Raw genomic sequence first — 113173 nt, forward strand, 5'->3', positions numbered from 1 at the left:
TGCCAGCGGCCACTGGAGCTTCGCGCTCGACAACACCAACGCGGCCGTGCAGGCGCTCAATGTCGGCGACCAGCTGACCGAGACCTTCACCGTCCACACCGCCGACGGCACCGCCCAGGAGGTGACCATCACCATCGACGGCGCCAACGACGCGGCGGTGATCACCGGCACCAGCAGCGGCGGCGTTGTGGAGGCGGGCGGGGTCGGCAATGCCGATGCCGGCACGCCGACGGTCGGCGGCGACCTCAACGACACCGACGTCGACAACGCCAACGACAGCTGGCAGACGGTGCCCACCGCGACGGCCAGCGACAATGGCTACGGCACCTACACCATGGATGCCAGCGGCCACTGGAGCTTCGCGCTCGACAACACCAACGCGGCCGTGCAGGCGCTCAATGTCGGCGACCAGCTGACCGAGACCTTCACCGTCCACACCGCCGACGGCACCGCCCAGGAGGTGACCGTCACCATCCACGGCACCAACGACGCGGCGGTGATCACCGGCAGCAGCAGCGGTTCCGTGACCGAGGATGCCGCGCTGACTGTAAACGGCGCTCTGACCGTCAACGACCCTGACGCAGGTCAGAGCTCGTTCCAGATGCACGATGGCAGCAATCCGATTACCGGTACCTACGGGTCGCTGACCATCGACGCCGGCGGAAACTGGGTCTACACGCTCAACAATGCGGCGGCCAATGTCCAGGCTCTGGCTTCTGCTGACCATCCGCACGACCAGATCCATGTGGCGTCAGCCGATGGCACGGACCACGTGATCGACATTACAGTGAACGGTGCGGACGAGCCTGTGCTCAACCATGCGCCGAGTGCCCCGGTTTTCGTCCCGAGCTCGACGCCCTCGCCGGATGGACAGAGTCCAAGCCTCGGCTCGTTCGTCTCGACGGATCCCGATGCCCAGGACATTGTCACATTCACGGGCACCTTCACGGCCGGCCCCAGCAGCAATGGCTCGGTCTCCGTTTCCAGCAATGGCTCACTGATTGTCAACGTGCCTACGGGGCAGACACTGAACGGGACGCTCACAGTCACGGCGACCGACAATCATGCTGCTTCTTCGACGCCGCAAACCTTCAGCATCTGGATCGGCGACGGCAGCGGAAACGGGAATGACGGCATCGTTCTCAGCAGCACGAATCCCAACATAGCGGACGGTCGTGCCGGCACCGACGGGCTGACGGGCAACAGCGGCGTCGACTACATCTTCGGCGGAAGCGGCAACGACACGATCAAGGGCCTTGGCGGCGCGGATTGGTTAGTCGGCGGCGACGGTGCAGACCATTTCGCCTACACGGCGGTTGCCGATTCTACACATGCTGCCTTCGATACGATCCAGGACTTCCTGCACGGGACGGACAAACTCGACTTCTTGAACGCACTCACTCTGACTGGCACCCCGACCAACTTAGGCGCATCGACAACGCTCGCGGCGCACAGCGTCGGTTGGACGACGGATGGGACGAACACCATTGTCTATGCGAATGTCGGCTCATCGACCGAGGCGATTACAAGCGGTGCGGACGTCATCGAAATCCACCTCCTGGGGGTGAACAATCTGAGCAGCGCAGACTTCAATCTCCATGCCTGATGGGGCCGTAGCAGGACGATAAAGCAGTAGGCAGATAAGACGATGCAGGGCCTCTCTCCCCTCAAGCTTGCCCTCTCCCGTTGCCGCGGCGGTTTCGCCGCGGTCGCGGGGTTCAGCTTCGTCATCAACCTGCTCGTGCTCTCGACCTCGATCTACATGCTGCAGGTCTATGATCGCGTGCTGACGGGACGCAGCGTGGAAACGCTCGTCTATCTGACGCTGATTACGACGGCCGCACTCGCTGCGATGGGCGCGCTCGAATTTTTCCGCTCGCGGCTGCTGGTGCAGCTCGGCGCCTGGATCGACCGCGTGCTGTCGCCGCAGGTGCTGGGCCGCGGGCTTGAGAACGCGTTGCGCGGCTCCTCTTACCGCACCGAGGCGCTGCGCGACCTCGCCACGCTGCGCGGCTACCTTGGCGGCGGCGGCATCATGGCGCTGTTCGACGCGCCGTGGATGCCGCTCTATCTCGCCTTCATCTTCCTGCTGCATCCCCTGCTCGGACTTCTGGCGCTGGGCGCCGCGATCATCCTCTTCGGCCTCGCCCTTGCCAACAACGCACTGACGGCAGGCACGCTCAAACAGGCCAACGCCGCTTCCGCGCGCGCCTATCAAGCGGCCGATGCCGGTTTCCGCAATGCCGAAGTCATCGACGGGATGGGCATGGGCGGGGTGCTCGCCCGGCGTTGGGACGCGGCCAATGCGTCCGTGCTCGCGCTGCAGACGACCGCCAGCGACTGGGCCGGCCTGATCAATGCATTCACCAAGCCGTTCAGGATGTTCCTGCAGGTCGCGGTGCTGGGGCTCGGCGCCTGGCTGTCGCTGCGCCATGAAGTCTCGCCCGGCGCCATGATCGCGGCCTCGATTATCATGTCGCGCGCGCTCGCCCCGGTCGAGCAGGCTATCGCAACCTGGAAACAGACCACCGCCGCTCGCGAGGCCTGGCGTCGGCTGGACCGGCTGTTCGAGACTCCGTCGCTGCGCCCGCCGGGGATGGAATTGCCGCGGCCCCAGGGGCGGCTTTCGGTCGAGGCCGTCGCATATATGCCGGCCGGCGCCAAGGAGCCCGTGCTGAGAAACCTCTCCTTCGCCGTGTCGCCAGGCCAGGTGCTTGCGGTGATCGGGCCGTCGGCCGCCGGCAAGTCGACGCTTGCCCGCCTGATCGTCGGCATGCTTTCGCCGCAGCAAGGGCGGGTGCGGCTCGACGGTGTCGACGTGTTTGCCTGGAACCGCGCCGACTTCGGCTCATATGTGGGCTATCTTCCCCAGGACGTCGAACTCTTTCCCGGCACCGTCCGCGAGAACATTGCCCGTATGGAGCAAGGCGATCCGGCCGAGATCGTGGCCGCCGCCCGGATGGCCGGCGTGCATGAGATGATCCTCAGGCTTCCGAATGGCTACGATACCGAGATCGGCGAACAGGGTTCAACGCTTTCCGGCGGGCAACGCCAGCGCATCGGCCTTGCCAGGGCGCTCTATCGCCGTCCGGCGCTGGTGGTGCTGGACGAGCCGAACTCGAATCTCGATGCCGTCGGAGAGGAAGCGCTGAACCAGGGGATTGCCGCGATGAAGGAGGCAGGCTCGACGGTGGTGATCGTCGCCCACCGCCCGTCGCTGATGGTGAACGTCGATTGCATCCTGGTGCTCAACGAAGGCCAGTCGCAGATGTTCGGCCCGCGCGACGTCGTGCTTGCGCAACTGCGCCGCCCCGAGCAGCAGTCCGCCCCGCCGCAGGTCCGGGTCGTGAGCTCCGAAAGGACCGGGTCGTGACGGAAGCCGCCCTGTCGTTGGAAATGCCGCCGCCACCGCCCGCCTGGCCGGCGGTGAGCGCCCATGTCTTCGGCGGCCTGACCGTCATCGGCCTGCTGTTCGGTGGCTTCGGCCTCTGGGCGGCCACCGCGCCGCTGACGAGCGCGGCGGTCGTGCCCGGGGTGGTGAAGGTCGACAGCAACCGCAAGACCATACAGCACCTGGAAGGCGGCATCATCCGGGAAATCCTGGTCCGGGAAGGAGACCTGGTCAAGCAGGGTCAGATACTGGTGCGCCTCGACGGGCTCGACGCGGAATCCGATCGCGATGCCGTGCGCGGCGAACTCGATTCCGCGCTCGCCGGCGAAGCCCGCCTGATCGCGCAGCGCGACGTCCTGAAGACAATTCCTTTTTCGGCGGACCTGTCGGCCCGGCAAAGCGAACCGACCGTCGCCGAGGCCATGGCCGGGCAGGAGCGCATCTTCCAGGACCAGGCCAAGGTTCAGGCGTCGGAGGTCGAGGTCTGGCAGCAGCGGATCGCCCAATACCATGCCCAGATGTCAGCGCTCGCTGCGAGAGTTGCGGCCTTCGAGATCCAGTTGCCGTCTCTGCGGGAAGAGCTGGCGGACGCCCGCACACTTCTCAAGAAAGGCTATGGGGTCAAGTCCCGCGTGCTCCAGCTCGAACGGCAGATCATCGCCGCACAGGGCGAGGCTGACTCGAACCGTGGGAATATAGAAAGCCTGCGGCAGCAGATCGCCGAGGCGGACGCGCAGATCGACAATGGCCGGCTCTCCTATATCAAGAAGGCCGCCGAGGACCTTCGTGACGTTCAGACCAAGCGCTCCGAGCTCGAAAAGGCGCTTCAGAAGACCGACGCGCGCGCGGCGCGCCGGGATGTGGTTGCGCCGGAAGATGGGGCGGTAATGAACCTTCGGTATTTCACGCCGGGCGGAGTTGTACCCCCCGGGGGGATTATTCTCGATCTGGTTCCCGACCAGGACAAGATGGTGCTGGACGTCAAGATTCAGCCGCTGGATATCGATGTCGTTCGCCCCGGCCTGCCGGCGACGGTGCGGCTCGTCGCCTACAAGCAGAGAACCACGCCCACGGTGAAGGGCGCCCTTACCCGGGTTTCGGCCGACGCCGAGGTCGACGAGCGCAGCGGAGCGACGTTTTTCAGGGGAACGGTCGAGGTGGGTGCCGATGAACTCAAGAAGCTCCCACAAGTGAAGCTATATCCGGGAATGCCGGTGGACGTCTCAGTTGTCACGGGCAAGCGAACCCTGCTCGAATATCTCTTTCAGCCGGTCGCCGACAGTTTCGCTCACGCGTTCAAAGAGGAGTGAGAGGCCGCCAACGCCTCGGCGGTGAGTGTGCTCTCGCTCCGGAAGGGCCTGCGGAGGAAATCGGGAGCGAATTGCAGGCCGACGATCTGTTGGCGGCCGTCGGAAAGTGTCTTGGTCAGCTTCACGACGCCCGAAAGCACGTTCGAGAAACGCTCGACGCTCCTGGAGTCGCCCACCAGTTCCTTGCCGGCCTCGGCCTTGTGCCGTTTCGTCGATTTGGCAAGTGTGACGAGCTGCTCGACGTCGAGCGCACCGCATATGCCACGATGCCGCGCCTCGCATGAAACGCAGAGCACCGGAACGCCCGCCGTGTGAATGTCCTCGCGCACGATGGAACACCTATAATGTTCCCGTCGCCTGCCAGCAACGCATGCGGGGGGCGAGATAGCGTCGCAGCCCGTGCTTGCCTAAGACGTCGCCTGTCTCAGCTGTCCTCGATGACGACCCGGTGCATTATCGGCTGGTGCCGAGCGTCATGATGAGCGAATGGACGCGGACCACGCCGGCGCTTGATCCAAGGCGCAAAAATGCAAGCCTGGGCAGGAATCCAATTTCAGCCGACTACCGCATTGCACAATCCCGCCCCGCCTGCACAATAGGGCGCATGTCCGCTGGTTCGTTGACCATCCTTGTTATCGACGAGAACCGCATCCGTGCCTCGATCATCGAGGCCGGATTGCGGGAGGCCGGCCATCGCCATGTCACGGTGGTCCATGACGTAGCCGGCATTGCCCGGCGTATCGCCGAGATCGAGCCGGACGTCATCGTCATCGATCTCGAAAATCCCAATCGCGACATGCTGGAGAACATGTTCCAGCTTTCGCGCGCGGTGAAGCGGCCGATCGCCATGTTCGTCGACCGCTCCGACCGGGCCTCTATCGAGGCGGCGGTCGATGCCGGCGTGTCCGCCTATGTGATCGACGGACTGAAGAAGGAACGCATCAAGCCGATCCTCGACATGGCGATCAGCCGCTTCAACGCCTTCTCGCGCATGGCGCGTGAACTGGAGGAGGCGCGCAGCGAGCTCGAGAACCGCAAGGTCATCGACCGGGCCAAGGGCATATTGATGAAGTCGCGCGGCTTGAGCGAGGAGGCGGCCTACGCGCTGCTGCGCAAGACCGCCATGAACCAGAACCGCAAGATCGCCGACATCGCCCAGAGCCTGGTGACGGCGGCGGGATTGCTGGGACCGCTGGAGGGCGAATGAGCATGGCGCACGAAATCACCGCCGGCTTCATGCCGCTTTTCGACAGCGCGGTCCTGGTCGCGGCCGGCGAGATGGGCTTTGCCGCACGCGAGGGCATCGAGCTCAAGCTGCATCGCGAGACCTCCTGGGCCAATATTCGCGACCGTATCGCTATCGGCCATTTCGACGTCGCCCATATGCTGGGGCCGATGCCGCTCGCCTGCAGCCTCGGTCTTACGCCGATCGCCTCCGAGACCATCGTGCCCTTCTCGCTCGGGCTCGGCGGCAATTGCGTCACCGTCTCCAACGCCGTTTGGGACGGTATGGCGGCGCACGGCGCCTTGCCTGACCTCGATCCGACACGCGCCGGTACCTCACTCGGCGCGCTTGTGCGCGAGCGGGCGGCGGGCGGCCGCGAGCCGCTGCGCTTTGCGGTCGTGCATCCGCATTCCGGGCACAATTACGAGCTGCGCTACTGGCTCGCCGCCTGCGGCATCGATCCCGATCGCGATGTCGAGATCGTCATCGTGCCGCCGCCCTTCATGGCCGATGCGCTCTCCGCCGGCCGCATCGACGGCTGTTGCGTCGGCGAGCCCTGGAACAGCGCCGCCGTCGCCGCCGGCACCGGCCGCATCGTCACCGTCAAGGCGCTGCTGTGGCGCAACAGCCCGGAAAAGGTGCTCGGCGTGCGCAAGACATGGGCGGAAGAAAACCCCGACCCGCTCGCAGCGCTGTTGCGGGCTCTGCATCATTCCGCCCGCTGGTGCCAGGACCCGGCAAACCGCAACGAGCTGGCCGCGCTGATGGCGAGGCCCGCCTTCCTCGGCCAGCCGGAAGCGATCCAGATGCCGATGCTGACCGGACAGCTTCAACTCGGCGGCGGCGCGGAACGGCGCGTCGAGGATTTCTTCCTGCCCTTCGACAAGGCGGCCAATTTTCCCTGGAAGAGCCACGCGCTGTGGTTCTACACGCAGATGGTACGCTGGGGGCAATTGCGGCACACGCCGCAGAACCTGGCCATCGCCCGTGACTGCTACCGGCCCGACCTCTACCGCTCGGCGCTGAAGCCGCTCGGCGTGGCGCTGCCCGGCGCCAATGCCAAGGTCGAAGGCGCACTGAAGGTCGCGACGCCGGTCGGTTCAGCGGGGGCGAGTCTTATGCTTGGCCCGGACGGTTTCTTCGACGGCCAGATCTTCGATCCGGACCGGATCGACGCATACATCGCCGGCCAAACGCACGGCTGATCATTTTCGCGCCGTTCTTGTGCATTGCACAAAATTTATGCGCCGTATCCGTGCCACTGATCAATGTTTGATCGCGTCTCTGCTTGGTATGGTCAGCGCGTGATTGACCTATAACACTGATTTTATTCTACTTTCTCCTTCATCGCAAAACTGGCACGCTTCGTGCTTTGAAATAGCCGTGCCCCTCGCGGGCAATAGAACCGGCGTCCAATGGCGGGCGCCCACAGGCAAAGCTGCCGCTCAGGTCACCACGCGATCCCGGATGTACGGACGCGCGAGGCCTGGACGGCAGCTTTTTTGTTTTGGACCGGAGACGACGATGACGAAACGGATCGGACCTTCGCTCAGGGATTTCACCCGCCGCGATTTCCTGGCGAGCAGCGTCCTGACAGCGGCGCTCTTCATCGCCGCGCTGCTGCTGTTTCCCGCCAGTCACGAAGCCGAAGGCAAGGGTCCGCAAGTGACCGCGCAAATCCCGCCACGCTGACCATGATCAACACCAAACGCGGCGCCTCCCACGCCGCAAACCGGAGCCAGCCATGACCGCAAACCTCTCAGCCGCGCCCAGCCAGGACAGTGCTTCCCGGCAGGCGCTCGTCATGTCCACCATCGCCTTCACCGTGTGCTTCGCGGTGTGGACGATCTTTTCCATCATCGGCGTGCGCATCAAGCAGGAACTCGGACTGAACGAGACCGAGTTCGGCCTGCTGGTCGGCACGCCGATCCTCACGGGCTCGCTCGTGCGCATGGTGCTCGGCGTCTGGACCGACCGCTACGGCGGTCGCCTGGTCTACACCATGACCATGCTCGCGGCGGCGGTCGCGACCTTCCTGCTCGCCTTCGCGCACAGCTATGGGCAGATGCTGCTCGCCGCGCTCGGTGTCGGTCTGGCCGGCGGCTCCTTCGCCGTCGGCGTCGCCTATGTCTCGCGCTTCTTCCCGGCCGGTAAACAAGGCACGGCGCTCGGCATCTTCGGTGTCGGCAATGTCGGCGCCGCGGTCACCAAGTTCCTGGCGCCGTTCGTGCTGCTTTCCTGGGGCTGGCAGTCGGTCGCGCTTATCTGGGCGGCGGCGCTGGTCGTCATGGCGATCGTGTTCTGGTTCACCACCGGCGACGATCCGGTCATCCGCGAGCGCCGCGCCGGCAAGGCGACGCCGGTGAGAAGCTTCTGGCAGGAATTCGCACCGCTGAAGAACCTGCAGGTCTGGCGCTTCGCCTTCTATTACTTCTTCTGCTTCGGCGCATTCGTGGCGCTTTCGCTCTGGCTGCCGCGCTACCTGATCGGCGTCTACGGCTTCGGCATCGCCACCGCCGGCATGCTCGGCGCCGCCTATTCAATTCCGGCCAGCGTCTTCCGTGCCTATGGCGGCGTGCTTTCCGACCGCATCGGCGCCCGCACCGTGCTCTACTGGACCTTCAGCGTCTGTGCCGTCGCGACTTTCGTTCTGTCTCTCCCCTCGGCAGACTATGTCGTGCGCGGCATCAGCGGGCCGATCGCCTTCCACTTCGAGATCGGCCCGCTCGCCTTTGTCGGCGTCACCTGCGTGCTCGGCTTCTTCATGAGCCTCGGCAAGGCCGCCGTCTACAAGCACATCCCGGCCTACTATCCGCAGAGCGTCGGCGCGGTCGGCGGCGTGGTCGGCATGATCGGCGGCCTCGGCGGCTTCATCCTGCCGATCGCCTTCGGCGCGCTGAACGACCTCACCGGCGTCTGGTCGAGCTGCTTCATGCTGCTCTTCCTCATCGTAGTCTCGTGCCTCGTCTGGATGCACGTCACCGTCCGCCGGATGGAGCGCGCGGCCGAGGTCAAGACCGCGTCCCTCTCCTATGCCGCCGAATAGATCGGAGCGGAGCGACATGACCGAAAAACTCGTCATCATCGGCAACGGCATGGCGCCAGGCAGGATGCTCGAGCACCTGCTGGAGGCCGCACCTGACCGCTACGCAGTGACCATCTTCAACGCCGAGCCGCGCGTGAACTACGACCGCATCATGCTCTCGCCGGTGCTCTCGGGCGAGAAGGCGTTCGAGGAAATCGTCATCCATGGCGACGGCTGGTACATCAAGCACGGCATCACCCTCTACAAAGGGCACCGGATCGTCGCCATCGACAGGGAGGCGAAGACCGTCACCTCGGACCACGGCGTGACCGAGAGCTACGACAGTCTGGTCATCGCCACGGGCTCGGTGCCCTTCATCATTCCGGTGCCCGGCAAGGATTTGCCCGGCGTGCTCAGCTACCGCGATCTCGACGACGTCAACGCCATGCTGCTTGCCGCGCAGTCACGCGCCAAGGCGGTCGTCATCGGCGGCGGCCTGCTTGGGCTCGAAGCCGCGGCGGGGCTCAAGGAACGCGGCATGGACGTTACCGTGCTCCACGTCATGCCGACGCTGATGGAGCGCCAGCTCGACCCGGCTGCCGGCTATCTGCTGCAGAAGGCCGTCGAGGCGCGCGGCATCAAGATCATGACCAAGGCCAACACCAAGGCCATTTTCGGCAATGGCAAGGTCGAGGGCGTCGAGCTCATGGACGGCACGATCATTCCGGCGACGCTGGTGGTGATGGCGGTCGGCATCCGCCCCAGCAGTGCCCTGGCCAAGGAGGCCGGGCTCGAGGTCAATCGCGGCATCGTCGTCGACGATCGCATGCGGACCTCCGATCCGGCCATCATGGCGCTCGGCGAATGCGCGGAGGTCGGCGGCCATGTCTATGGGCTGGTCGCGCCTCTCTACGAGATGGCTCGCGTCGCGGCAGCCAAACTAACGGACAGCGAGGACAGGCGCTTCGTCCATTCCGATACGCCGACCAAGCTCAAGGTCACCGGCATCGATCTCTATTCGCTGGGCGACTTCGCCGACGGCGACGACCGCGAGGAGATCATCCTGCGCGACGCGTCCGCCGGCATCTACAAGCGCGTCGTGCTGCAGGACAACCGCATCATCGGCACGGTGCTGTTCGGCGAGACGGGCGACGGCGCCTGGTTCAACGACCTCAAGAAGAAGGCGACCGACATCTCGGAGATGCGCGACACGCTGATCTTCGGCCAGGCGTTCCAGGGAGGCGTTTCCTCGGACCCTTTGGCGGCCGTTGCGGCACTGGCGGATGATGCGGAAATCTGCGGCTGCAACGGCGTCTGCAAGGGCAAGATCACCGGCGCGATCACGACCAAGGGGCTGACCGGCCTCGACGACGTGCGCGCCCACACCAAGGCCTCGGCCTCCTGCGGCTCGTGCACGGGCCTTGTCGAGCAACTGCTGAAGCTCACGCTGGGCGAGGCCTACAATCCGGCGGCGGTACAACCGATGTGCGGCTGCACGAGCCTCGGTCACGACGACGTGCGGCGCCTGATCATGGCGAAGGGGCTGAAGACGATCCCTGCCGTCATGCAGGAACTCGAATGGAAGACCTCCTGCGGCTGCGCCAAGTGCCGGCCGGCGCTCAACTACTATCTCGTCTGCGACTGGCCGGACCAATATGCCGACGACTATCAGTCGCGCTTCATCAACGAGCGCGTGCACGCCAACATCCAGAAGGATGGCACCTATTCGGTGGTGCCGCGCATGTGGGGCGGGGTGACCAGCGCCGGGGAATTGCGCGCCATCGCCGACGTGGTCGACAAGTTCGAGATCCCGATGGTCAAGGTGACGGGCGGCCAGCGCATCGACATGCTGGGCATCCGCAAGGAAGACCTGCCGGCAGTGTGGGCCGACCTCGGCAAGGCCGGCTTCGTCTCCGGCCATGCCTACGCCAAGGGTTTGCGCACGGTAAAGACCTGTGTCGGCACCGACTGGTGCCGTTTCGGCACGCAGGATTCGACCGGACTCGGCATCCGCATCGAGAAGTTCATGTGGGGGTCCTGGACCCCTGCCAAAGTGAAGATGGCGGTGTCGGGATGCCCGCGCAACTGCGCGGAAGCGACCTGCAAGGATGTCGGCGTGGTCTGCGTCGACTCTGGCTACGAGATCCACTTCGCCGGTGCGGCCGGCCTCGACATCAAGGGCACCGAGGTGCTCGGCCTGGTGAAGACCGAGGACGAGGCGCTGGAGGTGATCGTGGCGCTCGTCCAGATGTATCGCGAACAGGCCCGTTATCTGGAGCGTATCTACAAATGGGCCAAGCGTGTCGGTACCGCCGAGATCAAACGGCAGATCCTGGACGACGTCGAGAAGCGCCGCGCCTATTTCGATCGCTTCGTCTTCAGCCAAAAATTCGCTCAGGTCGATCCGTGGTCGGAGCGCGTCTCCGGCAAGGACAAGCACGAGTTCCGGCCGATGGCGTCGGTGGGTTTTGCCGAGGCAGCGGAATGATGGAGATGTCAGTGCGAGGCACCCCCCTCTGGCCTGCCGGCCATCTCCCCCTCAAGGGGGGAGATCAGCCGTCACTGCGGCCTTCGCAAATCACCAGCGTTGCAGAATGGACGGTGAGCCCGAAGCTGCCAATCTCCCCCCTTGAGGGGGAGATGTCCGGCAGGACAGAGGGGGGTGCCTGGGCGCATTCCTATCAGCCAAAGACGAGGACGGCCGCATGAACTGGATCGCAATCGGCTCCCTCTCGGAGATTCCGCGCCGTGGCGCGCGCTGTGTTGAAACCCCGCAAGGCAAGATCGCCGTCTTCCGCACCGCGGACGACCAGGTTTATGCCATCGATGACCACTGCCCGCACAAAGGCGGGCCGCTTAGCCAGGGCATCGTCCATGGCGCGTCCGTGACCTGCCCGCTGCACAACTGGGTGATCTCGCTGGAGACCGGCGAGGCGCTCGGCGCCGACCAGGGCTCGGTCAGGACGATCCCGGTCAAGGTCGAGGGCGAACGGCTCCTCATCGCGCTCGAAGCGCTGGCTTCGAAAGCGGCCTGAGGCATGGAAGAAGCGCGCGAGGTGAGGACCACCTGTCCCTATTGCGGGGTGGGCTGCGGCGTGCTGGCCGGGGTCGCCGCGGACCGCACGACGACCGTCCGCGGCGACCCCGATCATCCGGCCAATTTCGGCCGGCTCTGTTCGAAGGGCGCCGCCCTTGGCGAGACGCTTGGCCTGGATGGCCGGCTGCTGTACCCGGAAGTTCACGGCAGCCAGGCCAGTTGGGACGAAGCGCTCGATCTCGTCGCCGAAAAATTCTCGCGGGCGATTGCCGAGCATGGACCGGACTCGGTCGCCTTCTACGTCTCGGGTCAGTTGCTCACCGAGGACTATTACGTCGCCAACAAGCTGATGAAGGGCTTCATCGGCTCGGGCAACATCGACACCAATTCGCGGCTTTGCATGGCGTCGTCCGTCGCCGGCCATCGCCGCGCTTTCGGCGAGGACATCGTTCCGGGCGTCTATGCGGATTTCGAGTGCGCCGATCTTATCGTGCTCACCGGCTCCAACACCGCATGGTGCCATCCCGTGCTCTATCAGCGCATGCTCGCGGCGCGCAGGGAACGCGGAACCAGGATCGTTGTCATCGACCCGCGCCGCACCGCCACGGCCGACGAATGCGACCTGCATCTGGCGCTCGATCCCGGCACGGACGTGCTGTTGTTCAACGGGCTGCTCGCGCATCTCGCGCAAGCCGGAAAGACCGATGCCGTCTTCATCCACGACTTTACGTCGGGCTTCGACGCCGCAGCTTCGCTCGCCGGCGCCGATGCACCGTCGATCGCGCGCGTCGCGAAAGGTTGCGGATTGGCGGTCGCCGACGTCCAGGCCTTCTACGATCTCTTCGCCGGCATCGAGCGGACGGTCACCGTCTACAGCCAGGGCGTCAACCAGTCGGCGCACGGGACCGACAAGGTCAACGCCATCATCAACTGCCATCTCGCCACCGGCCGCATCGGCAAGCCCGGCATGGGGCCGTTCTCGGTCACCGGACAGCCGAACGCCATGGGCGGGCGCGAGGTGGGCGGATTGGCCAATCAGCTTGCCGCGCATATGGATTTCGCCGATGAGGCCAACATCGACCGCGTCTCCCGCTTCTGGAAAGCGCCCGACATCGCGCGGCGCGCCGGCCTGAAGGCCGTGGACATGTTCCAGGCGGTCGCCGACGGCCGCATCAAGTCGTTGTGGGTCATGGGCACCAATCCCGCCGTCTCGATGCCGGACGCTTCGCGCGTGCGCGCCGCTCTGTCCAAATGCGATTTCGTGGTGGTGTCGGATGTGACGCGCACGGACACCACGCGTTATGCCGATGTGCTGCTGCCGGCCGCCGGCTGGGGCGAGAAGGACGGCACGGTCACCAATTCGGAACGGCGCCTGTCGCGTCAGCGACCGTTCCTGCCGACACCGGGCGAGACGAAGGCCGATTGGCGCATCATCTGCGAGGTCGCCGCCCGCATGGGTTTCGGTGACGCCTTTGACTACCATGCGCCGGCCGAAATCTTCCGCGAGCATGCAGCGCTCTCCGCCTTCGAGAACGACGGCAAGCGCCTGTTCGATATCGGCGACCTGGCTGATCTCGGCGACGCGGACTATGGCGCGTTCATGCCACTCCATTGGCCCGCGCCGGAGCAGCGCGAGGAGCAGACAAGATTGTTCGCCGACGGCCATTTCCCGACGTCCGATGGCCGCGCACGCTTCGTGCCGGTGCGGCAGGAGGCAACGGCCTTCACCGTCGATGCCGACTATCCGCTAGCCCTGAACACAGGCCGGCTGCGCGACCAGTGGCACACCATGACGCGCACTGGAAACGTACCGCGTTTGATGGCGAACGCGCCGGAGCCCGCGGTCGACATCCATCCGGCCGATGCAGCCGCGTATCATCTCAAGGATGGCGATCTCGCCCGCCTTTCGACGCGCTTCGGCTTCGTCCGCGCGAGGGTGCGGTTGACCGAGGCACAGCGGCGCGGCCAGGCCTTCATGCCCATGCATTGGAGCGGCCTGTTCGCGGCCAAGGCCGCCGCGGGCCTGTTGTCCTCGCCGGTCACCGATCCGCACTCCGGCCAGCCGGAGCTCAAGCATGTCCCGGCGAGGATCGTGCGGGAAAACACCGGCTGGGCCGGCGTGCTCATCACCCGGCGCGATCTCAGGCCGACGGGTTTCGTCCACTGGAGCCGGCATGCGGTCGACGGTGGCTGGGTTTACGAGCTGACCGGAACCGAGCCGCCGGACCAGGGCATTCTCCTGGCGCGCAAGCTGCTGGCCGTCCAGCGACAGGATCAGCTCCTGGAATATACCGACCGCCGTGGCCTCGCCTATCGCGCTGCAGCCATCGACGATGCCGGCGTAATGGCCGAGGCCTTGCTGGTCGCCGCTCCGGACCAACTGCCGATGCGGGATTGGCTGGTGTCGTTGCTTGCCACGCGCCAGCCGCTATCGACGCCCGATCGCCATGCGCTTCTATCCGGGCGCTCGCCCGTACCCATGCCGGCCATCGGGCGCGTCGTGTGCGCGTGCTTCCATGTCGGCGCCAACCAGCTCGCTTCCGCGGTCGCCGCTGGATGCGACAGTCTGGAAGCGATCGGGTCGACGCTGCGCGCCGGCACCAATTGCGGCTCGTGTCGTTCCGAGATCCGAGCGATCATCGATGCCCGCCACGTGCAGGCGGCGGAGTGAGCCATGTCCGTCACGGCCCGGTTCTACCTGTCCTCGACGATCCGCAAATAAGCCGCCGTCACGAACAGCACGATGAAACCGAACAGGATGCGGCGCCCGCCTTCGGGCATTTGCAGGATGGTGAGCAGGGTCGTCAGCACGGTGAGGATGAGCGCGCCGATGATGGTGCCCATGTAGCCGCCGCGGCCGCCGAAAATCGAGGTTCCCCCGATGACGGCGGCAGCCACCGAAGGAAGCACCAGTGGCTCGGCGAGCGACAGCGAGGGCGCCTTGATCAGGCCGATATAGAGCAGGCCGGTGATGCCGGCGAGCAGGCTGGAGAGGACGTAGAGCGCCGTGATCACCTGCCAGTAGCGGACGCCGGAGAGCCTGGCGGCGCGTTCATTGTCGCCGACGGCGTAGAGCAGGCGGCCGAAGCCGGTGCGGTTGAGCGTGAAGACGATCAGCACAGCCACGGGCACGAACAGGAAAAGCGCGTTGGGAAAGCCATAGGTGACGCCGGTGCCCAGCCAGTTGAGGAAATCCGGAATTCTCGCGCCCGAAGCGATAACGGTGCGTTGGTAGACCTGCAGGAAGCCGGTGCCGATCAGGCTGGTGCCCAGCGTCATGATCAGCGGATGGACGCGGAAGACGCCGACGCCGATGCCGTTGACGAGGCCGATCAGCACGGCGGGCAGCATGGCCAGCAGGAAAGCCACCGCCGGATCCTGGTTGACGATCTGCGTCGCCATGATGAAGGCGCTCATCGTCGCCACCGTGCCGACGGAAAGGTCGATGCCGCCGGTCAGCATCGTCATGGTCTGGCAGCCGGCGAGGATCGCCAGCGGAATAGCAAATTTAGCCGTGTTGGCGAGCCAGCGCTCGTTGACGACGCCGGGGCGCAGGATCTGCAGGATCATCACAAGAATGACCAGCAGGATGATCAGCGGGATGAGCGGCCGGTCTGCCATGAAGCGTCTGATGCGGCGGCCGAACGAGACAGGCTGGGGCATGGTCGCGGTGTCGGTCATGACGTTGCTCCCACCGGGCGACCGCGGATGGTGATGAAGGCGCCGAACATCACGACCGCAACCATGATCGCGCCTTCGATGATCGCGGTGACGTTCGGATCGATGGCTAGAAGGGTCAGGTCGGTGCGCACCAGCCTCAGCACGAAGACGGCGATGATCGGCCCGAGCAGGCCGCCCTTGCCGCCGCCGAGTGCGACGCCGCCCAGCACCACCGCCGCGACGCTGGCCAGCAAATAAGGCCCGGGGATGGGCGCGCCGATGCCGGTGCTCATCGTCAACGCCAGCCCGCCCATGGCTGCGAACAGGCCCGACAGCGCGTAGGCGATGATGCGGGTGCGCTTGACCGGTACGCCGCTGCGGAACGCCGCGAGCTCGCTCGAGCCGATGGCGTAGATGGAGAGGCCGAGGCGTGAACGCCGCAGCGGAATCCAGATGATGCAGAGGCAGACGACGAGCAGCATCAGCGCTTTGGGAACCCAGGCGTCGGCCCAATCCGGCAGGCCGGGGATCGGTACCGTGCCAATGACGCTCGCCTTGAGCCATTCGGCGGCGGCACCGCCGGGAGCGCCAAGCACGAGCAGTGCCGCGCCTTGCAGCACGAACAGCGTCGCAAGCGTGACCACGATATCCGGCACGCGGGTGACGACGATGAGGGCGCCGTTCAGCGCGCCGAGCACCAGCCCCATGGCGAGCACGAAGGGCACGACGAACAACGCATATTCCTCGCTGGCGCCGTTCATCATCGAGGCGGCCGTCACGCTGGTCAGCGCCATCATGGCGGCGACCGAAAGGTCGATGCCGCCGGCGATGACGACGACGGTCTGGGCGGCGACGGCAAAGGCGTAGGGCAAAACCGCCCGCGCGAGCGAGCCGAAGTCGCCACTGCCATAGCCCGGTTGGATCAGCCTGGTAATGACGAAGAGGAAGATCAGCAGAGCAAACAGGCCGGCAACCCAGCCCTGGTTGCGCAAGAAGCGGCTCATGACGCGGCCTCCGCATCGGAAGCGGGCCTGACATCGGCAAGGATGCCGACATCGGCCTTGGCGCCGCGCGGCAGGCCGTAGGCAGCCCGCATCAGCGTCGGCTCGTCGGCTTGTTCGACCGGGAAGGTATCGACGACGCGGCCGCCGAAGATGACGATGACGCGGTCGCAGACACGCTGCACCTCTTCCATTTCGGATGTATAGAACAGCACCGACTTGTCCTGGCCTGCGAGCTCGCGCAGCAGCTTGTAGATCTCCTGTTTGGTGCCGACATCGATGCCGCGCGTCGGGTCGAAGCAAAGGATGGTGCGGGCGTTCGCCGCGATCCAGCGGGCAATGGTCACCTTCTGCTGGTTGCCGCCGGAAAGGCGCTGCACCTCGCCCAGCGCGCGGGTGTCGATCTGCAATCTGGCGATGGCGCTGGAAACCACCACCTGCTCGCGCCGCATGCGGATCGGGCCCCATTTGCGAAGCGCCGCGCTGAAGGGGAGCGCGATGTTCTCACGCACAGAGCGCTGCATGGTCAAAGCCTCGGCGCGGTCGCCCGGCACATAGGCGATGCCGGCCTGGATGGCATCGCTCGGATGCGAGAAATTCACCGGCGCGCCATCGACGTCGATGGTGCCGCCTGTCGGACGGATCGAGCCGGCAAGGGCGGCGAAGAGCTCGTCCTGACCCTGTCCCTCGAGCGCAAACACGCCGACGACTTCGCCATTGGCGAGATCGAAGGAGACGTCGTTGAGCTTGGTGCCGAGTTGCAGGCTGCGGACCGACAGTCGCGGGCGGCTGCGGCCTGCGGCCGCGACATCATGTGCCGCGCGGGCGGCGACACGTGTCTTCTCGATGCGGGTGCCGAGCATCATCTCGACGATCTTTTCCTCGATGCCCGGTTCGATGTCGACGACACCGACAGTGGAGCCGTCGCGCAGCACGGTGGCGCGATCGCAGAGCGCGGAAATCTCGACGAAACGGTGCGAGATGAAGATGACGGAGCGGCCGGCGTCGCCCTGGCGGCGAACGACTTCGAGCACCTTCTCGGCGAGGTTTGCCGGCAACGCCGCGGTCATCTCGTCGAGCAGAAGCACATCGGGCTCGACGGCGAGCGCGCGTGCCAGGTCGAGCACGCGCAGGATGGCTAGAGGGATGTCGCGCGCGGTATCGCGGATGTCGAGCTTCGGAATGCCAAGCTCGCGCACCCAGGCACGGAACGGCTCGACCGGCGTGCCGGTGAGCCGAAGATTGGACAGGACATCGAGATCGGGGATCAGTGCCGGTTCCTGGTAGACCGGCAGCAGGCCGGCGCGCCGGGCGGCGGCGGGCGAGCGGACATCAAGCTGCTTGCCGCGGATCAGGATGCGGCCGGCATCGGCCCGGATCGCACCTGTGAGGATCTTCACCAGTGTCGACTTGCCGGCGCCGTTGGCGCCCATCAGCGCATGGACTTCGCCCGGCAATACGGAGAGCGATGCATTGCGCAGCGCTGCCACCGCGCCATAATTCTTCGCCACGCCGGTGGCGTCCAGCAATGGACTCTTCGGCAATTCGTTCGTCGTCAAATTAGGTGTTCTCGCACGAGAGCAGTTCGGCATGGTAGTTCGCTGCACTGCTCCAACTATCTGTTTTTACGCAATTCCGGACGGAAAGTTACGGCGAGGTCGCCGAACCCGACCGTTACGCACTTTTCCTGGAATTGCTCGAAGCATCGAGGACGGCAAGTTGATACCTGCCGTCCTCACGGTCGAAGTCAATGGCTGGTTATTCGCCGGGGCCCTTGCAGGCGACGATCTGGTCCTTGGTGTAGGTGGTCCAGTCCGGGATCGAGATCGAGACCGGCCATTCGGGGCTGAGCGACGGGTCGGCGGCAGCTTTCAGCTTGGCCTTGCCCTCGTCGGTGGCGTTGTCCCACAGCTGAGGGTCGACCAGCACGGTCTGCTGCGCCGGCTTCTTGCCGTCGAGGATCTGCAGGGCCAGTGTGACGCCGGCGCCGCCGATCGAGCCGGGGTTGGTGACGGCCGCGCCGACCAGACCCTTGACCGTGTTCAGCTGGCCGACGAAGCCGGCATTGTCGGCGCCGACGACCGGCACCATGGGAGCCTGCTGCTCGACCAGCGCGTCGACGATGACGTTGTCGATGCCGGAGGTCCAGATGCCGTTGATCGGGGTGCCGGTGGCGAGGAAGGAAAGGATCTGCTGCTTGGCCTGATCCTGCTGCCAGCCGGTGAAGACCTCCTGCGCGACCTTCACGTCGGGGAATTCGGCCAGCGCCTTCTTGAAGCCTTTGTCGCGATCGGAGTCGGCCGAAGCGCCGGCGGCGCCGCGCATGTAGAACACCTCGCCCTTGCCGCCCATCTGCTGGAACAGCCACTTGGCGCCGAGATAGGCATATTGTTCCTGGTTGTTCGAAATGATGTAGGCGGAGGGCTCGGTCACCGCCTGATCGACGGCGACGACGACGATACCGGCCTTGGTGGCCTCCTCCAGGCCTGCCTTGATGCCGGCCGGATCGGCCGGGTTGACGACAATGGCGTTGACCTTGGCGCTGATCAGGTTGCGGATGTCCTCGAGCTGGCCGGCGGCGTCGGTGTTGCGGTGGGCGATGTTGAGCTTCGCCACCTCGCCGGAAGCGAGCGCCTGCGCCTTCATGGCGCAGATCATTTCCTCGCGCCAGCCATTGCCCTGCACGGTGTTGGAAATGCCGATCGTGTACTTGCCGGCGGCGGCCGAAGCGCCCACCGAGGCAAGCAAGGCGGCGCCGGCAAGTAGTGGAATAATGGGCAGCGAGGCCACGGTCAGATGTCTTTTCATTTCAGTACTCCTCCACATTGATTGTCAGTTGTCGGTTCCGGGACGCCGACGTGGTCGGCGCCAAGCTTTTCGTCATTTGATGAAGGGGCGCAGCACGTCGCGGGCAAGCAGGAAGCCGCGCTTTACCTTTTCATCCGTTCCCTCGAAGCGCCGGTCCTCATGTTCGATGATGACCGGTCCGTCATATCCGGCCCGGTAAAGGCCGGAAAAGATCCTGCTCCAGTCGATGTCCCCAAGCCCCGGCATGCGCGGCACCTGCCAGCCTATGCCAGCCGAAAGGATACCGCGCTCGTACAAACCATCATGATCAATCATCAGGTCCTTGGCATGCACATGCAGCATGTGTTTGCCAAACTCGCGGATGAAGCGCTCCTTGTCGATCATCTGCCAGACGAGATGCGACGGGTCGAAGTTCATGCCGACGTCGCCACCCCAGGCTTCGAGGATGCGACGCCAGACGTAAGGCGAGTAGGCGATGTTGTGCCCGCCGGGCCATTCGTCGTAGCTGAAGATCATCGGGCAGTTCTCGAAGGCGAGCTTCACGCCGTGGTCGCGCGCGTGGGCGATGATCGCGGGCCAGACTTTCTGGGCATCCTCCCAGTTGGCGTCGACGGTCTTCGAGGCGTCGCCGCCGCAGAAAGTGTTGACCAGCGGCACACCCATATGGCTCGCCAGTACGATCACCTTCTTCAGGTGGTCGATCACCGCTTCGCGATGCGCCTGGTCGGGATGCAGGGGATTGGGGTAGAAGCCGAGGCCGGAGATGGTCACACCCCTGCCGGAAAGCCCGGCGGCGATGTCCCTGGCCTGCGCGGCCGAGGTGCCGGCGGCATCGATATGGCTGGTGCCGGCGTAGCGGCGGCTGACGTCCGAAGTCTTCGGCCAACAGGCGATCTCCAGCGCCTCGAAACCGACCGAGCGCGCCCAGTCGACGACCTCGCCGAGCGGCGTATCCGGGAATGGCGCGGTGAGCAGTCCAAGCTTCATGTTCCCTCCCAAATACCTAACTATGCAGATCGCGCCGGCTGCTTCAACCGCGCATCCGTTGGCCCAGCAGAGGCCCGTCCGACAAAGCTCGTCGGATCATCCGAGAGCAGGCCGTCTAGGCCAGTGATTACCTGGGCGCGGAATGTCGCGTTGGCGGCCAAAGCCGGGTTGAAAATGGCGTCGATGGCTAGGATCGAGTCGACAAGCGCGTTGCTGTCCGAACCGATGCGGTCGGCTATCGCCGCAATTTTCTCGGCAAAGGGATCCGACACCTGCCAGGCGCGGCCGAACCGCCTGGAAGCCTTGATCAGATAGGCCATCCAGCCGGCTACAGACACCGAGAGAAGCCCGATGCTTTCATCCTTGGCCAGGCGGTCGCGGATCGGGTTCAGCAGGCGCTGCACGATCTTCTGCGAGCCGTCGGTGGCGATCTGGTGGTTGCGGTGGCGGATCGCGGTGTTGGCGAGGCGCGACAGGCTCTGCTCGACATAGGCCGCCGGCGCGATGCCGGGCACAGGCATCAGCGTCGGCAGTGTTTCCTCGGTCAGCATGCGGCGAACGAAATTCGCCAGCAGCGGGTCGCCGATAGCGTCCGAAGTGTGCTGGAAGCCGCCGAGCACGCCGAGATAAGAGAGCGTCGTCTGCGCGCCGTTCAGCACCCGCATCTTGAGATGCTCGAACGGCGTGACGTCGTCGACAAAGATCGCGCCGGCGAAATCCCAGCGTGGCGCGCGTCCGGCGAAGCGGTTCTCGATCACCCATTGGCGAAAGTGCTCGCCGACAACCACGGCGCTATCGCGATAACCATAGCGTTGTTCGACGGTGTCGATATCAGCCTCGGTCGTCGCCGGTGCGATGCGATCGACCATGGCCGAAGGGAAGGCGACATTGCCTTCGATCCACTCCACCAGCTTCCTGCCGCGCCGTTCGGCGAATGTTCGCACGACATTGCCGAGGATGATGCCGTTGGCCGGGATGTTGTCGCAGGAGAGCAGCGTCACCGGCCTGCCATGTGAGGCCATGCGCAGTTCCAGCGCCCTTGCCAGAATGCCGGGCACGCTGCGCGACGTTTCGGGATTGGCGAGATCGTGCGCGATATCAGGGTGGTCGAGATCGAGCGCGCCGCTCGACGGGATGTGGCAATAGCCTTTTTCGGTCACCGTCATGGTGACCATCTCGATGTCAGGCGAGGCCAGCACGTCCAGCGCAGGCGCCGCACTGTCCTGGCTGTCGACGACGCGGACGATGCTGCCGATGATGCGCGCTTCGACTTCGTCGTTCTGGCGGATAAGCCGCGTGTAAAGACCATCCTGCCGGCCAAGCGTTTCGGCAAGCAAAGGCGGCCGTATGTTGATGCCGACCAGTCCCCAGCGGTCGAAACGGTTTGCCAGGAGGTCGTCGGTGTATTCGGCCTGATGGCAGCGGTGAAAGGCGCCGACGCCGATATGGGCGATCCCCGGCTTCAGCGCGGCGCGATCGTAAGCCGGCTTGCGGACCTCGGATGGCAAGCGGCCGAGCAGGGCGGGGCCGAGGCTTCCGGGCGGCGACGCGCTCACCGGTTGGCTCCGATCACCCATTGCTCCTGGTCGACCAGCGTGCCGGTCATCGGACCGGCCGCATCCGAAAGCAGGAAGACGGCGAGACTGGCGATGTCGGTCACGGAGAACAGCCGGCCGAAGGGCTGCGTCGCATTGGCCGCGTCGAGCCAGCCCGGACCTCGGCCAAGCGTCTCTGCCTGCATGATGCGTTCGGCCGGGGTGTCGGTCCAGCCGACATTGATGCCGTTGACGCGGATGCGGTCGAAGCGGTGGGCATTGGCGGCATTCTTGGTCAGCGTCGCCAGCGCGCCCTTGGTGGCGGAATAGACGGCAAGCTCGGGTGAGCCGCAATGCGCGTTGATCGACAGGATGTTGACGATGGCACCGCCTCGACCGCGCTTCTTCATGTCGGCAATGGCCGCCTGCATCAGGAAGAAAGGCGCGCGGGTGTTGACGGCAAACAGCGATGCCCAGCCATCGAGCGTGGCATCGACGAAAGAGGCGCGATCGGTCAGGCCGGCGGCGTTGACCAACCCGTCGATGCGGCCGAAGCGTTCGATGCAGGCTTGTGCCAGCCGCGCCGGGGCTTCCGGATCGCCGAGGTCGGCAGCGGCAAAAGCAGTGGCGGTGCCCATGGCCGCAAGCTCCGCGACGACAGCGTCACCGCGCTTCTGGTCCCGGCCGGTGATCAGCAGTCCGGCGGCACCGGAGCGCGCGGCAATCTCGGCGATCGCGCGGCCGATGCCTTGCGTCGCGCCGGTGACCAGCACCACCTTTCCGTCGAGACGAACCTCCATTCCTCCTCCCGGAACAAAGTTTCCATTTTTTCAAATATGGAACGATAGTTCCCGATAGTCAATCACGCCGTCAGCCTGTCCGCTGCGCAACGACGCCGTGGACCAAGGCCATGCCGACGGCCAGCGAGGCGGCAAGCGAGCGGAAGCCGCCGAAATCCTGTTCGACCACTTCCAGCCAGGTGTCGGAGAGCTTCACCAGCGGCGAAAAGGTGCTGTCGGTTATGGTGACGATGCGCGCCTTGCGCTCATGCGCGACTGCGACGAGGTCGGGCGTGATCGAATTATAGGGGCTGAAGGAGACGGCAAGCACCGCGTCGCGCGGCGTGATGCAGCCGACCTGGTCGAGCGCGGTCGAGCCGACATTGTCGACCAGCACGTTGCGAACGCCTTGCTGCGAGAGCGTCAGCGACAGATAGGTGGTGACCGGGAAGGCGCGCTTGCTGCCGATGACATAGATCAGCTCCGCCGCCGCCAGCTGGTCGATCATCGTTTCGAAACTGTCGATGTCGAATGTATTGCCGATGCGATCGAGCGAGGCTTGGCAGGCACCCACCATGCCGTTGAGGAAATGCAGGTTTGCGTTCTGCTCCGCGGCCTTTTCCAGGCTGCCTTGCGTGTCCGGCCAGGAGCCTTTCATGCGGTCCTTGAACAGGAGCTGGAAATCGGAAAAGCCGGAATAGCCGAAGATCTGCGCGAAGCGCACCAGGGTCGAGGGCTGCACGCTGGCCTGTTCCGCTACCTGCGCGATCGTGCCGAGCGCCACTTCGCTCGGATGCTGCCAGAGGAAGATCGCTACCTGGCGAAGCCGCTTCGGGAAATGCACGGTGCCTGACGAAAGCACCGCCCGCAATTCCTCGTAGGTTTGCGGCTTGGTGTAGCCCAACGCTGCCAGCGACCGGCTTCGCTTTCTCGCCGCAGTCTCCAGGCTATGTGCGGACGGTTCGTCGGCCGCTTCGCGACGGCCGCTCATAGGATATGCCTCATCGTGACCCCAACCATCGGATGCGTCATCCGATCCCTGCCCTCCGGATGCGGCCCACCTCCTGGGCCTGGGTAAAAGCTAACGCGGCACAATCGTTTTACAAAACAAAAAATAGAAATATCATTCGAAAACAATGACAGCCGGTTATGACGAACAACCGCGCCGGCCGGCACATCGAACCTCGGGGAGAATAATCGCAATCATGGTCTATGCAACCGCTGATGGTACGTCGCGTCAACGTCTCCGCGTCGGAATGGTCGGAGGCGGCCGCAATGCCTTCATCGGCGCCGTGCACCGGCTGGCCATGCGGCTCGACGATCAGATCGCGCTGGTCGCGGGCGCGCTGTCCTCCGATCCGGACAATGCCGCGACCTCCGCCGCGGAGATCGGCATCGCGCCGGAGCGCAGCTACGCCGACTACCGCGCCATGGCGAGAGCCGAAGCAGCGCGGGCCGATGGCATCGAGGCGGTGGTCATCGTCACGCCCAACCATCTGCACGCGCCGATCGCCACCGCCTTCCTCGAGGCCGGCATCGACGTGATCTGCGACAAGCCGCTGTCGACGACGCTTGGCGAGGCCGAAGCGCTGGTTGCGCTGACCAAAGCGAAGAAGCGTCGCTTCGTCGTCACGCTCAACAACACCGGCTACGCCATGGTCCGCCAGGCGCGCGAAATGGTGGCGGCGGGCGAGCTTGGCCGCATCGTGTCCGTGCACGGCGCCTATATCCAGGACTGGCTGACCAGGCCGATCGACGCCGAGGGCCAGAAGCAGGCGGAATGGCGCACCGATCCAACGCGTGCCGGGCAGTCGGCGGTGCTCGCCGATATTGGCGTCCATGCCTTCAACCTGGCAAGCTTCGTCTCCGGCTTCGAGGCCGAGGCGGTCTCCGCCGACCTCTTCACCGCGGTGCCGGGGCGGCGGCTCGACGACAATGCGCATGTCATGCTGCGCTGGACAAGCGGAGCCCGCGGCACGATCCTCGCGAGCCAGACGTCGCCCGGCCACTACAACGACCTCTCGGTGCGCATCTATGGCGAGAAGGCCGGGCTGGAATGGTCGGGCTCGCGGCCGGAGGAGCTGCGCTTCTCGCCCTATGGCGAGGAAACGCGCATACTGGTGCGCGGCGGCCATGGCTCGATGGCGGAGGCCCGGCGCGTCTCGCGCATGCCGGCGGCTCACCCGGAAGGCTATATCGAGGCCTTCGCCAATTTCTATCGCGACGCCGCCGACATTATTCGCGTTCATCGCTCGGGCGGAACGGTCGATGCAGGGCGTGCGGCGCAGGTGCCCGACGTGGTCGACGGCGCGTGCGGCGTGAAGTTCGTGGCGGCGGCGGTGGAGTCGAATGCGGCGGGCGGAGCTTGGACACCGGCACGGTTCGGATGAGGCGCGAAGCCTTGCCGGGGCGGAATGCAAGCGAGAGATTTCGAACAGGATTAGCCTGCGACGCGCAACCGACGAGATCGAACAAAGCTTCTCAGGTCTTCGGGATTCAATGCGCGCCCGAATGCGTAGCCTTGCAATATGTCGCAGCCTAGCCCCTTGAGCAGACGTGCATGCTTCATCGTTTCCACGCCTTCAGCGACGATCTCGATGCCCAAGGATTTGCCGATTTCGATGATGGAGGAGACGACTTGCCTTTGCTGCGGTGAGTTCACGATAGGATCCACCAGCTGGCGATCTATCTTCAGGCGGCGGGGCTGCAACTTGAGCAAACTGACAATGGATGCGTAGCCGGTGCCAAAGTCGTCGATTTCGATGTCGATGCCGAGTTCCTTGATCTGCTCAACGTTCCACGTGACCAAATCGTCGTTGTCGTCGAGGAAGATCGACTCGACGAGTTCAAAGGATAAGGTGCCCTTCCTGATGTTGAGGTCCCGCAGACTCTTCAGGAGCTCCTCATCCTGAAGGCGCCGCGCCGAAACGTTGACTGACACGCGCGGAATGCCAATCCTCTCTGCGGTCCACGCCTCGAAATCCAACAGCGATTGCTGCAGGATTTTCCGATCTATCACCGAGACGACATTCAGTTCTTCGGCGATCTTCAGAAAAACGTCTGGTGCCAGAATGCCCCTCTCTGGATGCTTCCATCGCGCCAGCGCTTCAACTCCCACGATCTCCAGCGTCTTCGCGTCAAATTGCGGCTGGTAGTATGCGACGAATTCATTTCGCTCCAGACCGGCCAGAATCTCGTCGGCTATTCTCTTTGTCTTGACGATTTCGCTTTGCAACTCGCCACTGAAGAATTCATGCCGGTTGCGCCCCCGCCTCTTTGCCCGGTAGAGCGCGATGTCGGCGTTCACCAGCAGCTGCCTTGCATCGGCGTCGTTGCCATTGTCGATCGAAATTCCGACGCTGACGCCAAAACGGCATTGGTGGCCGTGATAGTAAACAGGTCGGCGCATCTGTTCGATAATGCGGTTGGCGAGCACGGCCGCTTGGCTGGCATCGTCATGCACCGTGCAGAGCACGACGAATTCGTCTCCTCCAATTCGAGCGACGAAGCCGCGGTCGCCGACATTGGACTGGAGAACGGATGACGCGTGCACCAGCATTGCGTCGCCAGCCGCGTGGCCGAGCGTATCGTTGATGTGCTTGAAGCGGTCTAGATCGACATGAAGCAGCGCCGCGTAGCCACCGTTGAGCCTGGCCTTTGCCGCATAATTTTCCAGCATCTGGTCCAGGTAACGCCGATTGGGCAAATCCGTCAGCGAATCGTGCAGGGCGACGTGTTCTATGCGCGCCTTGGCAGATTCAAGTTCCGTATTTTTCGACTCGGTCAGCTGTTTTGCGCGAACCAGATCAGTGTTCAGCAAAACATCTGCTGTCACGTCCCATTCCGCGCCAACCATTCGCGGCGAATTGTTTGCGGTCTGGTAGAAGGTCGCCCTGGACCGGACGTGACGAATTTCGCCGTTCGGACGAACAACCCGGTATTCCGATGAATATGTGCCTCGCCCGGTCACGGCATTGTCGAAGTCTGCAAGCGCCTGAGGCAGATCGTTGGGATGAATGGCCCCGGCCCAGTCGGAATATCCGCGCGGTCCGCCATCGGCCTCCCTGCCGTATATTTCGTTGACGCGGTCGTCCCAAGCAAGATGGTTGGTTTCGAGGTCGTGTTCCCAAACGCCGATGGCCGAGGCCTCCAGGGCAAGTTCCAGTCGCCGCGACAGCCGATGCAGTTCCCAGTAGTTTCGCTGCCGTTCATTGATCAGGCGGCCTGCCGCCAGGAAGGGAATCAAAATCAGCGCCGCTGCTGCCGCCATGATCGCCCGGAGCCGCCAGGCGTTGGCGGGCGTGGCGGGCCAACCGCCCTTGGGAATCGCAGCGATCTGCCAGGAGCCTGATGGAAAAAGAACGTCGGCCGTCACAGGATCGCTTTTGACGACCCGTTCGTCGCCGAAGAACTGCACTCCTTTCGTGCCAAGGGCGTCATTGCCGATGAGGGCTATGTCGATCCCGAGATCCTTGTCGAGAAGACCGCTTGCCTGGTAGAGGCGCTGCACGTCGACGACTGCGGAAACGATGCCCCAGAACCGTTCGGTGTTGCCCGCGCTTTTAACGAACACCGGAAATCGGCCGATGAAGGCCCGCCCTCCCTGCGCCAGATCGACCGGGCCGGCAAGAATGAGCTTGCGCTCGTCGCGCGCACGCAGCGCCGCCGCACGCTGCTGGTCGTTGTTGCGATAGTCGAGGCCGATAGCCTTCTCGTTGCCGGCCATCGGGTACATCAAGGAAATGACCAGGTCGGGCGCGCCGGCAATGTTGCGAAGCTGGGAATCTTCGTTGAACAGTCTGCTGGCAAGCTCAGTGAAACGTTGCTGTCCCATGTAGGGCTCGGTCGTGACTGCTGCGACCAGTCCTCGCGCCAGCTGAAGGTTGCCGTTGATCTTCCCTTCGAGTTTGGCGCGAACGACATTAACCTTAGCCAGGACGTCCACGCGGGCGACCTGATCCGAAACAATCTTGTTTTGATGGTCGGCGAGCACCGCGCACACGGCAATAACCACAACCGCGATCGCCACCGGAATCCTTGCCGATGAAAAGACGCCCCCCTTCACGTGGGCGAACATATTGGCGGAAAAAGCCAATAAAGCGATGTTCCCTGTGCCTCTCAGGCTCTCTGGGCGAGCCTCATCAAGGGAATATTAGTTCGCAATAACTTAATTTTGGCCTTCACAATCTTTAAAAATTTTCCGCCTTCGGAGACTGGTGTGCGGAAAACGCACACCAGAACTTACCGCATACGAAACTAGTGGCTATCGACCTTCTTCTGGACGATCCGATACGTCCCAACGCCGCGCTTGGTTGCCCCGATTGAATAGGCCATCGGAATCTTGGGAGCGTTTTCGGGAAGGCCGTACATATCCTTGCCGGCCCTTACCGCGAATGAAAAGTGCTGCCAGGAAACTGTGTCGTGCTCGTTGAGGAAATCGAGCGTCAGGCCCGCAGCGATCAAGGCGTTCACCACGTCGCTGATCGGATGAATCCATTCATAGTAGCGAGGATGCTTCAAGGCGCGCTCATCGCCGGTGTAGGTCAGTTTCTCGTTCCAGACGAGCGGTCGCGCTACAGGCGTTCGCCAATCGTCCTTCAACTCGAGTGCAGCAGCCTTGCGATTGCACTGGAACATCAAGGGATGGCCTTCGGCCATATAGAGCCGGCCACCGGGCCGCAGAAGATCGGCAACCACCCGGGCCCAACGGAAGACATCGTCAAGCCAGTTCACCGATCCCCAGGTAACGTAGACGATGTCATAGGTCCGGTCGAGCGCTTCGACGGCCTCGTACAGCGGCGCTTCCACGAAGCGAACATCGCTGCCCGCCTTGGAGGCGAAATCTCGCGCCGCCCCGATTGCTCTTGGTGAAAAATCCAGGCCTGTCACGCTGCCAGCGCCGAGATTCCTCAGGCTGATCGTGTCGAGCCCGATGTGACATTGCAGATGGACGATGTCCTTGCCGAAAATGTCACCAACTTCGCGTGTTTCCAGCTCATAGAGGTTGGATCCACCGGCAAGCACGTTCTCAATGCGGTAGCTGCCAGTTTTGTCGGTAGCGTGCAGTTCGGCCCGATCGTCCCAATTCAGGAGATTCGCGTCCAGAAACGGTTCCAAAGTGCCCCCGATCTCAGCCGCCCGCAGGGTTAACAGCTGGTTAATGGACATTGCAGGGAGAGGGCCTAGGCGTCAATCCCGAATGATGCACCTGGCGCGAGGCTGGGCGGCTCGGCGATAACGCTCATATGCTTGGCGAGAATTGACGGCCGCCAGAATGCCCCGCTGGTTTGATCGCTGAGTCCACGATGCCGACTTTCCAGGCGACGATGCGCGGGAATAAATGGGAGGAGGCGCGTCAGTGGCGCCGCATGTTAAGCGAATGCTTGGGCGGCTCGTCATTCTCATCGGGATTCGGGATCGGCTCCTCGTCGGGCAGCCGATCCGGATCCGGCTCGCGCATCGGCTTCGGTTCCGGGATGGGCGGCGGCGTGGGCACCGGCGTTGGAGACGGGTCCGGATTGGGGAGAATGGCCATCGCGTTTTCCTTCCGCTCGGTGCCTTGGCAAGCTCTGCTGCAATCCCAACAAGCGGGACGTCCTGCCCGACCTGAAATGATGGAGGCGATCGCCGCAATCGGACGCTTCGTCGGGAGCGATCGGCGGCGCAAGCTGGCAGAACGGTCGCGTCCGCGGATGGTTCCAATACGATAGCGCCGCCCGATGGCGACAAGTAGCGATCAAATGATTCTCCGCGCCTGTTTGGGCTCTTGCCGGCGTTGAGCGGCGCCTTAGTTCCCACTGCGGGCGGGTGATTATCTGTCGACACAGGAGACGGCCGTGAAGCACCAAACCCTTGACCAAATCAACGCCGTTGCCGACGTTCAAGCCGAAGCACCGGCTCTCATCGCCAATCGCGGCCAGCGCCTCGAGCGCTGGGCGCAGCTTCTCGAACAAAGTCCGAGCCGCCTCACGGCGCTCGCAGGCACCGAATACGCCTCACCCGACGCGCGTGAAAGAATGCGTACCGACGGATCGGCGATCACCGTCGCTTTCGAGGATCCGATCTTTCGCGCGCAAGGCTTGCGGGACGACACTTACGGCGAAGCCAAGCGTTTCTTCGAAATGAGCGACTGGCAGCTGCATGAGGTCGTCTGCCATTGCCATGTCGGGGCCAACATGCCGTCGCGCTGGGCGGCGTCGCGCGTGCGCGCGGCGATCTCTCCGGGCGCGGGCATCCTTGCCTGGCTGAGAGCGGTGTTCATGCATTAGCGATGGCCGCGATGCACGCAATCGCGACCGTTCAAGACCTCGATGGGAGCGACGGAGGCGTGGTGGGCACTCCGCGCTCCCTCTTGTTCAGCGATCGATCTCGCCAAAGACGATGTCGAGCGAGCCGATGATCGCCGCGACATCCGCCACCATGTGCCCGCGCGACAGAAAATCCATCGCCTGCAGATGGGCGAAGGACGGCGCGCGTATCTTGCAGCGATAGGGAACGTTACTGCCGTCCGAGACCAGATAAACGCCGAACTCGCCTTTCGGCGCCTCCACCGCTGCATAGACTTCGCCCTGCGGCACGCGGTGGCCTTCGGTATAAAGCTTGAAATGCTGGATCGTCGCTTCCATCGAGCGCTTCATAATGGCGCGCGGCGGCGGCGTGATCTTCCGGTTCGGCACGGCGACAGGACCCTGGCCATCGGGCGAGCGCAGCTTTTCCAGGCACTGCCGCATGATCCTCACCGACTGCCGCATCTCTTCCATGCGCACCAGATAGCGGTCGTAACAGTCGCCGTGCTTGCCGACCGGAATGTCGAAATCCATCTCGGGATAGCACTCATAAGGCTGCGCCTTGCGCAGATCCCAGGCCGCGCCGGATCCGCGCACCATGGGGCCGGAGAAACCCCACGCCCAGGCGTCATCGAGCGGAATCACGCCGACATCGACGTTGCGCTGCTTGAAGATGCGGTTGTCGGTCAGCAGTTCCTCGAGATTGTCGCAGGCCTTCAGGAACGGATCGCAGAAATCCCAGATGTCGTCCAGAAGCTGCCCCGGCAGGTCCTGGTGCACGCCGCCGACGCGGAAATAATTCGCGTGCATGCGGGCGCCGGAGGCGCGTTCATAGAACACCATCAGCTTCTCGCGCTCGGCGAAACCCCAGAGCGGCGGCGTCAGCGCGCCGATATCCATGGCCTGCGTGGTGACGTTGAGAAGATGCGACAAGAGCCGCCCGATCTCGCAAAACAGCACGCGGATCAACTGCCCGCGCCGGGGAACCGACAGTTCGAGCAGCTTTTCGGCGGCAAGGCAGAAGGCATGCTCCTGGTTCATCGGCGCGACATAGTCGAGCCGGTCGAAATAGGGCAGGGCCTGCAGATAGTTTTTGTATTCGATCAGCTTCTCGGTGCCGCGATGCAGCAGGCCGATATGCGGATCGGCGCGGTCGACGATCTCGCCGTCCAATTCCAGCACCAGCCTGAGCACGCCGTGCGCCGACGGGTGCTGCGGTCCAAAATTCAGCGTGAAGTTGCGCACCGCGGCTTCGGTCATGGCGACCTCCGCAAGAGTGAGTGTCGAAGGCGGACCGCGACCGGCCGGCCGCGGCCCGACCGGTCATGCCGTCGTCTGGATGATCAGCGTCAGTGTGCCGTCACCGTCGATATTTGCGGCGACGACCTGGGTAGAGTTGAGGCCGTTGGCGCGCAGGACCGACGTTGCCTCGGGCGAGGCATCGACCGAGCTCTGCAGCTTTGCCAGTTCCTTGGCGGTCGTCCTGGTGACTATGGCTTCCGCCTGCGATTTCACCTCAGCCGGCAGGTCCTCCATCGCCACCACGACAATGTTGGTGACATTTTTATCGGAATTTCCTTGATCGGGCTGTGCCTGGTCGGGCCCAGGCTCCTGCGCCGGTGGCATGGCCTGCGGCGGTTGCGGATTGGCGAGTTGAGCAGAAGCGGGCTGCGCCAAGGCCATTGCCGACAGCGTCAGAACTATCGTCAACGTGCGCATGGTCCTTCCTTCCCTATTGCGAAACCTCACCACACAACCCCTCGTTCGGAGGATGGTTCCCCGAGATTCGCCGTGTGCCAGCTCAGTTGGCGCGCATCGTGCGAAATGTCACGGAATAGCGGTGTCGTCCGACAGGCGGGATGCTGTGTTCCCACTCGTTTCGTGACGGGCCGGCCATGAGATAAACCGACCTGGGCTCGACTTCGATCGTTTCACGGTCCCATGCCGCGCCGTTCCTGCGGCGCAGCCGGAAGCTGCAGGCCGCCAGCAGGGAGACGCCGGCGACCAGCTCGAAATGGGGCCTGTCCCGGTGCCAGCCTATGCCGGCGCCGAGGCGATACTCGTTGATCAGCACTTGCGCGAACGCGGCGGCAGGGACGCCTGCGAAATCGGCGACCTTGGCGCGAAGCGGCAACAGGAAGTCCGGAATCGGCGGTGCCTTGAGCATCTGGCGGCGCCCATAGTCATAGCGCAGGCCGAAGCCGACGATCTGCCTGTTGGCAAGATGGCCGTGAAAATCGAACGGTTTGAAGGGCAGGCCCTGGATGTGACGGACCAGTTCGTGCTCTTCGCCTCGGGCTATCAGGTTCGGCTGGTAAGAGAAGCCTTCGGGCAGGCTTGCGGGAGGCAGGCTTGCGGGCGCACCGAAGAGATCGCCCTGGAAGGCGCTCTCTGCGGTCCGGTTTTTGGCTGATGACATGCGGCTCAGATAGGCAATCGGAGCCCTTGTGCAAGGTCGATCCCGGCATGGCGGAACCTCGCGCTGCGCGAAGGATTACAGGTTGGAAAGCAGGATGCCCGACATGCCTTCCACCGCGATCCAGAACATCCGTTACGATCCGTCGAGGCGGGTCCTTTCCGTTTGGTTCGTCCCAACCGGCGACCGCTATGACTACGTGGGTGTGGGACCCGAGACCTACATCGGATTCAAGACAGCTTCCTCAAAGGGTAAATTCTTCAACAAATTCGTGCGCGATCGTTTCAGATACCATCTGGTTAAGCACGGACGTCGGCATTGAGCGCCAGGGCCGCAGTGGTTTTTCGGATGTTTATCAGCCCATCAAAAAACTGGCGGAGAGAGCGGGATTCGAACCCGCGTTACGGTCTCCCGTAAACACACTTTCCAGGCGTGCGCCTTCAACCACTCGGCCACCTCTCCGTCCTTGGCATCTCGCGCTGGCCGGTTTCGCCGCGCGGGTTGGGGAGATGCTCCCATGGGAAGTCCTCAACGGATCATCAGGTTGCCTTCAACCGGCGGGCAACCCTTCCCTGCACCGCTAGCCGTCTAGGCAAACAGGCGCGGGGCTCATCTAGTCGATCCGAAAGCGAATGCCAAGCCATATTGGCGTCGCGGCGACTTTGCCGCGGATGGCGCAAAGGCGGGGCCAAGGAGGGACGATGTGTTCGAATGATGTGCACAGGCCGATCATCCCACACCGGCATGCTTGACTTCGGCTCCCGCCGGCTGTCGACTGCCGTAAGTCTCTGTTTTCATGCAATCCCGGTTGGAACGGTTGCGAGCTTTCCCTGGAATTGCCGGTTCAGTTTTCGCAATTCCTAGCGGAAAACCACTAGGCATTTTTCTTGGAATTGCTTGGGCGAGGGGCATCGTCCCGACATGGCATCGATCGACCAGCAACCCGCGGGGCGGCCGGATAGCGGGCTTTCCTTCATACCGGTGGCCTGGCTCGTCATCGTCATGGGACTGTCGGCCCATGGCCTGATCTCGAGCTGGCGGCTGATCGGCGACTTCAGCCTGCCGGATAACGTATTCTTCCTGATCTATGGCGGTCTTACCGGCGGCGTCATCACCATTTTGTGGGGGATGTACCTGCTTGGCCTTGCCTTCAATCGCTCGGCCCGCTTCCGCCGTCACTACACGATCTGGCAAATCGTTGTCATCATCTGGCTCGTCGTGCGCGAGGCCTATGTGTTGCTCGTGCCCGACTTCGTCTTCTCGGCCGAGGCGCTGGGCTTCACCGTCGCCGAGATCGCCATCGGCCTGCTCTGCATCTATCTCCTGCGCCGCGGCGCCGGCGCCGAGACGGTCTACGCCAATCCGGAGACCGAGCGGCCGCCGATCTTCGTCTCGATCCTTGCCGCGCTGCTCGGCGTCATCCTTGGCGGCGCGATCGGCGCCGTCGCCGGGTTTTTCGCCGGCTCGCTGATCGCGGACGCGACCCATATGAGCTGCTTCGAGGGCGCGTGCGGATTTTTCGCGGCTTTTGTCGGCCTGGCAGGCCTGATCGTCGGAGCGATCGCCGGCGGCATTTTCGCCATCTGGCGGGTCAACCGGCGCAGACCGGCGCCGGCCCGTTAATTTCGCGCGCCGCGATTGCGCGGGGATTGCGCAGGCTGCATAGCGCTTCCCTATTTCACGGAACGGCGAACGGCTCTATCTCTTTGTTTTGACGCAATTCCGGACAGAAAACCGCTCACACTTTTCCGGGATTTGCTCTATGTCGATTGCGGAGTAGACGGGAGTTTGCCCGGGGAGAGCGTCGATGTTGCGTTTCATCTTTCGGCTGGCGGCCATGGTTGCGCTGTCGATTTGCGTCATCATGGCGGTTATCGACACGACGCGCTCGGTCGCCGCCTCGTCGCTGGTCATGACGCCGCTCAATGCAAGCTGGCTGGCGGTCTCGCCCGATACCCGCGCGGCCTTCGAGACCTTGGTGCGCGCCAAGGCAAGCCCGCTGGTCTGGGATGGCGTCGTCGCCTGGGTGCTTGCGCAACCCGGTTTCGCGGTGTTCGCGGTGCTTGCCTTCCTGCTCTACGCCATCGGCTACCGGCGCAAGCGCCGCGGCGCGGAATTCGCTCCAAGCCCTTGAAGCCGTCGGAACAAAGACGACCCGGCCAGCCGGCAACCGCTTTTTCCAACAGGTCAAAATTCCACGTGAATTTTGTTTCGGGCCGTGCCAGATTGACCGCGAGCGGGAGGGGAAACACTTCCTGCCTGGCGCCGCAAGCCTGCCGGAGAACCGGGCGGGCGGGCGGCGCACAACGGAAAAAATAACCGACAGGGTGTGGATCACATGAAACGTATCGTTCTCGGCCTTCTGGCCGCAACCGCAATGGTTCTTCCGGCCTTCGCCGCAGATGTGCAGCCGGCCATCCTTTATGATCTGGGCGGCAAGTTCGACAAATCCTTCAACGAGGCTGCCTACAACGGCGCCGAGAAGTTCAAGAAGGAAACCGGCGTCGCCTACGTCGAATTCGAAGTCTCCAACGCCTCGCAGCGCGAACAGGCACTGCGCCGCTTCGCCGAGGACGGCCGCAACCCGATCGTCATGGCCGGCTTTGCCTGGGAGGATGCGCTGAAGAAGGTCGCGGCCGAATATCCCGACCTCAGCTTCGCCATCATCGACGATGCCGTCGACCTGCCCAATGTCCGCTCGCTGGTGTTCAAGGAGAACGAAGGCTCCTACCTCGTCGGCATTCTGGCGGCGATGGCGTCGAAGTCGAAGAAGGTAGGGTTCGTCGGCGGCATGGACATCCCACTGATCCGCAAGTTCGAATGCGGTTATGTCGGCGGCGCCAAGTCGGCCGGCGCGACTGACGTTATCCAGAACATGACCGGCGACACGCCGGCTGCCTGGAACGACCCGGCCAAGGGCGGCGAGATCGCCAAGACGCAAATCGACCAGGGCGCCGACGTGGTCTACGCGGCGGCCGGCGGCACCGGCGTCGGCGTGCTGCAGGCTGCGGCGGATTCCGGCAAGCTCGCCATCGGCGTCGATTCCAACCAGAATGGCCTGCAGCCGGGCAAGGTGCTGACCTCGATGATGAAGCGCGTCGACGTTGCCGTGTACAACACCTTCATGGACGGCAAGAACGGCACCTTCAAGGGCGGCCTCGAAAATCTCGGCCTCAAGGAAGGCGGCGTCGACTACGCCATGGACGACAACAACAAGTCGCTGGTGACCGACGATATGAAGGCGGCGGTCGAAAAGGCCAAGGCCGACATCATCTCCGGCAAGGTCCAGGTGCACGACTACACCACCGACAACGCCTGCCCGTATTGATCGCGAGCTGAAGCAAGGTTTGAACCCGCCGGGCCAACGCCCGGCGGTTTCGTTTTGGAGACGGGATGATGCGGCCGACAATCGAAGCCATGGCCGAAGGCGACGTCGAGGCGATCGCGCGGCTTCGGCTAAAGGCCTTCTTCGAAGGCACCGGCCGGACACTCGATGAAGACATGGCTGGGCTACGCGGACTGATTGCCGGCGACGGCTTCGAGGCGGCCTTCGTTGCCCGAGACCAGGGCCAGCCTATCGGGAGCTGCCTGTTGGTCCGCAATGAAATCAGTTCGCCGCACGATCTCACGCCATGGCTGGCCGGGCTGATCGTCGAGGAAGAACATCGTGGCGGCGGTGTCGGTACAGCACTGGTCAGAACCGTCGAGGCCCATGCCGCGTCGGCCGCTGCCGGCACGCTCTACCTCTATACCTGGCAGGCGCGCGGCTTTTACGAAGCGCTCGGGTGGTCGGCGCTCGAGACCTTTGAACAGGACGGTGCGCCGATGCTCCTGATGTCGAGAAAACTATAGCGTGCCGGCAAGATAGCCGAGCGCGAAGGCGGCGATCAGGGCAAGCACAATGACGAAGCCAAGCCTGCCGCCAAGTGAATGCAGGCCGACGCCGTAGGGCTTGCGCTCGAGCCGGTGGATCATCGGCGGCGGCGGTTCGGTCTCATGGGCGGCAATGCCGACAAGACGCGTCCGCATCTGCGGCAATTCGGCAAGGCGTTGCGTGACCAGTTCCCAGTGATTGTCGCGCCCTTCGGGTGCTGCGGGATCGAGGGCGCGCAGGCGCTCGGCGAGCCGCAGAACCGTGTCGCGAAAGGCGGGGTCGATCTCGAGGTCGCGCTCGGCGCGGGCGCGATCCCTGTCGTTCATCAGGCCAAAGACATAGTCGCCGGCCCGGGCGACACGGTCGCTTTCACTGGACATGGCCGTCTTCTCCCATGCTCCTCACCAGTGCGGCGGCTTGGTCACCGGCACGTCGGAGGCGGCCTGCTCCTCCAATTCCAGGAACCGGTCGGTCAGAGCGGCGAGCTTGCGCTCCATGCGCTCGATCACCTTCCACTGTTCGGCGATCTGGCCGGACAGCTCCTCTATGGTCTTTTCCTGCTCGGCGGCGCGGATTTCCAGCGTCGTTAGTCGATCGTCAGGCATGGTCATGCAAAAACCGACCCTTGCGAATGTGAAGCTTCCACCCAAGCAGATATTCGTGGGGTGCCCACGAATATCTGCTTATGCTCTGTTGGTTCTCGCAGGTTTCGATCGCAAAACCGTGGGACACTTTTGCGGAACCTGCTCAGGTTCGAAATTGACAAGGGCGCGGGGATTTGTCGAGAGTGAACGGCCGATTGGCATAAGCGGGGCATCATGCTAGGCATTTTGACCAAGCGATAAAAAATAACAGTGGGAACAGGCTGCATGGCGCAAGCCGCAATCGAGCTCATAGGTATCAACAAGAGCTTTGGCGCCGTGCGCGCCAACCGCGACATCAACCTGCAAGTTGCGAGCGGCACCATCCATGGCATTGTCGGCGAGAACGGCGCGGGCAAATCGACGCTGATGTCGATCCTCTACGGCTTCTACCAGGCCGACAGCGGCGAAATCCGTGTCGGCGGCAAGCCGGTGTCGATCCACACCTCCAACGATGCCATCGCGCTCGGCATCGGCATGGTGCACCAGCATTTCATGCTGGTCGACAATTTCACGGTGTTGGAAAATATCATCCTCGGCGCTGAAAATGACCCGCTCCTGAAGAGCAGCATCGCCAAAGCGCGCTCGGAGCTCGACCGGCTGGAGCGCGAATACGGCCTCGAGGTCGATCCCGACGCTGTCATCGAAGAACTGCCGGTCGGCCTGCAGCAGCGCGTCGAAATCCTCAAGGCGCTCTATCGCGGCGCCGAGATCCTGATCCTCGACGAGCCGACGGGTGTGCTGACGCCGGCCGAGGCCGATCACCTTTTCCGCATCCTCAAGCAATTGAAGGAACAGGGAAAAACGATTGTCCTGATCACGCACAAGCTGCGCGAGATCATGGCGATCACCGACACGGTTTCGGTGATGCGCCAGGGCACGATGGTGGCCACCAGGGTGACAAAGGAAACCACGGTCGGCGAATTGGCCGAACTGATGGTCGGCCGGCGGGTGCTGCTCAGGGTCGAGAAGGGCCAGTCGGAAGCCGGCGCGATAAAACTCTCGGTCAAGAATCTGACGGTCAAGGATTCCCGCGGCGTCACCATGGTCGACAACGTCTCCTTCGACGTGCGCGGCGGCGAGATCGTCGGTATCGCCGGTGTGGCCGGCAACGGCCAGTCCGAGCTGCTGGAGGCGATCTCCGGCATCAGGCATGCGGTTTCCGGCGAGGTGATGCTCGAAGGCAAGCCGATCGATCTCACCGGCAAGGCCGATCCCGGCGAATTGCGCGACCGAGGATTGGCTCACGTGCCCGAGGACCGCCACCATGTCGGACTGGTGCTTGCCTTCGAGGAGAACGAGAATTCGATCCTCGGCTATCACGACGACGAGCGCTACCTGAAGGGACCGTTCCTCAATGTCGATGCCATCATGGCCGACGCCAAGGACAAGATCGAGAAATACGACATCCGTCCCGGCAATCCGCGCCTCAAGACCGCCAATTTCTCCGGCGGCAACCAGCAGAAGATCGTGCTGGCGCGTGAAATGGAACAAGACCCCGGTGTGCTGATCGTCGGCCAGCCGACGCGCGGCGTCGATGTCGGCGCCATCGAATTCATCCACAAGCGTCTGATCGCCATGCGCGACCAGGGCAAGGCCGTGCTGGTGGTATCGGTCGAGCTCGACGAGATCCGCTCGTTGTCCGACCGCATCCTGGTGATGTTTGCCGGCCGTGTCGTCGGCGAGCGCGGCCCGGACGCGACCGAGGGCGAACTCGGCCTCCTGATGGCCGGCGTCGAGCACCAGGAGGCCGCCGAATGAGCACGCCTTATGCCAAGCTGCCGGCTTGGGCCGACTATGGGTTGATTCCGCTGATCAACCTGTCGGTCGCCTTCATCGTCGCCGGCTTCGTCGTCATGCTGGTCGGGGAAAACCCGTTCCGCGCCGCCGTCATCCTGGTCGAAGGCGCCTTCGGCAAGGGCACGGGCATCGCGTTCACCCTGTTCTATGCCACGACCTTCATCTTCACCGGCCTGTCGGTGGCGGTGGCGGCACATTGCAGCCTGTTCAACATCGGCACCGAGGGCCAGGCCTATATAGGCGGCCTCGGCATCGCGCTCGTTTGCCTGAGCTTCGACAGCGTGCTGCCCTGGTGGGTGATCTTCCCAATCGCAATCGTGGCCGCGGCGGCGTTCGGCGCGCTTTGGGGCCTGATCCCGGCCTATCTGCAGGCCAAGCGCGGCTCGCACATCGTCATCACCACCATCATGTTCAACTTCATCGCCGCCTCGGTGATGGTCTATCTGCTGGTCGGTCTGCTGAAGCCGGCCGGCTCGCAGGCGCCGCAGACGCGCAATTTCCTCGCCGGCGCGGAACTGCCGAAGCTCAACTGGGTCATCGAATTGTTCGGCGCAAAAATCCGCTCGGCGCCGCTCAACATCTGCTTCCTGCTCGCGCTGGTCATGGCCTTCCTGGTCTGGCTTTTGATCTGGCGCACCAGGCTCGGCTATGAAATGCGCACCTATGGCCACAGCCCGAAGGCGGCGCGCTATGCCGGCATTTCGGAAACCCGCATCATCATCACCGCGATGATGATTTCGGGGGCGCTGGCCGGCATGATGGCGCTCAACCCGGTGATGGGCGACCAGCACAATGTGGCGATCGATTTCGTCTCCGGCGCCGGTTATGTCGGCATCGCGGTTGCGCTGATGGGCCGGCTGCATCCGGTCGGCATCGTGCTGGCGGCGATCCTGTTCGGCATGCTTTATCAGGGCGGCGCCGAACTTGCCTTCGAGATGCCGGCAATCAGCCGCGACATGATCGTCATCATCCAGGGCCTAGTCATCCTCTTCGCCGGCGCGCTGGAGCATATGTTCAGGCCTTACATCCAGACGCTTTTCGCGTCTTTCAGCCCGAAGTCGGTCGGCATGCAGGCGGTCAAGGGGACAGGGGCCTGAGATGGACACATTCAACGCAATCATCCAGGTGTTGGATTCGACCATCCGCCTTTCGGTGCCGCTGCTGCTCGCCTGCCTGGCGGGCCTTTACTCGGAACGGGCCGGCATCTTCGATATTGGATTGGAAGGCAAGATGCTGGTCGGCGCCTTTGCCGGAGCTTCGGCCGCCGCCGTCTTCCATTCGGCGCTGATCGGCCTCGGCACGGCGGTCCTGATTTCGGTCGCGTTCGCCCTGGTGCACGGCTTCGCCTCGATCACCCATCGCGGCAACCAGATCGTCTCCGGCGTGGCGATCAATTTCATCGCGGCCGGATCAACCATCATCCTCGGCCAGGCCTGGTTCAGCCAAGGCGGCCGCACGCCGGCGCTGCAGCCGGGCGAGCGATTCGAGGCGATCACCTGGCCCGGTGCCGGTGCGATGAGGGATGTGCCGATCATCGGCCCGATCTATGCCGAGTTGATTTCCGGCCACTCGATCCTGGTCTATTTCGCCTTTGCGATGGTGCCGTTCACCTGGTGGGTGCTGTTTCGCACCCGCTTCGGGCTCAGGTTGCGCGCGGTCGGCGAAAATCCGGCCGCCGTCGACACCGCCGGTATCTCGGTCGCCTGGCTGCGCTACCGTGCGCTGATCTGCACCGGCATCCTCACCGGCGTTGCCGGCGCGTACCTGTCCATGGTGCAAAATGGCGGCTTCGTGAAGGATATGACCGCGGGCAAGGGCTATATCGCGCTTGCCGCGCTCATCTTCGCCAAATGGAAGCCGGTCAACGCCATGTTCGCCTGCCTGCTGTTCGGTTTTCTCGACGCCGCCGCGATCCGCCTGCAAGGATCGCCGCTGCCGATCATCGGCAAGGTCCCGGTGCAATTCATGCAGGCGCTGCCCTATGTGCTGACCGTCATCCTGCTGGCGGGCTTCATCGGCAAGGCCATTCCGCCGCGCGCGGGCGGTGTGCCCTACGTGAAGGAACGCTGAGGCGGTATTCTGTCCGGCAGCGACCAGCATTTGAACAAGATCGTGGGAGAGAAGAACCGGATGTCGCATGATCTGTTCGAGGCGGCGAAGACGGCGATGGCCAAGGCCTATGCGCCGTATTCGAAGTTCCCGGTGGGCGCAGCATTGCGCACCGAGGACGGGCGCGTCTTCACCGGAGCCAACATCGAGGTAGCGTCCTACCCCGAGGGCTGGTGCGCCGAAACGACAGCGCTCGGCCACTACATCATGGGCGGCGGCGGCAGGATCGTGGAGATCGCGGTGGTTGCCGAACGGATGGCCAAATGCCCGCCTTGCGGCGGCTGCCGGCAGCGGCTGGCGGAATTCTGCCGGCCGGAGACCAAACTCTATCTCTGCGACAACACCGGCGTGGCCGAGACGGTGACCATGGGCGACATGCTGCCTTACGGCTTCAGAGGCGATATCTTGAAATGAAGGAAGCGCTGGATCATCTGGTCGAGAAGCTGGACGGGCTGGCGCCGACGGCGGCGCTCGTGCTGGGCTCGGGCCTCGGCGGGCTGGTCGACCAGGTCAAGGATGCCCGTCGAATTTCCTATGCCGAGCTGCCCGGTTTTCCGCGAAGCGGCGTCAGTGGTCATGCCGGCGAGGTGGTTGCCGGGCATTTTGCCGGCACGCCGGTGCTGATGCTGTCCGGCCGCGCGCATTATTACGAGCATGGCAATGCCGCGGCGATGCGTCCGGCGCTGGAAGTGCTTGCCGGCATCGGCATTTCGCACCTGATCCTCACCAATGCCGCCGGCTCGGTCGATCCGCAAATGGGACCGGGCTCTGTGATGCTGATCACCGACCACATCAATTTCTCCGGCTCCAATCCGTTGATCGGCGAGCCGAGCGACCGCCGCTTCGTCGGCCTTACCGAGGCCTATGATGCCGGCCTGCGCGGCGCGATCGAAAAGGCGGCGAAGGCGACCGGCACGGCACTGCATCGGGGCGTCTATATGTGGTTTTCGGGACCCTGCTTCGAGACACCCGCCGAGATCCGCATGGCGCGCGTCATGGGGGCAACGGCGGTCGGCATGTCGACCGTGCCGGAGGTCATCCTCGCGCGCTTCCTCGGGCTCAAGGTCGCCGCCTGCTCGGTCATCACCAACCTGGCAGCCGGCCTGACCGGAGCGGAACTCTCGCATCAGGAAACCAAGGACATGGCGCCGGTCGGCGGCGCGCGGCTGGCAACGATCCTGCGGCGCGTCTTCCAGGACGGCTTGCCCGACTGATGCTCCCGCAAGAAATCATCCGCCGCAAGCGCGACGGCCACAAGCTCTCAACCGACGAGATCGCGGCTTTCGTCAAAGGCCTGACGGCGGGCACCATCTCCGAAGGCCAGATCGGCGCCTTCGCCATGGCCGTTTTCCTTAATGGGATGAACCGCGAGGAAGCCGTGGCGCTGACGATCGCCATGCGCGATTCCGGCGATGTGCTCGACTGGTCGGACCTGCCGGGGCCGGTCACCGACAAGCATTCGACCGGCGGTGTCGGCGACAATGTCTCGTTGATGCTGGCGCCGATCGTCGCCGCCTGCGGCGCCTATGTGCCGATGATCTCGGGCCGCGGCCTCGGCCACACCGGCGGCACGCTGGACAAGATGGACGCTATCGCCGGCTATGTGAGCCAGCCGGACGTGGCGCTTTTCCGCAAGACGGTGCTCGAGACCGGCTGCGCCATCATCGGCCAGACCGCCGATCTCGCGCCGGCCGACCGCAGGCTCTACGCGATCCGCGACGTGACGGGTACGGTCGAATCGATACCGCTGATCACCGCTTCGATCCTGTCGAAGAAACTGGCCGCCGGGCTCGGCTCGCTGGTGCTCGACGTCAAGGTCGGCAATGGCGCCTTCATGGAAAAGTCGCGCGATGCCGTTGCCCTGGCCAACAGCCTGGTCGAGGTTGCCAATGGCGCCGGCTTGAACGCTTCCGCGCTGGTGACCGGGATGAACGAGCCGCTGGCGTCGGCCGCCGGCAATGCGGTCGAGGTGAAGAATGCCGTCGATTTCCTCACCGGCCGCTATCGCGACCGGCGGCTGGAGGATGTGACGCTGGCGCTGGCCGCCGAGATGCTGCAGTCGTCGGAGCTAGTCTCGTCCAACCAGGACGGTATCAGGCGCGCCACCGAAGCGCTTGCCGGCGGCCGTGCGGCGGCCATCTTCGCGCGGATGGTGTCCGGGCTTGGCGGTCCCGGCGATTTCATCGAGAACCCGGAAAAATATTTGCCGACGGCGCCGGTCGAACTGGCCGTGAAAGCGGAACAGGATGGGTTTGTGACCGGGATCGCCACGCGCGATATCGGGCTTGCCGTCATATCGCTCGGTGGCGGGCGTTCCCGTCCGGACGACAAAATCGATCATGCCGTCGGTTTGACCAGACTGTTGCCTGTCGGCGCCGAGGTGCGCTCAGGCGAGGCCCTGGCGCTGGTGCATGCCCGCACCGACGCGGAGGCCGAGGCGACTGCAGCCGCCGTCCGTGCTGCTTATGCGGTCGGAGTTTCCAAGCCGCCCGCCGAGAAAACCGTGCTCAGGCGGATATTGGCTCGCTGATCGGACTTACTGAGCGAGCAGCATCGAGCCGTCCTGGACCTGGTATTTCTGCAGCCGCTGCAGGAAGCTCATGCCGATCAGGTTGACCTGCAGCGCGTTGTCGTCGAGCACCATGGCCTGCACGTTGTCGATCGAGATCTTGCCGATCTGTAGGCGGGCGAGCGTCACCACGGCGGCCTTGATCGCCCCGTTGGCGGTGTTCACCTGACGATTGAAATCGGACGGATTGAGCGAGATGCCGATCCTGCGCGCGGTCGACACGTTGATGGCGACCAGCGTCGCGCCGGTGTCGATCATGCCGTCGATCTGGCGGCCGTTGAGCTTGAACTGCGATGTGAAGTGGCCGCGCCCGTCGGCATTGACCAGCACCTGGCGGCCGAGCGGCATCGGCGTCGCCGGCTTGTCCGGGACCGAAGCGAGATTGACCTGCGGCGGCGCTGCCCGCCGCGAGGCGGCGGTCGATTGCAACAGGCCGTCCACCAGATGCGGATTCGCCTGATAGACGATCGGAATCGAGGCCGAGGTTCCGGCAAAGATGCCAAGGATGAGAAGCCTGCGCAGCATGGATGCCCCCTAGAGCGTTTCACAGAAACGGTGAAACGCTCTATCTCTTTTTTACGCAATTCCGGACGGAAAACCGCTACGCACTTTTCCTGGAATTGCTCAAGCGAAGTTGCATCCTAAAGCCGACATGGTGTTTGCGGCTTTAACGCGTGACGGAACCGCTTGTCTGCGTAAACGGGCGGTAAAGAAGGGCGCTCACTTTGTCCCGTACATGCGGTCGCCGGCATCGCCGAGTCCGGGCATGATATAGCCCTTGTCGTTCAGCTGGCGGTCGATCGAGGCGGTGAAGATCGGCACATCCGGATGCGCCTTGGTGAAGCGCTCGACGCCCTCGGGGGCGGCAAGCAGGCAGAGGAAGCGGATGTTGGTGGCGCCGCGGCCCTTCAGCTTGTCGATCGCGGCGATCGCCGAATTGGCGGTCGCCAGCATCGGATCGACGACGATCACCAGACGGTCGGCAAGATCGCTCGGCGCCTTGAAGAAATACTCGACGGCTTCCAAAGTCTCGTGGTCGCGGTAGAGGCCGATATGCGCGACGCGTGCCGCCGGCACCAGGTCGAGCAGGCCTTCGAGCAAGCCGTTGCCGGCGCGCAGCACCGAAGCGAAGACCAGCTTCTTGCCTTCAAGCGTCGGTGCCTCCATCTCCTCGATCGGCGTCTCGATCATGGTCGTGGTCAGTTCGAGGTTGCGGGTCACCTCATAGCCAAGCAGGAGTGAAATCTCGCGCAGCAGCCGCCGGAAGCCGGCAGTCGAGGTCTCCTTCTTGCGCATGATGGTCAGCTTGTGCTGGACAAGGGGATGGTCGACGACGGTGACGCCCTGCATGATGTGCTCCGACTGGTTCGCAGTGGGTAGTGAATAGTCAGTAGTGAGTAGTGAATAGTGAGCCGATTTGCGAGTCCTCGCCCCGGGAAAGCGCCGGCCTTCAACCGCTCGATGCACGCCCGGCTAAGTCAGCCCCTACTGACTACTCCCCACTGACTACTCACCGCACCTTCGCATCCAGCCGGCTCAGCAACGCTCCCTTGGTCCTCTTGTCGACGAAGGCGGCCTCGATGGCCGTTCTGGTGATCCCGGCCAGCGCCTTGTCGTTCATGGCGAAATGCTCGGCGGCGATATCGTATTCGCGCTTCAGCGAGGTCCAGAAATAGGGCGGGTCGTCGGAGTTGAGCGTCACCTTGCAACCGGCGGCGCGCAGCGCAGGAAAGGGATGGTCGGCGAAGCTGTCGAACACTTTCAGCGCAATGTTGGAAGCCGGGCAGCATTCCAGCACCACGCCTTCAGCGGCGATGCGGCGGACGAGGTCCGAATTCTCGATGGCGCGAACGCCATGGCCGATGCGGGAAGGGCGGATGTGGTCGAGGGCCGCCTTGACACTTTCCCAGCCCATCAATTCGCCGGCATGGATGGTGATGCCGAGGCCCGCCTCGCGCGCGATCTCGAAGGCGCGCACATAATCCTCGAAGTCGCCGATGCGCTCGTCGCCGGCGACGCCGAAACCGGTCACCAGCGGATGGCCGCAGCGCGCCGCGAAGCGCGCCGCCTGCTCGATCGCCTCGACCCCGATATGGCGCACGCCGGTGACGATCATGCGGCCCTCGATGCCGGTCTTGGCCTTGGCGCGGGCCATGCCTTCGCCCAGCGCATCCGTATAGGCCTTTGGCGAGAGCCCGGCCATTTTCGCATGGTCCGGCGAGGTGAAAACCTCGGAATAGATGGCGCCGTCGCGGGCGAGGCTGGTCAGATAATAGTCGGCGAGGCGCGCATAGTCCTCTTCCGTGCGGAAAAGGTCGGAGGCGAAATCGTAGGCGGCGAGAAACGAGGTGAAATCGTGCCAGACGAAGGAACCGTTCTGAATATAGGGCGACGGGTCCTTGCCGTATTTGCGCGCCTGGCTGACGACAAGCTCGGGCGCCGCCGCCCCTTCGATGTGGCAGTGCAATTCGGCCTTCAAAATCATGCGGTCATCCCGTCCGGTATGCTGCTCTCGCGCAGATTCTGGCCGGAAAATCATGCGAAACCTTTCCCGACCGGGTTTTGAAAGCGCGGCCGAAAACCGCGCCTTGGACAATAGCGTCGGCACCATCGATCGGCTATGGTCCCGCCGGTTTTATGACGGATCAAAATAATGTCAGTTGAGAGAACCACGGCCGCGGGCGGCATGGAAACCTCCTATGGTTTCAGGAAGGTTGGGGAAAGCGAGAAGCAGCCCCTCGTCAACGACGTCTTCCATAAGGTGGCCAATCGATACGACCTCATGAACGATCTGATGTCGGCGGGGTTGCATCGATTGTGGAAGGACGCGATGGTCGCCTGGCTCAATCCCCCCAAAAAGGTGGGCTGGAAGGTGCTCGACGTCGCCGGCGGCACCGGCGATATCGCCTTCCGAATCGTCGAGGCCAGCCAGCGCCAGGCCCATGCCACGGTGCTCGACATCAACGGCTCGATGCTGGCCGTCGGCCGCGACCGCGCCGAGAAGCAAGGCCTTGCGGCAAACACCGACTTCGTCGAGGCCAATGCCGAGGCGCTGCCGTTCGAGGACGATACTTTCGATGCCTATACGATCGCGTTCGGCATCCGCAACGTGCCGCGCATCGAGGTCGCTCTCGATGAAGCCTATCGCGTGCTGAGGCGCGGCGGACGGTTCCTGTGCCTGGAATTCTCCGAGGTCGAGATGCCGCTGCTCGACAAGGCCTATGAGGCCTGGTCGTTCAACGCGATCCCCAGGATCGGCAAGGCGGTCACCGGCGATGGCGAGCCCTACTCTTATCTCGTCGAATCCATCCGCAAGTTTCCCAACCAGCAGAATTTCGCGGCAATGATCACCCGCGCCGGCTTCGACCGCGTCACTTTCCGCAACTATTCGGCCGGCATTGCCGCCCTTCATTCCGGCTGGAAGCTTTGAGGCAGGACCCTTTGAAGCAGGCCCCTTTGAATCCGGCTGGGCAATGAGCAGCGTCGGCGCCGCCTTCAGGCTCGCCAGGGCCGGCTGGGTGCTGGTTCGCGAAGGCGTCGTCGCGGCATTGCCTGGCGAAGAGCTCTCCGGCATGCCGAAATTCGGCTGGCGCGTGGCGCGGCTTTTTACCCGCCGCCGGGCGCTGAGTTATCAGCGTGGCGACAGACTGGCGCGGGCGGTGGTGCGGCTCGGACCCTCCTACGTCAAGCTCGGCCAGTTCCTGGCGACGCGGCCCGACGTCGTCGGCAACGACATGGCGCTTGACCTCGCGCTCTTGCAGGACAAGATGCATACCTTCCCGAACGCGGAGGCGGTTCACGCGATCGAAGCCTCGCTCGGGCGCGCAATAGACGATCTCTATGCCAACTTTGGGGATCCGGTTGCCGCCGCCTCGATCGCGCAGGTGCATGGCGCCGACGTGGCTCGTGAGGGAACGACGTCACGCGTCGCGGTGAAGGTGATCCGGCCCGGCGTGCGTCACCGCTTCTTCCAGGATCTCGAAAGCTACTTCCTCGCCGCCCACCTGCAGGAGAAATACATCCCCTCGTCGCGGCGGCTGCGTCCGGTCGAGGTGACCCAAACGCTGGCCCAGACCACCAAGGTCGAGATGGATCTGAGGCTCGAGGCGGCGGCGCTTTCGGAGCTCGGTGAGAACACCAAGGACGATCCGGGCTTCCGCGTGCCGGCGGTCGACTGGGAACGGACCGGCCGCGACGTGCTCACCATGGAGTGGATCGACGGCATCAAGATGAGCGATCTGGCCGGCCTTGCCGCCGCCGGTTACGACCTCAAGGCGATCGCCGCCAATCTTATCCAGTCGTTCCTCAGGCACACGCTGCGCGACGGCTTCTTCCACGCCGACATGCATCCGGGCAACCTGTTCGTCGAGGCGAACGGCACCATCGTCGCGGTCGATCTCGGCATTGCCGGGCGGCTCGGCAAGAAGGAGCGGCGCTTCCTTGCCGAGATCCTCTACGGCTTCATCGTGCGCGACTATCATCGCGTCGCCGAGGTGCATTTCGAGGCCGGCTACGTGCCGCGCCAGCACAATGTCTCGGCCTTCGCGCAGGCGATCCGCGCTATCGGCGAGCCGATCCACGGCCAGTCGGCCGAGACCATCTCGATGGCCAAGCTTCTGACGCTTCTGTTCGAGGTCACCGAGCTCTTCGACATGGCGGCGCGGCCGGAACTGATCCTGCTGCAGAAGACGATGGTCGTGGTCGAGGGCGTGGCGCGCACGCTCGATCCTGCCTTCAACATGTGGAAGACGGCGGAACCGGTGGTCGGCGACTGGATCGCCGGCAATCTCGGTCCGCGCGGGTGGCTCACCGACGCGCGCGACGGCACCAAGGCGTTGCTGGCGCTCGCGCGCCAGGCGCCGGATCTCGCCGCCCGCACCGACCGGCTGTCGCGCGAGATCGACCTGATGGCCGAGAACGGCCTGCGCTTCGACGAGGCGACCGCACGCGCCATCGGCAAAGCCGAAGCGCGCCACACCCGCTCCGGCCGCGTGGCGCTGTGGGTGATCGCGCTGACCTTGATCTACATCGCGTGGAAATTGCTCTGATTGCAGTCCGGCTTGCCGCAATTTGATTGCATTGATATCATTGCAATCGCTATCTGAAAGCGAGCGCAATCACATGGCCAGCATCACGATCCGGAATCTCGACGACGAGGTCAAAGACCTGCTGCGACAACTTGCGGCCGAAAATGGCTGCTCGATGGAGGAGCAGGCGCGGGCGATGATCCGGGCCGCGGTCGAAGGCCGGACAGGGCAGGCCGACCGCATCGGCCGGATCGAGCAGGCGCTGCGTGCGCTGACCGGTTCCAAAGAGCAGGTGACGCCGGTTGTCGCCGCTACCGGCAAGCCGGTTCCGCGAGGCTCTCTTTCCGGCAAACGCATCCTGCTCATCATCGGCGGCGGCATCGCCGCCTACAAGGCGCTCGACCTGATCCGGCGGCTGCGCGAGCGCGGCGCGTCGGTGCGGGTGGTGATGACGTCGGCTGCGCAGGAATTCGTCACCACGCTGTCGGTTGGCGCGCTTTCGGCGGATCATGTCTTCACCGAATTGTTCGACCGCAAGGACGAGCACGATGTCGGCCATATCCGTCTGTCGCGCGAGGCCGACCTGCTGGTCGTCGCGCCGGCGACCGCCGACCTGATGGCGAAGCTTGCCAACGGCCATGCCAACGACCTTGCCTCGACCGTGCTTCTGGCCACCGACAAGAAGGTGCTGATGGCGCCGGCGATGAACCCGAAGATGTGGTCGCATCCGGCGACGCGGCGCAATCGGGCGACGCTGCAGAAGGACGGCATCGCCTTTGTCGGTCCCGCGAGAGGCGAGATGGCCGAAAGCCATGAAGCGGGCGAGGGCCGCATGGCCGAGCCGCTGGAGATCGTCGCCGCAGTCGAGGCGATGCTCGACGAGAAGCCGAGGCCGCTTGCCGGCCGCAGGATCATCGTTACCTCGGGGCCAACGCATGAGCCGATCGATCCGGTGCGCTACATCGCCAACCGCTCATCCGGCAAGCAGGGCCATGCGATTGCGGCCGCACTTGCGAAGCTCGGCGCCGATGTGCGGCTCGTCTCCGGTCCGGTCACCATCGCCGATCCGGATGGTGTTGCGACCATTCACGTCGAAACGGCCGCCCAGATGAAGCAAGCGGTCGAGAGGCTGCTGCCGGCGGATGCCGCCGTGTTCGTCGCCGCGGTCGCCGACTGGCGCACGGCGAATGCCGCCGGCGAGAAGATCAAGAAGGTTGCGGGCAAGGGACTGCCTTCGCTGCGGATGGTCGAGAACCCGGACATCCTTGCCGGCATCGGCCATCATGCCCAGCGACCCGGCCTCGTCGTCGGCTTCGCCGCCGAGACACAGGACCTCATCGCCAATGCCAAGGCCAAGCTCAGGAAAAAGGGCGCCGACTTCATCGTTGCCAATGACGTTTCGCACGAAAGCGGCGTCGGTCCGGCCGGTGTGATGGGCGGCGACCGCAACAAGGTGCGCATCGTCTCCAGGACGGGTGTCGAGGAATGGCCGGAAATGGGCAAGGACAAGGTGGCGGCGCGGCTCGCCGCGCTGATTGCCGAGCGCCTGGAGCAGACCCTTGTGGTCTGAGCTTTGAGGGCGGCGGCGTCAACCTGCCGCAAGTCGCGGCTGGTTTGTTGCCAGGAAGATCTTCAGCGCTGCCAGGCACCCGAAAACGCCGAGCGGCACGAAGGCCAGAAACAGCCAGCCGGCGACAGAAGCGGCCGCGCCGCGGCTCAGCCCTTCGGAGAAGCCGCTGGCATTGGCGATGATGCCCGCGACTGCCGCGCCGACCGCGTAGCCGATGCGCTGCATGGTCGGCACGGCGGCCGAGGCGATGGTCTGCTCGTCCGGCGCCGCCGACGCGACGATGATGCGGGTCAGGAACGGCCAGGCGACGCCGAAGCCGCCGCCCTGCAAAAGGGCGCAGAGCAGGATCAGCGGGATCGAGCCGGAAGGGATCGTATAGGCGAAGCCGGCAATGCCGCAGGCAATCATCAGCGCGCCGACGAGGATGATCGACCGTTCGCGCTCCGGCGGCGCGTTGGCGACGAGGATCGACAGGATCGACCATGAGATCGATTCGGCAGCGATGATGTAGCCGCTGGTAAGCAGCGGGATGCCGTGCAACGTGGTGAGAAGCAGCGGCCCGTATATGCCGAAGGAACAGGTCGCCACCGAAAAGACAGCGACCATGGTCATGCCGGTGCCGACGGGCGAGCGCCACGAAAACAGATTTGACGGGAACAGCCGCGACCCTGGTCTCAGTGCGTCGACCCAAACGAACAGTGCCAGACCGATCAGACCGAGGCAAAGCAGCAGCGACGAGCGCAGCGGGGCGATGTCGACGCCGGCGGTCGCGATCAAGACCACGCCGAGGGCAAGGCAGGCGAGCGCGCCGTAGGGGAAAGGCGGCGCGGCATCGCCCGAAGCGCGCGGCCGCGAGGCGACGGCGGTGTTGAGAACGGTGAGACTGGCAAGCGCGACTGCGATGCCGCCCAGCGCGAAGATGCCGACCGCCCAGCGCCAGGACAGAAGCTCGACCATGATCGCGCCGATCATCGGGCCGCTGAAGGCGGCGATGCCCCAGATCGCCGACATCACGCCGAAAAGCTGCGGCCAGATGCTGCGTGCAAACAACCGCTCGACGGAGACAAACGCCAGCGACACCAGCGCGCCGCCGCCAAAGCCTTCGATCAGCCGCCCGGCGAGGAACTGGATCATCGACGGCGCGACGGCGCTCACCAATGCGCCGGCCGCGTAAAGGAGGGCTGCGACCGTCATGTTGCTGCGCAGGCTGACATAGCTGACAAGCCGCCCGGCGGCTGCGCCCGCGGTGATGGCGCCAAGCTCGTAGATTGCCAGCGACCAGCCGACCAACTGCACGCCGTCCAGTTCGCCGACCATCGCCGGCATCACCGTCGCCACCATCGTCTCGTTGGTGGCGTAAAGCAGGATGCCGAGGTTGATGAAGCAGAAGCGCGCCAGATCGCCGCTCGCCCACAGCGCCCGCCAGTTCACCTTGTTGCCGCCAGCTGCCGTCACGTCGATCTCCTGGTTGCCAACGGCAGCCTTCATTCACTTTGGAGAAGGCGCCAGGTCCAGTTCGGCAGGGCTTGTAGAACCTCAAGCGCAGTTGAGCTCAAGCGGATTCTTCACGGATTCCGACACGATTTGTGCCGAGGCTATCGGCTCCCAAAAGCAATCGGCCCGGAACACCTGTTCCGGGCCGAGCGTTTCGCGGCGGATTCTGAAGCCGAAGCTTCACTTGTAGGAGTGGACGAGGTCCAGCGAGGCCACGGTGACGGCCAGGTTGACGCCCGTCTGTGCCTGGACGCTCAGCGGCTCAAGCATGAAGGCACTGTCCAGTCCGCCGACCAGGACATTGGCGCCGCCGCCGGTGACGACGCTCGCCTCGGCGTTGACGCCATAGTAGCTGCCGGCGAGATCGCCCGCATCATGACTGCGGGTGGCGGCAAGCACCGCCCAGACAAGCTGGCCCTGATGCGTCTTGCCGACGTCGACGCCGAGCTTGGAGATCATTCCGGTGTAAATCTCGGCCGGGCCGTGATGAGAGGGTCTGAAGACGCAGGAGACGCCCTTGTTCGACGTGATGACGTAGCCGACGCCGCCGTCGATTGTGCAATCGAGCGTGCCGAGCCGGAGCGTGCCGGCACTGACTGGAGATGCGAGGACCGTGGCGGCAAGCGCAGCAGCGGCACAGGCAAGTATTTTGATCATTGGAAAGGTCCTTTCACGAAAATTTTGGCCCCGGCTTAAACGATCGAGGTGCGCGGAGCGTTCCGCTGAAACCTTGGCGCGAACATGGCAAAGGTTAACGCATCGGCCTGGGCGGTTAACGGGTCGCTATCGGCGTCTCTGGGGAGCAACACCACGGTTGCCGGCGGCGACCGAGCGATCGGGCACGACGCCGCGATCGGGGACGACGCCTAAGCGTCGTGCAATACACCTTCCAGGTGTCAGCTTCCAATCAGCTGGCGTTGCCACCGGTGCGGGACAGGCCGTCCTTGGCCGGCTGGTAGTTGGGGTCGAGGTGGATAGCCTCGCGGTAGGACTTGGCCGCCCTTACCTTGTCGCCGCGCTTTTCGTAGATCAGCGCCTGGTTGGCCCAGGCCTCGGCATTCTTGCCGTCGAGCTTGATGGCCATGTTGAAGTCGGAGAAGGCGTTGTCCTCGTCGCCCGTCGCCAGATAGGAGAGGCCGCGGCCGTTGTAGGGCTCGGCGGCATCCGGCGCCAGCGAGATGGCGGTCGAGAAGTCCTCGATGGCGAATTTGTGCTGGCCCTGGCTCTGATAGATCAGGCCGCGATTGTGGTAGGCGCGCGCGTCGGTGGTGTCGAGCTGGATCGCCTTCTGGAAGTCGTTGAAGGCATCCTGGGTACGGCCCGCCTTGCGGTAGAGATTGCCGCGGCCGATATAGGCGGCGTCGTAATTGGCGTTGATCTGGATCGACCGGTTGTAGTCGGCTAAAGCTGCTTCCTGGTTGCCGAGGAAGCGCTGGATCAGCGCACGGTTCGAATAGGCCTGGTAGAAACTCGGGTTGAGCTGGATGGCCTGGTTGAAGTCCTTGAGCGCCGCCTGGTACTGGCCGCCGCGGCCATAGGCCGAGCCGCGCACATTATAACCTTCCGGATCCTGCGGATTGCGCTGGATGACCGCCGAAAGCGACGAGATGTTCTCGCTTGAGCCTTGCGCCTTGTCGATCGAGTTGAACTCACCCGTCGGGGCCGTCTGGCACGCTGCAAGCGACAGGCCCGAAAGCAGGACCGCCGTCAGGGCGAAGCCGCGAAAAGCGGCTTTGCGCTCCACGGTAATTGCGTTCATCTTTGTCCTCACTGCCGCGGCGCCGTCAGTCCGTTCCCTCTCCGAACCGGCTTCCATGCACAAATAAAAAGGTGGCGGCGATTCCGCATCGCGCCACCCTCGGTATCCTTCGAAAAGGACGAAAAATAGGCGTTATGAGCGCGGCGAGCGCGATGCGCCGGCAGCACCAGCCGGAGCCGGGCGCGGGGTCATCGGCAGCAGGCCTTCGCGCTGGGCGCGCTTACGGGCCAGCTTGCGGGCGCGGCGCACGGCTTCGGCCTTCTCGCGGGCACGCTTCTCGGACGGCTTCTCGTAATGACCGCGCATCTTCATTTCGCGGAAAATACCTTCGCGCTGCATCTTCTTCTTCAGCGCGCGAAGCGCCTGATCAACGTTGTTGTCGCGGACGAGTACCTGCACGGGCAATCCTGTCTTCGGGTTTGATATCGTTAGGCAAACAGCCATAGCTGCAATGCCTCCGCGGCAAGTTGCACCGCGAATTGTGGCGGCTGATAGCAGAATCACGCTGTGCTGTCCACCGCTGATTGCGGGAGCCGCGATCAAAAACCGGCGTGCCGCGCCTGACTTTACCTCAGCCCTCCGCCGCCGCCAGATGGAGGCGCGCGAAATCCTCGAAGAATTCGCCATAATCGCAGGTGATTTCCTCGTCGGCCGCGATGTCGCGCGTGGCGGTGGCGCCGCCATATTGCGAGAAATCGGTGTTCGGTCGCTCCGAATGGTTCATGAAACGGCCGTTGTCGACCTCATAGACCATGAAGCCGGGCTTGTCCGGGCTCGGATAGGCATAGCGGTCCAGCAACTCGCGCAGATGCGGCGGCGCCGCCTCGTATTTTTGCATCGGGATGAGCCGGTCGAAATCGGGATTAAGCCGCCAGATCGAGGCGCCCTTTTTTATCGGTTCGGCGGCAAAAACGCCGACGCCTTCGATGGCGCTTTGGGCGACATAGGTTCTGATCAGCAGCATCGTTCCGGTCCGATTTCGACGGGCAACCAAAATCGTCAAATCCGACCGGAATGCAAGGCCGCGCAGCGACATTTTTGGCTAGCGGGCATGCTGGCGCCCGCCAATCCGTTCACGTCCGGTTGATCGAGACGCCGCCGTCGGCAAACAGCGCCGTGCCGGTGGTGAAGCTCGATGCGTCGGAAGCCAGATAAAGTGCCGAGCGGGCGATCTCTTCCGGCCGAGCCATGCGCTTCAGGGCATGAATGCCTTCGACGAAGGCACGAGCTTCTGGCGTGGTCGTCGTCGCGCCCGGCGTGTCGGTGCCGCCCGGCAGCAGCGCGTTGACCCGCAATCCGCGGGGCCCGTACTCGGCGGCCAGCACCTGCGTCAGGCCGATCAGGCCGGCCTTGGCCGCGGCATAGGCCGCCATGCCCGGCATGCCCGCGGTGTAGCCGACAAAGCTCGAGGTGAAGATCAGCGAGCCGCCGCCGCGCTCCAGCATGGCCGGTATCTGGTGCCTGGCGGCGAGGTAGGCGCTGGTCAGGTTGGTGTCCATCGTCTCGTGCCAGGTCGCCGGCGCCATGTCGGGCACCGGCCCCATCACGCCGACAGCGCCGGCGTTGTTGAAGGCGATGTCGAGGCCGCCAAATCTTGCGACGGCGAGTTCGACGAGCGCCTTCGCATGGGCCTCGTCCCTTACATCGCCGGCAAGTGCAGCCGCTGTGCCGCCGGCCGCCTCGATTTCGTCGACCAGCGCGCCGAGCTCAGCCTGCCGTCGCGCCGCGACGACGAGATTTGCACCATGTTCGGCAAACAATTTGGCGGTGGCGCGGCCGATGCCGGAGCTGGCGCCGGTGACGATGGCGACTTTGTTGGCGAGTGCGAACATTTTCCACATCCTTCCTTTGTGCCGGCCTTGCCGGCGGTTGGACGTGAAGTCGCAGATGAGGATTGCCGCGGCCACCCGAAACCCGCAAAGACCGCGGTTGGTCTACTGCCGCAACAGCCAACCCAGCCGGTCCAGTGAAAAGGCGTAGCTGAGGGAAATCAGCAGCGCCATGACAATGCCCGCGGCCTCATGGCCGGCCAGGTAGAAGCCAGCGGCACCGCCAAACAATATGATAAGTTCCAGCACCAGCCTGACGGCGCCCGGCACCGGCACCGGGGCCCGGCCCGATCGGCTCGGATCATCGAGTACGGCGAAGGTGCCCCACGACACAGCCGCGACGATCGGCAAGGCGATTGCGAGAATCCAGCGCCCGAACTCGGCCGGAAAGCTCCAGCCGGCCATGCCCAGGCCAAGCAGCGCGGAAAGCTCGAGCAGAAAGCGCAGGGTCAGGTTCCACCAGGCGTTGCCCATCATTGTTCTCCAGCGTCACGCGACAGGAAGTGTCGCTGAAGACAGTCACCGAAGCTAGCCGGATGTCTCATTTTGACCGCGGCGCAAAACGGCAAGCGCCGTCGCAAACAGCGCAAGGATGACATCGCGGTTTCGCTAGTGATACACCTCGCGTGACGGGAGAGGCCCGGACTACATCCGCGATTTTTTGGCGCGAGGCTTAACGTGAAGAAATACTCGGTATTCGCCATTGCCCGCGAGGCGATGCGCGGCCACAAGGGCTGGGAAGAACAGTGGACCTCGCCCGAGCCGAAGAAGGAATACGACGTCATCATCGTCGGCGCCGGCGGACACGGACTGGCGACGGCCTATTACCTGGCGAGCGAGCACGGCATCACCAACGTCGCGGTGTTGGAGAAGGGCTGGCTCGGCGGCGGCAATACGGGCCGCAACACCACTATCATCCGCTCGAACTACCTCTATGACGAAAGCGCCGGCATCTACGACCATGCGCTTAAGCTGTGGGATGGGCTCAGCCAGGAGCTCAACTACAACGTCATGTATTCGGCGCGCGGCGTCATGATGCTGGCGCACAACGTCCATGACGTCCAGGTGCTGAAGCGGCATGTCCATGCCAACCGCCTCAACGGCATCGACAATGAATGGCTGACGCCGGAGCAGGCGCAGGAGTTCTGCCCGCCCCTCAACATTTCCAGGGAAGCGCGCTATCCGGTGATGGGCGCGGCGTTGCAGCGGCGGGGCGGCACGGCGCGCCACGACGCGGTCGCCTGGGGCTATGCGCGCGGCGCCTCGGCGCGCGGCGTGCACATCATCCAGAATTGCGAGGTCACCGGCGTCAAGCGCGCCGCCAATGGCGCGGTCGCCGGCGTCGAGACGACACGCGGCTTCATCGGCGCCAAGAAGGTCGGCGTGGTCGCGGCCGGCCATTCGTCGGTGATCATGAACATGGCGGGCGTGCGAATGCCGCTCGAAAGCTATCCGCTGCAGGCGCTGGTGTCGGAGCCGGTCAAGCCGGTGGTGCCCTGCGTGGTGATGTCGAACACGGTGCATGCCTATATCTCGCAGTCCGACAAGGGCGAGCTCGTCATCGGCGCCGGCACCGACCAGTACGTCTCCTATTCGCAGACCGGCGGCCTGCACATATTGCAGCACACGCTCGATGCCATCTGCGAGATGTTCCCGATCTTCACCCGCATGAAGATGCTGCGCTCGTGGGGCGGCATCGTCGATGTGACGCCCGACCGCTCGCCGATCCTGGCGAAGACGCCGGTCAAGGGCCTATACGTCAATTGCGGCTGGGGCACGGGCGGCTTCAAGGCGACGCCCGGCTCCGGCAATGTCTTTGCGCACACGATCGCGAAGGACGACCCGCATCCGATCAACGCGCCCTTCACGCTCGAGCGCTTCCGCACCGGCCGCCTCATCGACGAGGCCGCAGCGGCGGCGGTGGCGCATTGATGATGGGCCAAATGACCCTTCAGCCGCTTTGCGATCAACCGGCCGGCGCGCGCGTCGGTCACGGCAAGTTTTAGGATCACCCAGATGCTTCTCATCCGCTGCCCCTATTGCGAGGAAGAGCGCCCGGAACTCGAGTTTCGCAATGCCGGCGAGGCGCATATCGCGCGCTCCACCAACATTGCCGGCGAGAGCGACGACGACTTCGAGAAATTTTTCTTCATCCGCGCTAACCCGAAGGGCGTCATCTATGAGCGCTGGCGGCACATCCATGGCTGCGCGCGCTTCTTCAATGCGGTGCGCGACACCGTCACCGACAAGTTCGTCATGACCTACAAGGCCGGTGAGCCGAAGCCCGCGAAGCTGCCTGGATCCGCGAAATGAGCGCCGCATTCCGCATTTCCGGCGCCGGTCGCCTGAAGCAGGCCAAGACCGCGCCGTTCAGCTTCGACGACAAGTCCTATACGGGTATCGAGGGCGATACGCTGGCCTCGGCGCTGCTCGCCAACGGCGTGCACCTGGTCGGCCGCTCGTTCAAATATCATCGGCCGCGCGGCTTTCTTTCGGCCGGCGCGGAGGAGCCCAACGCGCTGGTGCAGATCGTGCGCGACGATGCACGCAAGACGCCGAACGTGCGGGCGACCGTGCAGGAACTCTATGACGGGCTGGCCGCCAATTCGCAGAACCGCTGGCCGTCGCTCGCCTTCGACGTCGGTGCGGTGAACGACATCGCCTCGCCGCTGTTCTCGGCCGGCTTCTACTACAAGACTTTCATGTGGCCGAAATCGGCCTGGAAGAACCTTTACGAGCCGAAGATCCGCGCCGCGGCCGGCCTCGGCGTTTCTCCCGACAAGCCGGATCCGGACCATTATGCGGCGCGCTACGCCCATTGCGAGGTGCTGGTGCTGGGCGGCGGCGCTGCCGGTATTGCCGCGGCCCTTGCCGCGGCCGAGACCGGCGTGCGGGTGATCCTCGCCGACGAGCAGGCGGAATTCGGCGGCAGCCTGCGCTTCGAGAGCGGCGCCAGGATCGACGGAGAGAACGGCTATGTCTGGGCGCAAGCCGCGATCGCCAGACTGAAGGCGATGGACAATGTACGCGTGCTCTCTCGCACCACTGCCTTTGGCTATTACGCGCAGAATTTCGTCGGCCTCGTCGAGCGAGTCAGCGACCATCTCAAGAGCCCCGGCCGCGAGTTGGCGCGCGAGCGCCTGTGGCAGGTCCGCGCGGGCCGAGTCGTGATCGCGACCGGCGCCATCGAGCGGCACATGGTCTTCGCCAACAACGATCGGCCGGGCGTGATGCTCGCTTCGGCGGCGCGCACCTATCTCAACCACTATGGCGTCGCCGTCGGCAGGAATGTCGGGGTCTACACGGCCAACGACTCCGCTTACGCTGCGGCGATCGACCTCAAGAAGGCCGGCGTCAATATCGCGGCGATCGTCGACCTGCGCGACAATCCGTCGGGACCGGTGATCGACGAGGCGAGGGGTCTCGGCATCGAGATCAATTTTGGCCGCGCCGTGGTCAGCGCCGGCGGCAAGCTGCGCGTATCGTCGATGACCGTGCAGCCAAAGAACGGCGGTGGCGAACGGACCATCCCGGTCGACGCCATCCTGATGTCGGCCGGCTGGACGCCGTCGGTGCACCTGTTTTCGCAGTCGCGCGGCAAGGTCGCCTTCAACGACGAGACCAAGCGCTTCGTGCCGGGCACCTATGCACAGGATTGCGTGTCAGTCGGCGCCTGCAACGGCACCGACGGATTGGCCGCCTCGGTCGACGAGGCTTACGCGGCCGGCGCCAAGGCCGCGAAGGAGGCCGGCGGCAAGGATTCCATCGTCAAGACGGGCAAGAGCGCCAAGCCGAAGGTCGATGCCGGCGAGAGCTGGTCGCGCGGCATGCTGGGCGCAGCGCCCGGCGCCGGACCGGGCACAACGATCAAGGCCTTCGTCGATTTCCAGAATGACGTCACAGCCAAGGATATCCGTCAGGCGGTGCATGAAGGCATGCACTCGATCGAGCATGTCAAGCGCTTCACCACCAACGGCATGGCGACCGACCAGGGCAAGACGTCGAACATGCATGGCCTGGCGATCGCCGCCGAGACGCTCGGCAAGCCGATCCCGCAAGTGGGCCTCACCACCTTCCGCGCGCCCTATACGCCGGTGACCTTCGGCTCGATCGTCGGGCATGCGCGCGGCGCCCTGTTCGATCCGACCCGCCGCACGGCAACACATGGCTGGGCGGCTGCCCAAGGTGCTGTGTTCGAGGATGTCGGGCACTGGAAACGCGCGTGGTATTTCCCCAAGGCCGGCGAGGATATGCACGCCGCAGTCGACCGCGAATGCGTGACGGTGCGCAAGGCGGCCGGCCTGTTCGACGCCTCGACGCTGGGCAAGATCGAGGTTGTCGGGCCGGACGCGGCGAAGTTCATGGAACTGCTCTACACCAACCCGTGGGAGAAGCTGGAAACCGGCCGCTGCCGCTATGGCATCATGCTGCGCGAGGACGGCTTCATCTATGACGACGGCGTCGTCGGCAGGCTGGCGCCGGACCGCTTCCATGTAACGACGACGACCGGCGGCGCGCCGCGCGTCATGAACCACATGGAGGATTACCTCCAGACCGAATTTCCGCATCTCAATGTCTGGCTGACTTCGATCACCGAACAATGGGCTGTCATCGCGGTGCAAGGACCGAGCGCGCGGAAGATTATTGAACCTTTGGTCGAAGGCATCGACATGTCGGACGAGGCGATGCCGCATATGTCGGTGCGTGAGGGCAAGATCTGCGGCGTGCCGACGAGGCTGTTCCGCATGTCCTTCACCGGCGAACGCGGCTTCGAGGTCAACGTGCCGGCCGATTACGGCGAGGCTGTCTGGGAAGCGCTGTGGGCCGAAGGCCAGAAGCATGGCGCGACCGCCTACGGCACCGAGTCGATGCACGTGCTGCGTGCCGAGAAGGGCTATATCATCGTCGGCCAGGACACCGACGGCACGGTGACGCCGAACGATGCCGGGCTCGACTGGGCGGTGGGCAAGAAGAAGACCGACTTCGTCGGCATTCGCGGCCTGACCCGCTCGGACCTGGTGGCCAAGGGCCGCAAGCAGCTCGTCGGTCTCAAGACCAAGGATCCGAAGGTGGTGCTGGAAGAGGGCGCGCAGATCGTCGATGATCCGAAGCAGGCTATCCCGATGAAGATGATCGGCCACGTCACCTCCAGCTATTGGTCGCAGAATTGCGGCCGCTCGATCGCACTGGCGCTGATAGCCGGCGGTCGCGACCGCATGGGGCAGACGCTCTATGTGCCGATGCCGAATGGCACGATCGAGGTGGAGGTCACCGGCATGGTGTTCGTCGACGAGAAGGGAGAACACCTCAATGGCTAAGGCCACCACCAAGACAAAAGCCGCCTCACCTTCCGTCGAGCGGCGTCCGGCATATGCCGGCCGCACGCTGTCGGCGCCCGGCGTGAAGGTGGAAATGCTGCCGCCGGCCGAGCGCATTTCGCTGCGCGCGCCGCAGGCTTCGCTCGCTGCGCTTTCCAGGGCGCTCGGCGTGGCGCTTCCGACCAAGCCGAAGACCTCGGCGACGAAGGACGGGCGCACGGCGCTGTGGCTCGGACCCGACGAATGGTTGATCATCGACGAAGCCGGCAACGATCCGCTCGCCGACTGCGCCAAGACCTCGGCGCTGCATTCGGTGGTCGGCATCTCGCACCGCAATGTCGCCATCTCGGTCTCCGGACCGGCCGCAGAAATGACAGTCAGTTCCGGCTGTCCGCAGGATCTGTCGCTCGACGCATTCCCGATCGGGGCTGCCTCGCGCACCATTCTCGGCAAGTCCGAGATCGTGCTGCTGCGCACCGCGTCCGATAGTTTCCGGGTGGAGTGCTGGCGCTCCTTCTCGGACTATGTCTTTACTTTGCTGTCGGAAGCGGCAAGCGACGCGGCGAACTGATTTTTCCGGCAGCCTCCGCCAGGAGGCGGCGTGGCGGAACCGAACCGTCGCCGCTCCGTTGCGTTTCCGCAACGCGCGAAGGGAGAAGCCGATGCCGTCCAAATCAGCGTCAAAGTCACCCAAGAAAACAGCTGCGGTCCGTTCGCTCGAGCAGGAGCGGCATCACATGATCGCGGAAGAAGAACTTGAGGAAGGCCTCGAGGACACGTTCCCGGCCAGCGACCCGGTGTCGATCACCGGCACCTCCATTTCCGGCGCGCCGGCAAAGCCGATAAAGGCCAAGGCCGTGCCAGGAACGAAACCGCGTAAGAAATAGGCTTGGGCGGATCGCTCAGGGCGACAAGCAAGGACGAAAAAGGGCGGCCAAGTGCCGCCCGTTTTCGTTGAGGTCTTGCCGATAGCGGTCAGAGGCCGGGCACGAACCACGGGCTGACATCGATGCCAAGCCGCGGGCTTTTGGTCGTCTGCGTGTTCTTGACGTCGGCCTTTTCCACGGAACCGGTCGCGGTGCAATCAAGAACCACATTGGCCTTGGTCTGGACGCAGGCTGCGGGGGTATGCTTGACCGGCTGGTTCGCGCCGGCAAAAGCGCCGCCCGAGAAAGCCAGCACGGTGGCGAGGGTGAGGATGGTCTTCTTCATTTTCCGTCTCCGTTAAATTCCGTACATGTACAATATACCGTACACATACGGTTAACGGAAGCTAAATTCAAGAGGGAATCTTGTACGCGTACGACAAATTTTCTTGAACGTAGGAATTCGCCGCCTCGTAGCAAGCGATCAGAGCGGTCGGTTGTGTTTGTTTTCGCGCAATTCCTGGTCGGAAAACCTGCGACATGCTTTCTTGGAACGGGAAGAGAAAGCCGGTCAGCAGTTGACGGGTGTTTCGGTGAGCGGGGGGATGTCCTGCGCCGACAGTCCGGCCAGCGTGAAATCGCACATGCGCTTCACATAGGCCTGGGCATCGCCGAACGGATAGAAGGGAAAGGTGATCAAGAGCGAGATCGTGCCGTGGCCGACGGTCCACAGCATGGTGGCGATAGCGCGCGGGTCGCCCTTGAGCTTGCCGGCGGCAACGCAGGCCTCGACGCGGCTGATCAGAACCTTCATGGCAGGGTTGCCCTCTTCCATGTCCTCGTAGCTGCGTCCCTCGGGAAGCTTGGTCTTCTCGGTCATGAAGACGGTGCGGTATTCGTTGGGATTGCCAAGACCGAAGGCGGCGTATTCGGTCATCACCGCCTTTAGCGCCTCTATCGGGTCGTCGGCGGGGTGCTCCTCGATGCGCCGGGCGAGCGTTTCGAAGGCGTCTTCCGCGAGCGCAAACAGGATGTCCTGCTTGTCTGCGAAATAGGAATAGACCGACATCGGCGCATAGCCGACGCGCTTGGCCAACTTGCGGATGGTCAGGCCCTCGTAGCCCTCTTCCTGCACCAGCTTGTGAGCTGCCGCGACCAATTCGGAGCGAAGCTCCGCCTTCTGCTTTTCGCGGCGTTTCTGAACGCTCAGCGTCAATGTCCGCCTGCCTTTGTGATTGGTTGCCTTACTAAATTATATACGCTGTACGGAAACGGACAAGAGAGCGTTCCGGTTCCGCTGCGTCCGCTCTAACTCTCTGTTTCCAACGGAGTTCCGGACGCAAAACGTCAGGCAGCTTTCCTGGAATTGCTCAAATCGCACCAATGCCGCCATCGAGCGCGAGCGCATGACCGGTCATGAAGGAATTGGCCGAGTCGGCTAGAAACAGGATGCCTGTGGTGATCTCATCCACCTCGCCGACACGTTTCATCGGCACGCCACGTGTGAGTTCCGCAAGCGCTTCGGCTTCGGGCGCGCCGGCGAAGCGGACGAAACCGTCGACCATCGCCGTGCGGGTGTGGGCCGGGCAGACGGCATTGATGCGTATCCCCTTGCTGGCATATTCGACGGCCGCCGAGCGCGTCAGCCCGACGACGCCATGCTTGGCAGCGGCATAAACCGACAGCTTGGGCGCACCCGAGAGGCCGGCGACCGAGGCGATGTTGACGATGACGCCGCCTTTGCCGCCTTCCTTGAACTGGCGTTCCATCTGCGGGATCTGGTGCTTCATGGCATAAAAGACGCCGAGCAGGTCGACCTCGACCACGCGGCGCGCCTCTTCCGAGGTCACCTGCGGCAGGCGTACGAAGCTGTGCACGATGCCGGCATTGTTGACGGCGATGTCGAGCCGGCCGAATTCTTCTACGGCCAGCTTCACCAGATCCTCGGAGAGTTTCTCCTCGGCAATGTTGCCGGCAAGCACCGTTGTCTCGGCGTCAAGCGTCGTGGCGAAAGCGCTCAGCGCATTCTCGTCGAGATCGGAGAGCACGAGCCGGGCGCCTTCGGCGGCGAAGGCTTTTGCAGCGCCGCTACCGAGACCGCCCGTCGCACCGGTGATGAGTACGCTCGCCCCGTTGAAACGGCCCATCGTTCAGCTCTCCCGTTTTTCAGCCGTTCTTGTCGATCAGTTCCACCGCGAGCGCGGCGAGCAGTTTTACCGCCTGGCCGTAGGTCTTTGCCTTTTCCGGATTGGAGGCATTGCCGTCCAGCGCGCGGCGATAGACGCCCTGGCAGATTGCCGCCAGCCGGAAGAAGGAGAAGGCCAGGAAGAAGGTCCAGTTGTCGATCGCCTCGATGCCGCGCCTCCGGCAGTAAGCGGTGACATAAGCCTGCTCGGAAGGCAGGCCTGCTGCAACGCGGTCGACGCCGCCGAGACCGCGGAAGCCCGAGGCATGCGGCAGCCGCCACTGCATGCATTGATAGGCGAGATCGGCGAAGGGGTGGCCGAGCGTCGACAACTCCCAGTCGAGCACCGCGATGATTTTCGGCGCGTCCGGGGCGAACATCATGTTGTCCAGCCGGTAGTCGCCATGCACCAGCGAGACGCGGCCGTCATCGGCCGGCCCATGCGTTTCGAGCCAGGCAATCAGCCGATCCATGTCGGCGATGTTTTCGGTTTCCGAAGCACGGTACTGGCTGGTCCAACGGGCGAACTGGCGCTCGAAATAACTGCCGGGCCTGCCGAAATCGCTCAAGCCGACCGCCGCGACGTCGACATCGTGCAAGGCGGCAAGCGTTGCGTTCATGGCGTCGTAGATCGTTGCGCGCTCGTCATTGCCGGATGCGCCCGGCAGGGACGGATCCCAGAAGATGCGGCCGTCGAGATATTCCATGACATAGAACATGCGGCCGATCGGCGAGTCTTCACCTGAGAGATGCAGCATGCGCGGCACCGGCACCGCCGTGCCGGCGAGCGCCTGCATGACCCGGAATTCGCGGTCGACCTGATGCGCGGATTTCAGCAATTGTCCCGGCGGCTTGGCGCGCAGCACATAGCGGCCGGCGGCGGCGGTCAAGAGATAGGTCGGATTGGACTGTCCGGACTTGAATTTTTCAATCGCGGACAGCCCGGCAAAACCCGGGATATGCGCTTCGAGATAGGGTGCGAGCGCCGCCTCATCGAGTGCGTTGGCGTCGCGCCTCATGCGGTCTCGGGCTGGCGCTCGATCAGCGTCAGGGTCAGCCAGCGCGCGGTCAGCGCCGGCTTCTTCGATCCTTCGATCTCGATGGTCACGTCATGCGCCGTCTGTACCCAGCCGGACGGCCTCACCTTGACATCGGCAAGCACAAAATGGGTGCGGATGCGCGAGCCGGTCTTCACCGGCGCCAGGAAGCGCAGCGTGTCGAAACCATGGTTGACACCCATCTTGCCATTCTCGAGCGGCGGCATGGTTTCGAAGGTCATGGCCGACAAAAGCGACAGCGACAGGAAACCATGCGCAATGGTGCCGCCGAACGGCGTCTCGCGCTTGGCGCGTTCGGGATCGCAATGGATGAACTGATGGTCGTCGGTGGCATCGGCGAACTGGTCGATCATGAGCTGCGTCACCGTTCGCCAGGGCGACACGCCGACCTCCTTGCCGACGCTTGCCAGAAGCGTATCGAGACTGATCGGTTCCACGCTGATGTCCTCCGCACCCCCGCCCGGACTACGATTCCTTGAACCGGGCGCCTTATTCCTTGAACAATGTCATCCCATGCTGCACCGACTGACCGCCGTCGATGGGCAGGATGGCGCCGGTGACATAGCTGCCGGCACGGCTGCACAGATAAAGCGTTGCGCCGGCAATGTCATCCGCCACGCCGATGCGGCCGAGCGGAACATGGTTACCGATATGTTTCGCCTGCTCCTCAGTCGCGGTCGCAAAGGCCGTCATCCGGCTCTGGAACGGACCTGGGGCAAAGGCGTTGACGGTGATGCGGCGGACGGCGAACTCGATCGCCAGCGTACGGGTCAAATGATGCACGGCCGCCTTCGAGGCGGCGTAGGAGTAGGCATCGTCGGCCAGCGGCTGGGTACCCATTACCGAGCCAAGATTGATCACGCGGGCCGGATCCTCGTCGCTTGCGGCGGCGTCGAGCAGCGGCAACAGCTCCCTGGTCAGGTGGAAGACGGCGGTGACGTTGACGCCGAACACCTTGGCCCAGGCGTGGTAAGGGAACTCCTGCAGCGGCGCGCCCCAGGAGATGCCGGCATTGTTGACAAGGACGTGCAGGCGCTCCGTGCGCGCTTTGACTTCGGCGACAAGTGCGGCGATGCCAGCTTCGCTGGACACGTCGCCGGCAAAGCCCTCGGCGCGGCCGGATCCGCCGAGCGCGTTCAATTCGTTGGCGACCTTTGCGCAATCCTCGCCCTTGCGCGAGGCGATCATCACATGAGCACCGGCGCGCACCAGCCCGGTCGCCACCATGCGGCCGATGCCGGTCGCCGCACCCGTCACCAGCGCGGTCTTGCCGGTGACCGAGAACAGCTTGTCCAGATAGCTCATCGCATTCCTCCGCATTCCCGGTCCGCCAGGGAGACTCGCGTTGACAAGGCTAGCCGAAGTACGGTCATCCTTGCCACGGGTAAAGATCTATCTTCGGAAGGGCCGGAAGCGATGGCGGATATGAATCTCGGCATGACCGAGCGGCTGAAGCCGATCCACCGGCGGGTGGCGGCGATGGTACGCGACGAGATCGCGCCGCTCGGCGAAGAGTTCCTCGCCGAGGTCGGCAAGAGCGGCGACCGCTGGAGCTATACGGCGAGGCAGACCGAAATCCTCGAAGGGCTGAAGAAGACGGCGCGGGAGCGCGGGCTGTGGAATTTCTGGCTGACCGATTCCAAACGCGGCTACGGCCTTTCCACCGTCGAATATGCCTATCTGGCGGAGGAGATGGGCAAGGCGCATCTCGGCGCCGAGACCTTCAACTGCTCCGCTCCCGACACCGGCAACATGGAAGTGCTGGAGCGTTACGGATCGGCGGAGCAAAAGCGGGACTGGCTGGAGCCGCTGTTCGAGGGCCGGATACGCTCGGCCTATCTGATGACCGAGCCGGACGTCGCCTCCTCGGATGCCACCAACATTTCGATGCGCTGCGAGCGGCAGGGCGACGACTACTATGTGCTCAATGGCGAGAAATGGTGGGCGTCGGGCGCGGGTGATCCGCGCTGCGCTATCTACATCGTCATGGTCAGGACCGGATCGGACGAGGAGCCGCAGCATCGCCGGCATTCGATGATCCTGGTGCCCGCCGACAGCAAGGGCATCGCCAAGTTGCGGCCAATGCAGGTCTATGGCGACGACGACGCCCCGCATGGCCATATGCATCTGAGGTTCGACAATGTGCGGGTGCCGGCGGAAAACCTGATCCTCGGCGAGGGCAGGGGGTTTGAGATCGCGCAAGGGCGGCTCGGGCCTGGCCGCATCCATCACTGCATGCGCGCCATCGGCCAGGCCGAGATGGCGCTGGAGATGCTGTGCCAGCGTTCGGTGCGGCGCGAGGCCTTCGGCCAGTCGCTGGCCAAGCTCGGCGCCAATTTCGACATCATCGCCGAATGCCGGATGGAGATCGAGATGGCGAGGCTGCTCTGCCTCAAGGCGGCCTGGATGATCGACCAGGGCGATGTCCGCGCCGCCGCGCCCTGGATCAGCCAGATCAAGGTGGTAGCGCCGCGCGTCGCGCTGAAAGTCACCGACGAGGCGGTGCAGATGTTCGGCGCGCAAGGCATCAGCCAGGACACGCCGCTCGCCCGCTCCTGGACGCATTTGAGGACGCTGCGGCTGGCCGACGGGCCGGACGCGGTGCACCGGCGCCAGGTGGCGCGCACGGAACTGAAGAAATACACGCAGGAAAGGGTCTGACAGCCATGACGCTTCCATCGCAAATGCAGGGCCTGCTGCTTGTCGGCGACGGCTATGCAAGGACGCCTTCGGCCGCCGCGCTGGAAGCGACGGAGCCCTATCTCCAGCCCGGCAGCATCGCGGTGCCGGCGCCCGGCCCATCGCAGGCGCTGATCAAGGTCAGCCTCGCCTCGATCAACCCGTCCGACATTGCCTTCATCAAGGGCCAGTACGGCCAGCCGCGGGTGAAGGGCCGGCCGGCCGGTTTCGAAGGCGTGGGCATCGTCGTCGCCACCGGCGATGACGCCTATGCCAGGAGCCTCGAGGGAAAGCGCGTCGCTTTCGCTACCGGCATGTCGAACTGGGGAGCATGGGCGGACTATGCGGTCGCCGAGGCGGCGTCCTGCATTCCGCTGCTCGACACGGTGCACGACGAGGACGGCGCGGCAATGATCGTCAATCCGCTCACGGCGCTGGCCATGTTCGACATCGTCAAGCAGGAAGGCGAGAAGGCCTTCATCATGACCGCCGGCGCCAGCCAGCTCTGCAAGCTGATCGTCGGGCTGGCGAAGGAGGAAGGCTTCCGGCCGGTCGTCACCGTGCGCCGCGACGAGCAGATCCCGCTGCTGAAGGACCTCGGCGCCGCCCATGTGCTCAATGAGAAGGCGGCGGATTTCGAGGCTGCGCTGCGCGAGGTGACGAAGGCCGAGCAGCCGCGCATTTTCCTCGACGCCGTCACCGGCCCGCTGGCTTCCACCATCTTCAACGTCATGCCGAAGCGTTCGCGCTGGATCATCTATGGGCGGCTCGACGCCGAGCCGACGGTGATCCGCGAGCCCGGCCAACTGATCTTCCAGCACAAGCGCGTCGAAGGTTTCTGGCTGGCCGAATGGATGCGGCAGTTCCGCGACCGGCTCGGCCCGGCGGTGCTGGAGGCGCAAAAGCGCTTTTCCGATGGACGCTGGTCGACCGACGTCACTGCGGTCGTGCCGCTGGGCGAGGCGATGGCACGACTGCCGGCCGAACTGGCCAAGCCCAACGGAAAGGTGTTCATCAGGCCGTAAAACAGTCCGCGCGCCGATCGCAGCTGTTCGGTCCGGGCGAATGCCTTTGAACACAAAGCTGTGATCGACGAGCAGGCAGCGGAAAAATGCCGCTGTTGCGCCGTCCTCGTGCCCGCGCCGGTAACAGTCACGCTCGGATGTTCTATTCCACTTCGATGTGATATCTGGCCGGCGCTGAGGGCGGCGATGGGAAAGACGTCCTGGTCGGAATGCGGGGTGCGCTATGACGATAACCAAGCCGGTTTTCGACCGTTTGGGATTCTGGCTGTGGGTCGGGGCGTTTCTGGTTGTGCTCGGCCTGGCGCTATGGTCGCCCAACGCGCGTTCGGTGGTCCATATCTATAAACATGGCAGCGAGGCTTTTCTGAGCCGCCAACCGCTGTATCAGGTCGAAGTCGCCATGGGATATCTATACGCTCCCGCCTTCGCCGTACTCTACGTTCCGCTGCTGAAGCTCGGGCCTTATCTGGGCAAGCTTTTGTGGCACATGCTGGGCTTCGGGGCGCTTACCTTTGCCGCGATGCGTCAGGTGCGCAAGCTCGGCGGCCATGAGCAGACATGGCTGCTGTCCGTCGGTCTCTTCCTTGCCTTGCCGGTGGCGCTGGCAGCGCTTCGCAACGGCCAGGCGACCGTCCTGCTCACCGGGGCGTGCTGGTTTCTGACCCTTTCGGCACTCGAGGGGCGTCGGTCCGAAAGCTTCTTCTGGGCCACGCTTGCGATCATCGCCAAGCCCACGGCGATCATCATGCTGCTTCTGGCCGGAGCGCTGCGTCCCAGGCTGATACCGGCGCTGGTGCTGGCGGTCCTGGTCGTACTCGCCATTCCCTATGGCTTTGCCTCCACCGACTACATCAACGCGCAGTACCATGATTTTTTCCGGATGCTGACTTCGATGACCATCGACCCAACCGGCCCCTTCGTCCCGGCCGACTTCACGGCGCCTTTCACAAGGCTTGGGATGACGGTTCCCGAGTTGGACGCGACGATCGTGCGCGTCGTCGCGGGCCTGCTTACGCTTTGGCTGGTGCTCCAGTTCGACCGCAGGCTGGACCCGAATATCAGCGGGCTCGCCATCTTCCTCACCGCGGCGTTCTACATGTGCGTCTTCAATCCGCGGGTCGAGCAGAACACCTATGCCATGGTGTCGGTGCCCGCCGGCCTCTCCATCGCCCTGCTGTGGCGGGAGAAGGGAGCCGCGACCGTGCGCTGGCTGCTGGCGACGCTCCTCTTCGCTACCGGACTGACCAGTATCGATAGCCGACTGCACGATCTTTTCCACCCGTGGCTCCGGCCAATCAGCATCAGCATAATTGCTTGCGTGCTCATCGGTTGGTTCTGGACGCGAGGCAGGCAGAAGATGCCGACCGCCGGAGCTGTCGCGCATGGCTGAGATGCTCGACGTCATCGCACCGTTCTTCAACGAGGCCGAATCCGCGATTGCGTTCGTCGGGTTGCTCGACAGGCTCGAGGCGGCCGTTGCGGAGCGTTTCGGCATGACTGTCCGCAAGATCCTTGTCGACGACGGCAGCCGCGACGGCAGCGCCGAGAGATTTGCCGCGGCATTGTCGGGCTCCTGGGAGATCGTTCGTCTGAGCCGCAATTTCGGCAAGGAAGCGGCGGTGCTCGCCGGCCTCGATCATTCCCGTGGCGACATGGTCCTGATCATGGATTCCGACCTCCAGCATTCCATGGATATCAGCCTGAAGATGATCGGCGAACTTGTCGAGAACCGGGAGATCGACGTCGTCTACGCGCAGAACGACCGGCGCGAGGCGAGCTGGCGGCGCAGCCAGTTGGCGCGGCTTTTCTACAAGGCGATCAACAGCAGCCAGCGCTTCGATATTCCCGAGAATGCCGGAGACTTCCGTGTCATGCGCGGCGCGGTGGCGCGTGCCTTGACCAGCGTGCGCGACAAGCGCCGTTTCAACAAGGGTCTGTTCGCCTGGGCCGGCTTCCGCCAGAAGGCGGTGCATTACTCGCCGGAAAACCGCGCCAGCGGCACTTCGAAATGGAGCAGGTTCAACCTGATCGCATTCTCCCTGGAAGGGTTCACCTCGTTTTCCGTGATCCCGCTGCGTGTCATCAGCCTCATCGGATCGCTGGCGGCATTTGCTGGTCTTGCCTACGGCGTGAAGGTGCTCTTCGAAGTGCTTTTCTACGGCATCGCGGTGCCCGGCTATCCCAGCCTCATGGTCGCCGTCGTGTTGCTGGGCGGCCTCAACCTGGCACTGCTCGGCCTGATCGGCGAATATGTCTGGGTCACACTCAGCGAAAGCAAGGATCGGCCCGTCTACATCGTGCGCGATGTCCTGCACGGCAACGCCGCCGAGCAGGTCGCCCCCGGCAAATGACCCGGTCGATCCGCCTGATTGCCGACGATTACGGGCTGGCGCCCGGAGTATCGAGCGCCATCCTCGACCTCATCGAGCGCGACCGTCTGACCGGAACAAGCTGCATGACCGGCTTTCCCGAATGGGAAGAGGCGGCGGCGCGCATCGGGCTGTTTCGCCGACGGGCTGCCGTCGGGTTGCATCTGACCCTCACCGATCAGATCGCCGTGACCGGTCCATCCAGCCTGGCGCCCGAAGGCAAGTTGCCCAGGCTCGCTTCCCTTGCATTGCCGGTGCGGCGTGGGCGTATCGACGAGCGGGACATTCATGCCGAGCTCGACACCCAGTACGGCCGCTTCGTCGAAGCGTTGGGTGGTCCGCCCGACTATATCGACGGACATCAGCATGTGCATTTTCTTCCCGTGGTACGAAACTGGTTGTTGGCGCGTTTTGGGGAAAGCGCGCGCAAGCCCGCGCTGCGAGGCGCACCAGGGCTTCCCGGTCTCGACGCGGCGGCCAAGATCGCGGCGATCGCCACGCTGGCCAGGGGCTTCAACAGATCGATGCAGCGGGCTGGCTTTAGCGTGATGACACCGCTCTTGGGCATCTATGACTGGCGGCAGCCGGAGAAATTCGCTCCAACGCTGCGCGCCGCGATCGACAATTTGCCCGAACAAGGGGTGTTCATGTGCCATCCGGGTCATGTCGATGAGACGTTGCGCGCGCGCGACCCGATGCAAGGCGTGCGTGAGGTCGAATTTGCGGTTCTCTCCTCGGAGGGGTTCGGTGCCAGCCTCGACCGGGCCGGAGCCCGCGTCATGGACGCTAGCGCATGAGAAATGCCGGCCAGCCGCAGCGTTCGACCGGCGACAAGATCGTCCGCTTCGCGTTGGTCGGGCTGGTCAACACCGGCATCGACCTCGCCGCATTTTTCCTGCTGCTCAAGCTCGCGGTACCGGCTTTGACCGCCAATGTCGGCGCCTGGTTCGTCGCCGTCCTCTTCTCCTTCGTGGCGAACGGCTTCTGGTCGTTCGAGCGGGACCCGGACATCCGCCTGCACCACTCCTTCCTGCGCTTCGTCTCGCTGGGAGCGCTGATTTCGCTTGGCGTTTCCAGTCTTTCGATCGCCGTCCTGGCCGGGTTTGTCGGCGTGTGGCCGGCCAAGATCATCGGCGTCGTGGTGGCGGCCGTGCTGAACTTCCTGGCGGCACGCTGGTCGATCGAAGGCCGGCTATTCAAATAGCCTAAGTGTTTCACCGTTTCACGGAAACGGCGAAGCGCTCTATCTCTTTGTTTTGACGCAATTCCGGACAGAAAACCGCTCACACGTTTCCTGGAACTGCCCTACCGCAAGCTTTCGAGGTCGCGGATGCGCTTTGCGCCGGCAGCTTCAAGCTGGCTGGTTACAGCACCGATCAGCGTTTCGACGACGACGAAGAGAGCGGCTGACGAGTCCCAGGCCGAAGGCACGGCGGTGCGGCCGGCAATCACATGGCGGGCGAAGCGGGCGATCGGCGAAAGCCACTGGTCGGTGAAGAGAATGATCTGGACGCCGCGCTGATGCGCCTTCTCGGCAAAGCGGATGAGACTTTCCTGGTAGCGGCGGATGTCGAAGATCACCAGCACGTCGCGTTTGCCCATGTCGATCAGGCGGTCGCGCCAGATGCTCTCCTGGCCAGCGAGGTGGTAAACATCCGGCTGGATGATGGCGAGGTGGGCGGCCATGTAGCGCGCCAGCGGATCGGTGAAGCGGCCGCCGATCAGGAAGGTCTTGCCGCGCCGCTCGGCAAGCCGCGCGGCTATGTCGGCGAGCTGCTTATCGGTGAGGTGCCGGAACGTCTCGCGCATATTGTCGAGCGTCGCCTCCAGCATCGGCGAGACGGCGCCGCCTGTCGAGTTCGGATTGAGCGTGCGCGAAGCGGGCGACTGCAATTGCGCCGCCAGCTCATCCTGCAGCGCCGACTGGAATTCGGGATAGTTCTGGAAGCCGAGCCTTGCGACGAAGCGCAGGATCGTCGGCGAGGACACACCGGCCGCGGCCGAGAATTCGGCGACGGTCTTCAACCCGGTCAAAGGATAGTTGGCAATCAGCGTCTGGGCGGCGCGGCGCTCGCCGGCCGGCATCGCGTCGATGCGGTCAGAGATCAGTTCGGCAATGCTGGAAATCATGGTTTTCCCCCGCCCGTTGGCCCGCCGCCGCCGTTTTCCGGAATTCGCGTTTGACAAAGCCGGTTAAACTGTATGAAATCATTCATAGGGACGCAATGAGGCAAAATACGTAACATACGATACAGCGCTCCCAGGGGACGGCAGTATGGAGAAAGCACGGCCCGCCAGCCTTGCACCGTCTGAGACCGTAAGGGTGACCAACCCTGGCGGATCAAGCCCGTTCGTCTTCACCTGCGACCACGCTTCCAACGTCCTCCCCGCCGAATTCGGAACGCTCGGCCTGCGGGCCGAGGAGCTTTCCCGCCATATCGCCTGGGACCCCGGCGCGCTTCCCGTCGCTTGCCGCATGGCCGAGGCGCTCGACGCCACCTTGATCGAGACCCGCTTGTCGCGGCTCGTGATCGACTGCAACCGGCCGCTCGACGCGCCCGATCTCGTTCCGCCGGTCAGCGAGACGACAGCCATTCCCGGAAATTCGGATCTGTCCGACAGGCAGCGCGCCGCGCGGATCGACCTTGCCTGGCGCCCATTCCACGACACGATCGCCCGGATCATCGACGGGCGGCTGACGCGTGGCCAGGAGACGCGTCTGGTGTCGGTGCACTCCTTCACGCCGGTCTACAAGGGCAAGAGCCGGCCCTGGCATATCGGCATCATTCATGATGACGACCGCCGCCTGGCAACGCCCTTGGTCACTGCGCTGCGGCGGCTCGCCGGCGTCACCGTCGGCGTCAACGAACCCTATTCGCCGGCCGACCGTGTCTATTTCACGCTGGAACGGCACGCGCGCTCGCGCGGGTTAGCCTGCGCGATGATCGAAATCCGCAACGACGAGATCGCCGGCGAGACCGGGCAGCGGAAATGGGCGGATCTGCTCACGGGCATATTTTCTGATCTGGAGCCCGAGGAGGCCAGGGGCTCCCGACAACGCGCAGTGGGAAAGTCAGTTCAATCGGCCAGCTAAGAACCAACAGGGGACTTCCAAAAATGAGACCTTCAGAAATCGACAAGTCTGAGGACGTAAAAGTCCTTCACAGCATGGGCTATGCCCAGGAATTGGCTCGCCGCATGAGCGGCTTCTCCAACTTTGCCATTTCCTTCTCGATCATTTGCATCTTGGCGGGTGGCATCACCTCGTTCCCGCTGGCCATGGCCACCGGCAGTGGTTTCGAGGCAACTATCGGCTGGGCGATCGGCGGCGTCTTCGCGCTGGTCGTTGCCGCCTCCCTCGGCCAGATCGGCTCAGCCTATCCGACCGCGGGCGGTCTTTACCACTGGTCCTCCATCCTCGGCGGTCGAGGCTGGGGCTGGGCCACGGCATGGATCAACCTGCTTGGCCTGATCTTCGTCGTCGCCTCGGTCAATGTCGGCGTCTATGCGCTCTTCAAGGACCTCGTCTGGGCCGGCGTGTTCGGCCATGACGTGTCGGCGTGGGGCTATCAGGAGCAAGTGATTGGTGTCGTGATCATCACGCTGACGCAGGCGCTGTTCAACCATTTCGGCATCAAGTTGACCACCGCGCTGACGGACTTTTCGGGCTATCTCATCCTGGTCGTTGCGGTGGTGTTGACCGCGATGTTCCTGATCTGGGGAGCGAGCTGGGATTTCTCGCGACTGACTACTTTCGTCAACAACACGGGTGATGCGGGCGGCGGTTATGTGCCGACGGCACGGACGGCGCTGGTCGCCTTCCTGATCGGTCTTCTCTACCCGCTCTATACCATCACCGGCTTTGACGCCTCCGCTCATACCTCGGAGGAGACCCACAACGCTCGGGTGGCAGTGCCGCGCGGCATGATCCATTCCGTTCTCTGGTCATTGATCTTCGGCTTCGTCATGGCCGTCTCCTTCGTGCTGGCAAGCCCGGATCTGGCGGCGACTGCCAAGGATGGCGGCAACGCCTGGTTCAACCTCTTCAACAATCTACCGGCGCCGTTTTTGCTGAAGAGCATCGTCGCCATCGCGATCGTGGTGGCAAACTACATTTGCGCACTGGCCGGACTAACCTCAACCTCGCGCATGATATTCGCCTTCGCGCGTGACGGCGGCCTGCCGGGCTCCTCGATGTGGAAAACCGTCAGCCCGACATGGCGCACGCCGGTGGCGGCGATCTGGCTTGGAGCCGTGCTCTCGGTCGCAGCGACACTTTACTCGCCGGCTTTCGCCGCGTTGGCGGCTGGCTGCGCCCTGTTCCTCTATGTGTCCTATGCGATGCCGGTTGCGGCAGGCCTATTTGCGGAAGGCAAGACCTGGACCGAATTTGGTCCGTTTCGCCTGGGCATGTGGTCCAAGCCGTTCGCCATCATCACCATCCTCGGCGTTCTGATCCTGATGTATGCCGGTATCCAGCCGCCCTTCGACATCTTGATCAACTATGCCATCGGTTTGATCATCCTTCTTGCGGTACTGTGGTTCGGCCTCGAATCCCGGCGGTTCAAGGGCCCGCCGATTGGCGCCGATATTGCTCGCCGCCAGGCGGAAATCGCGGCAGCCGAAGTGGCCGTCGGCGAGACAGGCCACTGAGACTGCACATCATGGCCATGGCCGGCATCGCGCCGGCCATGGTCTTGTTTCTCCCTCAATCGACAAGCGCTGGAGTGCCAAAGGAATGGCCGGGAATTTCTCGTTCGATCAGTTGAAGAAGGCGGTCTCTAACGGCGAGATCGACACGGTGCTGGCCTGCATCGTCGACATGCAGGGCCGGCTCTCGGGAAAACGCTTCCTGGCTCAGTATTTCGTCGATTCCGCGCATGGCGAGACGCATGGCTGCAACTATCTGCTGGCCTGCGACATCGATATGGAGCCGGTGCCCGGCTACAAGGCGGCGAGCTGGTCGAAGGGCTATGGCGACTTCGTCATGAAGCCGGACCTTTCGACGCTGCGGCGCATCCCATGGCTCGAAAAAACGGCGCTCGTCATCTGCGATGTGCTCGACCATCACACGCATGACGATTTGGCACATTCGCCCCGCGCGATCCTGAAGAAGCAGGTCAAGCGCCTGCAGGAGCGCGGCTATATCGGCTATTTCGCCTCCGAGCTCGAATTCTACCTGTTCAGCGAAACCTACGATTCCGCGCGCAAGAAGCACTGGCAGGGTCTCGATAGCGCCTCGCCCTATATCGGCGACTACCAGATCGGCATCACCAGCAAGGAAGAAGGCGTCATGCGCCGGCTTCGCAACGAGATGGAAGCCGCCGGCATTCCGATCGAGAATTCCAAGGGCGAGTGGGGTCCCGGCCAGGAAGAGATCAATGTGCGCTATGCCGAAGCGCTCGACATGGCCGACCGCCACGTCATCCTGAAGAACGGCGCCAAGGAGATCGCCGATTCCGAAGGCAAGGCCATCTCCTTCATGGCCAAATACAATTACGGACTCGCGGGCAATTCCAGCCACATCCACAATTCACTGTGGAGCGCCGACGGCGGGGCGCCGCTGTTCTTCGACAAAAATGCTGAATGGACACTGTCGAGCCTCGGCCAGCAATGGGCGGCCGGCCAGCTCAAATACGCCAAGGAGTTCACCTGGTTCCTGGCGCCCTACATCAATTCCTACAAGCGCTTCCAGGCCGGCACCTTCGCGCCGACCAAGATTATGTGGAGCGAGGACAACCGCACCGCCGGCTTCCGGCTCTGCGGCGAAGGCACCAAGGGCATCCGAATGGAGTGCCGCATCGGCGGCGCCGACCTCAACCCGTATCTTGCCTTCGCGGCGCTGATCGCGGCCGGCCTTGCCGGCATTGACGAAAAGCTGGAACTGCAGAAGCCCTTCGTAGGCGACGCCTACCAGGCGTCGCAGCTGCCGGAGATCCCGAAGACGTTGCGCGATGCCGCCGAGACGCTGGAAAGCTCCACAATGCTGAAGCGGGCCTTCGGCGAGGAGGTGATCGAGCACTATGTGCACACCGCGCGCTGGGAGCAATTCGAATACGACCGCCGCATTACGGATTGGGAACTGCATCGGGGGTTCGAGCGGTACTAAGGTAGCCCTACGAACGTCAGCGCTGCCCCTCACCCTTACCTTCTCCCCATGACGATCGGGGAGAAGTGGCGCCAACGTTGGAGCACTTCCTTCCCCCGTCCTTACACGGATGAAGTGCCGGCAGCGGATGAGGGCAGCGCCAACTCATACGATTTTCGTTTCTTGGAAGTGCGAGGACTTACAAAATGACCGAGATGGTCAAACTCAAATCCCCCATCGACGGCTCGATCTATGCCGAGCGGCCGGTTGCGACGGACCAGGCGATCAACGCCGCGGTCGAGCGCGCCAGGGCGGCGCAGGAGAAATGGGCGCAGACGCCGGTCGTCGAGCGCGGCAAGTACATGCTGGCGATGCTCGAGGCGCTGGTCGCCATGACCGACGAGATCGTGCCTGAGATCGCCTGGCAGATGGGCCGGCCGGTGCGCTATGGCGGCGAGTTCGGCGGCGTCAAGGAGCGCACCAACTATATGGTCGAGATCGCCGAAGCTGCGCTGAAGCCGGTGATCGCGTCGAATCCGAAGGACGGTTTCCGCCGCTATGTGAAGAAGGTGCCGCTCGGCGTGGTGCTGGTGATCGCGCCGTGGAACTATCCCTACCTCACCGCGGTCAACACCATCGTGCCGGCGTTGATGGCGGGCAGCGCCGTCATCCTCAAGCATGCGGCGCAGACGCTGCTCGTCGGCGAGCGTTTCAGCCAAGCCTTCGACAAGGCGGGGCTGCCCAAGGGCCTGTTCCAAAACATCGTGATGAACCACGCCCAGACCGAAAAGCTGCTCGGCTCCGGCAAGATCGACCATGTCAACTTCACCGGATCGGTCGGCGGCGGCCGTGCCATCGAGAAAGCCGCGGCCGGCACCTTCATGACGCTCGGCCTCGAGCTCGGCGGTAAGGACCCGGCCTATGTGCTGCCAGACGCCAAGATGGATCATGCGGTCGCCAATCTGGTCGACGGTGCCTTCTTCAATTCCGGCCAGTGCTGCTGCGGCATCGAGCGCGTCTATGTGCATGAGAAGGTCTATGACGAGTTCGTCGAAGGTTTTGTCGCTGAGACCAAAAATTATGTCGTCGGCAATCCGCTGGAGCAGGCGACCACCATGGGCCCGATGGCGCAGGCGCGCTTTGCCGACCTGATCCGCGAGCAGAAGGCCGAGGCGCTGCGCAAGGGCGCCAAGGCGCACATCGACATGAAGGTCGAGAACGACAGAGCCGGTTCGCCCTATCTGGCGCCGGAGGTGCTGACCGACGTCGACCATCAGATGAGCGTCATGCGCGAGGAAAGCTTCGGCCCGATCGTCGGCATCATGAAGGTGCGCAACGACGAGGAGGCGATCGCGCTGATGAACGACAGCCCCTATGGGCTGACGGCTTCGATCTGGACGCGCGACACCGAGCGCGCGATTGCCATCGGCGACCGCGTCGAAACCGGCACGGTGTTCATGAACCGCTGCGACTATCTCGACCCGGCGCTGGTCTGGACCGGTGTCAAGGATACCGGCAAGGGCGCCGCGCTCTCGGCCATCGGCTACGACAATCTGACCCGGCCGAAATCCTATCACCTGCGTGAAGCCATTTGATCTTTCGAAAGACAAACCATGTCCAAGCTCATCTCCAAATGGAACTACCCCACCACCGTCCGCTTCGGCGCCGGCCGCATCAAGGAATTGCCGGATGTGCTCGCTGCCACGGGCATCAAGCGGCCGCTCTTCGTCACTGATCCGGGCCTGGCCAAACTGCCGGTCGTCGCCTCGACGCTGAAGATCCTCGACGACGCCAAGGTGCCCTATGGCGTGTTTTCCGAGGTGAGGCCGAACCCGGTCGAGACGAACCTCACCGCCGGCATCGCCGTCTTCAAGAAGGGCAAACATGACGGCGTCATAGCCTTCGGCGGCGGCTCGGCGCTCGACCTCGGCAAGCTGATCGCCTTTCAGGCCGGGCAGACGCGCCCGCTATGGGATTTCGAGGATGTCGGCGACTGGTGGACCAGAGCCAATTCCGACGCCATCGCACCGATCATCGCGGTGCCGACCACCGCCGGCACCGGTTCGGAGGTCGGCCGCGCCGGCGTCATCACCAATGAGGCGACCCACACCAAGAAGGTCATCTTCCATCCGAAGCTTCTGCCGGCAATCGTCATTGCCGATCCTGAACTGTCGGTCGGCATGCCTGGCTTCATCACTGCCGGCACCGGCATGGACGCGCTTGCGCACTGTCTCGAAGCGTATTGCGCACCGGGCTACCACCCGATGGCGGACGGCATCGCGGTGGAAGGTATCCGCCTGGTGTTCGAAAACCTGCCCAAGGCTTTTGCCAACGGCAAGGACCTTGTCGCGCGCGCGCATATGATGAGCGCTGCCGCCATGGGCGCCACTGCTTTCCAGAAGGGACTGGGCGCCATCCACTCACTGTCGCATCCGATCGGCGCGCTCTACGATACCCATCACGGCATGACCAATGCGGTGTTCATGCCCTATGTGCTGGCCTTCAACCGCGAGGCGATCGAGGACCGTATCGCCCGGCTCGCCGCCTATTGCGGCATCAGGGGCGGCTTCGACGGCTTCGCCAAGGCGATCGTCAAGCTGCGCAAGGAACTCAAGGTGCCGCACGCGCTGCCCGGCCTGATCAAGGGGCTCGACATGGACAGGAAGCGCAAGGCGCTGATCGCCGACATGGCGGTGGTCGACCCGACGGCCGGCGGCAACCCGGTGAAGCTGACCAAGAAGGCGGCGCTGACGCTGCTCGAAAATGCGATTGCCGGCTCGGTCTGAGAGCCGGCTTGCAATGCCTAGAAGTTGAAACGGAAGACACCGGGAAGGGGAGGCAAGGGGCACAAAATCAAGGCGGCTAACCATTAGCCGGAAAATTAAGCGCGGGCTAATTGCTACAGTCCGTTAAAAAGAGTTAACTTTTTGTGCCGCGGGGCTCGGGTTTCAAAAAGCCTTCATCTGGCTGTCACACGAAAACGATACCCGCATCGCAGGCGCCCAGCGCGCCAGTTCAACGGAGAGAACACATGTTCAAGTTCACGGGGAAAGTGCTTTCCCTCTCGGCCGCGGCGCTCTTTGCGTCGACGGTGATTTCGTCCGCCGCTTCGATGGACGATCTCGTCAAGGCCGCGAAGGCTGAAGGCCAGCTCACCACGATTGCGCTTCCGCATGACTGGTGTGGCTACGGGGCAGTGATCGACGCATTCAAGGCTAAGTATCCGGAAATCAAGATCAACGAACTCAACCCGGACGCCGGCTCGGGCGACGAGGTCGAGGCGATCAAGGCCAACAAGGACAACAAGGGCCCGCAGGCGCCCGACGTTATCGACGTCGGCCTGTCCTTCGGCCCATCCGCCAAGAAGGACGGCCTGATCCAGGCGTACAAGGTGTCGACCTGGGATTCGATCCCGGACAGCGCCAAGGATGCCGAAGGCTACTGGACCGGCGACTACTACGGCGTGCTGTCCTTCCTGGTGAACAAGGATCTCGTCAAGGAAGCGCCGGCCGACTGGGCCGACCTTTTGAAGTCGGACTATGCCAACACCGTCGCGCTCGCCGGTGATCCGCGCGCCTCGAACCAGGCCATCCAGGCGGTCTACGCAGCCGGCCTTTCCGGCGGCGCTGCCGCTGGCGAAGCTGCCGGCATGGCCGGCCTCGACTTCTTCAAGAAGCTCAACGCCGCCGGCAATTTCGTGCCGGTCATCGGCAAACCGGCGACGCTCGCTCAAGGCCAGACCCCGATCCTGGTCACCTGGGACTATAATGCGCTTGCCGGCCGCGACACGCTGAAGGGCAACCCGCCGGTCGACGTCGTGGTGCCGAAGACGGGCGTCGTCGCCGGCGTCTACGTGCAGGCGATCAGTGCCTTCGCGCCGCACCCGAACGCCGCCAAGCTCTGGCTCGAGTATCTCTACTCCGACGAGGGCCAGATCGGCTGGCTGAAGGGCTATTGCCACCCGATCCGCTTCAACGACCTCTCCAAGAACGGCAAGCTGCCGGCCGACGTGATGGCCAAGCTGCCGCCGGCCGAGGCCTACGCATCGGCCGTCTTCCCGACGCTCGACGAGCAGGGCAAGGCCAAGGAAGCGATCACCAAGAACTGGGACGCCACTGTCGGCGCCAACGTGAAGTAACATTGTGATATCGGCCGGGCGGCCCGGGCCGCCCGGCTTTCTCCACACGGTAACCGGCGCATGACCGATCTCTCGCTATCCAACAAGGCCATTGCGGGAAAGACCGCGCCGCCAGCCGAGGCGCGCAGCCTCAGGCTGCCGACGCAATGGCTGGGCGTGGCGCCGTTCTTCGTCTTCGCCATCATGTTCCTGATCCTGCCCACGCTTTACCTGATGCTGGGCGCCTTCCAGAATGATGCCGGCGAGTTCACGCTCGAAAACATGGTGGCTTTGGCGCAGCCATCGATCGTCGCGGCCTACTGGATCTCGATCAAGGTCAGCCTTGCCTCGGCGCTGATCGGTGCCTTTGCCGGTCTGGCGATCGCCATCGCCATCGTGCGCGGCGGCCTGCCCGAATGGATCCGTTCGGCGACGCTGACCTTTTCCGGCGTCGCTTCCAATTTCGCGGGCGTGCCGCTGGCCTTCGCCTTCCTTGCCACGCTCGGCCGGCTCGGCCTCGCCACAGTGATCCTGAACACCCTATTTGGGCTCAACATCTATGCGCACGGCTTCAACATCCTGTCCTTCTGGGGCCTGACGCTGACCTACGTCTATTTCCAGATCCCGCTGATGGTGGTCATCATCACGCCGGCGATCGACGGGTTGAAGAAGGAATGGGGCGAGGCTGCGGCGACGCTCGGCGCCACCACCGCGCAATACTGGCGCATGGTGGTGATCCCGGTGATCTGGCCGAGCTTTCTCGGTACCGTGATCCTGCTCTTCGCCAATGCATTCGGGGCGATCGCCACCGCCTATGCGCTGACCGGCTCGTCGCTCAACATCGTGCCGATCCTGCTCTATGCGCAGATTCGCGGCGACGTGCTGCACAATGCCCATCTCGGCTATGCGATCGCCTTCGGCATGATCGTCATCACCGGCCTCGCCAATGTCTTCTACATCTGGTTCCGGACACGCTCGGAGAGGTGGCTGAAATGAAGACCGGACGCTTCTGGGCCTGGGCCATTTTCATCCTTGGCGCAGCCTATTTCTTCATCCCGCTGATCGCGACCGTGGAATTCTCGATGCGCATGCGGCGCGGCGCCTATTCCTTCGACGCCTACCAGATCGTTTTGGGCGACCCGCGCTTCCAGGCAACGTTCCTCTATTCGGTAATCGCCGCCATCTTCACCATCGTCCTCGGCGTGCTGATCGTGGTGCCGGCCGCCTACTGGATCCGTCTGCGCCTGCCGCAGTTGCGGCCGATAGTCGAGTTTATCACGCTGTTGCCGCTGGTCATCCCGGCGATCGTCATCGTCTTCGGCTACATCAGGATGTACGGCTCTAATTCGCCGCTGCCGTTCCTGGGCAGCGATCTGGGGGCCAGCGCCTTGCTGGTGATTGGCTATGCCACGCTGGCGCTGCCCTATATGTACCGCGCCGTCGATACCGGGCTTCGCACCATCGACGTGCGCACGCTGACGGAAGCGGCGCAGATCCTCGGCGCCGGCTGGGGCACGATCGTCACCCGCGTCATCTTGCCCAATGTGCTGATCGCGGTGTTGTCGGGCGCGTTCCTGACCTTCGCCATCGTCATTGGCGAGTTCACCATGGCGAGCCTGCTCAACCGGCCGGCCTTCGGTCCTTATCTGCAGAATATCGGCGCCAACCGGGCCTATGAGCCGGCAGCACTTGCCATCATCGCCTTCGCCATCACCTGGGGCTGCATGTCGCTGATCCAGATTCTCTCCCGCTTCGCGCCAAAATCGGCGAACCGCCCGAACTGACGAAAGCACCGACCGAAAGAATAAGCCATGGCCGAGCCGTTCCTCTCCATTCAGCGCGTGCGAAAATCCTTCGGAGCCACTACCGTGGTCGAGGATTTCAACCTCGATGTCGAACCCGGCGAGTTCGTCTCCTTCCTCGGCCCATCCGGCTGCGGCAAGACGACGGTGCTGCGCATGGTCGCCGGTTTCGAGGAGCCTTCGGCCGGCAAGATCGTGGTCGGCGGCAAGGACATCACCAGGCTGAAGCCCAACCAGCGCAATGTCGGCATGGTGTTCCAGGCCTATGCGCTGTTCCCGAACCTTACGGTGGCGCAGAACATCGCCTTCGGCCTCAAAGTGGCCGGCATGTCGAAGCCCGACGCGGACAGGCGCGTCGCCGAGATGCTCGATATGATCAAGTTGCCGCAGATGGCCGACCGCTATCCCTATCAGCTTTCCGGCGGCCAGCAGCAGCGCATCGCGCTCGCGCGGGCGATTGCCCCGAAACCCAAACTGCTTCTGCTCGACGAACCACTATCGGCGCTCGATGCCAAGGTGCGCGTGTCGCTGCGCGAGGAAATCCGCTCGATCCAGAAGAAGCTCGGCATCACCACCATCTTCGTCACCCATGACCAGGAAGAGGCGCTGTCGATCTCGGATCGCATCGCGGTGATGTATGGCGGCAAGGCCGAGCAGGTCGGCACGCCCTTCGAGATATACAACCGGCCGGCGACCAAGTTCGTCGCCAATTTCGTCGGCACGCTCAATGTGCTGGAGGGCAAGGTCACCGATGCGTCCACCGGCAAGGTGCAGGTCAACGCCCAGGAAGTCTCGCTCAAGGGCAAGCTCAACGGCTCGAAATCCGGCGATACGTTGTCGCTGGCGCTGCGCCCCGAGGCGATTTCGCTGGCGCGCCAGCCCGGCCACGACACCAGCCTGTCGGGCGAGATCGCCGAAGTGCATTTCCTCGGCTCGGTCATCCGCGTGCGCGTCGGCATCGGCGGCAATACGGTGTCGCTCGACACCTTCAACAACTCGGCGACGCCGCCGCCGGCCGTCGGCGACAAGGCCGACATCTCTTTCTCGTCGGGCGATATGCTGGTTCTGCACTGACGGCCGGTTTGTCTCGGCGTCGATAGGATAGGCGACCGTTGCGCCGGCCGATAAGGTGCAATCCCATCAATCGGCCCCGCGACCTGCCCAGCCACCACAGCCTTGTCGGATAAATCAACAGTATCCTGTCTCAGGGTACTGCCAAGCTTCGTGCTTCGCCGCTACGATGAGCCATGGCGCTGTTCGAACTCACCCTTGTCTTGCTGCTCATTGCCGTCGTACTGACGGCGGTATCGCGATGGCTGGAAGTGCCTTACCCGTCGCTGCTGGCGCTAGCCGGGGTTGGGATTGCCTTCGTGCCAGGCGCGCCGATGATCGAGATCGATCCGGAACTGGCGCTCGCCCTGTTCATCGCGCCGGTGCTTCTCGATTCCGCCTATGACACCTCGCTGCGCGACCTGAAACGCTACCGGCTGTCGCTGGTCTTGCTCGCGCTCGGCGCCGTCATCTTCACCGCCGTGATCGTTGCCTTTGTCGGCTGGAAGATGGCCGGCCTGCCGATCGCGGCGGCGATCGCGCTCGGTGCCATCGTCGCGCCGCCGGATGCTGTGGCGGCAAGCGCGGTGCTCAACCAGTTCAAGGTGCCGCACCGTCTCACCGCGATCCTGCAGGGCGAGAGCCTGCTCAACGACGCCACGGCGCTGTTGATCTACCGGATATCGGTTTCGGCCGCCATCGGCTCGCTCATGTTGAAAGACGCCGTGCCGGTGATTCTGTTGGCGACGGTCGGCAGCGTCGTGGCCGGCTATCTGTTCGGCCGGATCTCACTGCTCACGCTGACGCGCATCGAGGATGCGGCAAGCAGCACCGTGGTGCAGTTCGCCGGAACCTTCGCCGTCTGGATCATCGCCGACAAGCTCGGGCTTTCGGCCATCATCACCATCGTCGTCTATGCCATCACCATCGCGCGCACGGCGCCGCGGCGAATGTCGGCCAGACGCCGCGTCAGCACCTATTCGGTCTGGGAATCGGCGGTGTTCGTGCTCAACGTGCTGGCTTTCGTGCTGATGGGCCTGCAGGCGCGGTCGATCGTCGGCCGGCTCGCGGGCGACGGGCAAGGCGAAGCCTTTGTCTTCGCCGGAACGGTGCTGGCCGTCGTCATCGCGGCGCGTCTCGTCTGGGTGACAGGTTACGTTGCCGCGATAAGGCGCTTTGCCCGCTTCGACGAAGAGCAAAGACGGGATGGCCCGACATTTCGCGGCGCCGCGCTTGTCGGCTGGTGCGGCATGCGCGGGCTGGTGACGCTGGTCGCGGCCATTGCCCTGCCGGCCGGCTTTCCCGGCCGCGACCCGATCGTGCTTGCCGCCTTCTCGGTCGTGCTCGGCACGCTGGTCCTGCAAGGCATGAGCCTGAAGCCGCTGCTGCGCCGGCTCAACTTCGAACCCGACACGACAGTCGACCGCGAGGTGGCCGAGGCGCGCGTCGCGATCATGCAGGCCGCACTCGACGTGCTGAGCCGCAAGACGTCGGCCGCCGCAGCAGTCGTGCGTGAACAGTATGAGGCGCAGCGACAGGTCGCGGAAAACCCGGAGGACGCTCAAGCGGCGACCGAATACGACCGGCTGCGCCTCTATGCCATCAAGCGCCAGCGCGACACGCTGGAGGAGCTGCGCAGCAACGGTACGATCGGCGACGAAGCCTATCACCGCCTGGAAGAGGAGATCGACTGGGCCGAACTGGCGGCGTCGCCCGCCGGAAGCTACCAGCCGCTCACCACCTATTAGAGCAATTGCGGTCGGAAAACCGCTCACACTCTTCCTGGAATTGCGCTACTGCCATCATCGGAAGTGAGCCGGTTAATCAATGAAGCTGATCAGCTACAACATCCAGTATGGCTACGGCAGCGACGGGCGGTACGATCCCGCACGCTCCGCCGGGCTGGTGGATGGCGCCGACATCATCGCGTTGCAGGAGGTCGAGCGGCATTGGCAGCGCAGCAACGAAGACGACCAGCCCGAAATCCTGTCCAGGTTGCTGCCCGACTATTACTGGGCCTACGGCCCCGCCTTCGACATGGACGCCAGCCAGAAGCGGGATGGGCGCATCGTCAACCGCCGGCGGCAGTTCGGCACGATGGTGCTGTCGAAGCTGCCGATCGTCTGGTCGCGCCTGCACGCACTGCCGCTGCGGCGCACGCTCAGGCCGCTCAACACCCGCAACGCGGCGCTGGAATGCATGATCCGCACGCCGGCTGGGCCGGTGCGGGTGCTCTCGCTGCACCTGGCGCATGTCGCGGCCGAGGAGCGACTGGAGCAGATCGACTATCTGCTTGCCGAGCATCGACGCGCGCCGTCGGACGGTGGCCCCTGGAGCGGCGTCGATGACGAACCGCAGCGCAACTGGTCGAACGGCCAGCCGGAACCGGAAAACCCGCTGGCGGCGATCTGGCTCGGCGACTTCAACATGGAGCCGGGCAGCGCCGAGCATCGGCGCATCGTCGGCTCGACGCCCTATCATCGCGGTGCTGCCTATATCGACGGCTTCGTCGACGCGGCTGCCGTCGCCAAAGAACCGGCATCCGACTTCCACACGCATGAGAAGATCATCGACGGCAGGCTCGCCAAGCGCCGGCTCGACCATTGCTTCGTCGGCGGCATGCTGGCCGAGCGGGTGCGATCGATCGGCGCCGATATCGGCGAAGTCGCCTCGGATCATTTTCCGCTCAGGGTCGACATCGATCTGGAAACGCCCGGCATCGCTGGCGGATGAACAGGGCATGACGCTTTTCGTTTTTTTCGCGGTGCTTGCCGCAGCCGCCATGCATGCGATCTGGAACGCGCTGGTCAAGGTGCATCTCGACCGCTTCCTGTCGATTACGCTGATGACGCTCGGCATGGGATTTGCGGCACTTTTCGCGCTGCCTTTCGTCGAGGTACCGAAGGCGGAAATCTGGCCTTACATCATCGCTTCGGTGATCTTCCACATGGGCTACCGGACCTTCCTGATCGGCGCCTATAAGGCCGGCGATTTCGCCCAGACCTATCCGCTGGCGCGCGGCACCGCACCTCTGCTGGCGGCACTTGGCGGCATGGTCGTCGTCAGAGAGGTTCCGGCGCCGCTCGCCATCCTCGGCATCGTGCTTCTGTCGGGGGGAACGCTGGTGATGTCGTTTCGAGGCGGCGTCCATCTCGAACGTTTCAATCTTCGCGCGGTCGGCTTCGCGCTCGGTACCTCGATCTTCATCGCCAGCTACACGCTCTCCGACGGCAGCGGCGCGCGGCTGGCGGCAACCGCGCAAAGCTATGCGGCCTGGCTGTTCATCTGCGATGCAGCCGGGGCGCTCGTGCTGTGTGTCATCTTTCGCGGACCGCAATCGCTGCCTGTGCTGGCGCGTGACTGGAAGGCCGGGCTGTTCACCGGCGTGCTCAGCGGCGCCGCCTACTGGATCGTCATGTGGGCGATGACCAAGGCGCCGATCGCCTCTGTAGCGTCGCTGCGCGAGACCTCGATCCTGTTTGCCATGATGATCTCGGTCTTCGCGCTGGGCGAGAAGATGACGGGCTGGCGCGGTGCTGCCGCGCTCAGCATCGTCGCCGGCGTCGTCGCGCTCAGACTCGGATAGAGCGGGTCGCCGTTTCACGGGAACGGCGACCCGCTCTATCTCTTTGTTTTGACGCAATTCCGGACGGAAAACCGCTTCACACTTTTTCTGGAATTGCTCCAGCCTCATGATCCAACACCGTCATCACTTGCCCGCGCCTCTCCGGGCTAAAACGGATGACGATGATGATGCAGACAGCGACCACGCCGGCAAACAACGCAAGGGCGTAGCCATAGCTGCCGCCGGGCGCCTCGGCGATGCCGGCCTGATAGGGTCCGCCATAGGACGCCGCGAGATTGCCGGCCTGATAGATGAAGCCGGGCAAGGTCGCGCGCACGGCGCCCGGGGACAACTCGTTGAGATGCACCGGGATGACGCCCCAGGCGCCTTGCACCGCCACCTGCATGACGAAGGCGCCGAGCGCCAGCATGAACGGCGTCGTCGTATAGGCCCAGAGTGGAATCGCCGGCAACGCAATCACGCAGGCGAGCGTGATGGCGTTGATGCGGCCGATCTTTTCCGACAGCGCGCCGAAGGCCAGTCCGCCGACGATGGCGCCGATATTGGCGACGATGGTGATCCAGCTCACCGTGTGCGGGTCAAAGCCGTGCTGCTTCTTCAGGAAGGTTGGGTAGAGGTCCTGCGTGCCGTGGCTGAAGAAGTTGAAGAACATCATCAGCACCACGGCATAGAGCGCGATGCGCCAGTGCTTCCGCAGCGTCTCAAGGAGACCCGGCCGCGTCTGGGCACGGCCTTCGACAAAGGCGGGCGATTCCGGCACATGCGAGCGGATGAAAAGCACGATCAGCGCCGGCACGAAGCTCAAGAGGAACATGGCGCGCCAGCCGAACGTGAACTCGCCGATCTTCTGGCCGTAGAGCAGGCCGTAGACCACCGCCGCCAGCAGGTAGCCGGCAGGATAGCCGCATTGCAGGATACCCGAGACCATGCCGCGGGCGCTCGGCGGAATGGATTCCATGGCAAGCGAGCTGCCCAGACCCCATTCGCCGCCCATGGCGATGCCGAACAAGGCGCGCAACGCCAGGAATATTCCGAGATTGGGCGAGAAGGCGGCGAGCGCGCCGATCACAGAATAGCTGACGATGTTAAGCATCAGGATCGGCTTGCGGCCGTATTTGTCGGCAAGCATGCCGAAGAAGAACGCGCCGATGAAACGCGTCGCCAAGGTCAGGAACAACGCTTTCGAGACCGCCGGCACATCGGTCTGGAACTCAGCCGCAATATCGGTGAGCAGGAAAGTCAGAAGGAAGAAATCAAAAGCGTCGAGCGTCCAGCCGAGGAACGATGCGATTACGGTTTTCTTCTGTTCGGTGGTGAGGTTCAAGGCGGTCCTCCTTTTGCACCCCCCCAAAAGGAACGATATGTTCCAGGGCGGGCAAAAGAGAACCGTTGGGTTTGCCGGTTTTTGGAAACCGGCGGTCACATTTGCGTAAACTCGAGGTCGATGACCATCAACCCTTCTGTGCCGCCATCGAGGGCGGCGACCAGGCGCGCGCCGGCGCGCTGGTGCGCCTCATGCACGAGATAGGCGTCGCGGGCGGCGGCATCGCGAAAATCGATGGTGAAGCCGTGGGTGAAGCCGCGCGCGAACGGCTCCGGGCTGACATTGGCGCTGAAATGCACCTTGCCCATGCCGTCGATGACGGTGCGCAGCGCTTCGAGGCCGGCATGGATCGCCGCGCGCTCGGTTGCGGGAACGTCGTCGCGAAAGCGGACAAAGACGCAATGCCGGATCATCATTCGTGCCTCAAGCCGCCTGGTTGCCCTTGAACACGGCCGGCGGCAGCGGCTCGCGGCCGAGGATCAGGTCGGCGCCCTTTTCGCCGACCATGATGGTCGGCGCATTGGTGTTGGAGGAGGGGACGCGCGGCATCACCGAGGCGTCGCAGACCCGCAGGCCCTCGATGCCGCGCAGCCTCAGGTCCGGCGTCACCACCGCCATCGCGTCATGGCCCATGCGGCAGGTGCCGACCGGGTGGTGGTCCGTCTTGGAGCTGCGGCAGGCATAGTCGAAGAGCTCAGCGTCGCTTTGCAGATTTGGACCGGGCAGCACTTCGCGCAAAACATAGGGCTGAAGCGCCTTCTGCCGCATGATCTCGCGTGCCAACCGCAGGCCCTTGATCGACATGTCGCGGTCATAGGGGTTGGACCAGTAGTTCGGATCGATCAGCGGATGGTCGGCCGGGTCGGCGCTCTTCAATCGCACCGTGCCGCGCGAGCGTGGGCGCAGGAAAGCGGAGTTCAGCGTGACGCCCGGGTTCTTCAGCTTCTCGACGCCGGCCTCGATGCCGGAGCCGAGGCCGAGATGGAACTGGATATCGGGCGAGGCCGCGGTCGGGTCGGAGTACCAGAAGCCGCCGGTCTCGAACAGGCTGGAGGCCACCGGCCCCTTCTTGAGCAGAAGATATTGCAGGCCGGCCCACAACGTGCGGTGCAGCCTGGCGTAGTTGTCGTAGGTATGGTCGCCGGTGCATTCGGCGATGACGAACAGGTCGAGATGGTCCTGCATGTTGGAGCCGACGCCGGGCAGGTCGTGCACCGGCGTCACGCCAACCGACTTCAGATGGTCGGCCGGGCCGATGCCGGACTGCATCAGCAGCTTCGGCGAGCCGATGGCTCCACAGGAGACGATCACCTCGCGCTCGGCGCGCAGTATGGTCTTCTCGCCGCCGGGCTTATCGACGATTTCGACGCCGACAGCGCGGCCCTTCTCGACGACGACGCGGGTGACCAGCACATCGGTCCTGACCGTCAGGTTCTTGCGGTCGCGGATCGGCTTGAGATAGGCGACGGAGGCGGATGAACGCTGCGCATCCTTCTGGGTGAGCTGATAGTAGCCGACGCCTTCCTGGCTGGCGCCGTTGAAATCCGGATTGAACGGGATGCCCATTTCCTGGCCGGCGCGGAAATAAGCCTCGCAAATCGGCAGCGGCGAGATCGGATTGGAGACGCCGAGCGGTCCCTGGTCGCCATGATAATCGTTGGCGAAGCGCTGGTTGTTCTCGGCGCGCTTGAAATAGGGCAGCACGTCGCGATAGCCCCAGCCGGTCAGCCCTTCTTCCTTCTCCCAGGCGTCGTAGTCGCGGGCGTTGCCGCGCGTGTAGATCTGCGCGTTGATCGACGAGCCGCCGCCGACAACCTTGGCCTGCGTGTACCAGAAGACGCGGTCCTTCATGTTCTTCTGCGGCACGGTCGACCAGCCCCAGGAGGCGATGCCCTTGGTCATCTTGGCGAAGCCCGCCGGCATATGGATCAGCGGATGCCAGTCCTTGCCGCCGGCTTCCAGCAGCAGGACGGAATTCGAAGGATCCTCGCTCAGCCGGTTGGCGAGAACACAGCCGGCTGGACCGGCGCCAACAATGATGTAGTCAGCCATTGTTCCTCACAAGCGCGGCACGGAGAGCGCGCCGTCGACATCGATGACCGATCCGGTCGAAAAGCCGAATTTGCCGGAGGCAAGTGCGGCCACGACGGCGCCGATGTCGCCCGCCTCGCCCCAGCGTCTGGCGGGCACCAGGCCGCCCTCGATCAGCGCGTCATACTTGGTGGAAACGCCGGCCGTCATGTCGGTGCGGATGATGCCCGGCCGCACCTCGAATACGCCGATATTTTCCGCCGCCAGCCGCAGCGCCAGGTTCTTCACCCACATCGATAGCCCAGCCTTCGAAATGCAGTAGTCGGCGCGCTCCGGCGAGGCCATCGCGGCGCTGACCGAGGTGATGGTGATGATCGACCTGGCTGAAACGGCGGGCGTCGCCAGCATGGCCTTGGCGATGCCCTGGCTGAGGAAGACAGTGCCGCGCAGATTTATGTCTAGCGCGCGGTCGAAGTTTTCCGGCTTCAGCTCCAAAAGGTCGCCGCGCACCACCGCGCCGACGCCGGCATTGTTGATCAGACAGTCGATGCGGCCGAAGGCGGTCATCGCAGCGTCAATGAGGGCGGCATGGCCAGCGAGATCGGCGATGTCGCAGCTTGCATAGGCAAATTTCGCGCCGCGTGCGGCGATGTTGGCCGCCAGCTCGTCGGCAGGCTTGTCGACAAGGTCGGCGACCAGGATGTCGAAGCCGGCGTCGGCCAGCGCCTCGGCGCAGGCAAGCCCGATGCCGCGCGCGCCGCCGGTGATGATGGCTGCCTGGCGGGTCATTGGAAGCCTCTTTCTCGGTCAGCGCGGCGCGAACCTATCAAAGCTCGCTCCTGCGGATATGCTCGGCCACCCGCAGCGCCTGGGCGGCGATCGACAGCGCCGGATTGACCGCGGCCGATGTCGGCAGGAAGCCGCCGTCGACCACGAACAGGTTCCGGTGGTCGAAGGCGCGGCAGAACGGATCGAGCGGCGCTGTCGCCGGGTCGTTGCCCATCTTGACCGTGCCGCATTGGTGCGAGGGAGTGCGCTTGTCGAAGGGGCGCGACAAAACGATCGGATAACCGCAGGCGCGAAGGTTTTCGCGCATGACCTTGGTCAAGCCTTCGAGCGACCGCATGTTGGAGCGGCGCCACTGCATGACGATCTCCTTGCCGTCGACCATGATGCGGCTTTCGGGATCGGGAAGGTCCTCGCACATCAGGTACCAGTCGACGGCGTGCCTGGCCATGAAATCGAGCGCGAATTTCGGCACCGTCTTCACATTGGCCTTCAGCATGTTGCCGTCGATCTTGCCGAGCAACTGCACATTGCCCAGCGGCTTGCCGCCCTTGCCGTCCGACAGATAGTAGTCGTTGAGCATCAGCGTCTTCTGGTAGACGCTGTCGTTGCGGCGGCGCGGGTCGATCGCCAGCATCGCGCTCGAATTGTGGTTCATGAAATTTCGGCCGACCTGGTCGGAGCTGTTGGCGAGGCCCTTGCCGGTACCTGAGGGCGAGCGCAGCAGGATGGCGGCCGAGTTGATCGCGCCGGCCGAGAGGATCACCAGTTTCGGCGACAGCGTCTTCCGTGCGCCGTTCTGGGTGTAGTGGATGGCGGTGATCGTCTTGCCGTCCGTTGACGTCTCGAGCCAGTCTACATGCGCGCTGGTTTCGAGCCGGATGTTCGGGTCGGCAAGCGCGGCTGTCAGCGGTCCGGTCTGAGCGTCGATCTTGCCCTGGCCGGTGTTCGGGAAAGCGTCCCAACCGGTCTTGCCGTCCTTCAGCCAGGCCTCGATGTCGACGCCGAGCGGCAGCGAAGCCGGGTGCAGGCCAAGGCTCTTCAACTCGGCGCGGGCGCGCGCGATCGGCGGCTCGTCGGGCACCGGCTTGAAGGCGTAGGGGAGCGAATGGAACGGCTCCGTCGGATCCTCGCCGAGCGTGCCGCGCACGCGAAAAAGCTGTTCGGCCTTCGAATACCAGGGCTCGAACTCGTCATAGGAAAACGGCCAGGCGGGCGAGACGCCGCCGAAATGCTCGAGCTCGGAGAAATCCTCCTTGCGGTAGCGGATCAGCACGGCGCCGAAGAATTTCGAATTGCCGCCGACATAGTAGTAGTTGCCGGGGTTGAAGGCAGCGCCGCCGGCCTCGCGCCACATCTCCTTCGGCCGGTAATGGCCGTCGACGAAGATCGAGCGCGTCGAGCGCGCATGCGGCGTTGCCGGCAGCGGCTCGCCGCGCTCCAGGATCAGGATCGAGGCGCCGCTGCCGGCCAAGCCGGAAGCGATCGTGGCGCCGCCGATGCCGGAGCCGATGATGACGATATCCGGATTTGTCATGGCCTAAAGCGCGTCGCGTTTGAGCTGCCATATCCGACGCGCTTCAGGTTTCTGTTTTGATGCATGTCGTTGCCCCAAAACCGGATCCACTTTTGGGCGACATGCATCAGCGGATGCGCTTCTCGGTCGCCGGGTCAAAGAACACCGCCTTGCTGAGGTTGAAGGCCAAAGGCGTGCTGGTGCCGGGCTGTATCCTGGCATCCGCCCTCAGCCGCGCCACCACGCCCTTACCGCCGAGATTGGTGACGGCGAAGGTATCCGAGCCGGCGGGCTCGACCACCTCGATGTGGCAGTCGGCGGTCGCAATGTCGGAGCCGTTGCGTTCGGCGCCTTCCGGGTCGGTCAGCGCTTCGGGGCGGACGCCGAAGATTACCGGCTTGTCCTTGAATGCCGCAAGGCCGGCGGGCGCGCCGGGCATCGGCAGTATGATCGGCTGGCGCGCCTCGCGGTCGAGCACCACGGAAAGCCCGCCACCATTGCCGTCGATCTTGGCGGGGATCAGGTTCATCGCCGGCGAGCCCATGAAGTCGGCGACGAAGATATTGGTCGGGTTGTTATAAATCTCGGCCGGCGTGCCGAACTGCTGCACCTCGCCGTCGCGCATCACGGCAATCTTGGTCGCCAAGGTCATCGCCTCGATCTGGTCATGCGTCACATAGACGATCGTCGTGCCGGTGGTGGCATGCAGGCGCTTGATCTCGATGCGCATGTCGACGCGCAGCTTGGCATCGAGGTTGGAGAGCGGCTCATCGAACAGGAAGAGCTTGGGGTCGCGCACCAGCGCCCGGCCCATGGCGACGCGCTGGCGCTGGCCGCCGGAAAGCTGGCTCGGCTTGCGCTGCAGCAGATGGCCGATCTGCAGGATCTTGGCCACCTTGTCGATCGCCGCCTGGCGTTCCGCCGCCGGCACACCGCGCATCTCCATGCCGAAGGCGATGTTCCCGGCGACCGTCATGTTCGGATAGAGCGCGTAGCTCTGGAAGACCATGGCGATGTCGCGCTTCGAAGGATGCAGGTCGTTGATCGCTCGGCCCTCGACGCGGATCTCGCCCTCGGTGATGCTTTCGAGACCGGCGATGGTGTTGAGCAATGTGGACTTGCCGCAGCCGGACGGGCCGACCAGCACCAGGAAGCCTCCTTTTTCGAGCTCGACATCGATGCCCTTCAGGATCTCGACATTCCCGAAACGCTTCTTCAGCCCATCAATTTCCAGAAAAGCCATGGTCGTTCCTTCAAGAAAAAGGGTCAGCCCTTGACCGCGCCAGCCATCAGCCCGCGCACGAAATAGCGGCCGGCCACGACATAGACGATCAGGGTGGGGAGCGCGGCGATCATCGCCGCAGCCATGTTGACGTTGTATTCGACGACGCCGGTCGAGGTGTTGACGACATTGTTCAGCGCCACCGTCATCGGCATCACGTCGCCGGAGCCGGCATAGGCGGAGGCGAACAGGAAGTCGTTCCAGATGTTGGTGAACTGGTAGATCACCGTCACAACGATGATCGGCAGCGAATTGGGCAGCATGATGCGCCGAAATATCTGGAAGAAGGAGGCGCCGTCGACCTGTGCCGCCTTCACCAGCTCGGTCGGAAAGGCCTCGTAATAATTGCGAAAGAACAGCGTTGTGAAGCCGAGGCCGTAGACCACGTGGACGAAGACCAGGTTGACCGTCGAATTGCCGAGACCGAAATTGAATCCCGTTGCGTTCTGCAGGGTGACGCCGAAGCGGCCGAGGCTGCCGAGGATCGTTGCCATCGGCAACAGCACCGACTGGAACGGAATGAAACAGGCAAACAGCATCATCGCGAAGACCAGGATGTGGCCGCGGAAGCGCCATTTGGTCAGCACATAGCCGTTGAGCGCGCCGAGCAGCGTCGAGATCAGCACCGCCGGCACCACCATCTTGATGGAGTTCCAGAAATAGCCCTTCATGCCCACGCAGGTCAGGCCCGAGCAAACCTCGCTCCACGCCTTTATCCATGGAGCGAAAGTCGGCGCATGCGGCAGCGACAGCATGTTGCCGTTCTGTATCTCGTCCATCGTCTTGAACGAGGTGACCAGCATGACGAAGAGCGGCATCAGGTAGAAGATCGCGAACAGCGCGAGCAAGCCGTAGATCACGATGCGGTTGAGCGTCCTGGCGCGGACGCCGCTCGAGGCCTGGCGGGTGGGTGAGGGGCGGGTGGGTGAAGTAACGGCGCTCATCGCGACTTCTCCCTGAGCTCGGAATAGAGATAGGGAACGATGATGGCCGTGATGGTCATCAGCATGATCACGGCGCTCGCCGACCCGACCGCCATCTCGTTGCGCTTGAAGGTAAACTCATACATGAAGTTGGACGGCAGCCAGGCCGAGCCGCCTGGGCCGCCGCTGGTCAGCGCCACGACGAGGTCATAGGACTTGATGGCGAGGTGCGCGAGCACGATGAAGGCCGACAGGAAAACGGGCCTGAGCATCGGGATGACGATGCGGCGATAGAGCTGGAAGGTGGAAGCGCCGTCGATCTGCGCCGCCTTCATGATTTCGCCGTCGATGCCGCGAAGACCGGCCAGGAACATCGCCATGATGAAGCCCGAGGCCTGCCAGACGCCGGCGATGACGACCGTGTAGATGACGAAATCCTTGTTCTTGATCCAGTCGAAGTGGAAGCTCGTCCAGCCCCATTGATGCAGGGTCTGCTCGAGTCCGAGGCCAGGGTCGAGGAACCATTTCCAGGCGACGCCGGTGACGATGAAGGAGAGCGCCATGGGGTAGAGGTAGATCGGACGCAGCACGCCTTCGCCGCGGATCTTCTGGTCGAGCAGGATGGCCAGGAACAGGCCGAGCGCCAGGCAGATGCCGATGTAGAGAAAGCCGAAGATGCCCATGTTGGTGATCGAGGTGTACCAGCTCGACGGCGGGTCGCTCTCGAAGGTCCAGCGCCACAGGCGCTGATAGGCGCGGGGGCCGGTGATGGCGTAGGACGGGAAGGTTTTTGAATTTGTGAACGACAGATAGATCGTCCATAAAATGAAGCCATAGACGAAGACGATCGTCGCCGCGAAGCTCGGCGCCAATACGATCTTCGGCAACAGATCCTGCAGCCGCGACCGGACCGTGCTGCCTGGGCGGGCGTCATGCTCCGGCGTCAGCTTGATCTGGGTTTCGGCAACTGTGCTCATCGGCTCATCCAGTACCGGTTGGTCGGAAACGGCCCGGCGCGACCAGGGTCTTTCCCTCACCTTTTGTCGACAGGAGACCTCCCCCACCGAAGCGGGGGAGACCCGAGTTCAAGCGAAAGCCTTACTTGGCGTCGTCGATCGCCTTGACCAGTTCGGTCACGGCCTCGTCAGAGGTCTTGATCTGGCCATGGACGAACTTCGAGACGACGTCCTTGTAGGCGTTGGCGACGGCCGGCGGGGCGCCATAGCCCTGGGCCAGCGAGCCGAACAGCGTGCCGCCTTCATTGGCTTTCTTCAGGTCGGCCATGCCCTTCTTGCCGCAAGCGTCGAAGTCGGTATCAGGCACGTCGGTGCGGGCCGGGACCGAACCCTTGACGACGTTGAAGGCCGACTGGAAGCTCTTCGACAGGGTGGCGGTGGCCAGCGCGACCTGGGCGGCCTTGCGGTCCTCCGGAACGTTGAACATGCCGAACATGTCGGAGTTGTAGATCACGGAGCCGTCGGTGCCCGGGAAGCGGTAGCAGAGGAAGTCGGTGCCCGGGGTTTTCTTGGCGGCGTGGAACTCGCCCTTGGCCCAGTCGCCCATGACCTGAACCAGCGCGTCGCCCTTGATGACCATCGCGGTGGCGAGGTTCCAGTCACGGCCCGAGAAGTTCGGGTCGACATAGGTGACGAGCTTGGCGAGGTTGTCGAACGACTTCTTCATCGTGTCGGACTTGAGGGAGTCCTCATCGAGGTCGTTCATGGCCTTCTTGTAGAACTCCGGACCGCCGGTCGACAGCACGACGGAGTCGAACATGGTGGCTTCCTGCCAGTTCTGGCCGCCAAGCGCGAGCGGGGTGACGCCGGCTGCCTTGGCCATGTCGAGCAACGCCACGAAGTCGTCGAAGGTCTTCGGCTCGGTGCCGCCGATCTTGTCCATCACCGCCTTGTTGATCCACAGCCAGTTGACGGAGTGGACGTTGACCGGAGCGGCCACCCACTTGCCGTCATAGACGGAGAACTTCTGCAGCGCCGCCGGAACCGACTTGTCCCAGCCTTCCTTCTTGGCGGTCTCGGTCAGGTCGCCCATGACGCCGGCGGCGGCATAGTCGAGCACTGTGTAACCCAGCATCTGCGAGGCGGTCGGGTAGTTGCCGGCCGCGACCATGGCCTTCAGCGCGGTCATGGCGGCGTCGCCGCCGCCGCCGGCCACCGGCACGTCCTTCCAGGCATAGCCTTCCTTGGCCAGATCCTGCTTCAGCACGTTCAGAGCGGCCGCTTCGCCGCCCGACGTCCACCAATGCAGCATCTGCACTTCCTTGACATCCGCGGCATGCGCCGAGAACGCAAAGCTCGTCGCAAGAGCCGTTCCGATAAGCAGTTTGCGCAACATGTACTACCTCCCTTGTTGCATTCACGTAACCGGCGGGTGTCCGCCGGGGTTTCCCAACTCAGCCGACCCACCAACCGGTGCGCTGGCCGCGATGAAACTGGATAGTCTTTTCCTCGGTATAGTCCTCGACGGCGCGTTTGCCGAGTTCGCGTCCGATACCGGACTGCTTATAGCCGCCGAAAGGCAGTTCGGGATAACCTTCCATGAACGTGTTCACCCAAACCGTCCCCGAACGCACACCGCGCGCCACCGACATGCAGGTGTCGATGCCGGCGCTCCACACCCCTGCAGACAGACCATAGGGCGTGTTGTTGGCAATGTGCAATGCCTTTTCAATCGTTTCAAAAGTGAGCACGGACAGCACCGGTCCGAACACTTCCTCGCGTGCGATCGCCATGTCCTCGGTGACGTTGCGGACGATGGTTGGGTCGAGATACTGGCCGGCGTTGGAGGCGAGCTGGCCGCCGCCGCTGTAGACTCTGCCGCCGTCGGTTTTCGCCGCCGTTACATAGCCGGCTACCTTTGCCATATGGTCGGCTGAGATCATGGCGCCGACCTTGGTGCCGTTGTCGAGCGGATCGCCGACCCTAACCTTGCTTGCCAGCGTCTTGACCATGCCGAGAAAGTCGTCGGCGATCGCCTCATGCACGATCAGCCGGCTGCCGGCATTGCAGCACTCGCCGGCGTTGAAGAAGCCGCCGAACACCGCCGCGTCCGCCGCCGCTTCTAGGTCGGCGTCGGGGAAGACGATCTGGCCGTTCTTGCCGCCAAGCTCCATCGAGACTTTCTTCAGAGAATTCGATGCCGCGGCCATGGTCATCTTACCGACGCGGGTCGAGCCGGTGAAGGAGACCATTTCGACCAGCGGATGGCTGACCATCGGCGCGCCGACATCGGCGCCGAAACCGGCGAGGATGTTGACGACGCCGGCCGGCAGTCCGGCCTCGAGCAGGATGTCGCCGAGCACGAAGGTCGAGGCCGACGTCATCTCGCTCGGCTTGACCACCGCCGTGCAGCCGGCGGCGAGCGCGAAGGGCAGCTTCTGGCTGATGATCAGGAACGGGAAATTCCACGGCGTGATCAGCGAGACGACGCCGATCGGCTCGCGCAGCACCACGCCCAACATGGCATCGCCGAGATTGGCATAGCTCTCGCCATGCAGCGTGCGGGCAAGCGAGGCGGCATAGCGCCAGATGTCGACGGCGCCGCCAATCTCGCCGCGCGCCTGGGCGATCGGCTTGCCGGATTCCAGCGCGTCGAGCCGGGCGATCTCTTCCAGCCGGGTCTCGATCAGGTCGGCGGCCTTGAGCAACACGGCGGCGCGCTCGGAGGCTTTCATGCGCGGCCACGGGCCGGTCTCGAACGCCCTGTGTGCGGCCTGAACCGCAGCCTCGACGTCTGCAGCGCCCGCCTGGGCATAGCGCGAGACAACAAAACCGTGGCCGGGGCTGGCACGCTCGATGCTGCGGCCGTCGCGGGCATCGATATGCCTGCCGTCGATCAGCAGCTTGTAGCTCTTCGGCGCCTGGGACGCCTCGGCCGGCATGGAGATGTTGAGCGGTGCGTTCATCATGCTTTCTCTAGGATCTCGAAAAGGCCGGCTTCTGCTTGGCCTTGAAGGCGCCCACGCCGGCTTTCAGGTCGGCGGTCAGCGCAATGAAGCCGCTGGCCAGCGCCTCGGTCGCAGCGGCGTTCTCCTCGCCCTCGGCAATGGCGATCATCAGCTTAGCAGCCTCGGTCGCCAGCGGGCCGCGCTCGGCGATTCTTTGCCCCCATGCCTTGGCTTCGTCGAACGCCTTGCCGGTTTCGGCGACGCGGTCGACAACGCCGAGCGCAAGCGCGTCGGTCGCGAGAAAGATCTCGCCGCCGAGTGCCATGCGGCGCACGACTTGCGCGCCGAAGCGGCGCACGGCGCGCTGCGTGCCGGACCAGCCGGGCACGACACCGATGGAGGTTTCGGGAAAGCCGAGTTTTATCTGGGTTTCGGCGACGCGGAAGTCGCAGGCGGCCGCGAGCTCCAAGCCGCCGCCCAGCGCATGACCAGACAACACAGCGATGGTCGGTTGCCGAAGCCGCGCCAGCCGGTCGAACACACGATGTCCGTAGCGCACCCATTGCACCTGGAAATCGGCGGCGTTCATCGCGCCCCAGGCTTCCACGTCGCCGCCGGCGCAAAAACCCTTGCCTTCACCCCGGATCAGGACGACCCGGATACTGTTCGCCAGTTCGGCCTCGTCAAGCGCCGCCTCGAGCGCGCGTAGCATCGGGATATCGAGCGCGTTGAACTTTTCCGGCCGGCGCAGCGTGACGATGCCGATGGCACCGTCCTGCTCGAAGGTGACGAGGCGCTCAGTCATGCGCGCCTCCAAGCGAAGCGCCGCCGTTGAGCGACAGGCCGATCGGCCGGTCCTGGTAGAGCGCGGCAGGCGTGACCTTGAGATCGTTGGCGACCGCGAGTCGAGTGTCGGCCTGCGCCAGCACGTCGCGTTCGAGGTCGATGCCAGGCGCGAGCTCCGTCACCATCAACCCGTCAGGCGTCAGCTTCATCACGCAGCGCTCGGTGACATAGGTGATGTCCTGCCCCTGTGTGACCGCGCGCTTGCCGGAGAAGGAGATGTGCTCGACCTCCCCGACGATCTTCTTCACCTTGCCTTCCTGATCGATGCGGATCGCGCCGTCTGCCAGCGAGAGTTTGGCGCCGGCATTGAAGAAGCCGGAAAAGACGATCTTCTTGGCGCGCGATGTGATGTCGACGAAGCCGCCGGCACCCGCCGTCACATGCGGCCGAGCCGAAAGCTTCGACACATTGACCGAGCCGTGGCGGTCGATCTGCAGGAAGGAAAGCAGCGAGGCATCGAAGCCGCCGGCCTGGAAATAGATGAACTGGTGCGGCGAGGGCATGATCGCCTCGGCATTCGAGGCACAGCCGAACTTGAAGTCGAGCAGCGGCACGCCGCCGACCGCGCCTTGCTCGATCACCCAGGTGACCTTGCCGTGCTGGCCTTCCTCGAGAAGGATGCGCGGCACGTTGGCCGAGATGCCGAAGCCGATGTTGACGGCCATGCCGTCGCGCAATTCCATGGCGACGCGACGCGCGATCACCTTCTGAACGTTCATTTCCGGCGTGCGGAAGGTTGATAGCGGCCGGAAGATCTCGCCTGAGATTGCCGGGTCGTAAGGTGTGAGCGTCGTCTGCAACTGGTCGGGCGCCACCACGATATGGTCGACCAGGATGCCCGGCACGCGCACGTCGTGCGGCTTCAGCGTGCCGTTTTCGACGACGCGTTTCACCTGCGCGATGACGACGCCGCCATTGTTGCGGGCCGCGAGCGCCTGTTCCAGGCCGCCGAGATAGGCGCCCTCGTGCTCATAAGTGAGGTTGCCGCGCTCGTCGGCGGAAGTTGCGCGGATGATCGAGATGTTGGGAACGATAGCGCGGAAATAGAGCCATTCCTCGCCGTCGAACTGCTGCACAGAAACGATCGGCTCGTCGGCCGCGGCGTTCATGGCGCAGCCCTGGTGGCGCGGATCGGCAAAAGTGTCGAGGCCGACCTTGGTCAGCACACCCGGCCGCTTGGCGGCAGCCTCGCGATGCATGTCGAACAGGATGCCCGAGGGCACGTTGTAGGCAGCGACCGAATTGTCGCCGATCATCTTCCAGATCTGCGGCGGCTCGGAAGAGGAGGGGCCTGACGGATAGGAGCCGCAGAGTGTGCGCTTCAGAAGGCCCGGCTTGGCGAGATGGTCGATGCCCTTGATGCCGTACATGTCGCCGGCGGCGATCGGATGCAGCGTGGTGATATTCTTCGGATGGCCTTCCACGTCGAAGCGCTCGCCGATCGCGGCAAGCACGGCGTCCGGGCAGCCAAGGCCGCTCGACGACGACACCGAGACGACCATGCCGTCCTTGATCAGGCTGGCGGCGTGGGCCGCCGAAACGAGCTTGCTCACGCCAGGCTCCCGAGTTGCGGGTCGATCATCACGGATTTGCCGGTCTTCGACGATTGCAGCGCGGCTTCGGCCGAGGCCAGCGACCAGATGCCGTCCTCGCCGGTGGCGGATGGCTGGCCTTCGGCGCGGATCGCGGCATGAAACTGGCTCAGCGAACGGGTGTAGAGGTCCTCGCGGTCGAAGCTAAGCTCTTCCTCGCCGCTTGCAGTGCGCAGGAGCACAGAGCCGACGGGCTTCTGCGTCATCACATTGGTAGCGATCAGCGAGCCTTCCGACCCGTGCACCTCGAAGCCGGTGCCGGCGAATTTCGTCGTGAAGCCCTCATGCGACTGCGCGATGACGCCGGACTTGAAGCGCCAGATGCACATGGCGCCGTCCTCCAGCCCGCCGCCGGCCATGCCGGCCGACTGCGTGAAGGCCGAAATCTCCACCGGATCGTCGCCGAGCACGAAGCGCAGCGTGTCGGCGTCGTGGACGGTGATATCGAGCACCACACCGCCGCCGGCCTCGGGCCTCGTGATGCGCCAACCCTGCAGGTTTTCCGGCAGGTAGACCGAATGGAAGACGCGCGCGGCGATCGGCTTGCCGATACGGCCGGCGGCGATCATCTCGCGCATCGCCCGGTGCGCACCGGCGTTGCGCAGGTGGTGGTTGGTGCCAAAGACGATGCCGGCGGCCTTGGCGGCGGCGACCATCTGCTTGGCATCGGCGCTGGTCAGTGCAAGCGGCTTCTCGCATAGCACATGCTTGCCGGCCTTGATGGCGACGAGACCCTGTTCGAGGTGCAACTCGTTCGTGGTCGAGATGTAGACGGCGTCGATGTCCCTGCTGAGCAGCGCATCGAGCGTCGAGACGGCCGCCGGAATGCCGTTTTCCCGGGCATAGGCTTCTGCGCGCTCCTGGCTTGAGCTCATTACGGCGGAGACCTCGCCATCGGCCTGAGCGCGGATGGCGTTGATCATGAACTGCCTGGCGATCGTGCTGGCGCCGATCAATCCCCATCTCACGCCCATGCCGCGTCTCCGACTTGCTTGTTGCGGTCCGGGCCACTGCTTTCCCGGACGACGAGATTGACGGCGCCGACATGGTCCTCGGCGCGCGTGGTGCGGGACTGGATCATCTTCAGCATGACATGGGCGGCGCGTTCGCCGAGGCCGGCGCTGTCGACGGCAACGCTGGTCAGCGCCGGACTGTAGTGCTCGGCTTCGGCGACATCGTCGAAGCCAACGACGGCAAAGTCCGCTCCTGCCTCCAGATTGCGCCTGCGCAGCGCCAGCATGGCGCCGAAGGCGACCGCGTCGTTGAAGCACAGCGCCGCCGTCGGCGGCTCGGCCGCGGCAAGTGCCGTCTCCAGGCAGGCCATGCCGCCCTTGCGGCTGGTCTCGCCTTCGACGACCAGCCGGTGAGCCGCCGGGACACCGAGCGTTTCGCAGGCTTCGAGGAAGCCGCCCAGGCGCTCGTGATAGACAACGAGGTCCGATGAGCCGCCGAAGAACGCCAGGCGGCGATGGCCCTTGCGGATCAGATGCTCGGTGGCCAGCACGGCGCCGCGATGATTGTCCGGCGCGATCACCGGGATGCGGCTGTCAGGCAGACGGCGCATGGCAAAGACGATCGGCACACCGGCCGTCTCGATGCGGCGGAAGGCGCCCGGCGTGGTGCCGCGCGCCGGCGAGACGATCAGGCCTGCCACACCCTGCTCCATCAGCGATTTCAGCACCTCTTCCTGGCGCACCGGGTTTTCCGCCGTGTTGGCGATGAAGGGGACGACGCCCGCCGCCTGGAAGACGCGCTCCATGCCGACGGCAAGCTCGGCGAAAAAGGGGTTGGTGAGATCGTTGATCACCATGCCGATGACGTTGGAATGCGCCTTGCGCAGATTGGCGGCCCCGCGGTTGTAGACATAGCCGACATCCTCGATCGCCTTGCGCACCTTGATCGCGGTTTCGGGCCGGATCAGCCCGCTGCCTTGCAGCACGAGAGACACCGTCGATTTGGACACGCCGGCCTCGCGCGCAATGTCCAGGATCGTCGCCTTGGCCCGGCTGGCCATCCTCGTCCCATCCTCCGCGTTTGTGAACAATTTATTGGAACGTTCTAATCATCGTTCGAAATCAGAGTCAATCGTAATTCCCGTGAGAGTCGAAAAATTGATTGAAGCGGTTCAAAATCGCAGCCGTGCAGGGGCCCTCGCGTTGAGACGCCATGCCCCTCGGCTCAGGTTCCTGGAATCATAAAGGTTCTTGATTTATTGGAACGTTCCATTTATAGGGACCGCAACAGGAGAGTTCGATGGACATCACCTTGCCTGCTGAAAACGGCGACCGGGTCAGCTATCGGCTCGTCGACGAACCGGTCACGCCGAGCAAAAGCGCGCGTTTTTCGCGTATCGCCTATGCCGCTGCCCACGTCGTTGCCGATCCCATCGCCATGACCAATCCGTGGTCGCAGCCGGCGGTCGACTGGGAAAGGACCATGGCGTTTCGCCATCATCTGTGGCGGCTCGGCTTCCGCGTCGCCGAGGCCATGGACACCTCGCAGCGCGGCATGGGTTTCGACTGGGCGAGCGCGAAGGAATTGATCCGCCGCTCGATCGCGGAGGCGCGAACGGTGCCGGGCGCCGACCTTGCTTCGGGGGCGGGGACCGATCATCTGGCGCCGGCGGCGGCCAAGACGCTCGACGACGTTATCCGCGCCTATGAAGAACAATTCGCCTTCGTCGAAGGCGAGGGCGGCAAGGCGATCATGATGGCAAGCCGCGCGCTGGCGGCGGTGGCAAAAGGGGCGGACGACTATGACCTCGTCTACGACCGCATGCTCTCCCAGGCGTCGGGCAAGGTCATCCTGCACTGGCTGGGCGACATGTTCGATCCGGCGCTCAAGGGTTATTGGGGGAGCAATGATTTCGATACCGCACTCGACACGGTCGTTGCCATCATCGAGCGGCATGCGGGCAAGGTCGAGGGCATCAAGATATCGCTGCTCGATGCCGGCAAGGAAGTGCTGCTGCGCGACCGGCTGCCCGAGGGCGTCGTGATGTTCACCGGCGACGATTTCAACTATCCCGAACTGATCGCCGGCGACGGCAGCAGACACTCGCATGCGCTGCTCGGCATCTTCGACGCCATCGCACCAGTGGCCAACGCCGCGCTGGCGAAATTGGCCGAAGGCGATACAGCCGGCTACGACGCGCTGATGGCGCCGACCGTGCCGTTGTCGCGCAAGATCTTCGAGGCGCCGACCGAGTACTACAAGGCCGGCATCGTCTTCATGGCCTGGCTGAACGGGCATCAGGACCATTTTACCATGGTCGGCGGCATGCAATCGGCGCGCGGCATATGCCACTACGCGGATGTCTTCCGCCTCGCCGACCAGGCAGGTCTGTTAGCCGACCCTGACCTGGCTACCGCCAGGATGAAGACCCTGCTGGCGATGGCGGGCATCTGAACCATCCGCCGTGCGGGATTTGCGTTCCGCCGGCAAATCTGTATTCGCTTGCCGAGATTGGCGCGGACGGATACGGCAATGGCGGACAAAGTCGCCCTGGCAGACAAAGTCGCCCTTATCACCGGTGTTACCGGGCAGGACGGGGCTTATCTGGCCGAGCTGCTGCTCGCGAAGGGCTATGTCGTCCACGGCGTCAAACGCCGGTCGTCTTCGTTCAACACCGAGCGCGTCGACGGCCTCTATGTCGATCCGCATGAGAGCGGCGCGCGCTTTTTCCTGCATCATGGCGATCTGACCGACGCGACCAACCTGATCCGCCTTGTGCAGGAGACGAAGCCCAGCGAAATCTACAATCTCGGCGCGCAAAGCCACGTCCAGGTGAGCTTCGAAACGCCGGAATATACCGCCAATGCCGACGCGCTTGGGACGCTGAGGCTTTTGGAGGCGATCCGCATTCTCGGCCTGGAGAAATCGGTACGCTTCTACCAGGCTTCGACCTCGGAGCTTTACGGCCAGGTGCGGGAAACGCCACAGAACGAAGCAACGCCTTTCCAGCCGCGCTCACCTTACGCGGCGGCCAAGCTTTATGCCTACTGGATCACGGTCAATTACCGTCAGGCTTACGGCATGTTCGCCGCCAACGGCATCCTGTTCAACCATGAGAGCCCGACGCGCGGCGAAACCTTCGTCACCCGCAAGATCACCCGCGCCGTTGCCGCGATTCATCACGGGCTGCAGGACACGCTCTATCTCGGCAACATCGATGCCCGTCGCGACTGGGGCCATGCGCGCGACTATGTCGAAGGCATGTGGCGCATCCTGCAGCATGGCGAGCCGGACGATTTCGTGCTCGCGACCGGCGAGGCCCATTCGGTGCGCGAATTCGTGGAACTTGCCTTCGCCGAGGCCGGGCGAACCATCCGCTGGCAGGGCCGGGGCGCCGATGAAGTTGGCGTCGATGCAGTCACCGGCGCGGCGCTGGTGCGGATCGATCCGCGCTACTTCCGACCGACCGATGTGGACGCGCTGGTTGGCGACGCCGCCAAGGCAAGGAACGTTTTGGGCTGGTCGCACACGATCGGTTTCAGGGACCTGGTGGCGGAAATGGTTCGGGCCGATCTTGCGCGCGCCGCCGGCGGCAGATGGCGCGATGGCCGTTCAACCTAGGACGAGACCCCGAAAGCATTCTTCGAGATGGCGCTGGCGGAGCGCTGCCGGAAAATCTATTCGGGAAGCAGCGCATCGCGCCGTAACCGCCGCCCCCGCGGACCCGATCCTGAGGCGGGTCAAACGACGCATCCTGCAAGGCAGAAGGCCAAGGTCCGGCGTGATTGCCAAGGCAAGGTGGCGGATCGCCTGGCTGCGTGGTCTTGCAGCGAGGTAATCAGGCCCGCCGCCATATCCAGAATGGCGGGATCGCGCAGTCCGGATGAAAGACCAGCCTCGCTGGTTCCGGTTGCTCGCCCGCAGGCGCGGTTTTGTCGAAATCATGCCTTCCCAGATCGTCCAGCAAAGGCCGGATGCGCTCCTCATCGAACGTTTCGCCGGATATCGTGGCCAGCGTATCGGCATGTGCCGCCATCCAGCGCAGAGCGTCGACCAGCCCCTGTCCGTCTTTCGCCCGGTATGCCCAGAGATTGTCGCCGACGACGGACAGGATTCGTGCCAGTGCCGTCCAGCCCTGCAAGGCAAACATGGCGTAGTGCCTCGGACGCGTGCGTGACATTTCCTCGGGCAAGCGGCCGTCGGAAGCGATCTGGTCGGCGATCCTTTCGCGGGCATAGAGTTCCGCCTTTGCAAGCGCCGCGCCGTCACCCATAAATGCCGCGATGGCCGCCCGCTGCAGGTCGAAGAAAACACCGTGGTTGTTGAGCCGGTGGAATTCAAACATCGCGGCCGGCGCGGTATCCAGCCATTCGCAGTATGAACCGAGCCAGGCCCTGAAGGCCTGGCTGTCCCGCTCGCCCAGCGCTCCGCTTCGCTCGATCAGCCTGACTGCATCGAGAAAGAAGTAGAGATCCGCGAGCTCAAGGATGCCATATCCCGGGCCTTCGTTGTTGTCGCGCCCCCATCGCACCTGCGCATAGCGCATGTTGGGGTTCATTCTCGTCGCGGGGTCCACGAACCATGTCCGGACGAGCCGCGCGGCGTGATCGGCATAGCGCGGCTCGCCAAGCACGGTCGCTGCCAGGGCAAGCACGGTGGTGTCGTCGAGAACCCGTTGCAGGCGGGTCCGGTCGTAGGCTTCGCTGCCTGCTGCATAAAGAGCGGTGCCGGGGGCGTGTTCGCCGTCGCGCCGGATGAAGGGAAGGCCATCGGGTTTGCGCGGATCCGGCCACCAATATGGAGCCGGCTGGAAATAGTCGTGCGGATCGCCGCTCGGGGCAGGGCCGCTCTTGTCCACGACGCTGAACGGGCCGCGCAGAAGCGCCTGCTCCGCACAGGCACGCAGCTCCTGTTGAACATGCAGGTCTTGCCCCTGGCGCGCGGCGGCAAGCCTGTCCTCGTCATAATAGGCCAGGCGAGCGGGATCGAGCTTTTGGGCGATCGCCCTGGCGTCGCAGCGGTCGAGCATGCCGACGATCGCCTCGTCACGCTTGCCCAGCCGGGCGCGGAAACCGGCCCGGCCGACTTCCAGATGCGCACGCCCTGAATCGAGGCGCGCGACCCAGCCCGCATTTTGAAAAAGCCCGGCGTCCGCCGCGAGGCGCGGGCGCGGGATATCCCATGCGTCGTCGCGAAACCGGTCCCATGGCCCGGGGACGCCGAGCCGCCACAGCATTTCGATCTTCGGCCGGCGCCCGTAGCCGTATGTTTCGTCGAACAGTTCGATCGTATCGCTGCGAAAAATGATCTGCGGCTCTTCGTTTGCCGGCGGCCTGAATGTCGCGTCGAGCAGGAGCGCGTTGTCGACGATGCGCGCCATCGGCACGACGACATAGCGAAAATACGGATGTTGTTCGATCGCCGTCCGGATCTGCCGGAAGGCCGGCTCTGTCAGATAGCAATTGCCGTCCCAGGGCATCAGCCACCTGGCACGCCCGCGGGCAATCTTTAGCGCCGCGTTGCGCGCCCCGTTATTGTTCATCGCATAGAGGTTCTTGCGGTGCCGGAGATGCGTCTCGTAACGCGACGCATTGTGTCCACCCGGCCGGCTATCGGCGCTGGTGAACCTGGATTCGTTCGCCGCCAGCCCGTCAGTATTCCAGGGAATTTGCCGGTAGGTGTCGAGTTCGAACGGGATGACGTGAAAGCTTTGACCGCGGCCCTGCAGCAGGTCGACGATGCGCGTTTCCTCGCCAGGGTCGACGATCCGGTTGACGATCCAGAATTTCTCGCAGTCCAAAAAAGTCGGTTCGTTGTCCAGGATGAACCGGACATTGTCGTATGATTGGCCCTTCCGGTGTCGCGGCTCCAAGTCATTGCCGATGATGCGGACGAGCATGAAGCTGTCCTTCACCAAGGACTGCGATGCCTCATAGGCCTTGCGGGCAGCATTGACGCGCTGTCGCGCTAGACGCTTGCGAGCGGCTTTGTTTTCCGTGCGTTCGCGAAACCGGGCGAGTGTGGCAAGCGGCGCGCCGGCATATCTGCCTGCCCGCTTGAGCTCAAGATAGACGCGCAACCAGACCGGGCGCTTTGTCGGGCCAGCACTCATGCGCCGAGACTGGCGGCCGGAAATCGCAGTCCGTTTGCAGTTGCTGGCCGACCGAAGAGCAAAGTCTCCATTGGAATTAGAATGATCCCCGAATTCAGCCTTGCGTAGCCTGTTATCCGGGTTGTGTCACCGTTCCATTCATCGTTACGCCGGGGGACATAGAGATGGAGTGCCAATAACCGCCCGACCGGGTAATTCTTCGCCCGTCGCTGCGAGGTAGCTCCCAGCCCGAAGGCTCAGGCGCTGGTGTTTGACCTTGCCTGTTCCCTGGACAAGCGTGCTTTTGCGCGTTTAGCTCTGGAGCTTGCAATCATCAGGGAGCGCTTCAGCGTGAAGGGATACTGGCTCATCGTCGGAACCGAAATTTCGGACCGGGAGGCGCAGGCCGAATATAGCCGCCTTTGGAAGCCCATCGGCGAAAAATACCAGGCACGGACCAACACGACAAAAGAACCGCCTCTGCTCACAGAGGCGCGCGATGCCAAGCGCATGGTCCTGGTGGAGTTTCCGTCCCTGGAGATCGCCAAGGCCTGCTATGCCGACCCGGCTTACGAAGAAGCCAAGCGCTTTGCGCTGCTGGCGTCGGATCGTGTGCTGGTCATGTTCGAAGGGGATCTCGGGTAGGAGCTGTCGGCAGTGCCGCTGGAGAACCGCTAAACTCGACGCCAGTTCGAGGCGGCCATCGTCTGTCGATTTCTGGGAGAACGCAACCGAGATTCAAGCGCAGAGCTCTGCGCCAACCGGGTATCTAAAGTTATTGAAAGGATGGTGGGCGTGACAAGGATTGAACTTGTGACCCCTGCAATGTCAATGCAGTGCTCTCCCGCTGAGCTACACGCCCATCCGAAGCCGCGCATACACCATTTTTGATCCGGCGCGTCAATAGCGGGAATGTGGAAAGACGGCTTCCGTTTGTCGCATCGGCGCGGCGCGCGTCGATGGCTGCCGAAGGCGGCTCAGGCCGCCTGCAGCATCTTCTCGACCTCGTTGACGAGATCGCGCAGATGGAAGGGTTTCGACAGCACCTTGGCGTCCTTCGGGGCCTTGGAATCGGGATTGAGCGCGACGGCGGCAAAGCCGGTGATGAACATCACCTTGAGGTCAGGGTCGATCTCGGTGGCGCGGCGGGCAAGCTCGATGCCATCCATCTCCGGCATGACGATGTCGGTCAGGAGCAGCGAGAAAGGCTCCTCGCGCAGCCGTTCATAGGCGCTGGCGCCATTGTCGAAATCGCTCACCTGATAGCCGGCGCGTTCGAGCGCCTTGACGAGGAAGCGGCGCATATCGTCATCGTCTTCCGCCAAGAGAATGCGTGCCATCATGTCCCGTCCGAATCACCCGCCCCAAGCCTGCCGCCGGGCAAAGCCGTTAACCATCCTGTATATGAGGATGTGTCGGTAAACATCAAGTGAATGAAGGGCATTCCACATCCGGTTCAAGGTCAAGTTTCGCCGCCTGAAATGCTGGACATGCCGCACGCAAGGTGGCAAGTTTTGCGTCATGATGCAGTGCTGTTTCCTGGTTCGTGCAAATTGAAAACGGCAGCCGAGGATTTTTCGGTCGTTCCACCCTTCGAAATCCGATCGGGCGCCGAACAGCGCGTCCCTTTCCTCTTCAATTCACCGCATAGCGGCCGCTACTATCCGGAGCGCTTCCTGGCCATGGCGCGGCTCGACCGCAATGCCATCCGCCGGTCGGAAGACTGCTATGTCGAGGAGCTTTTCGGCGGCGCCGTGCCGCTCGGCGCGCCGCTGCTGGCGGCCAATTTTCCGCGCGCCTATCTCGACGTCAACCGCGAGCCCTGGGAACTCGATCCGCGCATGTTCGCGGAGCCGGTTCCGTCCTTCTGCAACATCCGCTCGGCGCGTGTCGCGGGCGGGCTGGGCACGGTGCCGAAGCTGGTCGGCGAGGGGCTCGACATCTATCCCGGACGGCTGCCGCTGGCCGAGGCGGTGGGGCGCATCGAAGCGGTGTACAAGCCTTACCATGAGACGCTGAAGCGGCTCTTGACCAGGACGCATGCCAGGTTCGGCTATGCCGTGCTGATCGACTGCCACTCGATGCCGGCCAGCATCCGCGTCGGCGACAATGGCGTGCGGCCCGACTTCATCATCGGCGACCGGTTCGGCATTTCGGCCTCGCCGGCGCTCACCGAAATGGCGATCAGCCTGCTTGTCGGCATGGGCTATACGGTCGCGCACAACAAGCCCTATGCCGGCGGGTTCATCACCGAGCATTACGGCCGGCCGGCGCGGCATCTGCATGCGCTGCAGATCGAGGTCAATCGCGGGCTTTACATGGATGAGCGGACGTTCCAGAAATCAGCCGGCTTCGACGCTTTGGCCGACGACCTGACCCGCTTCTCGGCCGACCTGATGTCGATGCCCGACCATCATTTCGTCGATTTGCCGCTCGCGGCGGAATGACCGTAAAAAAAGACCGCATCGTTTTCACGACACGGTCGAAGTCTAGGGAGGAAACGCCCAAGGAGGGCATGGACAGGATAACCTGTCCGATGACAAAATTATTGTGCGGCGCACAAATGTCAATCGACATCAGGCTTTTTTAATTCAATATGATGTGGAAACTCCGCTTCGGCGGCTCAAATGTGGCATTCGGGCAACAGAAAGCAGGCGCCTGACCGATCTTCACCGCGCCTGTTCTGCGAGAAAGAGCGGCCGGCAAGGGCCGCAAATGGGGAGAGCGACTTGGATATCAGCCTCGATTTCATGCGGCGCATCGCGCATGCCGCCGCCGCGGAAACCTTGCCGCGCTTTCGCAGCCAGGGAGCAGTCACCAACAAGCTGGCGGGGAGCTTCGATCCCGTAACGGAGGCCGATCGCGAGGCCGAGCGCGTGATCCGGGCGCTGATATCCGCCGAATATCCCGACCACGGCATCCTTGGCGAAGAGCATGGCAGCGAAAATATCACCAGCCGGCATGTCTGGGTGATCGATCCGATCGACGGCACCCGCGCCTTCATTTCCGGCGTCCCGGTCTGGGGAACGCTGGTCGGGCTGACTATCGATGGCGACGCGGTCGCCGGCATGATGTCGCAACCTTTCACCGGCGAGCTGTTTTATGCCAACGCGTCCGGTTCGCACTACGAAGGACCGGGCGGCCCGCGCAGGCTCGCGACCCGCAAGACGACCGAGCTCGCGCAAGCGACGCTGTTCACAACCACGCCTGCCTTGTTCGAGGGCAATGCGCGCAAGCGCTACGATGAGTTCGAGACAAAGGTCCAGCTCGCCCGCTACGGCACCGACTGCTACGCCTTCGCCATGCTGGCGGCGGGCAGCGTCGATATCGTCGCCGATCCGGGTTTGAAGCCCTACGACATCGTCGCGCTGATCCCGATCATCGAGAAGGCCGGCGGCGTCATCACCACTTTCGAAGGCGGGCCGGCGGAGAAGGGCGGCGACATTCTGGCGGCGGCAACGCCTGAGCTGCATGCGGCGGCGAAGGCTGCGCTGCGCGGCTGAGCATCCGGCACGCATCAGCGTCGGTTCAGGCAGTGCGCGGCGGAAAACCGGAGAGCGGATGGAATCGCCTATTTGTTTTGATGCATGTCGTTATCCCAAAACCGCTGCGCACTTTTGGCGACATGCATCAGCTGTCGGCGGGCCGGGCGTCCGTGAGACGCAGGCCCCACAAAATGAGCGCGAAAGCCGTGAGGCCGGTCGGCGCGGACGAATACCCCACGACCTTGATCACGGCTTCCTGAAAGGCGCTCCCACGGAAGGCCCCGGCCGCCAAAGGCATTGTCTCATTGCCGGCCCCCCAGGCGCTGGCGATCACGTAGGCCGCCAGGATCGCCAAAGCCGAATAGATCAGGAGCCAGAACGCAACCCGCGACGTCGCTGCGCCGAGATTGAGCCTTGGCCACGCGAGACCCAGCGCCAGCATGAGAACGCCCTGAAGGCCGCTCAGCGTGTGCGCGGAAAGTCCGAGCCGCGGTGCGGCGAGGAACGGTATTGCGAAGCCTTCGAATGACGAAAACAAAAGCAGGGCGACGCCAATCTGCAGCAGGCGATGCCCCTGACGTGACAGCGTGTTCGATACGTTCATGGCCGTTTCTCCCGACCTCTGTCGACTGGCCTGTGTCCCCTTGGGCAACAACTAGCGCTCGACACCCGAACGGGAATAAGGCGTAGACCTGCGCTGATCAGGGCACCCGCTCAGGCTTGTTGGCGGGCGTTTGCGCGCTCTCCACGCGATATTGCAGGCAGGCCGGTCCCTTCCAAGAAGCCAACCGGGGTTGTGCGGCTCGCTTGGAAGCGATGACGTGGCCTGCAAAACCGGTCCGCAGGCGAAGCGGTCAAACGGCGTCGCCGGTGCCGGGAATGAAGGCATCGAAAGCTGCCAGAAGCTGTTCGCGGTAGATGTCCTTCTCCTGCAGGAGCTCGTGTTCCGCGCCGTCGATCATCAACAGCGAGCCGACGCGCAGCCGCCGGGCATGGGCTTCCACCGCCCTGGTCGAGACCACGCGGTCGGCGCCGGCGGCGACGATCAGCATCGGCACCTGGATCCTCGCCATGAAGCCGGGATCGCTGACGGCGTCCGCCGCCTCGGCGGCGGCTTTCAGCCAGCGGATGGTCGGACCGCCGAGCGCGAGCTGCGGCCAGGCC

The 113173-nt window shown here is 63.9% G+C and carries 105 protein-coding genes, 2 tRNA genes and 1 pseudogene (1 of these 108 cut by a window edge); 54 read left to right on the forward strand and 54 right to left on the reverse strand.

Annotated elements, in window-relative coordinates; all coding sequences use genetic code 11:
* The 3 genes from RFM68_RS26750 to RFM68_RS26760 all read left to right on the forward strand — a co-directional run.
* A partial coding sequence (locus RFM68_RS26750; RefSeq protein ID WP_320236009.1) for a VCBS domain-containing protein occupies positions 1 to 1606 on the forward strand: 1606 nt, incomplete at its 5' end.
* Positions 1607 to 1648: 42 nt separating this feature from the next.
* Positions 1649 to 3373: a type I secretion system permease/ATPase gene (locus RFM68_RS26755; RefSeq protein ID WP_320236010.1), complete on the forward strand. Its 1725-nt coding sequence runs from the start codon at positions 1649 to 1651 to the stop codon at positions 3371 to 3373.
* On the forward strand, positions 3370 to 4701 hold the full coding sequence (locus RFM68_RS26760) for an HlyD family type I secretion periplasmic adaptor subunit (protein ID WP_430694942.1): 1332 nt from the start codon (positions 3370 to 3372) through the stop codon (positions 4699 to 4701). The genes RFM68_RS26755 and RFM68_RS26760 overlap by 4 nt, the downstream gene beginning before the upstream one ends.
* A gap of 11 nt (positions 4702 to 4712) precedes the next feature.
* Here RFM68_RS26760 and RFM68_RS26765 read toward each other — a convergent pair.
* A pseudogene (locus RFM68_RS26765) lies at positions 4713 to 5033 on the reverse strand (cyclic nucleotide-binding domain-containing protein); the annotation flags it as partial.
* Between the two features lie 272 nt (positions 5034 to 5305).
* Here RFM68_RS26765 and RFM68_RS26770 point away from each other — a divergent pair.
* The 7 genes from RFM68_RS26770 to RFM68_RS26800 all read left to right on the forward strand — a co-directional run bounded on the left by RFM68_RS26770 (position 5306) and on the right by RFM68_RS26800 (position 14659).
* Positions 5306 to 5908: an ANTAR domain-containing response regulator gene (locus RFM68_RS26770; RefSeq protein WP_320236011.1), complete on the forward strand. Its 603-nt coding sequence runs from the start codon at positions 5306 to 5308 to the stop codon at positions 5906 to 5908.
* Positions 5905 to 7131 (forward strand): CmpA/NrtA family ABC transporter substrate-binding protein, encoded by a 1227-nt coding sequence (locus RFM68_RS26775; RefSeq protein ID WP_320236012.1) that lies wholly within the window; start codon positions 5905 to 5907, stop codon positions 7129 to 7131. The genes RFM68_RS26770 and RFM68_RS26775 overlap by 4 nt, the downstream gene beginning before the upstream one ends.
* A 319-nt stretch (positions 7132 to 7450) precedes the next feature.
* On the forward strand, positions 7451 to 7618 hold the full coding sequence (locus RFM68_RS26780) for a hypothetical protein (protein WP_320236013.1): 168 nt from the start codon (positions 7451 to 7453) through the stop codon (positions 7616 to 7618).
* 52 nt (positions 7619 to 7670) lie between these two features.
* Positions 7671 to 8972, forward strand: coding sequence for an MFS transporter (locus RFM68_RS26785; RefSeq protein ID WP_320236014.1), 1302 nt, complete (start codon positions 7671 to 7673; stop codon positions 8970 to 8972).
* 16 nt (positions 8973 to 8988) lie between these two features.
* Positions 8989 to 11439 (forward strand): nitrite reductase large subunit NirB, encoded by a 2451-nt coding sequence (gene nirB, locus RFM68_RS26790; RefSeq protein WP_320236015.1) that lies wholly within the window; start codon positions 8989 to 8991, stop codon positions 11437 to 11439.
* A 217-nt stretch (positions 11440 to 11656) separates the two neighbouring features.
* A complete protein-coding gene (nirD, locus tag RFM68_RS26795) occupies positions 11657 to 11986 on the forward strand; it encodes a nitrite reductase small subunit NirD (protein ID WP_320236016.1) in 330 nt (109 codons plus the stop codon).
* Positions 11987 to 11989: 3 nt separating this feature from the next.
* Entirely contained in the window at positions 11990 to 14659 is a 2670-nt protein-coding gene (locus RFM68_RS26800; protein ID WP_320236017.1) for a nitrate reductase, read from the forward strand.
* A gap of 23 nt (positions 14660 to 14682) precedes the next feature.
* Here the strand turns inward: RFM68_RS26800 and RFM68_RS26805 are convergent, their stop codons facing one another.
* From RFM68_RS26805 to RFM68_RS26840, 8 genes are all read right to left on the reverse strand, one after another.
* Complete coding sequence (locus RFM68_RS26805; RefSeq protein WP_320236018.1) at positions 14683 to 15669, reverse strand: ABC transporter permease; 987 nt, start codon at positions 15667 to 15669, stop codon at positions 14683 to 14685.
* Entirely contained in the window at positions 15666 to 16652 is a 987-nt protein-coding gene (locus RFM68_RS26810) for an ABC transporter permease (RefSeq protein WP_320236019.1), read from the reverse strand. The genes RFM68_RS26805 and RFM68_RS26810 overlap by 4 nt, the downstream gene beginning before the upstream one ends.
* Complete coding sequence (locus RFM68_RS26815) at positions 16649 to 18193, reverse strand: sugar ABC transporter ATP-binding protein (RefSeq protein ID WP_320236020.1); 1545 nt, start codon at positions 18191 to 18193, stop codon at positions 16649 to 16651. The genes RFM68_RS26810 and RFM68_RS26815 overlap by 4 nt, the downstream gene beginning before the upstream one ends.
* A gap of 214 nt (positions 18194 to 18407) precedes the next feature.
* A complete protein-coding gene (locus RFM68_RS26820) occupies positions 18408 to 19475 on the reverse strand; it encodes an ABC transporter substrate-binding protein (RefSeq protein ID WP_430694943.1) in 1068 nt (355 codons plus the stop codon).
* 54 nt (positions 19476 to 19529) lie between these two features.
* Positions 19530 to 20444, reverse strand: a complete 915-nt coding sequence (locus RFM68_RS26825; RefSeq protein ID WP_320236022.1) for a sugar phosphate isomerase/epimerase family protein — start codon at positions 20442 to 20444, stop codon at positions 19530 to 19532.
* Positions 20445 to 20464: 20 nt separating this feature from the next.
* Positions 20465 to 22021: a mannitol dehydrogenase family protein gene (locus tag RFM68_RS26830; RefSeq protein ID WP_430694944.1), complete on the reverse strand. Its 1557-nt coding sequence runs from the start codon at positions 22019 to 22021 to the stop codon at positions 20465 to 20467.
* Positions 21997 to 22779, reverse strand: a complete 783-nt coding sequence (locus RFM68_RS26835; RefSeq protein WP_320236024.1) for an SDR family oxidoreductase — start codon at positions 22777 to 22779, stop codon at positions 21997 to 21999. Before RFM68_RS26835 ends, RFM68_RS26830 begins: the two co-directional genes overlap by 25 nt.
* Positions 22780 to 22849: 70 nt before the next feature.
* Entirely contained in the window at positions 22850 to 23749 is a 900-nt protein-coding gene (locus tag RFM68_RS26840) for a MurR/RpiR family transcriptional regulator (protein WP_320236025.1), read from the reverse strand.
* A gap of 214 nt (positions 23750 to 23963) precedes the next feature.
* On the opposite strand from RFM68_RS26840, the gene RFM68_RS26845 reads away from it, so the two are divergent.
* Positions 23964 to 25148, forward strand: coding sequence for a Gfo/Idh/MocA family protein (locus RFM68_RS26845; protein ID WP_320236026.1), 1185 nt, complete (start codon positions 23964 to 23966; stop codon positions 25146 to 25148).
* 50 nt (positions 25149 to 25198) lie between these two features.
* Here the strand turns inward: RFM68_RS26845 and RFM68_RS26850 are convergent, their stop codons facing one another.
* The 3 genes from RFM68_RS26850 to RFM68_RS26860 all read right to left on the reverse strand — a co-directional run bounded on the left by RFM68_RS26850 (position 25199) and on the right by RFM68_RS26860 (position 29293).
* Positions 25199 to 27835 carry a bifunctional diguanylate cyclase/phosphodiesterase gene (locus RFM68_RS26850; RefSeq protein WP_320236117.1) on the reverse strand — a complete coding sequence of 879 codons (2637 nt, stop codon included), beginning with the start codon at positions 27833 to 27835 and terminating at the stop codon, positions 25199 to 25201.
* A 179-nt stretch (positions 27836 to 28014) separates the two neighbouring features.
* Positions 28015 to 28926: a class I SAM-dependent methyltransferase gene (locus RFM68_RS26855; RefSeq protein ID WP_320236027.1), complete on the reverse strand. Its 912-nt coding sequence runs from the start codon at positions 28924 to 28926 to the stop codon at positions 28015 to 28017.
* A 187-nt stretch (positions 28927 to 29113) separates the two neighbouring features.
* Positions 29114 to 29293, reverse strand: coding sequence for a hypothetical protein (locus RFM68_RS26860; RefSeq protein WP_320236028.1), 180 nt, complete (start codon positions 29291 to 29293; stop codon positions 29114 to 29116).
* 301 nt (positions 29294 to 29594) lie between these two features.
* Between RFM68_RS26860 and RFM68_RS26865 the strand changes: the two genes are divergently transcribed.
* A complete protein-coding gene (locus tag RFM68_RS26865) occupies positions 29595 to 30026 on the forward strand; it encodes a hypothetical protein (protein ID WP_320236029.1) in 432 nt (143 codons plus the stop codon).
* Between the two features lie 87 nt (positions 30027 to 30113).
* Here RFM68_RS26865 and RFM68_RS26870 read toward each other — a convergent pair whose 3' ends face one another.
* The 3 genes from RFM68_RS26870 to RFM68_RS26880 all read right to left on the reverse strand — a co-directional run bounded on the left by RFM68_RS26870 (position 30114) and on the right by RFM68_RS26880 (position 32463).
* Positions 30114 to 31304 (reverse strand): NADH-quinone oxidoreductase subunit D, encoded by a 1191-nt coding sequence (locus RFM68_RS26870; protein ID WP_320236030.1) that lies wholly within the window; start codon positions 31302 to 31304, stop codon positions 30114 to 30116.
* A gap of 63 nt (positions 31305 to 31367) precedes the next feature.
* The gene (locus RFM68_RS26875) at positions 31368 to 31763 is read right to left on the reverse strand and encodes a hypothetical protein (protein ID WP_320236031.1); all 396 of its coding nucleotides are present in this window, start codon (positions 31761 to 31763) and stop codon (positions 31368 to 31370) included.
* A gap of 82 nt (positions 31764 to 31845) precedes the next feature.
* Positions 31846 to 32463, reverse strand: a complete 618-nt coding sequence (locus RFM68_RS26880) for an alpha-ketoglutarate-dependent dioxygenase AlkB (protein ID WP_320236032.1) — start codon at positions 32461 to 32463, stop codon at positions 31846 to 31848.
* Between the two features lie 94 nt (positions 32464 to 32557).
* On the opposite strand from RFM68_RS26880, the gene RFM68_RS26885 reads away from it, so the two are divergent.
* Positions 32558 to 32782, forward strand: a complete 225-nt coding sequence (locus RFM68_RS26885) for a KTSC domain-containing protein (protein WP_320236033.1) — start codon at positions 32558 to 32560, stop codon at positions 32780 to 32782.
* 50 nt (positions 32783 to 32832) lie between these two features.
* On the opposite strand, the gene RFM68_RS26890 is transcribed toward RFM68_RS26885, so the two are convergent.
* Positions 32833 to 32922 (reverse strand) — tRNA-Ser (locus RFM68_RS26890).
* A 459-nt stretch (positions 32923 to 33381) separates the two neighbouring features.
* On the opposite strand from RFM68_RS26890, the gene RFM68_RS26895 reads away from it, so the two are divergent.
* The 4 genes from RFM68_RS26895 to RFM68_RS26910 all read left to right on the forward strand — a co-directional run bounded on the left by RFM68_RS26895 (position 33382) and on the right by RFM68_RS26910 (position 36312).
* Entirely contained in the window at positions 33382 to 34083 is a 702-nt protein-coding gene (locus RFM68_RS26895) for a hypothetical protein (RefSeq protein WP_320236034.1), read from the forward strand.
* Between the two features lie 184 nt (positions 34084 to 34267).
* Positions 34268 to 34594 carry a hypothetical protein gene (locus tag RFM68_RS26900; RefSeq protein ID WP_320236035.1) on the forward strand — a complete coding sequence of 109 codons (327 nt, stop codon included), beginning with the start codon at positions 34268 to 34270 and terminating at the stop codon, positions 34592 to 34594.
* Positions 34595 to 34798: 204 nt separating this feature from the next.
* A complete protein-coding gene (locus RFM68_RS26905) occupies positions 34799 to 35788 on the forward strand; it encodes a BMP family lipoprotein (RefSeq protein WP_320236037.1) in 990 nt (329 codons plus the stop codon).
* A 65-nt stretch (positions 35789 to 35853) separates the two neighbouring features.
* Positions 35854 to 36312, forward strand: coding sequence for a GNAT family N-acetyltransferase (locus tag RFM68_RS26910; protein WP_320236038.1), 459 nt, complete (start codon positions 35854 to 35856; stop codon positions 36310 to 36312).
* Here RFM68_RS26910 and RFM68_RS26915 read toward each other — a convergent pair.
* Together RFM68_RS26915 and RFM68_RS26920 are read right to left on the reverse strand one after the other, a co-directional pair.
* Positions 36307 to 36714, reverse strand: a complete 408-nt coding sequence (locus RFM68_RS26915) for a hypothetical protein (RefSeq protein ID WP_320236039.1) — start codon at positions 36712 to 36714, stop codon at positions 36307 to 36309. The two genes, RFM68_RS26910 and RFM68_RS26915, sit on opposite strands and share 6 nt — an antisense overlap.
* A 21-nt stretch (positions 36715 to 36735) precedes the next feature.
* Entirely contained in the window at positions 36736 to 36945 is a 210-nt protein-coding gene (locus RFM68_RS26920) for a SlyX family protein (protein WP_320236040.1), read from the reverse strand.
* A 258-nt stretch (positions 36946 to 37203) separates the two neighbouring features.
* On the opposite strand from RFM68_RS26920, the gene RFM68_RS26925 reads away from it, so the two are divergent.
* From RFM68_RS26925 to deoA, 6 genes are read left to right on the forward strand one after another with little or no spacing between them, the layout of a single operon-like run.
* On the forward strand, positions 37204 to 38736 hold the full coding sequence (locus RFM68_RS26925; protein WP_320236041.1) for an ABC transporter ATP-binding protein: 1533 nt from the start codon (positions 37204 to 37206) through the stop codon (positions 38734 to 38736).
* On the forward strand, positions 38733 to 39872 hold the full coding sequence (locus RFM68_RS26930) for an ABC transporter permease (protein WP_320236042.1): 1140 nt from the start codon (positions 38733 to 38735) through the stop codon (positions 39870 to 39872). The genes RFM68_RS26925 and RFM68_RS26930 overlap by 4 nt, the downstream gene beginning before the upstream one ends.
* 1 nt (position 39873) lies before the next feature.
* Positions 39874 to 40845, forward strand: a complete 972-nt coding sequence (locus RFM68_RS26935; RefSeq protein WP_320236043.1) for an ABC transporter permease — start codon at positions 39874 to 39876, stop codon at positions 40843 to 40845.
* 60 nt (positions 40846 to 40905) lie between these two features.
* Positions 40906 to 41298, forward strand: a complete 393-nt coding sequence (cdd, locus tag RFM68_RS26940; RefSeq protein ID WP_320236118.1) for a cytidine deaminase — start codon at positions 40906 to 40908, stop codon at positions 41296 to 41298.
* Positions 41295 to 42098: a purine-nucleoside phosphorylase gene (locus tag RFM68_RS26945; protein ID WP_320236044.1), complete on the forward strand. Its 804-nt coding sequence runs from the start codon at positions 41295 to 41297 to the stop codon at positions 42096 to 42098. Before cdd ends, RFM68_RS26945 begins: the two co-directional genes overlap by 4 nt.
* Complete coding sequence (gene deoA, locus RFM68_RS26950; RefSeq protein ID WP_320236045.1) at positions 42098 to 43414, forward strand: thymidine phosphorylase; 1317 nt, start codon at positions 42098 to 42100, stop codon at positions 43412 to 43414. Before RFM68_RS26945 ends, deoA begins: the two co-directional genes overlap by 1 nt.
* A 6-nt stretch (positions 43415 to 43420) precedes the next feature.
* Here deoA and RFM68_RS26955 read toward each other — a convergent pair whose 3' ends face one another.
* The 3 genes from RFM68_RS26955 to RFM68_RS26965 form a co-directional block, all read right to left on the reverse strand.
* Positions 43421 to 43978, reverse strand: coding sequence for a TIGR02281 family clan AA aspartic protease (locus RFM68_RS26955; protein WP_320236046.1), 558 nt, complete (start codon positions 43976 to 43978; stop codon positions 43421 to 43423).
* A gap of 195 nt (positions 43979 to 44173) precedes the next feature.
* Entirely contained in the window at positions 44174 to 44803 is a 630-nt protein-coding gene (gene upp, locus RFM68_RS26960) for a uracil phosphoribosyltransferase (protein ID WP_320236047.1), read from the reverse strand.
* A gap of 160 nt (positions 44804 to 44963) precedes the next feature.
* Positions 44964 to 45938: an adenosine deaminase gene (locus RFM68_RS26965; protein ID WP_320236048.1), complete on the reverse strand. Its 975-nt coding sequence runs from the start codon at positions 45936 to 45938 to the stop codon at positions 44964 to 44966.
* 168 nt (positions 45939 to 46106) lie between these two features.
* Between RFM68_RS26965 and ubiE the strand changes: the two genes are divergently transcribed.
* The 3 genes from ubiE to coaBC all read left to right on the forward strand — a co-directional run bounded on the left by ubiE (position 46107) and on the right by coaBC (position 50050).
* On the forward strand, positions 46107 to 46883 hold the full coding sequence (gene ubiE / locus RFM68_RS26970) for a bifunctional demethylmenaquinone methyltransferase/2-methoxy-6-polyprenyl-1,4-benzoquinol methylase UbiE (protein ID WP_320236049.1): 777 nt from the start codon (positions 46107 to 46109) through the stop codon (positions 46881 to 46883).
* 43 nt (positions 46884 to 46926) lie between these two features.
* Entirely contained in the window at positions 46927 to 48501 is a 1575-nt protein-coding gene (gene ubiB, locus RFM68_RS26975) for a 2-polyprenylphenol 6-hydroxylase (RefSeq protein WP_320236050.1), read from the forward strand.
* Between the two features lie 73 nt (positions 48502 to 48574).
* Positions 48575 to 50050, forward strand: a complete 1476-nt coding sequence (gene coaBC, locus RFM68_RS26980; protein WP_320236051.1) for a bifunctional phosphopantothenoylcysteine decarboxylase/phosphopantothenate--cysteine ligase CoaBC — start codon at positions 48575 to 48577, stop codon at positions 50048 to 50050.
* Positions 50051 to 50068: 18 nt separating this feature from the next.
* Here the strand turns inward: coaBC and RFM68_RS26985 are convergent, their stop codons facing one another.
* From RFM68_RS26985 to RFM68_RS27015, 7 genes are all read right to left on the reverse strand, one after another.
* Entirely contained in the window at positions 50069 to 51538 is a 1470-nt protein-coding gene (locus tag RFM68_RS26985; RefSeq protein WP_320236052.1) for an MFS transporter, read from the reverse strand.
* A 186-nt stretch (positions 51539 to 51724) separates the two neighbouring features.
* Positions 51725 to 52201 carry a DUF992 domain-containing protein gene (locus RFM68_RS26990; protein WP_320236053.1) on the reverse strand — a complete coding sequence of 159 codons (477 nt, stop codon included), beginning with the start codon at positions 52199 to 52201 and terminating at the stop codon, positions 51725 to 51727.
* Between the two features lie 250 nt (positions 52202 to 52451).
* A complete protein-coding gene (locus tag RFM68_RS26995) occupies positions 52452 to 53303 on the reverse strand; it encodes a tetratricopeptide repeat protein (RefSeq protein ID WP_320236054.1) in 852 nt (283 codons plus the stop codon).
* 132 nt (positions 53304 to 53435) lie between these two features.
* Positions 53436 to 53702 carry a 30S ribosomal protein S21 gene (gene rpsU / locus RFM68_RS27000; RefSeq protein ID WP_027165252.1) on the reverse strand — a complete coding sequence of 89 codons (267 nt, stop codon included), beginning with the start codon at positions 53700 to 53702 and terminating at the stop codon, positions 53436 to 53438.
* A 172-nt stretch (positions 53703 to 53874) separates the two neighbouring features.
* Entirely contained in the window at positions 53875 to 54267 is a 393-nt protein-coding gene (locus RFM68_RS27005; protein ID WP_320236055.1) for an SET domain-containing protein, read from the reverse strand.
* Between the two features lie 109 nt (positions 54268 to 54376).
* Positions 54377 to 55135: an SDR family oxidoreductase gene (locus tag RFM68_RS27010; protein ID WP_320236056.1), complete on the reverse strand. Its 759-nt coding sequence runs from the start codon at positions 55133 to 55135 to the stop codon at positions 54377 to 54379.
* 102 nt (positions 55136 to 55237) lie between these two features.
* Positions 55238 to 55609 carry a YrdB family protein gene (locus RFM68_RS27015; RefSeq protein ID WP_320236057.1) on the reverse strand — a complete coding sequence of 124 codons (372 nt, stop codon included), beginning with the start codon at positions 55607 to 55609 and terminating at the stop codon, positions 55238 to 55240.
* Between the two features lie 201 nt (positions 55610 to 55810).
* Here RFM68_RS27015 and RFM68_RS27020 point away from each other — a divergent pair, with 201 nt between their 5' ends.
* The 5 genes from RFM68_RS27020 to RFM68_RS27040 all read left to right on the forward strand — a co-directional run bounded on the left by RFM68_RS27020 (position 55811) and on the right by RFM68_RS27040 (position 61337).
* Positions 55811 to 57064 carry a sarcosine oxidase subunit beta gene (locus RFM68_RS27020; RefSeq protein ID WP_320236058.1) on the forward strand — a complete coding sequence of 418 codons (1254 nt, stop codon included), beginning with the start codon at positions 55811 to 55813 and terminating at the stop codon, positions 57062 to 57064.
* 84 nt (positions 57065 to 57148) lie between these two features.
* The gene (locus tag RFM68_RS27025) at positions 57149 to 57445 is read left to right on the forward strand and encodes a sarcosine oxidase subunit delta (RefSeq protein ID WP_320236059.1); all 297 of its coding nucleotides are present in this window, start codon (positions 57149 to 57151) and stop codon (positions 57443 to 57445) included.
* A complete protein-coding gene (locus RFM68_RS27030; RefSeq protein ID WP_320236060.1) occupies positions 57442 to 60450 on the forward strand; it encodes a sarcosine oxidase subunit alpha in 3009 nt (1002 codons plus the stop codon). The genes RFM68_RS27025 and RFM68_RS27030 overlap by 4 nt, the downstream gene beginning before the upstream one ends.
* A complete protein-coding gene (locus tag RFM68_RS27035) occupies positions 60443 to 61021 on the forward strand; it encodes a sarcosine oxidase subunit gamma (RefSeq protein WP_320236061.1) in 579 nt (192 codons plus the stop codon). Before RFM68_RS27030 ends, RFM68_RS27035 begins: the two co-directional genes overlap by 8 nt.
* Positions 61022 to 61112: 91 nt before the next feature.
* Entirely contained in the window at positions 61113 to 61337 is a 225-nt protein-coding gene (locus RFM68_RS27040; RefSeq protein ID WP_320236062.1) for a hypothetical protein, read from the forward strand.
* A gap of 88 nt (positions 61338 to 61425) precedes the next feature.
* Here the strand turns inward: RFM68_RS27040 and RFM68_RS27045 are convergent, their stop codons facing one another.
* The 6 genes from RFM68_RS27045 to RFM68_RS27070 all read right to left on the reverse strand — a co-directional run bounded on the left by RFM68_RS27045 (position 61426) and on the right by RFM68_RS27070 (position 65864).
* Entirely contained in the window at positions 61426 to 61662 is a 237-nt protein-coding gene (locus RFM68_RS27045) for a DUF680 domain-containing protein (protein WP_320236063.1), read from the reverse strand.
* A gap of 225 nt (positions 61663 to 61887) precedes the next feature.
* Positions 61888 to 62532 (reverse strand): TetR/AcrR family transcriptional regulator, encoded by a 645-nt coding sequence (locus RFM68_RS27050; RefSeq protein WP_320236064.1) that lies wholly within the window; start codon positions 62530 to 62532, stop codon positions 61888 to 61890.
* A 154-nt stretch (positions 62533 to 62686) separates the two neighbouring features.
* On the reverse strand, positions 62687 to 63463 hold the full coding sequence (locus RFM68_RS27055; protein ID WP_320236065.1) for an SDR family NAD(P)-dependent oxidoreductase: 777 nt from the start codon (positions 63461 to 63463) through the stop codon (positions 62687 to 62689).
* A gap of 19 nt (positions 63464 to 63482) precedes the next feature.
* Positions 63483 to 64520, reverse strand: a complete 1038-nt coding sequence (locus RFM68_RS27060; RefSeq protein WP_320236066.1) for a phosphotransferase — start codon at positions 64518 to 64520, stop codon at positions 63483 to 63485.
* Positions 64517 to 65002, reverse strand: a complete 486-nt coding sequence (locus RFM68_RS27065; RefSeq protein WP_320236120.1) for a MaoC family dehydratase — start codon at positions 65000 to 65002, stop codon at positions 64517 to 64519. Before RFM68_RS27065 ends, RFM68_RS27060 begins: the two co-directional genes overlap by 4 nt.
* A 46-nt stretch (positions 65003 to 65048) precedes the next feature.
* Complete coding sequence (locus tag RFM68_RS27070) at positions 65049 to 65864, reverse strand: SDR family oxidoreductase (protein WP_320236067.1); 816 nt, start codon at positions 65862 to 65864, stop codon at positions 65049 to 65051.
* Between the two features lie 111 nt (positions 65865 to 65975).
* Between RFM68_RS27070 and RFM68_RS27075 the strand changes: the two genes are divergently transcribed.
* From RFM68_RS27075 to RFM68_RS27100, 6 genes are all read left to right on the forward strand, one after another.
* Positions 65976 to 67220: an acyl-CoA dehydrogenase family protein gene (locus RFM68_RS27075; protein ID WP_320236068.1), complete on the forward strand. Its 1245-nt coding sequence runs from the start codon at positions 65976 to 65978 to the stop codon at positions 67218 to 67220.
* Between the two features lie 5 nt (positions 67221 to 67225).
* Positions 67226 to 68263 (forward strand): zinc-binding dehydrogenase, encoded by a 1038-nt coding sequence (locus tag RFM68_RS27080; RefSeq protein WP_320236069.1) that lies wholly within the window; start codon positions 67226 to 67228, stop codon positions 68261 to 68263.
* A gap of 223 nt (positions 68264 to 68486) precedes the next feature.
* The gene (locus RFM68_RS27085) at positions 68487 to 69653 is read left to right on the forward strand and encodes a glycosyltransferase 87 family protein (RefSeq protein WP_320236070.1); all 1167 of its coding nucleotides are present in this window, start codon (positions 68487 to 68489) and stop codon (positions 69651 to 69653) included.
* Complete coding sequence (locus RFM68_RS27090) at positions 69646 to 70614, forward strand: glycosyltransferase family 2 protein (RefSeq protein ID WP_320236071.1); 969 nt, start codon at positions 69646 to 69648, stop codon at positions 70612 to 70614. Before RFM68_RS27085 ends, RFM68_RS27090 begins: the two co-directional genes overlap by 8 nt.
* Positions 70611 to 71429, forward strand: a complete 819-nt coding sequence (locus tag RFM68_RS27095; RefSeq protein WP_320236072.1) for a ChbG/HpnK family deacetylase — start codon at positions 70611 to 70613, stop codon at positions 71427 to 71429. Before RFM68_RS27090 ends, RFM68_RS27095 begins: the two co-directional genes overlap by 4 nt.
* Positions 71426 to 71836 carry a GtrA family protein gene (locus RFM68_RS27100; protein ID WP_320236073.1) on the forward strand — a complete coding sequence of 137 codons (411 nt, stop codon included), beginning with the start codon at positions 71426 to 71428 and terminating at the stop codon, positions 71834 to 71836. Before RFM68_RS27095 ends, RFM68_RS27100 begins: the two co-directional genes overlap by 4 nt.
* Positions 71837 to 71937: 101 nt before the next feature.
* Here RFM68_RS27100 and RFM68_RS27105 read toward each other — a convergent pair whose 3' ends face one another.
* A complete protein-coding gene (locus RFM68_RS27105) occupies positions 71938 to 72762 on the reverse strand; it encodes a MurR/RpiR family transcriptional regulator (RefSeq protein WP_320236074.1) in 825 nt (274 codons plus the stop codon).
* Positions 72763 to 72907: 145 nt separating this feature from the next.
* On the opposite strand from RFM68_RS27105, the gene RFM68_RS27110 reads away from it, so the two are divergent.
* The 12 genes from RFM68_RS27110 (at position 72908) to RFM68_RS27165 (ending at position 87275) form a co-directional block, all read left to right on the forward strand.
* Positions 72908 to 73726 carry an N-formylglutamate amidohydrolase gene (locus RFM68_RS27110; RefSeq protein WP_320236075.1) on the forward strand — a complete coding sequence of 273 codons (819 nt, stop codon included), beginning with the start codon at positions 72908 to 72910 and terminating at the stop codon, positions 73724 to 73726.
* A 23-nt stretch (positions 73727 to 73749) separates the two neighbouring features.
* Positions 73750 to 75285, forward strand: coding sequence for an amino acid permease (locus RFM68_RS27115; RefSeq protein ID WP_320236076.1), 1536 nt, complete (start codon positions 73750 to 73752; stop codon positions 75283 to 75285).
* Between the two features lie 85 nt (positions 75286 to 75370).
* Positions 75371 to 76741 carry a glutamine synthetase family protein gene (locus tag RFM68_RS27120; RefSeq protein WP_320236077.1) on the forward strand — a complete coding sequence of 457 codons (1371 nt, stop codon included), beginning with the start codon at positions 75371 to 75373 and terminating at the stop codon, positions 76739 to 76741.
* 185 nt (positions 76742 to 76926) lie between these two features.
* Entirely contained in the window at positions 76927 to 78315 is a 1389-nt protein-coding gene (locus RFM68_RS27125) for an aldehyde dehydrogenase family protein (protein ID WP_320236078.1), read from the forward strand.
* Positions 78316 to 78333: 18 nt separating this feature from the next.
* Positions 78334 to 79506 (forward strand): iron-containing alcohol dehydrogenase, encoded by a 1173-nt coding sequence (locus tag RFM68_RS27130; protein WP_320236079.1) that lies wholly within the window; start codon positions 78334 to 78336, stop codon positions 79504 to 79506.
* 245 nt (positions 79507 to 79751) lie between these two features.
* Positions 79752 to 80858, forward strand: coding sequence for an ABC transporter substrate-binding protein (locus tag RFM68_RS27135; protein ID WP_320236080.1), 1107 nt, complete (start codon positions 79752 to 79754; stop codon positions 80856 to 80858).
* Between the two features lie 60 nt (positions 80859 to 80918).
* Positions 80919 to 81833, forward strand: a complete 915-nt coding sequence (locus RFM68_RS27140; protein ID WP_320236081.1) for an ABC transporter permease — start codon at positions 80919 to 80921, stop codon at positions 81831 to 81833.
* A complete protein-coding gene (locus RFM68_RS27145) occupies positions 81830 to 82621 on the forward strand; it encodes an ABC transporter permease (protein WP_320236082.1) in 792 nt (263 codons plus the stop codon). Before RFM68_RS27140 ends, RFM68_RS27145 begins: the two co-directional genes overlap by 4 nt.
* Positions 82622 to 82648: 27 nt before the next feature.
* Positions 82649 to 83713 (forward strand): ABC transporter ATP-binding protein, encoded by a 1065-nt coding sequence (locus tag RFM68_RS27150; RefSeq protein WP_320236083.1) that lies wholly within the window; start codon positions 82649 to 82651, stop codon positions 83711 to 83713.
* A 173-nt stretch (positions 83714 to 83886) separates the two neighbouring features.
* Positions 83887 to 85437: a cation:proton antiporter gene (locus RFM68_RS27155; protein WP_320236084.1), complete on the forward strand. Its 1551-nt coding sequence runs from the start codon at positions 83887 to 83889 to the stop codon at positions 85435 to 85437.
* A 79-nt stretch (positions 85438 to 85516) separates the two neighbouring features.
* On the forward strand, positions 85517 to 86422 hold the full coding sequence (locus RFM68_RS27160; protein ID WP_320236085.1) for an endonuclease/exonuclease/phosphatase family protein: 906 nt from the start codon (positions 85517 to 85519) through the stop codon (positions 86420 to 86422).
* Between the two features lie 7 nt (positions 86423 to 86429).
* Positions 86430 to 87275, forward strand: a complete 846-nt coding sequence (locus RFM68_RS27165) for an EamA family transporter (RefSeq protein WP_320236087.1) — start codon at positions 86430 to 86432, stop codon at positions 87273 to 87275.
* 76 nt (positions 87276 to 87351) lie between these two features.
* Here RFM68_RS27165 and RFM68_RS27170 read toward each other — a convergent pair whose 3' ends face one another.
* The 14 genes from RFM68_RS27170 to RFM68_RS27235 form a co-directional block, all read right to left on the reverse strand.
* Positions 87352 to 88599, reverse strand: coding sequence for an MFS transporter (locus tag RFM68_RS27170; RefSeq protein ID WP_320236088.1), 1248 nt, complete (start codon positions 88597 to 88599; stop codon positions 87352 to 87354).
* A 95-nt stretch (positions 88600 to 88694) separates the two neighbouring features.
* On the reverse strand, positions 88695 to 89012 hold the full coding sequence (locus RFM68_RS27175; protein WP_320236121.1) for a Dabb family protein: 318 nt from the start codon (positions 89010 to 89012) through the stop codon (positions 88695 to 88697).
* Between the two features lie 10 nt (positions 89013 to 89022).
* Complete coding sequence (locus RFM68_RS27180; RefSeq protein WP_320236089.1) at positions 89023 to 90651, reverse strand: GMC family oxidoreductase; 1629 nt, start codon at positions 90649 to 90651, stop codon at positions 89023 to 89025.
* Between the two features lie 6 nt (positions 90652 to 90657).
* Entirely contained in the window at positions 90658 to 91419 is a 762-nt protein-coding gene (locus RFM68_RS27185; protein WP_320236090.1) for a 3-ketoacyl-ACP reductase, read from the reverse strand.
* A gap of 37 nt (positions 91420 to 91456) precedes the next feature.
* Positions 91457 to 92953 (reverse strand): GMC oxidoreductase, encoded by a 1497-nt coding sequence (locus tag RFM68_RS27190; protein WP_320236091.1) that lies wholly within the window; start codon positions 92951 to 92953, stop codon positions 91457 to 91459.
* A gap of 106 nt (positions 92954 to 93059) precedes the next feature.
* Positions 93060 to 94175 carry an ABC transporter ATP-binding protein gene (locus RFM68_RS27195; protein WP_320236092.1) on the reverse strand — a complete coding sequence of 372 codons (1116 nt, stop codon included), beginning with the start codon at positions 94173 to 94175 and terminating at the stop codon, positions 93060 to 93062.
* Positions 94176 to 94198: 23 nt separating this feature from the next.
* A complete protein-coding gene (locus RFM68_RS27200) occupies positions 94199 to 95158 on the reverse strand; it encodes a carbohydrate ABC transporter permease (RefSeq protein WP_320236093.1) in 960 nt (319 codons plus the stop codon).
* Positions 95155 to 96114: a carbohydrate ABC transporter permease gene (locus RFM68_RS27205; RefSeq protein WP_320236094.1), complete on the reverse strand. Its 960-nt coding sequence runs from the start codon at positions 96112 to 96114 to the stop codon at positions 95155 to 95157. The genes RFM68_RS27200 and RFM68_RS27205 overlap by 4 nt, the downstream gene beginning before the upstream one ends.
* A gap of 121 nt (positions 96115 to 96235) precedes the next feature.
* Positions 96236 to 97489 (reverse strand): ABC transporter substrate-binding protein, encoded by a 1254-nt coding sequence (locus tag RFM68_RS27210; RefSeq protein WP_320236095.1) that lies wholly within the window; start codon positions 97487 to 97489, stop codon positions 96236 to 96238.
* A gap of 58 nt (positions 97490 to 97547) precedes the next feature.
* Positions 97548 to 99059, reverse strand: a complete 1512-nt coding sequence (locus tag RFM68_RS27215) for an aldehyde dehydrogenase family protein (RefSeq protein ID WP_320236122.1) — start codon at positions 99057 to 99059, stop codon at positions 97548 to 97550.
* Positions 99060 to 99069: 10 nt separating this feature from the next.
* Positions 99070 to 99846 (reverse strand): enoyl-CoA hydratase/isomerase family protein, encoded by a 777-nt coding sequence (locus tag RFM68_RS27220; protein WP_320236096.1) that lies wholly within the window; start codon positions 99844 to 99846, stop codon positions 99070 to 99072.
* Entirely contained in the window at positions 99839 to 101440 is a 1602-nt protein-coding gene (locus tag RFM68_RS27225) for an acyl CoA:acetate/3-ketoacid CoA transferase (protein ID WP_320236097.1), read from the reverse strand. The genes RFM68_RS27220 and RFM68_RS27225 overlap by 8 nt, the downstream gene beginning before the upstream one ends.
* A complete protein-coding gene (locus RFM68_RS27230) occupies positions 101437 to 102453 on the reverse strand; it encodes a Gfo/Idh/MocA family protein (RefSeq protein WP_320236098.1) in 1017 nt (338 codons plus the stop codon). The genes RFM68_RS27225 and RFM68_RS27230 overlap by 4 nt, the downstream gene beginning before the upstream one ends.
* The gene (locus RFM68_RS27235) at positions 102444 to 103493 is read right to left on the reverse strand and encodes a LacI family DNA-binding transcriptional regulator (protein WP_320236099.1); all 1050 of its coding nucleotides are present in this window, start codon (positions 103491 to 103493) and stop codon (positions 102444 to 102446) included. The genes RFM68_RS27230 and RFM68_RS27235 overlap by 10 nt, the downstream gene beginning before the upstream one ends.
* A 239-nt stretch (positions 103494 to 103732) precedes the next feature.
* On the opposite strand from RFM68_RS27235, the gene RFM68_RS27240 reads away from it, so the two are divergent.
* Positions 103733 to 104887, forward strand: coding sequence for a dihydrodipicolinate synthase family protein (locus RFM68_RS27240; protein ID WP_320236100.1), 1155 nt, complete (start codon positions 103733 to 103735; stop codon positions 104885 to 104887).
* Between the two features lie 78 nt (positions 104888 to 104965).
* Positions 104966 to 106054, forward strand: coding sequence for a GDP-mannose 4,6-dehydratase (gene gmd, locus RFM68_RS27245; protein WP_320236101.1), 1089 nt, complete (start codon positions 104966 to 104968; stop codon positions 106052 to 106054).
* Between the two features lie 217 nt (positions 106055 to 106271).
* Here the strand turns inward: gmd and RFM68_RS27250 are convergent, their stop codons facing one another.
* Positions 106272 to 108545: an alginate lyase family protein gene (locus RFM68_RS27250; protein WP_320236102.1), complete on the reverse strand. Its 2274-nt coding sequence runs from the start codon at positions 108543 to 108545 to the stop codon at positions 106272 to 106274.
* Between the two features lie 246 nt (positions 108546 to 108791).
* On the opposite strand from RFM68_RS27250, the gene RFM68_RS27255 reads away from it, so the two are divergent.
* A complete protein-coding gene (locus RFM68_RS27255; protein WP_320236103.1) occupies positions 108792 to 109169 on the forward strand; it encodes a DUF1330 domain-containing protein in 378 nt (125 codons plus the stop codon).
* Positions 109170 to 109311: 142 nt separating this feature from the next.
* Here the strand turns inward: RFM68_RS27255 and RFM68_RS27260 are convergent.
* Positions 109312 to 109386, reverse strand: a tRNA-Val gene (locus RFM68_RS27260).
* Between the two features lie 115 nt (positions 109387 to 109501).
* Positions 109502 to 109864: a cell cycle two-component system response regulator CpdR gene (gene cpdR, locus RFM68_RS27265; RefSeq protein WP_006199474.1), complete on the reverse strand. Its 363-nt coding sequence runs from the start codon at positions 109862 to 109864 to the stop codon at positions 109502 to 109504.
* A gap of 150 nt (positions 109865 to 110014) precedes the next feature.
* On the opposite strand from cpdR, the gene RFM68_RS27270 reads away from it, so the two are divergent.
* Together RFM68_RS27270 and hisN are read left to right on the forward strand one after the other, a co-directional pair.
* Entirely contained in the window at positions 110015 to 110971 is a 957-nt protein-coding gene (locus RFM68_RS27270; protein ID WP_320236104.1) for an N-formylglutamate amidohydrolase, read from the forward strand.
* A 282-nt stretch (positions 110972 to 111253) separates the two neighbouring features.
* Entirely contained in the window at positions 111254 to 112027 is a 774-nt protein-coding gene (gene hisN, locus RFM68_RS27275) for a histidinol-phosphatase (protein WP_320236106.1), read from the forward strand.
* A 127-nt stretch (positions 112028 to 112154) separates the two neighbouring features.
* Here the strand turns inward: hisN and RFM68_RS27280 are convergent, their stop codons facing one another.
* Together RFM68_RS27280 and RFM68_RS27285 are read right to left on the reverse strand one after the other, a co-directional pair.
* The gene (locus RFM68_RS27280) at positions 112155 to 112613 is read right to left on the reverse strand and encodes a styrene oxide isomerase (protein WP_320236107.1); all 459 of its coding nucleotides are present in this window, start codon (positions 112611 to 112613) and stop codon (positions 112155 to 112157) included.
* A gap of 250 nt (positions 112614 to 112863) precedes the next feature.
* A protein-coding gene (locus tag RFM68_RS27285; RefSeq protein ID WP_320236109.1) for an alpha/beta fold hydrolase crosses the window boundary here: on the reverse strand, positions 112864 to 113173 show its 3' portion. It continues 647 nt past the right edge of the window; 310 of the gene's 957 nt are visible here — the last part of the coding sequence; the start codon falls outside the window, past its right edge; its stop codon occupies positions 112864 to 112866.

This window comes from Mesorhizobium montanum (assembly GCF_033977145.1).
Classification (GTDB): Bacteria; Pseudomonadota; Alphaproteobacteria; order Rhizobiales; family Rhizobiaceae; genus Mesorhizobium; species Mesorhizobium montanum.

Excerpts from the sequence above, each read along its gene's own strand:
- RFM68_RS27080 (WP_320236069.1), top strand. The coding sequence starts at position 67,226 with ATGACGCTTCCATCGCAAATGCAGGGCCTGCTGCTTGTCGGCGACGGC.
- RFM68_RS26990 (WP_320236053.1), bottom strand. The coding sequence starts at position 52,201 with ATGATCAAAATACTTGCCTGTGCCGCTGCTGCGCTTGCCGCCACGGTC.
- RFM68_RS26855 (WP_320236027.1), bottom strand. The coding sequence starts at position 28,926 with ATGTCCATTAACCAGCTGTTAACCCTGCGGGCGGCTGAGATCGGGGGC.
- RFM68_RS27270 (WP_320236104.1), top strand. The coding sequence starts at position 110,015 with ATGCCGCACGCAAGGTGGCAAGTTTTGCGTCATGATGCAGTGCTGTTT.
- RFM68_RS27220 (WP_320236096.1), bottom strand. The coding sequence starts at position 99,846 with ATGACTGAGCGCCTCGTCACCTTCGAGCAGGACGGTGCCATCGGCATC.
- RFM68_RS27235 (WP_320236099.1), bottom strand. The coding sequence starts at position 103,493 with ATGGCCAGCCGGGCCAAGGCGACGATCCTGGACATTGCGCGCGAGGCC.
- RFM68_RS26880 (WP_320236032.1), bottom strand. The coding sequence starts at position 32,463 with ATGTCATCAGCCAAAAACCGGACCGCAGAGAGCGCCTTCCAGGGCGAT.
- RFM68_RS27200 (WP_320236093.1), bottom strand. The coding sequence starts at position 95,158 with ATGAGCGCCGTTACTTCACCCACCCGCCCCTCACCCACCCGCCAGGCC.
- RFM68_RS27240 (WP_320236100.1), top strand. The coding sequence starts at position 103,733 with ATGGACATCACCTTGCCTGCTGAAAACGGCGACCGGGTCAGCTATCGG.
- RFM68_RS26910 (WP_320236038.1), top strand. The coding sequence starts at position 35,854 with ATGATGCGGCCGACAATCGAAGCCATGGCCGAAGGCGACGTCGAGGCG.
- RFM68_RS27155 (WP_320236084.1), top strand. The coding sequence starts at position 83,887 with ATGGCGCTGTTCGAACTCACCCTTGTCTTGCTGCTCATTGCCGTCGTA.
- RFM68_RS27175 (WP_320236121.1), bottom strand. The coding sequence starts at position 89,012 with ATGATCCGGCATTGCGTCTTTGTCCGCTTTCGCGACGACGTTCCCGCA.
- RFM68_RS27250 (WP_320236102.1), bottom strand. The coding sequence starts at position 108,545 with ATGAGTGCTGGCCCGACAAAGCGCCCGGTCTGGTTGCGCGTCTATCTT.
- RFM68_RS26985 (WP_320236052.1), bottom strand. The coding sequence starts at position 51,538 with ATGAAGGCTGCCGTTGGCAACCAGGAGATCGACGTGACGGCAGCTGGC.
- RFM68_RS27140 (WP_320236081.1), top strand. The coding sequence starts at position 80,919 with ATGACCGATCTCTCGCTATCCAACAAGGCCATTGCGGGAAAGACCGCG.
- RFM68_RS27035 (WP_320236061.1), top strand. The coding sequence starts at position 60,443 with ATGGCTAAGGCCACCACCAAGACAAAAGCCGCCTCACCTTCCGTCGAG.
- RFM68_RS26835 (WP_320236024.1), bottom strand. The coding sequence starts at position 22,779 with ATGGAGGTTCGTCTCGACGGAAAGGTGGTGCTGGTCACCGGCGCGACG.
- RFM68_RS26780 (WP_320236013.1), top strand. The coding sequence starts at position 7,451 with ATGACGAAACGGATCGGACCTTCGCTCAGGGATTTCACCCGCCGCGAT.
- RFM68_RS27150 (WP_320236083.1), top strand. The coding sequence starts at position 82,649 with ATGGCCGAGCCGTTCCTCTCCATTCAGCGCGTGCGAAAATCCTTCGGA.
- RFM68_RS27210 (WP_320236095.1), bottom strand. The coding sequence starts at position 97,489 with ATGTTGCGCAAACTGCTTATCGGAACGGCTCTTGCGACGAGCTTTGCG.
- RFM68_RS26945 (WP_320236044.1), top strand. The coding sequence starts at position 41,295 with ATGAAGGAAGCGCTGGATCATCTGGTCGAGAAGCTGGACGGGCTGGCG.
- RFM68_RS27125 (WP_320236078.1), top strand. The coding sequence starts at position 76,927 with ATGACCGAGATGGTCAAACTCAAATCCCCCATCGACGGCTCGATCTAT.
- cdd (WP_320236118.1), top strand. The coding sequence starts at position 40,906 with ATGTCGCATGATCTGTTCGAGGCGGCGAAGACGGCGATGGCCAAGGCC.
- RFM68_RS26870 (WP_320236030.1), bottom strand. The coding sequence starts at position 31,304 with ATGACCGAAGCCGCGGTGCGCAACTTCACGCTGAATTTTGGACCGCAG.
- RFM68_RS27130 (WP_320236079.1), top strand. The coding sequence starts at position 78,334 with ATGTCCAAGCTCATCTCCAAATGGAACTACCCCACCACCGTCCGCTTC.
- RFM68_RS26820 (WP_430694943.1), bottom strand. The coding sequence starts at position 19,475 with ATGTGGAGGAGTACTGAAATGAAAAGACATCTGACCGTGGCCTCGCTG.
- RFM68_RS27095 (WP_320236072.1), top strand. The coding sequence starts at position 70,611 with ATGACCCGGTCGATCCGCCTGATTGCCGACGATTACGGGCTGGCGCCC.
- RFM68_RS26905 (WP_320236037.1), top strand. The coding sequence starts at position 34,799 with ATGAAACGTATCGTTCTCGGCCTTCTGGCCGCAACCGCAATGGTTCTT.
- upp (WP_320236047.1), bottom strand. The coding sequence starts at position 44,803 with ATGCAGGGCGTCACCGTCGTCGACCATCCCCTTGTCCAGCACAAGCTG.
- deoA (WP_320236045.1), top strand. The coding sequence starts at position 42,098 with ATGCTCCCGCAAGAAATCATCCGCCGCAAGCGCGACGGCCACAAGCTC.
- RFM68_RS26755 (WP_320236010.1), top strand. The coding sequence starts at position 1,649 with ATGCAGGGCCTCTCTCCCCTCAAGCTTGCCCTCTCCCGTTGCCGCGGC.
- RFM68_RS27230 (WP_320236098.1), bottom strand. The coding sequence starts at position 102,453 with ATGGGCGTGAGATGGGGATTGATCGGCGCCAGCACGATCGCCAGGCAG.
- RFM68_RS27105 (WP_320236074.1), bottom strand. The coding sequence starts at position 72,762 with ATGATTTCCAGCATTGCCGAACTGATCTCTGACCGCATCGACGCGATG.
- RFM68_RS27115 (WP_320236076.1), top strand. The coding sequence starts at position 73,750 with ATGAGACCTTCAGAAATCGACAAGTCTGAGGACGTAAAAGTCCTTCAC.
- RFM68_RS27075 (WP_320236068.1), top strand. The coding sequence starts at position 65,976 with ATGGCGGATATGAATCTCGGCATGACCGAGCGGCTGAAGCCGATCCAC.
- RFM68_RS27060 (WP_320236066.1), bottom strand. The coding sequence starts at position 64,520 with ATGAGGCGCGACGCCAACGCACTCGATGAGGCGGCGCTCGCACCCTAT.
- RFM68_RS26915 (WP_320236039.1), bottom strand. The coding sequence starts at position 36,714 with ATGTCCAGTGAAAGCGACCGTGTCGCCCGGGCCGGCGACTATGTCTTT.
- cpdR (WP_006199474.1), bottom strand. The coding sequence starts at position 109,864 with ATGGCACGCATTCTCTTGGCGGAAGACGATGACGATATGCGCCGCTTC.
- RFM68_RS27025 (WP_320236059.1), top strand. The coding sequence starts at position 57,149 with ATGCTTCTCATCCGCTGCCCCTATTGCGAGGAAGAGCGCCCGGAACTC.
- RFM68_RS27085 (WP_320236070.1), top strand. The coding sequence starts at position 68,487 with ATGACGATAACCAAGCCGGTTTTCGACCGTTTGGGATTCTGGCTGTGG.
- RFM68_RS27055 (WP_320236065.1), bottom strand. The coding sequence starts at position 63,463 with ATGGGCCGTTTCAACGGGGCGAGCGTACTCATCACCGGTGCGACGGGC.
- RFM68_RS26840 (WP_320236025.1), bottom strand. The coding sequence starts at position 23,749 with ATGAGCGGCCGTCGCGAAGCGGCCGACGAACCGTCCGCACATAGCCTG.
- RFM68_RS27215 (WP_320236122.1), bottom strand. The coding sequence starts at position 99,059 with ATGAACGCACCGCTCAACATCTCCATGCCGGCCGAGGCGTCCCAGGCG.
- RFM68_RS26925 (WP_320236041.1), top strand. The coding sequence starts at position 37,204 with ATGGCGCAAGCCGCAATCGAGCTCATAGGTATCAACAAGAGCTTTGGC.
- RFM68_RS26825 (WP_320236022.1), bottom strand. The coding sequence starts at position 20,444 with ATGAAGCTTGGACTGCTCACCGCGCCATTCCCGGATACGCCGCTCGGC.
- RFM68_RS26810 (WP_320236019.1), bottom strand. The coding sequence starts at position 16,652 with ATGAGCCGCTTCTTGCGCAACCAGGGCTGGGTTGCCGGCCTGTTTGCT.
- RFM68_RS27100 (WP_320236073.1), top strand. The coding sequence starts at position 71,426 with ATGAGAAATGCCGGCCAGCCGCAGCGTTCGACCGGCGACAAGATCGTC.
- RFM68_RS26920 (WP_320236040.1), bottom strand. The coding sequence starts at position 36,945 with ATGACCATGCCTGACGATCGACTAACGACGCTGGAAATCCGCGCCGCC.
- RFM68_RS26845 (WP_320236026.1), top strand. The coding sequence starts at position 23,964 with ATGGTCTATGCAACCGCTGATGGTACGTCGCGTCAACGTCTCCGCGTC.
- RFM68_RS27090 (WP_320236071.1), top strand. The coding sequence starts at position 69,646 with ATGGCTGAGATGCTCGACGTCATCGCACCGTTCTTCAACGAGGCCGAA.
- coaBC (WP_320236051.1), top strand. The coding sequence starts at position 48,575 with ATGGCCAGCATCACGATCCGGAATCTCGACGACGAGGTCAAAGACCTG.
- RFM68_RS27135 (WP_320236080.1), top strand. The coding sequence starts at position 79,752 with ATGTTCAAGTTCACGGGGAAAGTGCTTTCCCTCTCGGCCGCGGCGCTC.
- RFM68_RS27045 (WP_320236063.1), bottom strand. The coding sequence starts at position 61,662 with ATGAAGAAGACCATCCTCACCCTCGCCACCGTGCTGGCTTTCTCGGGC.
- RFM68_RS27070 (WP_320236067.1), bottom strand. The coding sequence starts at position 65,864 with ATGAGCTATCTGGACAAGCTGTTCTCGGTCACCGGCAAGACCGCGCTG.
- ubiB (WP_320236050.1), top strand. The coding sequence starts at position 46,927 with ATGAGCAGCGTCGGCGCCGCCTTCAGGCTCGCCAGGGCCGGCTGGGTG.
- RFM68_RS26885 (WP_320236033.1), top strand. The coding sequence starts at position 32,558 with ATGCCCGACATGCCTTCCACCGCGATCCAGAACATCCGTTACGATCCG.
- RFM68_RS27160 (WP_320236085.1), top strand. The coding sequence starts at position 85,517 with ATGAAGCTGATCAGCTACAACATCCAGTATGGCTACGGCAGCGACGGG.
- nirB (WP_320236015.1), top strand. The coding sequence starts at position 8,989 with ATGACCGAAAAACTCGTCATCATCGGCAACGGCATGGCGCCAGGCAGG.
- ubiE (WP_320236049.1), top strand. The coding sequence starts at position 46,107 with ATGTCAGTTGAGAGAACCACGGCCGCGGGCGGCATGGAAACCTCCTAT.
- RFM68_RS26785 (WP_320236014.1), top strand. The coding sequence starts at position 7,671 with ATGACCGCAAACCTCTCAGCCGCGCCCAGCCAGGACAGTGCTTCCCGG.
- RFM68_RS26895 (WP_320236034.1), top strand. The coding sequence starts at position 33,382 with ATGGCATCGATCGACCAGCAACCCGCGGGGCGGCCGGATAGCGGGCTT.
- RFM68_RS26900 (WP_320236035.1), top strand. The coding sequence starts at position 34,268 with ATGTTGCGTTTCATCTTTCGGCTGGCGGCCATGGTTGCGCTGTCGATT.
- RFM68_RS27280 (WP_320236107.1), bottom strand. The coding sequence starts at position 112,613 with ATGAACGTATCGAACACGCTGTCACGTCAGGGGCATCGCCTGCTGCAG.
- RFM68_RS27010 (WP_320236056.1), bottom strand. The coding sequence starts at position 55,135 with ATGTTCGCACTCGCCAACAAAGTCGCCATCGTCACCGGCGCCAGCTCC.
- RFM68_RS27040 (WP_320236062.1), top strand. The coding sequence starts at position 61,113 with ATGCCGTCCAAATCAGCGTCAAAGTCACCCAAGAAAACAGCTGCGGTC.
- RFM68_RS26930 (WP_320236042.1), top strand. The coding sequence starts at position 38,733 with ATGAGCACGCCTTATGCCAAGCTGCCGGCTTGGGCCGACTATGGGTTG.
- gmd (WP_320236101.1), top strand. The coding sequence starts at position 104,966 with ATGGCGGACAAAGTCGCCCTGGCAGACAAAGTCGCCCTTATCACCGGT.
- RFM68_RS27030 (WP_320236060.1), top strand. The coding sequence starts at position 57,442 with ATGAGCGCCGCATTCCGCATTTCCGGCGCCGGTCGCCTGAAGCAGGCC.
- RFM68_RS26995 (WP_320236054.1), bottom strand. The coding sequence starts at position 53,303 with ATGAACGCAATTACCGTGGAGCGCAAAGCCGCTTTTCGCGGCTTCGCC.
- RFM68_RS26800 (WP_320236017.1), top strand. The coding sequence starts at position 11,990 with ATGGAAGAAGCGCGCGAGGTGAGGACCACCTGTCCCTATTGCGGGGTG.
- RFM68_RS26875 (WP_320236031.1), bottom strand. The coding sequence starts at position 31,763 with ATGCGCACGTTGACGATAGTTCTGACGCTGTCGGCAATGGCCTTGGCG.
- RFM68_RS27205 (WP_320236094.1), bottom strand. The coding sequence starts at position 96,114 with ATGAGCACAGTTGCCGAAACCCAGATCAAGCTGACGCCGGAGCATGAC.
- RFM68_RS27110 (WP_320236075.1), top strand. The coding sequence starts at position 72,908 with ATGGAGAAAGCACGGCCCGCCAGCCTTGCACCGTCTGAGACCGTAAGG.
- RFM68_RS27015 (WP_320236057.1), bottom strand. The coding sequence starts at position 55,609 with ATGATGGGCAACGCCTGGTGGAACCTGACCCTGCGCTTTCTGCTCGAG.
- RFM68_RS26775 (WP_320236012.1), top strand. The coding sequence starts at position 5,905 with ATGAGCATGGCGCACGAAATCACCGCCGGCTTCATGCCGCTTTTCGAC.
- RFM68_RS27145 (WP_320236082.1), top strand. The coding sequence starts at position 81,830 with ATGAAGACCGGACGCTTCTGGGCCTGGGCCATTTTCATCCTTGGCGCA.
- RFM68_RS26965 (WP_320236048.1), bottom strand. The coding sequence starts at position 45,938 with ATGATTTTGAAGGCCGAATTGCACTGCCACATCGAAGGGGCGGCGGCG.
- RFM68_RS27120 (WP_320236077.1), top strand. The coding sequence starts at position 75,371 with ATGGCCGGGAATTTCTCGTTCGATCAGTTGAAGAAGGCGGTCTCTAAC.
- RFM68_RS27005 (WP_320236055.1), bottom strand. The coding sequence starts at position 54,267 with ATGCTGCTGATCAGAACCTATGTCGCCCAAAGCGCCATCGAAGGCGTC.
- RFM68_RS26935 (WP_320236043.1), top strand. The coding sequence starts at position 39,874 with ATGGACACATTCAACGCAATCATCCAGGTGTTGGATTCGACCATCCGC.
- RFM68_RS26860 (WP_320236028.1), bottom strand. The coding sequence starts at position 29,293 with ATGGCCATTCTCCCCAATCCGGACCCGTCTCCAACGCCGGTGCCCACG.
- RFM68_RS27180 (WP_320236089.1), bottom strand. The coding sequence starts at position 90,651 with ATGGCTGACTACATCATTGTTGGCGCCGGTCCAGCCGGCTGTGTTCTC.
- RFM68_RS27195 (WP_320236092.1), bottom strand. The coding sequence starts at position 94,175 with ATGGCTTTTCTGGAAATTGATGGGCTGAAGAAGCGTTTCGGGAATGTC.
- RFM68_RS26850 (WP_320236117.1), bottom strand. The coding sequence starts at position 27,835 with ATGTTCGCCCACGTGAAGGGGGGCGTCTTTTCATCGGCAAGGATTCCG.
- RFM68_RS26830 (WP_430694944.1), bottom strand. The coding sequence starts at position 22,021 with ATGGGTGATCGGAGCCAACCGGTGAGCGCGTCGCCGCCCGGAAGCCTC.
- RFM68_RS27190 (WP_320236091.1), bottom strand. The coding sequence starts at position 92,953 with ATGACAAATCCGGATATCGTCATCATCGGCTCCGGCATCGGCGGCGCC.
- RFM68_RS27185 (WP_320236090.1), bottom strand. The coding sequence starts at position 91,419 with ATGACCCGCCAGGCAGCCATCATCACCGGCGGCGCGCGCGGCATCGGG.
- nirD (WP_320236016.1), top strand. The coding sequence starts at position 11,657 with ATGAACTGGATCGCAATCGGCTCCCTCTCGGAGATTCCGCGCCGTGGC.
- RFM68_RS26770 (WP_320236011.1), top strand. The coding sequence starts at position 5,306 with ATGTCCGCTGGTTCGTTGACCATCCTTGTTATCGACGAGAACCGCATC.
- RFM68_RS26955 (WP_320236046.1), bottom strand. The coding sequence starts at position 43,978 with ATGCTGCGCAGGCTTCTCATCCTTGGCATCTTTGCCGGAACCTCGGCC.
- RFM68_RS26805 (WP_320236018.1), bottom strand. The coding sequence starts at position 15,669 with ATGACCGACACCGCGACCATGCCCCAGCCTGTCTCGTTCGGCCGCCGC.
- RFM68_RS27165 (WP_320236087.1), top strand. The coding sequence starts at position 86,430 with ATGACGCTTTTCGTTTTTTTCGCGGTGCTTGCCGCAGCCGCCATGCAT.